This window comes from Kineococcus rugosus (assembly GCF_050871975.1).
Classification (GTDB): Bacteria; Actinomycetota; Actinomycetes; order Actinomycetales; family Kineococcaceae; genus Kineococcus.
The window spans coordinates 1-113,819 of sequence record NZ_JBJLSJ010000002.1 but is presented as its reverse complement, the minus strand read 5'-3'; the positions used below and the strand labels follow the sequence as shown (position 1 = coordinate 113,819).

Below are 113,819 nucleotides of genomic sequence, written 5' to 3'. Positions count from 1 at the left end.
CAGTGGGCCGCGCAGGCCTACCGCGGCGGCGCGTCCCTGGAGCAGTACTCCGGCTTCGTCTCGGTGCTGAAGAACGGCGCGAGCGACGACACCGCCACCGCCCTGGCCACCGCCAAGCGCATCGGCGACGGCCGCAGCAGCGCCGTGGAGGAGTACGAGGAGGCCCAGCGCGTCCAGGCCGACGCCACCACCCGCGCCGAGGCCGCCGCCGCCGAGGCCCGCAAGCAGGCCGACATCGCCACCGCCGCCAAGCAGCAGGCCGACGCCCTCGTCGCCGAGCAGCGCAGCCAGGTGGCGGCGCTCGCCGTCCTGCAGGCCGCGGCCTCCGGCACCGCCGCCTCCGACTCCGAGCGGGCCGCCACCCTGGCCGCCACCGTCGCCGCCAACCTCGCCGCGGCCCGCGCGCAGGCCCAGGCCGCCTCCGCGGCGGCCGTCAGCGGCGGTTTCGCCGCCGTGGGCGACTGCGACACCAGCATCAACCTGTCCGGTTTCGCCAACGGCCTCATCCCGCGCAACGCCTTGTGCCCGCTGGCCAGCTCCCCCAACCACGTCCTGCGCTCGGACGCCGCCAACGCCTTCACGGCCCTGAACGAGGCCTACGCCGCGCAGTTCGGGTCCAACATCTCCATCACCGACTCCTACCGGACCCTGGCCGAGCAGATCGACGTCAAGGCGCGCAAGCCCGGGCTGGCCGCCAAGCCCGGCACCAGCCGGCACGGCCTGGGCATCGCCGTCGACCTCGGCGGCGGCATCCAGAACGCCACCTCCGCCCAGCACCTGTGGATGGACCGCAACGCCGCCCTGTACGGCTGGATCAACCCCGCGTGGGCGCAGAACCGCAGCGGCCAGTTCGAACCGTGGCACTGGGAGTTCACCGGCTGATGGCCGCCCGCCCGCCGGCCCGGCGCCCGTTCACCGCCTGGGACGGGCCGATCGCCATGGCCCACCGCGGGTTCAGCGCCACCGAGGCCCTGCACGGCCTGGAGAACACGCTGCCGGCCTTCGCCGCGGCCGTGGACCTCGGGTACACCTACCTGGAGACCGACGTGCGGGCCACCGCCGACGGCCGGCTGCTCGCCTTCCACGACGAGCACCTCGACCGCGTCACCGACGGCCGGGGGCTGCTGGCCCAGCGGTCCTGGGAGGAGGTCCGCCGGCTGCGGCTGGCCGGGCGCGAACCCGTCCCCACCCTCGAGGACGTCCTGGGCTCCTTCCCGCGGGCCCGGTTCAACCTGGACGTCAAGACCGCCGCCGCCGTCGCCGGCCTGGAGGAGGTGCTGCGCCGCACCGCCGCCCACGACCGGGTCCTGGTCACCGCCTTCGGCGAGCGCCGCCGCCGCGCCGCGCTGGCCGCCGTGGGGGGGCGCGGGGCCGTCGGCGCCACCTCGGCCAGCTCCCCCGGCACCGCCCTGGCCCTGGCCGGGGCGGGGCTGCGGACCCCGCTGCTGACCCGCCTGGCCCTGCGCGACGTCGACGCCGTCCAGGTGCCCGTGCGGCGCGGCGCGGTCCCGGTCGTGACCGAGCGGTTCGTCGAGACCGTCCACCGGGCCGGGGCCCAGGTGCACGTGTGGACCGTCGACGACCCCGTGCAGATGGGCGCCCTGCTCGACCTGGGCGTCGACGGCCTCATCACCGACCGCGCCGACGTCCTCAAGGACGTCCTGCTGGCCCGGGGCCAGTGGACCGGGTGAACCCCGCCACCCGGCGGGCCCGCCGCTCCTGGTACGTCTACGACTGGGCCAACTCCGCGTTCGTCACCACGACCCAGACCGTGCTGCTGGCCCCGTACCTGACCGTCGTGGCCCGCCGCGCGGCCTGCCCGGGCCAGCCCGGGGAGTGCACCCGCGCCCTGTCGGTCCTGGGCCTGCCGGTGGCGCCCGGTTCCCTGGCGCTCTACACGATCACCGCGGCCACGCTGCTGTCGGCGCTGCTGCTGCCCTTCGTGGGGGCGCTGGCCGACCGCACCCGGCACCGGCACCGGCTGCTCGGGGCGTTCGCCTGGACCGGTGCCGCGGCCGCGACGGGCCTGGTCGCGCTGGGCGGGGACCGCTGGTGGCTGGGCGTGGCGCTCGCGCTGGTCGCCGTCGTCAGCCTCACCTGCTCCCTGGTGGTCAACGACGCGCTGCTGTGCGACGTGTCTGCCCCCGAGGAGCGGGACGCGGTGTCCTCGCGCGGCTGGGCCGCCGGGTACCTGGGCGGCTTCCTGCTGCTGGCGCTGAACCTGCTGCTGGTCTCCACCCCCGGCACCTTCGGCCTCGACGAGGAGTGGGCGGTGCGGCTGTCGCTGGCCTCGGCGGGGCTGTGGTGGGGGCTGTTCACGATCGTGCCCGTGGTGGGGTTGCGGTCCCTGCCGGCCCGCCCGCTCGCCGCGCCGGTGCCGGGTTCGGCCCGTCCCGCGGGGCCGCTGCGGCAGCTGGGCGCGACGCTGCGGGGGTTGCGCCACCACCCGCAGGTGCTGCGGTTCCTGCTGGCCTACCTGGTCTTCAACGACGGCATCCAGACCGTGATCGCCGCCTCCAGCGTCTACGGGCAGGAGGAGCTGGGCTTCACCTCCGCGCAGCTGCTGACGACCGTCCTGCTCGTGCAGGCCGTCGCCTTCGCCGGCGCCCTGGTCTTCGGGCGCCTGGCGGTCCGGTTCGGTGCCCAGCGCACGATCCTGGGCGGGCTGGTGCTGTGGATCCTCGTCGTGCTGGGGGCCTTCGCCGTCCCGCGGGGGGCGTTCGGGACGTGGCTGGCGCTGGCGGCGGTGATCGGGCTGGTGCTGGGCGGGACGCAGGCGCTGGCGCGGTCGCTGTTCAGCCGGCTGGTGCCGCGGGGGGCCGAGGCGGAGTACTTCAGCCTGTACCAGGCCGGGGAGCGGGGGACGAGCTGGCTGGGGACGCTGGCGTTCGGGCTCGTGGCGCAGCTGACGGGGTCGTACCGGCCCGCCCTGGTCGCGCTGCTCGCCTTCTTCGTCGTGGGGGCGGTGCTGCTGCGGCGGGTGGATGTCGCCGCCGGGGTTCAGCAGGCACAGCGAGGCACCGATCCAGTACGCTGAGTAATCAATCCATCTCGCTGCGCACACGACCTCCACACTCCGGTCGACAACGTCGTGGAACAGCGGGGGTCGTCACAGCGTTCAACCATCGAGTCCCTCCCACTCCCCCGGACCCCCGGTGGGACGCCCCGCGGGAGGGATCGTGGGGAGGTCACATGAGCGAGCGCAACCTACGAGGGTCCCGCCTCGGAGGCGCCAGCCTCGAGAGCGAGTCCGGTGTCGAGCCGGCCGAGCGCCAGCAGGTCACGTACCACTGCCCGAACGGTCACACCGTCACGGTTCCCATGTCGCTGGAGGCCGACGTGCCGCCGCTGTGGGAGTGCCGGTGCGGGGCCGAGGCGCTGCGGGCCGACACCGACGCCCCGGAGAAGAAGGCCGGGAAGCCGGCGCGAACGCACTGGGACATGCTCCTGGAGCGTCGCACCATCGCCGAGCTCGAGGTGCTGCTGGACGAGAGGCTCGAGCTGCTGCGCAGCCGCGAGCTGATCAAGCGCAGCGCCTGAGCAGCAGGTCCACCGGCACGACAGCACGGCGGCCGGCCCACCCACCCGGGTGGGCCGGCCGTCGTGCGTCCGGGCCGGGGAGGCCGGAGCACAGCCGGGCCGGGCCGGGCCGGGGTCAGCGGCCCAGCTCCCGGCGCTCGTCCACGACCTCGCCGTCGACCACGTCGTCCCCCTGCCCCACCACGTCACCGGCCACCACCGTCGGGACGCCGGCCCGGCGCACCGCCCGCTCGAAGCGCCGGCGCACCAGGCGGACGAACAGCGCGCGCACCAGCCGCCGGGTCGGGGGCAGGACGCACAGCAGGCCCAGCACGTCGCTGAGCAGCCCCGGCAGCACCAGCAGCACCCCGCCCAGCCCGGTGAGCACGGCGTCGCCGACGACCCCGGGCTCCTGCCCGGGCACCGGCTGCCCGAAGGGCACCGCCGCCGACTGCCGGAAGGCCCGCACCGCCCGGCGCCCGGCCCGGCGCAGCACCAGCGCCCCGCCGAAGGTCTCGGCCAGCAGCAGCACCAGCACCCAGCCGCCGCCCACGACGTGGGCGACCTGCACCAGCAGCCACACCTCCAGGACCACCAGCAGCAGCAGGGCCACCCCGATCCACGGAGCCCACCGGCGGGCCCTCACGCGGCCGGCCCCCCGCTCAGGGCCGGGTCCCCGGCCGGGCGCACCGGGGCCGACGACGGGCCGCGCGGCCCGCGCCGCACCCCGCGGCGGGCGCTGACCAGCAGCAGCAGCGCCAGCGCGCTCAGGACGACCTCCGGGGCCTGCCCGACCCGGGTCGCGACGGTCTGCGTCGTGCGCAGCGCCACGTCCCCGGTCAGGACGTCCTGGGTGAACAGCGTGGACTCCTGGTGGGCCGTGCCGTCGGGGTCGATGAGCGCGCTGACGCCCACGGTGGAGATCTGCACCACCGACCGGCCCGACTCCACCGCCCGCAGCCGCGACATCGCCAGCTGCTGCACGGCCTCGTCGGAGTACCCGAAGGTCGCGTTGTTGGTCTGCACGACGAGGAACTGCGCCCCGGCGCGCACCGAGTCGCGCACCGTGTCGTCGAAGGCGACCTCGAAGCAGATCACGTCCCCGACCCGGACGCCGTCCATCGACAGCAGCCCCACGTGGTCGCCGTGGACGAAGTCGCGGCGGACCAGGTCGACCTTGTCGGTGAAGACGCGGAAGAAGGAGCGGTACGGCATGTACTCGGCGAACGGCGCCGGCCGCTGCTTGACGTAGTGGCGCGCGTCGTCCTCGCGGGCGCCGGCGATGCCGTCCTGCGGGGTCACCACCAGGCCGGTGTTGGACACGAAGCGGCCCGGGCCGTCCAGGACCGCGCCGACCAGGACGGGGGCGTCGATCGCGCGGGCGGCCTGCTCGATGACGGCGCGGGCGTCGGCGTTCTGGTAGGGGTCGATGTCGCTGGAGTTCTCCGGCCACAGCACCAGGTCCGGCTGCCGGGCGGTGCCGGCGGCGACCTCGGCGGCCAGCCGCTCGGTCGCGCCGGCGTGGTTGTCCAGCACGGCGCGGCGCTCGGCGTTGAACTCCAGCCCCGCGGCGGGGGTGTTGCCCTGGACCGCGGCGACGTGGCGGGTGCCGTCCTCGGCCGCCGTGGGGCGCGGCACCAGGAGCCCGGAGCCGGTGACGGCCGCGGCGGCCACGAGCAGCACCGCGGCCGGGCGCAGCCGCGGGACCGCGCGGGCGGCGCCCACCGGGGCCGGCAGCCGCAGCAGGGCCAGGACGGCCGCGGCGGCCAGCGCCCCGGCCAGGGCCACCCCGAAGGTGACCGCCGGGGACCCGCCGAGGGCGGCCAGGCCCAGGGTGGGGGCGTCGGCCTGGGAGAAGGCGAGCCGGCCCCAGGGGAAGCCCTCGAAGGGCACCCGGGCGCGGGCGGCCTCCAGCGCCACCCACCCGGTCGCCACGGCCAGCGGGGCCAGCCGCCACCGGGCGCGCTGCAACCGCGGCAGGCAGGCCCCCAGGACGGCGTAGAAGAGGCTGCACACGACCGTCAGCGCGCTCCACGGCAGCAGGCCCACGAACGTCCCGCTCCAGGACAGGTGGGGGAACATGAACGCGAAGCCGAACCCGAACCCGGCCAGGGCGCCGGTGCGGGCGCGCACCCCGTGGGTGGCCACGGTCAGCAGCGCGACGGCGGCGATCGCGGTGGGCCACCAGCCGGCGGCCGAGACCGCCCCGGGGAAGGCGGCCCAGGCGGCCACCCCGCCCAGGACCGACAGCAGCAGGCTGACCGGCAGGGGCACGGGGGCGGGCTCGGCCGGGCGGGGACGCATCACGTGAGGGTAACCGCCGGGGAGCGCCCGACGGTTCCCGCGCGGGCCGGGCCGGGCCCCAGTCGAGTTCGCGTGCCCCTCGCGCCGTCGCGCACCCCGTCGGCCACGAGGTGCGTGCCGTTATCTAAGGGCACGCGAACCCGACCTCGTCCACTCCGACCGGGCGCACGAGCCGGGCGTCGTCGCAGGTGGCACGACTACACCGACGCTGGCGCGTCGTGCTCGGTCGGTCTTCCTCCTCGTGGACTGCGAACTCGAAGCTACTCAGCCGTTGACGACTGTCAACCGGCCGGTGACCTGCACGAACGTGCATCGCTGCTGGTCATGGGGCGGTCACGGTCGGTGATCCAGGGGTGGAGACCGGCGTGTCGCCCGGCGTGTCGTCCCCGGCGTGTCAGCCGGTCCACCCCGCCCCACGCACCCCCGCCGTCGCACCGGTCCCGCCGGGACCGCCCCCGGGCGCTCCGGCGCCTACAGGTCGTCGTGCACGACGACGCCGTCGACCACGGTCCGCCGGCACACCGGCTCCGGCGCCCCCGGGGACAGGTCCGGCAACCCCGGCGTGCCCGAGCGCGCGTCGGTGCTCCAGCCCGACAGCCGCCGGTCCGGGGCCTGCACCACGAGGTCCTGCACGTCCCACACGGCGTACGTGGCCGGTGCGCCCGGGCGCAGCACCCCCGGGTGGCCCTGCCCGGCGAGGCGGTGCCCGCCGCGGGTGTGCGCCAGGAACGCCGCCCGCACCGACACCGCCTGCTCCGGCCGCGCCGGGAACCCGGCCGCCCGCACCGCCGCCCACGGCGCGAACGGCGTCACCGGGGTGTCGGAGCCGAACGCCATCGGCACCCCGGCGGCCGCGAACGCCGCCAGCGGGTGCGTGCCGGCGCTGCGCTCCCCCAGCCGCTGCGCGTACACCCCGCCCGGACCGCCCCAGGTGGCCTCGAACGCCGGCTGCACGCTGACGGCCGTCCCGAACCGGGCGAACGCCTCCACCACCGCCGCGTCGGCCACCACCGCGTGCTCGACGCGGTGACCGGCCGAGGCCAGCGCCGGGACGCCGAGGTCGGCCGCGACCTCCCCCAGCGCCTGCACGACCACGTCCAGGGCGGCGTCGCCGATGGCGTGGAACGCGGCCTGCACCCCGGCCACCGTGCAGGCGTGCAGGTGGTCGCGCACCGCGGCCGCGTCCAGGTGCAGCGTCCCGCGCCGGCCCGGGGCGTCGGCGTAGTCGGCCCGCAGCGCCGCCGTGCGCGAGCCCAGCGCGCCGTCGACCGCGAGGTCACCGCCCAGCCCGGCCAGGACGGCCCCGCTGCCGTCCAGGACCTCCCGCGCCCGCTGCGGGGTGCGCACCGCCTCGGCCAGGTACCCCACGACGGTCGGCAGCGGCTCGGCGACCGCGAGCGCCTGCAGGGCCCGCAGGTCGTCCGGCGGGGCCAGCCAGCACCCGGACATCTCGTGCACCGTGCCGATGCCGACGGCGGCCGCGGCCCGCAGCGCCGCCCGGCGCGCCTCCTGCGCCGCCTGCGGGCTCAGCGCGGCCCACCGGGCGTCCAGGGCCGCGTGGAAGGCGGCGCCGCGCACCCAGCCGTCCTCGTCCCACCCCTCCAGCTCCCGCAGCCGCGCGGCCTGCGCCAGCGCCGAGCTCACCAGCGCGCTGTGGCCGTCGACGCGCGAGAGGACCACCGGCGCCCCGCCCGCGGCGCGGTCCAGCTCCGCCCGCGTCGGCACGGCGCTCCCGGCGGCCCAGGTCGACTCGTCCCACCCGAACCCGGCCAGCAGCTGCCCGGGCACCGCCCGCGCCGCGACCGCCGCCAGCAGCCCCTCGCGGCCGGCGACGTCCCGCGCGTCCAGGCCGGTGCGCCGCAGGCCCGTCTCGGTCAGGTGGGTGTGGGCGTCGACGAACGCCGGGGTGACGAGCCGGCCCTCCAGCTCGACGACCTCGTCGCCGTCGCGGGTCCAGGCCCCGGCCGCCTCCTGCGGCCCCACCCACGCCACCGTCGCGCCCTCGACGAGCATCGCGGTGGCGAACGGGTCGGCCGGTGAGTACACCGACCCGCCCCGGTACAGCCGGCGGACGGGGGCCCCTGACGCGAAACGGTCCACGCCGGGCAGCGTAGGAGCCGCCCCGCGTGGACCGTCCGTCAGGGCCGGTGCCCCGCTCCGCGCCCGAGTCCGGGCCCGGGTCGCGTGCCGGTCAGGCGCCGGCCGGGGCCGGGGTCGCCTCGCCGGTCTGCCCGGCCGTGCCGGGCATCTCGGTGACGGTCGCCGGGTCCGGCGCGGCCACGTCCACGTCGCTGCCCCAGTCGAAGAAGTCCATCTGGACGTTCATCGTGGAGCCCTCGGCGCTGATCGTCTGGGTCATGCGGACCGGGCGGTCCTCCTCGTCGACGTACAGCTCGAAGGGGATCGGCCCCAGCTTCGCCGCGGCTTCCTCGGCTTCGGGGGTCTGCTGCTCGGCCGGGAGCTGCTCGATCGCCTCGACCGGGTCGATGGTCCCGGCGTACCCCTTGGCCTGGACGCCGCGGACGTCCTGCGCGGGCAGCTCGCGCACGTCCTCGGCCACGCCCTGCAGCTGCTCGAGCTGCTTGGACGGGTCCATCGTGGTGGTGTCCAGCCCGGTGGCGCCCATGGCGTCCAGCGGCACCTGCACCCACTGGCCCTCGGCGGTCAGCGGCGCGCCGCTGAGGTACGCGACCTCGTCGACCAGGCGCATCGTGATCTTCGTGCCGCCGGCCTCGGCCGGCAGCGTCATCGTCATCTCGACCGCGCCGGAGGCGGAGTCGAAGGCCCCGTCGGCGCTGATCTGCCCCACGGCCGCGGCCTCACCGGTGCCGGTGGCGGTCAGCGAGAACTTCGCGCTGCCGGCGTCCCGGGAGTTCTGCGCCGACGCCTTGACGGCCTCGAAGGCCGTCAGCTGCGTCGCCGGCGAGGACGTGGCGACGTTCGCGGACGGGGCGGCGGTGTCGTCCCCGCCGCACGCGCTGAGGCCGAGGGCGAGGGTGAGGGCCCCGCCGGCCGCCAGCGCGCCGATCCGGCGGCGGCGCCGGGAAGTCGGCCGGGTCATCGTGGTCATGGGAATTCCCCCCTGGTCGGGCTGTGCGGTGGATGTGCATCCGGGAACTACCCTCACAGCATGCGCCGCGGGTCGCGATCGGGCGTCACCCGTCCGGACCCTTCACCCGATCCGTCCGGATGACCCCGGTACCTGCGAGGATCCCCCGCATGCCGTCCCCCGCCGGTCGCCTGATGCTGCTGGACTCCGCATCGCTGTACTTCCGCGCCTTCCACGGCGTCCCGGAGTCGGTCACGGCCCCCGACGGCACCCCCGTCAACGCCGTCCGCGGCTTCCTGGACTCCCTGGCCTTCCTCGTCACCACGCACCGGCCCACCCGGCTGGTGGCCTGCTGGGACGACGACTGGCGGCCCGCCTTCCGGGTGCGGGCGCTGCCGTCGTACAAGGCGCACCGGGTCGCTCCCGACGGCGGGGAGGACGCCCCGGCGGCGCTGGGCCCGCAGGTCGACGTCATCGTCGACGTCCTGGCCGCCCTCGGCCTGGCCCGCGTCGGCGCCCCCGGCTACGAGGCCGACGACGTGATGGCCACCCTGGCCGTGCGGGAGGCGAGCGCCGGGGGCGACCCGGTCGACGTCGTGACCGGGGACCGGGACCTGTTCCAGCTCGTCGACGACACCACCGGCGTCCGCGTCCTGTACTGCGGCAAGGGGGTGCGCAAGGCCGAGGCCGTCACCGGGGACTGGCTGCGCGCCCGGTACGCCGTGGCCGGCGGCCCGGCGTACGCCGACATGGCCGTCCTGCGCGGGGACCCCTCCGACGGGCTGCCCGGCGTGGCCGGCATCGGGGAGAAGACCGCCGCGGCCCTCGTCACCCGCCACGGCGACCTGGCCGGGCTGCTGGCCGCGGCGGACGACCCCGCCGCGGACCTGCCGGCCGGGCAGCGCCGCAAGCTGCTGGAGGCGCGCGACTACCTCGCCGCCGCCCCCGTGGTCGTCCAGACCGTGCGGGACGTGCCGCTGCCGCCGGTCGCCGACGCGCTGCCCACCGCCCCGGCCGACGCCGACCGCCTCGGGGAGCTGGTCCACCGGTGGGGGCTGGGGTCCAGCGTCGAGCGGGTCCTCACGGCCCTGGCGCAGTCCCGCGGGGCGTGAGGACGCCCCTCACCCCTCGGTGAGGGAGGTGTGCGCCACGACGCCGCGGCGGATGGCCTCCACGGCCTCCCGCGCGGCCCGGCGGACGCCGGGGTCGGTGGAGGCCGAGGCGATCTGGTCGAGCAGGTCGACCAGCTGCTTGCAGCGGCGGACGAAGTCCCCCGCGGCCAGGTCGGCCTCGCGCAGCACCTCGTCGAGCCGGTGCCCACCGGCCCACCGGTGCACCGCCCAGGCCAGGCCCGGGTCCGGTTCCCGGGTCATCGGGACCTTGTGGTGGTCCTCCCGGTCGGTCAGGTCGCTCCACAGCCGGTGGGTCGCGGCGATCGCGGCCTCGGTGCGGCGCGGGACGCGGTCGGGGCGCCCGCCCTCGTCGCGGCGGGACTCGTGGACCAGCGTGGAGACCGCCGCGGCCAGGTCCGCGGCCGGCAGCCCGTCCCACGCCCCGTGCCGCAGGCACTGCGCCACCAGCAGGTCGGTCTCGGCGTTGATGCGCCGCAACGTGCGCCCGGCGTCGGTGACGGCCTGGCCGTCGGGGGTCAGGTACCCCAGCTCGGCCAGCAGGTCGCAGACGCGGTCGAAGGTGCGGGCGATGGTGCCGGTGCGGCCCTCGATCTTGCGCTGCAGGCCCTGGGTGTCGCGGCGCAGCTTCTCCTCGCGCACCGCCCAGCGGGCGTGCTCCTCGCGCTCGGCGCACCCGTGGCAGGGGTGGGCGCGCAGCTGCTCGCGCAGCCGCGCGAGCTGCGCGTCCTCGTCCGCGCCGTTGGAGGCCCGCCGCCGGAACGGCACCTCACCGCCGCCGACCTCGGCGAGGGCGTTGCGCAGCGAGGAGGCCAGGTCCCGGCGCTCCTGGGGGGAGCGCCAGTTGAACGTCTTCGGCACCCGCACCCGGGCCAGGGCCTCGACCGGTCCGCTGAAGTCGTCCGCGTCGACGGTCCGGACCTGCCGGTCCTGCGACAGGATCCGCGGCGACGGGCCGGCGAACCCCTTGCCGGGGACCAGGTCCAGCACCACCCCGAAGGTGGCGCGACGCCCCCCGGGCAGCCGCACCACGTCCCCGCGCGACAGGCCCTCGACGGTGCGGCGCGCCTCGGCGCGCCGGGTCGCGGCCCCGGCCCGGGACAGCTCCCGCTCGCGGTCGGTGATGGCCTGGCGCAGCGCGAAGTACTCCCGGAAGTCCCCCAGGTGGCACGACATCGCGTCGGCGTACCCGCCCAGGGCGTCGGTCTGCTTCTTGATCTGCTGGGCCTGCCCCACCACGGCCCGGTCGGCCTGGAACTGCGCGAACGACGTCTCCAGGATGTCCCGGGCGCGGTCGCGCCCGACCTGCTCGACGAGGTTGACGGCCATGTTGTACGTGGGCCGGAAGCTGGAGCGCAGCGGCCAGGTGCGCCGCGAGGCGAGCCCGGCGACGGCCTCGGGGTCGGTCGTGCCCGACCACAGCACCACCGCGTGGCCCTCGACGTCGATGCCGCGCCGGCCCGCGCGCCCGGTCAGCTGGGTGTACTCCCCCGGCGTGACGTCGACGTGGGTCTGCCCGTTCCACTTCACCAGCCGCTCCAGCACCACCGAGCGGGCCGGCATGTTCACGCCCAGCGCCAGCGTCTCGGTCGCGAACACCGCCTTGACCAGCCCGCGGGCGAACAGGTGCTCCACGGTCTCCTTGAACACCGGCAGCATCCCGGCGTGGTGGGCGGCCAGGCCGCGCTCCAGGCCCTCCAGCCAGCTCCAGTACCCCAGGACCGCGAGGTCGGAGCTGGGGATTTCCGCGCACCGCTCCTCGGCGACGGCGCGGATCTCCTTGCCCTCCTCCGGGGAGGTCAGCCGCAGCCCCCACGCCACGCACTGCTCGACGGCCGCGTCGCAGCCGGCGCGGGAGAAGATGAACGTGATCGCCGGCAGCAGCCCCGCCTGGTCGAGGGTGTCGAGGATCTGCGCGCGCGAGGCCGGTCGCGGCGCCCCCTGCGGGCGCCCGCCGCGCTGCGCGGGCCGATCCTGCCCGCGCCGGCGCCCCCGCCCGGCCCCGGCGAGCCGGTCGGTGCGGATCTGCTGGCGCGACATGGCCACGAGCTCGGGGTTGACGATGGCGCCGGGCACCAGGGAGCCCTCGTCCCCCTCCAGGGGGTCGCCGTCGGGGTCGGTGAACAGGTCGTACAGCCGCGTCCCCACGGCCAGGTGCTGCCACAGCGGGACCGGCCGGTGCTCGGAGACGACGACCTCGGTGTCGCCGCGGACGGTGTCCAGCCACGCGCCGAACTCCTCGGCGTTGCTGACCGTCGCCGACAGCGACACCACCAGCACGTCGGAGGGCAGGTGGATGATCACCTCCTCCCACACCGCCCCGCGGGAACGGTCGGCCAGGTAGTGCACCTCGTCCATCACGACGTACCCCAGGCCGTCCAGCAGCGGCGACCCCGCGTACAGCATGTTGCGCAGCACCTCGGTCGTCATGACCACGACCGGCGCCTCGCCGTTGACCGAGTTGTCCCCCGTCAGCAGCCCGACCGCGCCGGGCCCGTGCCGCTCGACGAGCTCGGCGTACTTCTGGTTCGACAGCGCCTTGATGGGCGTGGTGTAGAACGCCTTGCGGCGCGTCGTCAGGGCCAGGTGCGCGGCGAACTCCCCCACGACGGTCTTGCCCGCGCCGGTGGGGGCGGCGACGAGGACGCCACGGCCCGCTTCCAGGGCCTGGCACGCCTGCAGCTGGAATCCGTCGAGCTCGAAGCCGAGCGTGCTCGCGAACTGCGCGAGCTCGGTGCGCGACTCCTCGGTCCGGCGGCGCGCTGCCGCGTAGCGTTCCGCGGGGCTTGCCATGGGGTGACAGTACGTCAGCGGGACCCGCGGCGCGGTCCGGGGCCCACCCGGGCCCGCCGGGAGCCGGTGGTGGCGGCCCGGGGACCGGGGCCCGGCGCCGCGTCAGGTCAGCACGCGCAGCGCCCCCGGGACGACCTCGCAGGTCACCGGCAGGTCCCCCAGCGGCTCGCCGTCGGCGTGCGGGCGGGGGCGGGGGCCGTCCCCGACGTGGGTCAGGGTGACCGACCGCGCGCGGTGGACGTGCACGGCGGGCACGTCCAGGTGCCGTCCGCGGCGGACCGTCGGCAGCAGCGTCAGCGCCCGCAGCGGGGGCAGGGCGTCGACGACGACGACGTCGAGCCGGCCGTCGGCGGGGTCGGCCTGCGGGGCCATGAGCATCCCCCCGCCGTAGCAGCGGGTGTTGGCGACCGCGACGAGCAGGCAGTCCCGCTCGAAGCTCTCGCGCCGGTCGCCGAGGTCGAGGTCGACGCGCACGCCGACCCCGCGCACGACGGCCAGCTCCCGCAGCGCGGCGAGGGTGTAGCGGGCCGGGCCGTGCGGCCACCGCCAGGAGTTGGCGCGCTCGTTGACGAGGGCGTCGACCCCGGAGGCGAGGATGCTGGCGTACCAGCCGGTGCCGGCGGCGTGGGTGACGCGCACAGCGTCGACGTCGCGGTACCGGCCCGCGTGCAGGGCCCGGGCCACGGACTCGGCCGCGCCCACCGGGTCGCCCAGCGGCAGGTCCAGCCCGCGGGCGATGTCGTTGCCCGTCCCGGCCGGGACGATGCCCAGGGCGGTGCCGGTGCCGGCGACGGCCTCCACCCCGGCGTGGACGATGCCGTCGCCGCCGACGACGACGAGGGCCTGGAACTGGCCGGCGCGCTCGCGGGCGTCCCGGGCGACGGCGGCCGGGTCGGGACCGGACAGGTCGGTGACCTCGTGCCCCAGGGACCGCAGGGTCTGCAGGACGCGGGTGCCCGCGGCGCGGCCGTCCCCGCGACCCGCCGTCGGGTTCACGAGGAGGCCGACCCGCCCCCGGTGGCTCACCGGGTCAGATGGTGCTGGCTTCGTCGTCGGACAGCTGCGCGTAATCCGGCTCGTCCGACTTCCGCGCGCGGCGCTTGTCGTTGATCAGCGCGATGACGGTGGCGGCGAAGAAGAGGAACAGCAGCGGGGCCACCAGCATGAACATCGTCGTGATGTCCGTGGTGGGGGTGGCGATGGCGGCGAACAGGAAGCTGATGAAGACGCTGAGGCGCCACTGCTTCAGCACCGCCTTGCCGCTGACGACGCCGGCCAGGTTCAGGGCCACGATGACGACCGGCACCAGGAAGCCCAGACCGAAGGCGAGGATGATCTGCATGCAGAACTGGATGTAGACGCTCGCCGAGATGACGTTCGAGGCGTCGGCCGGGGTGAAGTCGATGAGGAACCGCACCGCGTTCGGCAGCACCAGGTACGCCATGAACGCCCCGACGAAGAACAGCGGGACCGCCGCGGAGATGAACCCGACCGCGTACCCGCGCTCCTTCTTGGTCAGGCCCGGGGTGATGAACCGCCAGAACTGCCACAGCCAGAACGGGCTGGAGACGATCACCCCGATCCACAGCGCGCCCTTGACCGCGAAGTCGAAGGCCGAGCCGACCTCGCCGAAGTTGATGCTGACCACCATGTCGCGGCGGGCGGCTTCTTCGAGGATGGGCGACTGCAGCAGGCCGAACACGCCCCCGCGGAACGCGGGGACCTTCCAGTAGGAGTCGGTCCAGCCCTGCCAGAGGAACCAGCCGGCCAGCGACCCGAGCAGCACGAACACCGCCGCCCGGAAGACGCGCGTCTTCAGCTCCTTGAGGTGCTCCAGGAGCGGCATGCGCCCCTCGGGGTCACGGGGCGCACGTCGACGGACGGTGGTCACGGCCATGATCGCTCGATGATGTCAGAGGTCGCGCGGGTCAGGAAGCGCGGGACTGGTGCTCGGCGTTCTTGCGCTCGGCGTCCTCGGCGGCCAGCTTCGCCTCCAGCGCGGACGGCTCGGAGTCCACGACCGGGGAGGTGGTCGGCGCGGCCGCCGGCTTGGTGTCCTTGCCGTCGTTCTTCATCTCCTTCACCTCGGACTTGAAGATGCGCATCGAGCGCCCGAGGCCCCGCGCCGCGTCGGGCAGCCGCTTGCTGCCGAACAGGGCGATCACGAGCACGATCAGGATGATCAGCACCCAGGGGTTGTCGAAGAGGTTGCGAAGCATGGGTCCTCCAGTGTTGGACGTAGCGCGGCCATCGTACGTCTCCGACGCCCGCCTGTGGGACAAGCATGCGGGTCGAGTCGTCGTGATCGTGGCCGATCACCGTCCACCGGGCGGATCCTGGGCGAACTCCCAGGAAGCACGAGAGCCGCCGGCGGACGCGTGCGCGTCCGCCGAGCGGCTCCCCGAGAGGTGGGTGCGGTGCGCCTCAGCGCACGGTGCGCAGGCCGCGGGCGGCCAGCGAGGCGAGGTCGTCGCAGGAGTCGAGCACGAGGGCGAAGTCCAGGACGTCGTCCCAGGCGATGGTGGAGCCGCTGTGGACCTCCATGGCCTCGGCCGGGATCGTCCAGCGCTCGACGGCGACGCCGCCGGAGACCAGCAGGGCGACGACGTCCTCACCGGCGGGCTTGCGGACCTCGTCCTTGCACTTGGGGCAGCCGAACGCGTAGAAGGAGCGCTCCTTGGCCGAGCACACCACGAGGCGGACCTGCTTGGGGGTGAGCTCGACGTCGCCGCAGCAGGGGCAGGAAGCCTTGATGGTGGTCATGTCGTGCACCTCTCGTCGTGGTGTGTCCGTCTTGCGGCGGCGATCCCGCCGCCCGACAACCACTGCTTCGGCACGGACCGGCGATCCCTTGAACCCTCTTCCCGGGCCGACCTTGACACACCGCGCGCGGCTGTGCGTGACGTTCGCCCGACCCGGTGACACCGGCCCGGTCCGCGCCCGCGACCGGCCCGGTCAGGCGTAGCGTCCCAGCGCGGCCAGCGCCGCCTCGCGCACCTGCACGGCCAGCTCCGGCGGGTCCACCACCCGCGCCCCCGCCCCCAGCCGCAGCAGCAGCCGGCGCACCCAGTGCGTGTCCGCCGTCCGCAGCCGCACCCGCAGCGAGGCCTCCTCCCAGGCGTCCTCGGGGGCGTCCTGCACCGACTCCACCGGGTAGTAGTCCACGACCCACGCCGCCTGCGGCGCCAGGTCGATCGTCACCACCAGGTCGTCCGGGCTGGGCCGGAACAGGTCCGCGGCCACGTCCCGCGACCGCGCCCACGACGGCGGCGTCCCGTCCACGTCCAGCACCTGCGCGCTCTCGATCCGGTCGACCCGGAACAGCCGCACCCCCTCGGCGCGGTGGCACCACGCCTCCAGGTACCAGCGGCCCTCCACGTTGACCAGCCGCATCGGGTCCACGTCGCGCTCGGTGCGCTCGTCCCGGCTGGGCACCAGGTAGCTCAGGTGCAGCCGCCGGTGCGTGCGCAGCGCCTCCCGCGCGGTCTCCAGCACCACCGCGCTGGAGGAGTCGCTCACGTCCACCGCGACCGCGTCCGCGGCTCCGCCGGCCTCCCCCGTGGCCTCCGACAGCTTCGCCATCGCGCCCTCCAGCGCCTGGCGGTCGTGCAGGCCCGGCACCTCCGCGAGCGTGCGCAGCCCCACCAGCAGCGCCACCGCCTCGTCGACCGCCAGCCGCGAGGGCCGCGCGATCGGGTCCGCGTTCGACAGGTACACGTGCCCGGACTCCCAGCGGGCGTCGATGAGGTCGTCAGGCAGGTGCCCCGGCGTGCCGCACACGAACAGCAGCTCCAGGTCGGCCACCAGCTCGTCCTCGGTGATGCCGAAGTGCTCGGCGGCCTCCGGCACCGGGATGCCCTGGTGCCGCAGCAGGTACGGCACCATCGCCAGCAGGCGCGAGAGCCGCTCGGTCGAGGCCGTGCTCACGCCCCCACCCCCGCCGCGCCCCGCAACCGGCGCAGGACCGCCTCGCGCAGGTCCTCCGGCTCCAGGACCACCACGTCGGCCCCGAACGCGGCCAGCTCGTCGGCGCTGGACTCCACGTCGCTGACGTCGACCTCCACCACGTCCTCCCCCGGCCCCGCCGCGCCCTCCTCGACGCTGCGGGCCCGGCGCCGCACCGCCAGCCCCGCCCCCGACCGCACCAGCAGCCGCGCCCGGCGGGTCTGGACCGCCCCCACCGTGCCCGCCACGACCTCGCGCGGGTCGATCCCCTCGGGGACCTCGTACGAGCCCGCCCGGCCGATCCGCCGCACCGCCGAGGCCACCCGCGACAACCGGAACACCCGCGAGGCCCCCCGGTCGCGGTCGTGCCCCACCAGGTACCAGCGCCCGTGCCAGGACACGATCGCCCACGGCTCCACGTGCCGCTCCGCCGGCTCGCCGCCGGCCCGCCGGTACGTGAACCGCACCGGCGTGCGGTCCCGCGTCGCGGCGTACAGCGGCTCGAAGGCCGGCTCGGCCGTCCGCACCCGCGGCTCGACCCCCACCAGGGAGCTCTCGTCCGGCTCCACGCCCAGGCTGCGCAGCTTCACCAGCGCCCGCGTGGCCGGACCGGCCAGGCTCGCCTGCTGCCACACCCGGCTGGCCAGCGACAGGACCGCCAGCTCCCCCGGCGTGAAGCGGATCTCCGGCAGCGCGTACGCCTCCCGGTCGATCCGGTACCCCGCCTCGTCCTCGAACAGCGGGTCCTCCCCGCCGGTCTCCAGCGGCACGCCGAGCTCGCGCAGGTCCTCCTTGTCCCGCTCGAACATCCGCTCGAAGGCCACGGTGGTGGCGCAGTCGGCGTACTGGGGCACCGCCGCCCGGATCTGCTCCTTGGTCAGCCACCGCCGCGTCGCCGCCAGCGCGATGACGAGGTTCAGCAGCCGCTCGGTCCGGCGGGCGCCGCGCGCAGCGGCGGCGGCACCACCGGGCACACCGGCGGGGACAGCGGGCGTGGTCGTCATGGTGTGCTGGACGCTACCGGAATCGCGCGCCACCGCAGCCTGCGTACGCTCGCAGCGTGACGATCACGTGGCGTTCGGCAACGGTGAACCGGCTCGGGGCCACCTGGGCCGGATCGGTCGAGCTGTACGCCACCCTCACCCACGGCCCCGAGACCGGCACCGAGGTCAAGGCCCTGGCCCACCCCGACCTCGTCGGGACCCCCGTCCCCGGCGACCGCGTCCTGCTCAACGTCTCCGCCCTGGCCCGCGGCCTGGGCACCGGCGGCTACGCCCTCGTCGTGGCCCTGCCCGACCGCCTCCCCGACGACCCGCCCCCCGCCCCCGGCCACCTCGTCAAGGCCCGCTACACCCCCCTGCAGACCATGGTCCTGGGCGCCGACGACCAGGAGTCCGACCACCACGACCTGCTCGCCGACGCCGACGACCTGCACGGCACCCCCGTCGTCGTCGCCGACCTGCACTCGGCGCTGCCCGCCGTCCTGGCCGGCGTGCGCGCCGACCGCCCCGACGCCCGCGTCGCGTACGTCATGACCGACGGCGGCGCCCTGCCCGCCGCGTTCTCCCGCGCCGTCGCCGGGCTGCGCGAGGCCGGCTGGCTGCACACCTGCATCACCACCGGCCAGGCCTTCGGCGGCGACCTGGAGACCGCCACCGTCCACACCGGCCTGCTCACCGCCGTCCTCGTCGCCCGCGCCGACGTCGTGGTCGTGGCCCAGGGGCCGGGCAACCTCGGCACCGGCTCGCGCTGGGGCTTCTCCGGCGTCGCGGCCGGGGAGGCCCTCAACGCCGCCGCCGTCCTGGGCGGGCGTCCCGTCGCCGCCCTGCGCGTCTCCGAGGCCGATGCCCGCCCCCGCCACCGCGGCGTCTCGCACCACACCCTCACCGCCGTCGGGCGCGTCGCCCTGGCCCCCGCCGACGTCCCCGTGCCCACCACGCCCGGCGCCTTCTACGACGACGTCCGCGCCCGGGCGCGGGACCTGTGCGGGCGCCACCGCTACGTCGAGGTCGACGACGGCGGTCTGGACGCGGCGCTCGCGGGCAGCCCGGTGCGGCTGTCCACGATGGGCCGCGGCCTGGACGCCGACCGCGCCAGCTTCCTGGTGGCCGCCGCCGCGGGCCGGCACGCCGCCGCGCTGCTGGCCTGACCCGCCCGACGGCCCGGGAACGCCGGATCCCCGCGGCCGGGGACCAGGGGTCCTCGGCCGCGGGGATCACGGGGAGACCTCGGGGTCTCGGTGGTCTCGGGGGGGGTGGAGTCAGCTCACTTCACGTCGACGAGGTCGACGACGAAGATCAGGGTCTCGCCGCCCTTGATGGCGCCACCGGCGCCGCGGTCGCCGTACCCCAGGTGCGGGGGGATGACGAGCTTGCGCCGGCCGCCGACCTTCATGCCCAGCAGGCCCTGGTCCCAGCCCTGGATGACCATGCCGGCGCCCACGGGGAAGTCCAGCGGGGTGCCGCGGTTCCAGGAGGCGTCGAACTCCTCACCGGTGCTGAACGCGACACCGACGTAGTGGGCGCTGACGGTCTTGCCGGCGGTCGCCTCCGCGCCGTCGCCGACGATCTCGTCGACGATCACCAGCTCGGTGGGCGGTTCGCCCTCGGGGAAGTCGATCTCGGGCTTGGTGCGTTCACTCATGGCCGCGAGCCTAGCCCCCGGCCGCTCAGTACCCGTCGAGGATGTCGACGACGAACACCAGGGCCCCGGCGGGCTGGCTGCCGTCGGTCTGCTCCCCGTACGCCTTGGCGGCGGGGATGACCAGCAGGACCCGGCTGCCGACGGTCTGGCCGATCAGGCCCTCGTCCCAGCCGGCGATCAGCCCACCGACGCCGATCTGGGTCTCGAACGGCTGCGCCGTCCAGGACGACTGGAAGACCTTCCCGTCGGCCAGGGTCGCCCCGACGTACTGCATCTTCACGTTCATGCCCGGCGTCAGCGCCGGCCCGGCGCCCTTGATGAGCGGCTGCACGACGGTGTCGGCCGGCGGGGCCGGGTTGGAGACGGTGAAGCCGGTGGGCACGCCCTGGTCGTCGTAGGTGACGACGGGCAGGTCCGCCGGCGGCGTCACGGCCTCGCCCTCGGCCTTCGTGGGGACGACCTTCACGACGTCGGCGACCACGACCACGGTGGTGGTGGCGTCCACGCCCTCCTTGTCGAAGTTCGCGATCGCCTCCCCGAACCCGTCGTCGGGGGCGATGGCGATGACGAGGCGGTCCCCGACGTGGGCGCCCACGAAGCCCCGGGCCAGGCCCATCGTGATGTTCGCCAGCTCGAAGCGGGCCGCGGTGGCGCCGTAGTTGCTGTCCAGCTCCTCGCCGGTGGACCCGGCGTACAGCGTGTACGCGAAGGCGATGTCGTCCCCGGCGGTGATCTCGGGCCCGGTGCCGGCGGCCACGACCTTGCGGGACGTCTCGGTGACCGCCAGCGGCGGCGTGAACGTCACGGTCGGCTTCACCGCCGGGTCGACCGGGCCGGTGACCTCCACGGCCAGCTGCTCGTCGGTCACCGCCGGGGTGATGGTGTTCGCCGACTCCGACGCGGCGGCCGTGGGGTCCACCGCCGGGGTGTCGGCCTCGGAGGCGCACGCGCCCAGCAGCAACGACACCGCCAGGGCGGCGGACGCGGACAGGACTGCGGTACGGCGGCGCACGGAGGTCCTCACTCATCGGTCGGGGCGAACTGCACCACCCTAACCGCGGACCCCGTGCGCCCGCCGACCATCCCTCACATGCTGTCGATGAGCCGTTCCACCCTGTCGTCGACGGCCTTGAACGGGTCCTTGCACAGGACCGTCCGCTGCGCCTGGTCGTTCAGCTTCAGGTGCACCCAGTCGACGGTGAAGTCGCGGCGCTTCTCCTGCGCGGCGCGCACGAAGTCGCCCCGCAGCTTGGCCCGCGTCGTCTGCGGCGGCACGCTCAGCGCCTCGAAGACCTCGATGTCGGAGCAGACCCGCTCGGCCATGCCCCGCTCGGCGAGCAGGTAGTGCAGCCCCCGCCGCCGGTGGATGTCGTGGTAGGCCAGGTCCAGGCGGGCGATGCGCGCCGACGTCAGCGGCAGGTCGTGCTTGGCCATGTACCGGTCCAGCAGCTTCTTCTTGATGACCCAGTCGACCTCGCGGTCCACCAGGGAGAAGTCCTGCGTCTCCACCGCCCGCAGGGCCCGCTCCCACAGGTCCAGCACCCGCTTGATCGTGGGGGTCTGCAGCCCGCGGTGCTCCACGAACTCCTTCGCCTTCTCCAGGTACTCGCCCTGGATCTCCAGCGCGCTGGCCTCCCGGCCGTTGGCCAGGCGCACCGGCTTGCGGCCGGTGAGGTCGTGGGAGATCTCCCGGATCGCCCGGATCGGGTTCTCCATCGTCATCTCGCGCAGGACCACGCCCTCCTCGACCATCCGCAGGACGAGGTCGGTGGCGCCCAGCTTCAGCATCGTCGTGGTCTCGGACATGTTCGAGTCGCCCACGATGACGTGCAGGCGCCGGTACCGCTCGGCGTCGGCGTGCGGCTCGTCGCGGGTGTTGATGATGGGCCGGCTGCGGGTCGTCGCGCTGGAGACGCCCTCCCAGATGTGGTCGGCGCGCTGGGACAGCGAGTACACCGCCCCCCGGGGGGTCTGCACGACCTTGCCCGCCCCCACGATGAGCTGGCGGGAGACCAGGAAGGGGATGAGGACGTCGGACAGCCGCCCGAACTCCCCGTGCCGGGACACCAGGTAGTTCTCGTGGCAGCCGTAGGAGTTGCCCGCCGAGTCGGTGTTGTTCTTGAACAGGAACACCTCCCCGGCGATGCCCTCGTCCTCCAGCCGGCGCTCGGCGTCGACCAGCAGCCCCTCGAGGGTGCGTTCACCGGCGCGGTCGTGCACGACGAGCTGGCGCACGTCGTCGCACTCGGGCGAGGCGTACTCGGGGTGCGAGCCCACGTCCAGGTACAGACGGGCCCCGTTCTTGAGGAACACGTTGCTCGAACGGCCCCACGACACGACCTTGCGGAACAAGTACCGGGCCACCTCGTCCGGGGACAGCTTGCGCTGTCCCTCGAAGGCGCAGGTGACGCCGAACTCGGTTTCCAGCCCGAAGATCCGGCGATCCATTTCTCCACCTTAGGCACTCGGGCGCCCTGCGGCGCTGTGGAACGCGGTGGGTCACTCCCCCGCGGTGACCTCCCGGGGAGCGGGGCCGGTGAGCAGCCCCGACAGCGTCGGGCCGGTCAGGCGGCGGAACGTGCGCCGGTCGCGGGTGCGGTCCAGGACGGCGACCTCGAGGTGGTCGGCGGCGATGGGCCGCGGCCCGGACCCGGCGGCCTCGGCGGCGGCGTCGGAGCCCAGGGCCTCCACGGCCAGCGTCAGCGCGTCGGCCAGGGACAGCCCGGCGTGCCAGCGCTCGGCGAGCCTGGCCCCGATCTGCTCGGCCGAGCCGCCCATCGCGACGAACCCGTGCTCGTCGGCGACGGACCCGTCGTAGGTGAGGCGGTAGATCTGGTCGGTCTCGGGGGTGCGCCCCACCTCGGCGACGACGATCTCCACCTCGTACGGCTTGGACTCGGTGGTGAAGATGGCCCCCAGGGTCTGGGCGTAGGCGTTGGCCAGGCCGCGGGCGGTGACGTCGGACCGGTCGTAGGAGTAGCCGCGCACGTCGGCGTACCGGACCCCGGCCACGCGCAGGTTCTCGAACTCGTTGTACTTGCCGACGGCGGCGAAGGCGACGCGGTCGTAGATCTCGGAGATCTTGTGCAGCGCCCGGGAGGCGTTCTCGGAGGCGAAGACGATCCCGTCGGCGAAGGCCACGACGACGACGGCGCGGCCGCGGGCGATGCCCTTGCGCGCGTAGTCGGCCTTGTCCTTCATCAACTGCTCGGGCGACACGTAGAACGGCACGCTCACGGCTCAGGCCTCCTGACCGGTGATGCCGGGGTTGCCCCCGGGGTTGCCCCGCCGGCCGGCCACGACGGCCTCCACGACGGGTTCGAGCTCGGCGTCGGGGACCTGGCGGAACCCGGCGGCGGTGACGACGCCCACGACGGGCCAGATCTTGCGCAGCAGGTCCGGCCCCCCGGTCGCGGAGTCGTCGTCGGCGGCGTCCCACAGCGCCTCGATCGCGACGCGGACGGTCCCGGCCTCGTCCATGCCGGGCCGGTACAGCTTCTTCAGCGCGCCGCGGGCGAAGATCGAGCCGGACCCCACGGTGTGGTGGTCCCGCTCCTCCGAGCGGCCGCCGGTGACGTCGTAGCCGACGATGCGGCCGCGGCCGGCGTCGAGGTCGTACCCGGCGAACAGCGGCACGACGGCCAGGCCCTGCATGGCCAGGCCCAGGTTGCCGCGGATCATGGTGGAGAGGCGGTTCGCCTTGCCCTCGAAGGACATCAGCGTCCCCTCGAGCTTCTCGAAGTGCTCCAGCTCCACCTGGAACAGGCGGATCATCTCCACGGCGAGCCCGGCGACGCCGGCGATCCCGGCGCAGGAGTGCTCGTCGGTCTGGAAGACCTTCTTGATGTCGCGCTGGGCGATCATCGGCCCGGCGGTGGCGCGGCGGTCACCGGCCATGACGACGCCGTCGGCGAACACCAGCGCCACGATCGTCGTGGCGTGCGGCGCCTCCCCGTTCCCGGGGCCCCCGGCGGGCACCGCCCCCGAGGCCGGCACCGACCGCGCCGCGGGCAGCAGGTCGGGTGAGTACTCGCGCACGAAGTCGGTGAAGGACGAGGAACCGGGCCGCAGGAAGGCGGCCGGCAACCGTCCCGACTGATCGCTGGTGTGGTTCACCCCAGCGACCCTACCCGCCGGTCCGGGCCCGCGCCGGGACCGGACCGGCGGCGCCGCGGGGCGCCCGCGGCGGGGCTACTGGCCGCCCTTCTGGACGAAGCCGCGGACGAACTCCTCGGAGTTGGACTCCAGGACCTCGTCGATCTCGTCGAGCAGGGCGTCGACGTCGGCGTCGGACTCGTTGGCCTTCGCCTGCGCGGGGACGGCCGGGGACTCCTCGACCTCGTCCTCGCGGCGGCTCGGGCGCTGCTGCTCCTGTCCAGGCATGGCTGGCTCCCCCTGACGTCTCGCGCACCGGACCACGCGGGCCCGCTTCCGGGACGACACTAACCCCGCACACCCCGCCCCCGCCGGGTGTGCGGCGCACCTCACCCGCCCGCCCGCCGCCGGCCCGCGCGGGGGCGGTCAGCCGGTGAGGGCCGCGACGAGGTCCTCGGCCGTCGCGCAGCGGTCCAGCAGCGCCCCCACGTGCTCCTTCGTGCCGCGCAGCGGCTCCAGCGTCGGCACCCGCTGCAGCGCGCCGCGCCCGGCGACGTCGAAGATCACCGAGTCCCAGCTGGCGGCCGCGACCCGCGAGCCGTACCGGGCCAGGCACTCGCCCCGGAAGTAGGCGCGGGTGTCGGTCGGGGGGTGCTCCACGGCGTGCCGGACCTCGGCGTCGGTCAGCAGCCGCTCCACCTGCCCGCGCTCGGCGAGCTTGAGGTACAGGCCCTTCTCGGGCCGCACGTCCGACCACTGCAGGTCCACCGCCTGCAGGCGGGCGTGGTCCCAGGCCAGGCCGTCGCGGGAGCGGTACCCCTCCAGCAGCCGCAGCTTGGCGACCCAGTCGACCTCCCGGGCGGCGGAGAACACGTCGGTCTCCAGCTTCGTCAGGACCTGCTCCCAGCGGGTCAGGACCTCGGCGGTGTCGGCGTCGACGTCGGCGCCGAAGCGGTCGGCGACGAACGCGCGGGCCGCCTCCAGGTACGCCCACTGCACCTGCACCGCCGTCAGCCGGCGCCCGTCGCGCAGCCGGACCAGCTGGCGCAGCCCCGGGTCGTGCGACACCTCGTGCAGGGCCCGCACCGGCTCGGCCATCAGCAGGTCCCCCGCGGGGCTGCCCGGCAGGTACCCCGCCTCCAGCATCGACAGGACCAGGCTGGTGGTGCCGACCTTCAGCAGCGTCGCGACCTCGCACATCGTGGCGTCGCCCACGATGACGTGCAGCCGGCGGTACTTCTCGACCGTCGCGTGCGGCTCGTCGCGGGTGTTGATGATGGGCCGCTTCATCGTCGTCTCCAGCCCCACCTCCACCTCGAAGAAGTCGGCGCGCTGGCTGACCTGGAAGCCGGCCCGCCGCGAGTCCTGCCCCAGCCCGACGCGCCCGGCGCCGGTGAACACCTGGCGGGACACGAAGAAGGGGGTGAGGTGGCGCACCACGTCGCCGAAGGGCGTGGCCCGGTCCATCAGGTAGTTCTCGTGGGTGCCGTACGAGGCGCCCTTGCCGTCGGTGTTGTTCTTGTAGATCGTCACCGGCGCCAGCCCCGGGGAGGCCGCGACCCGGCGCAGCGACTCCAGCAGGATCAGCTCCCCGGCCCGGTCCCAGCGCACCGCGTCGCGCGGGGTCAGCACCTCCGGGGAGGAGTACTCCGGGTGGGCGTGGTCGACGTAGAAGCGGGCCCCGTTGGTGAGGATGACGTTGGCCATCGTGGGGTCCTCGGTCTCGGCGCTCACCACGTCCGAGGCGTTCGGCGCCGCCCGCCGCGACCGCGCCGCGGTGCCGCCCGCCGACCGGCCCGGCTCGTCGGTCAGCTGCGAGGGGTGCGCCGCGGCCCGCTCCACCTCGAAGCCGCGCGCGTCGCGCAGCGGCGCCTCGTCCTCGTAGTCCCACCGCGGCCGCGAGCCGGTGGCCGCCGAGGCGTACGCGTTGACGACCTGGGCCGACAGCAGCATCGGGTTCGCGCCCGGGTCCCCCGGCACCGAGATGCCGTACTCGGTCTCGATCCCGACGACTCTGCGCACGCTCACGCCTCGACCCTAGATGACCTCACTCGCTGCGCAGCGCGACGACCGGGTCCAGCCGCCCGGCCCGCCGGGCCGGGAACACCCCGAAGAAGATGCCCACCGCGGCCGACACCACGAACGCCACCACCGGGCTCCACCACTCGATCGCGGCCGGCAGCGGCGAGAGCCGGTCCACCGCCACCGACCCCGCGACCCCGATCGCGATCCCGAGGACGCCCCCCACGCTGGTGAGCAGCACCGCCTCGACGAGGAACTGCACCAGCACGTCCCGCTGCCGGGCCCCCAGCGCCTTGCGCAGCCCGATCTCCCGGGTCCGCTCCCGCACCGAGACCAGCATGATGTTGGAGACCCCCACCCCGCCGACGACCAGCGAGATCCCGGCGATCGCGGCCAGCACCGCCGTCAGCAGCCCCAGGATCTGCCCCACCACCCCCAGGATCTGCGTCTGCGTCACCGCCGAGAACGTCTGGTCGGGGTACTGCGCCTTCATCGCCCGCCACAACCGCTCCGACAGCTCCTCGACCGACGACGCCGACGGCGCCTTCACCGCGAACGCGTCGACCCGGTCGATGGAGAACAACCGCTGCGCCGTCGTGATCGGCACGTGGATCTCGTTGTCCTGCGAGACCCCGAAGCTCTCGCCCTGCTCGGCCAGCACCCCGATGACGTCGAAGCGCGTCCCGGCGATCGTGACCTGGCGCCCCACCGGGTCGGTGCCCGGGAACAGCACCCGCGCCGTGGCCGACCCCAGCACCGCCACCCGGCGGCGGGCGTCGACGTCGACGGAGGTGAAGTACTGCCCCTGCGCCACCGGCCGGGTCAGCACCCGCGGCAGGTTCTGGTCCGCGCCCTGCACGGTCGTGAACTGCTCCCGCGTCCCGGCCCGCACCTCCGCCCCGGTGCCGATGCGCGCCGTCACCGCGCGCGGGTCACCCACCACGTCGGCCAGGACGTCGCCGTCGTCGAGCTGCATCGTGGACCTCGCCGGGCCGCTGCCGCCGAGGTTGTTCGTGTCGAACTGCCCCGGCACCACCAGGATGAGGTTCGACCCCAGCCCCTCGACCTGCTGCTCGATCTGCTGGCGCGCGCCGGACCCGATCGAGACGACCACGATGACCGCCGCGATCCCGATGATGATGCCCAGCATCGTCAGCAGGCTGCGCAACCGGTTGCCGCGCAACGCGTCGAGCGCGACGCGGAACGCCTCCCAGCCCTTCACGGCGCCACCGCCGTGTCCTGCTCCACGAGCCCGTCGCGGACCCGCACCTGCCGGCGGGCGCGCCCGGCGACCTCGTCGTCGTGGGTGACCAGCACCACCGCCACCCCCCGCGCGGAGTTCAGCTCCTCCAGGATGCGCATGACCTCCGCGCCGTTGCGCGAGTCCAGGTTCCCCGTCGGCTCGTCGGCCAGCAGGATCCGTGGTCGCCCCACCAGGGCCCGCGCGATCGCCACCCGCTGCTGCTCGCCGCCGGACATCTGCGTCGGCCGGTGCGTCAGCCGGTGCCCCAGGTTCACCGCCCGCAGCGCCTCGGCCGCCAGCTCCCGGCGCTCACCGGCCTTCACCCCCCGGTACAGCAGCGGCAGCGCCACGTTCTCCACCGCGCTCGAGCGCGGCAGCAGCTGGAAGGCCTGGAAGACGAACCCGATCTCGCGGTTGCGCAGGTCCGCCAGCTCGGCGTCCGACAGCTCCGCCACGTCCCGGCCCCCCACCCGCAGGACCCCCGACGTCGGGCGGTCCAGGCACCCCAGCAGGTGCATGAGGGTCGACTTGCCCGAACCGCTCGGGCCCACGATCGCGGCGTACTCCCCCTCGGTGACCGTGAAGCTGACCCCCCGCAGGGCGTCGACCGTCGTGTCCCCGAACGAGTACGACCGCCGCACGTCCACCGCCTCGATCGCCGCGGGCGCACCCGGGCCCGGCACCGACCCCTCGGCCGCGTGCGCAGTGCGCGACGTCACGAGACCTGCTGCCCCTGCGACACGTCGGCCGCGCCCTCGACGACGATCCGCTCGCCACCGCTCAGCCCGGCCGTGACCTCCACGTCCGCGTCCCCGCGCACCCCCACCGTCACGTCCTGCCGCTGGGCCTGGCCCGAGCGCACCACCCACACCGAGTCCGAGTCCGCCGACCCGTTCGCCGAGCCGGCCCGCACGATCGCCGACGCCGGCACCTCCACCACGCCCGTCACGCTGCGCACCACCAGCGACACCGTCGCGCTCATGCCCGGCAGCGGCGTCACCGCGGCCTGCCCGTCCGGGCCGGTCCCGCCGTCGTAGCTCAACCGCACCGTGTACGTGACCGCCCCACCGGTGCCCGACTTCGCCGTCGGGTCCACGCTGGTGACCGTCCCCCGGTACCGCGCCCCCTCGACCGCGTCGACCGCCACGTCCGCCACCACGCCCGGCTGCACGAGCAGCACGTCCGTCTCGTCCACGTCCGCGCTCAGCGTCAGCGTCGAGGCGTCGATCACGGAGACCAGCGTCGCGCCCTGCGCGACCGCCGCGCCCTGCGCCAGCACCGGCGCCCCCGCGGCCCCGGAGTCGCCCGCCCCGGCCGCCTGCGGCAGCGAGACGCCGCTGCCGGCCAGCAGCTGCTCGGCGCCCGCCGGCAGCCCCGACCCCCCGCCGCCGCCGCTGGACCCCAGGGACACCCGTCCGGAGATGGGTGCCACCACCGTCAGGGCGTCCACCGTCGCCCGCGCCGCCGCCACCGCCGCCCGGGTCTGCACCCGCTGCGCCGCGCCCAGCGACTCCACCGCCGCGTCCAGGTTCCCCAGGCCCGAGTTCACCTGGTCCACCAGCGCCTGCGTCTGCGAGGCCAGCAACTGGTACTGCGTGCGCGAGGACTGCACCGCCGCCAGCGCCGCGGCCCTCGCCGCCGGGTCCGCGATCGCCTGGGCCTGGGTCTCGGCCTCGGCGAACCGCGCCTGGGCGTCCCGCTCGGCCCGGCGCTGCTGCGCCGCCACCTGCGAGGACGAGCGCGCCGAGGACGAGCCCGTCCCCGACCGGGCCGCCTCCGCGTCCGCCGCCTCGGCCTGCTCCAGCGCCTGCACCGCCTGGGGGGACTCGATCGTCATCAGCACCTGGCCGGCCTGCACCTCCTGGCCGTCCACGACCGCCAGCGTCGCGACCGTGCCGGTGGCCGGGGCCTTGAGCACCGCCGAGTTCCGCGGCTGCACCTGCCCGGCCGCGTCCACCACCTGCCGCACGTCCCCGCGCCCGACCGTCCCCAGCCCGATCCGGGCCTCGTCCTCGTCCCCGCCGCAGCCCGCCAGCACCAGGGCCCCCGCCACCCCGGCGGCGGCGCACACCAGCCGCAACGGTCGGGACGGGGGACCGGGGACGCTCAGCAGGGCGGGCACCCGGTCACCCTAGGGCCTGCCCCCGACGCGCGGATCCTCCCCAGGGCGGGCCCGCGCACCCCGCTCCTCCCCCTCACGTCGCACCCGTCACAGCGCACCTACCCTCTCCGGGGTGAGCGAGACCAGCCCCCGGACCGGCTCCGAAGCCGTCGCCCTGTACGACCCCGCCGACCCCGCCGGCCGCGTCACCGGCACCGCCCCCCGCGACCGCGTCCGCGCGCTCAACCTCCCCCACGCCGCCACCGGCGTCCTCCTGCGCGACGCGCACGGCCGCGTCCACGTCCACCGCCGCACCACCACCAAGGACCTCAACCCCGGCGCCCACGACTGCCTCGCCGGTGGCGTCGTCGCCGCCGGGGAGGACCCCCTGGCCGCCGCCCACCGCGAGCTGCGCGAGGAGCTCGGGGTCGACGCCGACCTGACCCCCGTCCTGGTGCGGTGGTACCGCGACGACACCACCCACTTCCTCGCCCACGTCTACGAGGCCCGCTGGGACGGCACCCCCCTGACCCTGCAGCCCAGCGAGGTCGCCGCCGGCTGGTGGGAGGACCCCGCGACCCTGCGCGCCCGGCTCGCCGACCCCACCTGGCCCTTCGTCCCCGACACCCGCGCACTGCTGGCCCACTGGGCCGAATGGTGGAAGGATCCGGCCCGCTCGTGATCGCGCCGTGACCCGCCACGGGTCCGACCACCCGGGAGACCCGTGACCAGCAGCACGCCCAGTCCCCGCCTGCCCTGGGTCGACACCGCCCGCGGTGCGGCCATCGTCCTGGTCATCACCCACCACGCCGTGCTGTTCACCACTGCCGAGGGGCTCGGCCACCCCGCCTGGACCGCCGCCAACGAGACCCTCCGCCTGCTGCGGATGCCCCTGTTCTTCTTCCTCTCCGGCCTCCTCGCCGTCCGCGCCGTCCACCGGCCCTGGCCCGACCTGCTGCGCCGGCGCACCACCAACGACCTGTGGGTCTACCTCCTGTGGGCCAGCGCCGCCTTCGCCGCCTTCACCCTCCTGCCCTACGCCCGCGACGACGTGCCGCCCGGCCCCCGCGGCTGGCTCGACCAGACCCTCCTGCTGCCCGACAACGGCGCCTGGTACCTGCTCGCCCTCGCCCTCTACCTCCCGCTGGGCCGCCTCACCCGGGCCGTCCCCACCGCCGTCCTGCTGCCCGCCGCCGCCGCCCTGGCCGCCGCCCTCGGCCCCGGCCAGCTCGTCCGGTACAGCTTCGTGTGGAGCGACCTGCTCACCCTCTTCGTCTTCTTCGCCGCCGGCCTGCGCCTGCACGGCCCCGCCCTGCGCGTGGCCACCCGCGTCCCCGGCCCCCTGGCCGTCACCGCCCTGGCCGCCGCCACCGGGCTCCTGGCCCTGGCCACCACCGCCCTGGGCCTGACGCAGGTCCCCGGCGTCCGCCTCCTCGTCGGTGCCGCCGCCGTCCTCGCCGGCTGCGCCGTCGCCGTCCGCCTCGCCCCCACCCGCGCCGGCCGCGCCCTGGCGCACGTCGGGCGGCGCACCCTGCCCGTCTACGTCACCCACGAGATCGTCCTGGGCCTGCTCGTCCTGCCCCTGGCCCCCGCCGCCGGCACCGCCGCGGGTGGCCCGCTGTCCCTGCTCGCCCCCGCCCTGCTGGTCGCCGCGGCGCTCGCGGTGTGCCTGCCGCTGCGCGGGCCGCTGGCCCGGGTGCCGTGGCTGCTGCACGCACCGTGGGCCGCACCCCGCCAGCGCGAGGTGCGGCCCACGGTGGGGGTCGCGACCGTCCCGGGGGCCCGACGGGCCCCGGACCGGGTGCGGGGGGCCTAGAGGTACTGACCGGTGTTGGCGACCGTGTCGATCGACCGGCCCGCCTCGGTGCCCTTCTTGCCCTGCATCAGCGTGCGGATGAACACGATCCGCTCGCCCTTCTTGCCCGAGATCCGTGCCCAGTCGTCCGGGTTCGTGGTGTTGGGCAGGTCCTCGTTCTCCTTGAACTCGTCCACGCACGCGCTCATGAGGTGGTCGACCCGCAGACCCCGCTGCTGGGAGGTCAGCAGGTCCTTGATGGCCATCTTCTTCGCCCGGTCCACGATGTTCTGGATCATCGCCCCGGAGTTGAAGTCCTTGTAGTACAGGACCTCCTTGTCCCCGCCGGCGTAGGTGACCTCCAGGAACTCGTTCTCCGGGGTCTCGGTGTACATCCGCTCCACCGTGGCCTGGATCATCGCGTCGACCGTCGTCCGCGCGTTGCCGCCGTTGACGGCCAGGTCGTCGGCGTGCAGCGGCAGGTCCGGCGTCAGGTACTTGCTGAAGATCTGCCCGGCGCTCTCGGCGTCCGGCCGCTCGATCTTGATCTTCACGTCCAGCCGGCCCGGGCGCAGGATCGCCGGGTCGATCATGTCCTCGCGGTTCGACGCCCCGATGACGATGACGTTCTCCAGCCGCTCCACGCCGTCCAGCTCGGACAGCAGCTGCGGGACGATCGTGGTCTCCACGTCCGAGGACACCCCCGACCCGCGGGTGCGGAACAGCGACTCCATCTCGTCGAAGAACACCACGACGGGCGTGCCGCCGCTGGCCTTCTCCCGGGCCCGGGCGAAGATCAGCCGGATGTGCCGCTCGGTCTCCCCGACGTACTTGTTCAGCAGCTCGGGGCCCTTGATGTTCAGGAAGTAGCTCTTGGCCTGCGTCTCGCCGCGCAGCTGGGCGGCCTTCTTGGCCAGCGAGTTCGCCACCGCCTTGGCGATGAGCGTCTTGCCGCACCCGGGGGGGCCGTACAGCAGGATCCCCTTCGGCGGGCGCAGCCCGTGCTCGCGGAACAGGTCGGCGTGCAGGAACGGCAGCTCCACCGCGTCCCGGATCGCCTCGATCTGCGGCCCCAGACCCCCGATGTCCTCGTAGTCGATGTCCGGCACCTCCTCCAGCACCAGCTCCTCGACCTCCGCCTTGGGGATCCGCTCGAAGGCGAAGCCCGACCGCGTGTCGATCGTCAGGGAGTCCCCCACGCGCAGCGGCCCGTCCATCAGCGGGCCCGCCAGGCGCACGACGCGCTCCTCGTCGGCCCGCGCCAGCACCAGGGCCCGCCCGTCGGGCAGGACCTCCTTCACCGACGCCAGCTCACCGGTGCGCTCGTAGTCGAACGCGGCGACCACGTTCATGGCCTCGTTGACCATCAGGTCCTGCCCCGGGCGCAGGGCCGTCAGGTCCACGGCGGGGCTGACGGCCACGCGCATGCGCCGCCCGGCCGAGACGATGTCGGCCGTCCCCTCGTCGTCGCCGACCTGGAGGAAGGTGGCGAACTGGGCGGGGGGCTGCCCCAGCCGGTCCACCTCCGCCTTCAGGGCGACGATCTGGTCACGGGCCTCGCGCAGGGTGCTGGCCAGCCGGTCGTTCTGGGCGCTGACCTGGGCGAGTCGGGTGCGGGCCGCCCCGAGCTGTTCCTCGAGGGCGGTGAGGTGGCGGGGATCCCGCTCACCACCACCGCCGAAGCGGCGTGTGGGCTCCGTCATGGCGCATCTCCCGTCTGGGTGGTGCACTCGACACTAACCCGAGGCACGGGGATCGCGAGGCGGTTCCGTGTCGGCGCGCCGCCACGCCCACCCGCGCCCGCCCGTGCCCGCCCGCGCCCACCCGCCCCGGCTCAGGCGCCCCGCTTGATGCGGTACATGTCCCGGTCGGCGTGGCGCACCAGCTCCGCGAACGTCGCCCCGTGCGCGGGCTGCACCCCCACCCCGACGCTGGCGCCCACCGAGCCGACGCCCGCGCTCAGCGGGACCGGCGCGATGACCGCGTCGGCGAGCGCCCGCGCCACCCGCGCCGCGTCCCGCTGCGCCGACGCCGGGTCCAGCCCGGTCAGGGCCACCACGAACTCGTCCCCGCCGAGGCGGGCCACCAGGTCGCTCTCGCGCACCGACCGGCGCAGCCGCTGCGCGACCACGCCCAGCAGCTCGTCCCCGGCCGCGTGACCGAACCGGTCGTTGACCGCCTTGAACCCGTCGAGGTCGCAGAACAGCAGCGCCACCGCCTCGCCGGTCTCCCGGGCCCGCAGCAGCTCAGCCTCCACGAACCGCTCCACGCCGCGCCGGTTGGCCAGGCCCGTCAGGGCGTCGGTGTGCGCGAGCTCCTCGATCCGGTGCAGGTAGCTGCGCGAGCGCGCCCGCTCCCGCTCGGCCTCCTGCTGGGCGCGCACCCGGTCGGTCACGTCGTGCTGGACGCCGACGTACTGCACCAGCCGGCCCGTCTCGTCGAACACCGGGGCCAGGTGGATCTCGTTCCACCACGGCACCCGCCGCGGGCCGCGGTGGTTGACCAGCACCCCGCGCCACTCCCGGCCCGCCGCGATCGCCGACCGGATCTCGTTGACCACCGCCGGGTCGGTGTCCGGGCCCTGCAGCAACCGGCAGTTGCGGCCCAGCACCTCGGACGCGCTGCGCCCCGACAGGCGCTCGAACGCCGCGTTGACGTACACCAGCGGGGCGTCCGGGCGCGTCATGTCCGCGATCGCCACCCCGCTGGTCGTGGCCGCGAGCGCCCGCGGCAGCAACCGGTGCAGGTCCAGGTCCGCGCCCGGGCCCGCACCGCGGCGCACCACCGCCCCCGGCGCCGGTCCCGAGGACGCCACCGCGGCGGCCGCGGCCACCGGCGCCGCCTCCCGCGGCGCCACCCGCGGCGCCACCCGCGACAGCAGCGAGTGCATCGCCGCCACGACCACGTCCCGGTCGTACGTCAGGGCGTACTCGAACTCCCGCTCCCGGTCCGGGCCCTCGTCACCGAGGTCGCGGGCCAGCAGCGCCGCCGCGAAGTGCGGCGACAGCACCACCACGTCCCACTCCCCGCGCACCGGGTCCCCCGCGGCCAGCGTGGCCCCGCGCACCCCCGGCAGCGGCGACTCCGGCAGCCCCTCGCCCACCGCCGCGACGAACCCCACGCCGTCGGCCAGGTCGCGGTAGCGCGACCGGGTCGCGGGCGTGAAGTGCCGCGCCTCCTGGAACGTCGAGGCGACCACGCACGTGTCGCCCAGGCGCCGCGCCTCCCGCTCCAGCTGCTTGCTGACCTCGATGAGCAGCGGCTTGGCCGAGCGCCGCAGCACCGTCCCCGGCGGCAGCGCCGCGAACGGCGAGGTCAGCCCGTGGTCCACGACCGGGGCCGCGGCGGCCAGCACCAGCTCGCCGGTCACCGCCGCCGGCGGCGGCGGCGCCGCCGGCCGGCCGAAGAACCAGCCCTGCCCCAGCTGCGCGCCCAGCGCCCGCGCCGTGCGCAGGTGGCCCTCGTCCTCGATGCCCTCGGCCAGCACCACCGCGCCCGAGCTCTGCGCGTACGCGTTCACCGCGTTCATGATCTGGGCCACCGCCGCGCCGGGGCGCCCCTGCACCAGCCGCAGGTCCAGCTTCACCACGTCCGGCCGCAGCAGCGGCATGAACGCCAGCGACATGGCGTCGGCGCCCACGTCGTCCAACGCGACGCCCCAGCCGATCTCCCGGATCCGCGCCACCGTCCGCAGCAGCTCCGCCGGCCGCGCCGCCAGGGCCCGCTCGGTGATCTCCACGACCACCCGCAGGCCTCCCGGCGCGCCCTCGGCCAGGGCCAGCAGCCGGCTCAGCGGCGCCGAGTCCAGCACCTCCGGCTCCACGTTGACGAACAGCGTCAGCGGGGCCACCACCGCGTGCTCCACGGCACCGGCGAACGCCGCCGCCCGGCACGCCTGGTCCAGCTCCGCCAGGCAGCCCGCCGCGCGCGCCGCCGCGAACAGGTCGTCGGGGCGGTGCAGCGGACCCTGCGGGCCGCGCACCAGCGCCTCGTAGGCCACCACCGCGCCCGAGTCCAGGTCCACGATGGGCTGGAACACGCTGCGGAGCCCGCCGTCGAGCAGCACCTGCTCGATCCCGGTCCGCTCGATCCCCACCGCAGCACTCGTCACCGTCACCACCGGTTCCTCGGCACGCAGCACCCCCACGTCCAGCCCCGTCACCCGTCCGGCCCAGCCGCCACCCCGCCCCCCGGCCGGTCCCGGCATCGGCGACACTGACCCCACCACGCCGACCCCCACGGGAGGACCCCAGTGAGCGCCACCCCCCCGGCCACCTCCCGCACCGTCGCGGACCTGGCCGCCCGCTCCGCCGAGCTCGACGCGGCCGACCCCCTCGCCGCGCACCGCGGGGAGTTCCTGCTCGAGGCCGCCCCCGGCGTCAGCGCCTACCTGGACGGCAACTCCCTGGGCCGGCCGCTGAAGGCCACCCCCGAGGCCGTGCAGCGGTTCGTGGAGCAGGAGTGGGGCGGGCGCCTCATCCAGGGCTGGACCGAGGACGGGCAGGTCGGGGCCGGCGGCTGGATGGACTGGCCCACCGACCTCGGCGACCTGCTGGGCCGCGTCGCCCTCGGCGCCGCCGGCGGGCAGACCGTGGTCGCCGACTCCACCACCGTCCTGTTCTACAAGCTCGTCCGCGCCGCCCTGGCCGCCCGCGTCGAGGGCCGCGACGAGATCGTCGCCGACACCGACAACTTCCCCACCGACCGCTTCGTCCTCGAGGGCGTCGCCGCCGAGACCGGCACCCGCATCCGCTGGATCGAGACCGACCCCGCCGCCGGGATCGACGCCGAGCAGGTCCGCGCCGCCGTCGGGCCCCGCACCGCGCTGGCCACCTTCAGCCACGTCGCCTACCGCTCCGGGCACCTGGCCGACGCCGCCGCGATCACCGCCGCCGTCCACGACGCCGGTGCCCTGGTCCTGTGGGACCTGTCCCACTCGGTCGGGTCCGTCCCCCTCGCCCTGGACGAGTGGGGCGTGGACCTGGCGGTGGGGTGCACGTACAAGTACCTCAACGGCGGTCCCGGCGCCCCCGCCTTCGCCTACCTCGCCCACCGCCACCAGGGCCGTCACGGCGGGGCGCTGCGCCAGCCGGTGCAGGGCTGGATGGGTCACGCCGACCCGTTCGCCATGGGCCGCGGCTACCAGCCCGACCCCGGGGTCCGGCAGCTGATCTCCGGCACCCCGCCCATCGTCTCGATGGTCCCGGTGCGCGTCGGGCTCGAGCAGCTCCGGCGCGCCGGCATCGACGCCGTCCGGCGCAAGTCCGTCCTGCTCACCGGTCACGCCCTGGAACTGGCCGACGCGCTGCTCGTCCCCCACGGCGTGCAGGTCGCCACCCCCCGCGAGGCCGCCGCGCGCGGTGGGCACCTGACCCTGCGCGAGGGCACCAGCGGGCTGGACGCCCGCCGGGCGACCGCGGCGCTGTGGCAGCGGGGCGTCGTCCCCGACTTCCGCGCCCCCGACGGCATCCGGCTGGGCCTGGCCCCGCTGTCCACCAGCTTCACCGAGGTCCTGACCGGGGTCCTCGCCCTGCAGCGGGTCGTGGAGGAGGCCCGATGAGCCCGGCCGCGGACCCCACCGGCGCCAACACCCGCGAGGTCGAGTCCGGCGTCGTCACCGACTTCACCCGCGAGATGTCCTACGGCACCTACCTGCACCTGGACCAGGTCCTGACCGCCCAGCACCCGCTCAGCGTCCCCGAGCACCACGACGAGATGCTGTTCATCATCCAGCACCAGACCTCCGAGCTGTGGCTCAAGCTCGTCCTGCACGAACTGCGCTCGGCGGTCACCGCCATCGCCGCCGACGACCTCAAGACCGCCCTGAAGAACATCGCCCGCGTCAAGCACGTCCAGCGCACCCTCACCGAGCAGTGGTCGGTGCTGGCCACCCTCACCCCCACCGAGTACGCCCAGTTCCGCGGCTTCCTGGCCAACTCCTCCGGCTTCCAGTCCCACCAGTACCGCGCCGTGGAGTTCGTCCTGGGCAACAAGAACGCGAAGATGCTGGACGTCTTCGCCCACGACGCCCCCCGCCACGCCGAACTGGCCGAGCTGCTGCAGGCCCCCAGCCTCTACGACCAGTTCCTGCGCTTCCTGGCCCGCCGCGGCCACGCCGTCCCCGCCGAGGTCCTCGAGCGCGACGTCACGAAGGCCCACGTCCACACCCCCGCCCTGGTGCCCGTCCTGACCCGCATCTACGAGAACGCGAACGAGTTCTGGACCGAGTACGAGGCCTGCGAGGAGCTCGTCGACCTCGAGGACAACTTCCAGCTCTGGCGGTTCCGGCACCTGAAGACCGTCGAGCGCACCATCGGCTTCAAGCGCGGCACCGGCGGCTCCACCGGCGTCGACTTCCTCGCCCGCGCCCTGGACCTCACCTTCTTCCCCGAGCTGTACGCCGTCCGCACGGAGATCGGCGCGTGAACCTGCTGGCCCTGGCCGCCCCCGGCGTCCTGACCGGCTCCCGCACCGCGCGCGACACCTTCGCGGCCGCCCTGGCCGCCCACCGCGTCCCCGGCCGCCTCGTCCTGACCACCTCCCACGAGCACCTGCGCGCCGAGGCGACCGCCGCCGACGGCGAGTTCCTGCTCGTCACCGGCGACGACACCCCCGTCGACGACCTCCTCGCCGGCATCGAGGCCACCGTCGTGCGCGTCGACCTCGACGCCCGCGACGTCGACCGCTCCACCCGCGTCCGCCGCCACGTGCGCTGGCGCGGCACCGCCGGCCTGCGCTTCGCCGTCGACGACTGGGTCCACGAGCGCACCGCCCCCGCCCGCCGCGTCCCCTACGGCCCGCACCCCGACCAGTACGCCCACCTGCGCACCCCCGACCCCGCCGACCACGGCCCCGGCCCGTTCCCCGTCGCCGTCCTCGTCCACGGCGGCTACTGGCGCTCGCGGTGGGAGAACGACCTCATGCACGCCGTCGCCGCCGACCTCACCGCGCGCGGGTTCGCGACCTGGAACCTGGAGTACCGCCGCCCCGACCTGCACGGCTGGGACGCCACCACCGCCGACGTCGACGCCGGGTTCGGTGTCCTGCACTCGGCCCCGGCCCCGCTGGACCTGACCCGCGTCGTCACCCTGGGGCACTCCGCCGGCGGGCAGCTGGTCACCCGGCTGGCCGCCGACCGCGCCTCCAGCGAGCTGCGCCCGGCGCTGACCGTCTCCCTCGCCGGCTGCCTGGACCTGCACAGCATCCACGCGCGCGGCCTGTCCGAGCACGCCGTCGCCGCCGCCCTGGGCGGCCCGCCCCAGCTGATCCCGGAGGTGTACGCCGCCGCGTCGCCGATGTCGCGGCTGCCCGTGGGGCTGCCGCTGGCCGTGGTCTGCTGCCGCGGCGACGACCCCGACCTGCTCGACGCCTCCCGCCGCTTCGCCGACGCGGCCGCCGCCGCCGGCGACGACGTGCGCGTCGTGGAGGACGACGGCGACCACTTCTCCGTCATCGACCCGGCCGCGCCGGTGTGGGCCCGCGTCGTGGACCTGCTCGACCGCGTGCGCGCGGCCCCGCCCGCGGACCCGCTGGTGGACGTGCAGCCCTGACCGGCTGCCCCTACCCTCGTCCCCGGCAGCACCAGCACGCTCGGGTCGAGGTCGGGGGAGAACGGTCGATGTCGTGGGTCTCGCGGCTCGACGGGTTCCAGCGGCGGCACCCCGTCGTCAGCTACCCGCTCGCGGTCGTCTACAAGTTCTTCGAGGACCAGGGCGCCTACCTCGCCGCGATCGTCACCTACTACGGCCTGCTGAGCATCGTCCCGCTGCTCCTGCTGCTGTCCACGATCCTGGGGTACGTCCTGGCCGGCAACCCCGGCGCGCAGGACGCGATCGTGAACTCCGCGGTCGGCACCATCCCGGTGATCGGCACCGAGATCGGCGACCCCGGACGGCTCGGCGGCGGCGGGGCGGGCCTGGCGATCGGTCTCGCCGGCGCGCTCTACGGCGGCCTCGGCGTCGGCCTGGCCCTGCAGAACGCCGCGAACATCGCCTGGGGCATCCCCCGCAACGAGCGCCCCAACCCGTTCAAGTCCCGCCTGCGCAGCCTGCTGCTCATGGTGACCGCCGGGCTGTTCGTGGTGGGCACCACGGTCCTGAACATCGTCCTGAGCGACGTCATCAGCGGTGGCGGCCGGCTGCTGTCGTGGGCCAGCACCGTCGGGTACACCGTCCTGGCCGGGGTCGGGTTCACCATGGCGTTCTGGCTGGCCGTCGCGCACCGCCCCCCGCTGCGCACCATCCTGCCCGGCGCGCTGACGATGGCCGTCCTGTGGCAGCTGCTGCAGCACTTCGGCGGCAACCTGGTCGGTCTGGTCAGCGAGCGGACCAGCGTCTCCAACCAGGTCTTCACCGCGGTCCTGGGCCTCATCGCCTTCCTGTTCGTCACCTCCTGCTGCGTGGTGCTGTGCCTGGAGGCCGACGTCGTCCGCAGCCGCCGGCTCTACCCGCGCGCCCTGCTGACACCCTTCACCGACGCCGTGGAACTCACCGAGGGCGACGAGCGCGCCTACACCCGCATCGCGCAGGCCCAGCGGCACAAGGGGTTCGAGCGCGTCCACGTCGAGTTCGACGACTCACCCCTGGAAGCCCGCCGTGCGGCCGAGGCGGGTGGCGAGGAACGAGCAGACCGTGATCTGGAGCGGGTGGTAGAGGATGACCGGTAGCGCCACCAGCCCCACCGCGTGCGGGTCGAACAGCACCGTCGCCATCGGCAGGCCCGTCGCCAGCGACTTGTTGGACCCGCAGAACAGCGTCGTCACCCGGGCCGGGCGCCCGGCCCCCCACCACGTCGGCACCCACCACGTCAGGGCCAGCACGGTCGCCAGGAGCACCGCGGCGCACCCCAGCACCACCGCGACCTCCCCGGCGCCCACCTCCTGCCACACCCCCTGCCGGACACCGCGGCTGAACGCGGCGTAGACCACCGCCACGATCACCGCGCGGTCCAGCAGCGTCAGCGGACGCCGGTGCGCCCGCACCCAGCCGCCCACCCACCGGCCCACCAGCAGACCCAGCAGGAACGGCACCAGCAGCTGCACCACGATGCGGCCCACCGCCCCGGCGTCGGGCCCGGCCCCGGCCGCGCCGAGCACCGCCGCCGCCAGCAGCGGCGTCAGCGCGATCCCGGCCAGGTTCGACACCGTCGCGCTGACCACCGCCCCCGGCACGTCCCCGTGGGCCACCGCCGTGAACACCACGCACGACTGCACCGTCGAGGGCAGCACCGCCAGGAACAGCAGCCCCGTCACCAGGCCGTCGTCGAGCAGACCCCCCGCGAGCGCGGCCACCAGCAGGCCCAGCGCCGGGAACAGCAGGAACGTCGTGGCCGCGACCGACCCCTGCAACCGCCAGTCCCGCAGCCCCGCGACCGCCTCGGCCGGCGCCATCCGCGCCCCGTAGACGAAGAACAGCCCCCCGACCCCGACCGTCGTGCCCCACGAGAGCCCCGTCGCGGCCGCGCCCCCGGCCGGCAGCACCGCCGCCACCGCGACCGCCAGCAGGATCGCCACGACGAACGGCTCCACGCGGCGCAGGACGGGGACCCGGGACCAGCGCAGCACGGCCGCGACCCTACTGGGGCGGTGCTGGCACAGTGACCGCCATGGCCCCGCCCGCTCCCCTCCTCGACGTCCCGCACCTCCAGCGCGAGCTCGCCGGGGACCGGCCCCCCGTCGTGCTCGACGTCCGCTGGAGCCTGGGCGGGCCCGACGGCGCCGCCGAGCACGCCCGCGGGCACCTGCCCGGCGCCGTGTTCGTCGACCTCGACACCCAGCTGTCCCGGCCCCGCCGCCCCGGCGAGGGCCGCCACCCGCTGCCCGACCCCGCGGCCCTGCAGGAGGTCCTGCGCGCCGCCGGGGTGCACCGGGGCACCCCCGTCGTCGTCCACGACGCCGCGACCTCCACCAGCGCCGCGCGCGCCTGGTGGGTCCTGCGCTGGGCCGGGCTGGTCGACGTGCGCGTCCTCGACGGCGGCCTGGCCGCCTGGACCGCCCACGGCGGGCCGCTGACCACCGACGTCCCCCGGCCGGCCCCCGGCGACGTCGTCGTCCGCCCCGGCGCCCTGCCCGTCCTGGACGCCGCCGCCCTGCCCGCCCTGGCCCGCACCGGCGTGCTCCTGGACGCCCGCGCCCCCGAGCGGTACTCCGGCCGGTCCGAGCCCGTCGACCCGGTCGCCGGCCACGTCCCCGGCGCCCGCAACCTCCCCACGACCGGGCACGTCACCGCGGCCGGCACGTTCGCCGCGCCGGCCGAGCTGCGGGCGCGGTTCGCCGCCGCCGGGGTGGGCCCGGGCGTCGAGGTCGGCGTCTACTGCGGCAGCGGGGTCACCGCCGCGCACACGCTGCTGGCCCTGGAGGTCGCCGGGCTGTCCGGGACGCTGTACCCCGGCTCGTGGTCGGAGTGGGTCACCGACCCCACCCGGCCGGTCGCCACCGGCCCCGGCCCGGACGGCGACCCCGCGGTGTGAGAACGATCCCGGACACGCCCCCGGGGACCCTCCCGCCGGTCCCGGGGCGCCGTGTAGCGTCGAGATCGTGGTCGACGCTGACAGCACCCGGACAACCGGCACCCAGAAGACGAAGATCATCCACGTCGGGCTCGGCGGGTGGGGAGGGGACTGGGAACGCAACGCCATCCCCCCCGTCACCGAGGTCGAGCGGGTCGCCGTCGTGGACGCCCACGAGCCGACCCTGCGCAAGGCCCAGGCCGCCCTCGGCCTGCCCGACGAGCTGTGCTTCACCTCCCTGACCGAGGCCGCCGCCGCCGTCCCCGCCGACGGCGTCGTCGTCACCGCCCCCATGGACTTCCACGTGCCCGTCGCGCTCGAAGCCCTCGACGCCGGCCTGCACGTCCTCGTGGAGAAGCCCTTCGCCGGGACCGTCGCCGAGGCCCGCACCGCCGTCGAGCGCGCCGAGGAGCTCGGCCTCGTCCTGCAGGTCAGCCAGAACTACCGGTTCTACCCCGGCGCGCAGAAGGCCCGGCAGCTCATCGCCGACGGCGCCGTCGGCGACCTGTCGGTCGTCCACGTCGACTTCCGCCGCTGGGACCACGACGAACCCGCCGACGGCGGCTACCGGCACTACCAGTTCCCGCACCCGCTCATCTACGACATGGCCATCCACCACTTCGACCTGCTGCGCATGACCACCGGCCGCGAAGCCGTCAGCGTCTACGCCAAGGTCACCGACCCGCCGTGGAGCCGCTACACCGAGGAGGCCTCCGCCGTCCTCGTCATCGAGCTCGAGGGCGGCCTGGTCGCCAGCTACCGCGGCAGCTGGGTCTCCCGCGCCCCCCAGACCCACTGGGACGGGGAGTGGACCTTCGAGGGCGCCGACGGCTACCTCACCCTCACCGGCCGCGGGAACGGCGGCCCCGCCGACGACGAGGTCCGCCTCGGCCTGGGCGGCGCGCCCGCCGAACCGGTCGAGCTGACCACCCCGGACCTGTGGGGCCGCTCGGCCGGGCTGCGCCAGTTCGCCCGCGCGATCCGCGGCGGCCCCGCCCCCGACGTCACCGGCCGCTCCAACCTCGGCAGCGTCGCCCTCATGGAAGCCGCCGCGACGTCCGCCGCCTCGGGCCGCGTCGAACCCGTCGAACGGATCGGAGGGACCACCGCGTGACCCGCGTCCTGGTGTGGAACGAAGGCGTCCACGAGGCCAACAACCACCCCGCGAACATCGGCGAGTACTACCCCGACGGCATGCACGGCGCCATCGCCGCCGGCCTGCGCCGCCTGCTGCCCGACGCGCAGGTGTCCACCGCGACCCTCGCCGACCCCGAGCACGGCCTGAGCGCCGACGTCCTCGACCGCACCGACGTCCTGCTCTGGTGGGGCCACGCCGCCCACGAGCAGGTCGACGACGCCGTCGTGGACCGCGTGGAGCAGCACGTCCTGGCCGGCATGGGCCTGCTCGTCCTGCACTCGGGGCACTTCTCGAAGATCTTCCGCCGGCTCCTGGGCACCACCTGCTCCCTGGCCTGGCGCAACGAGGGCGAGCAGGAACTCGTGTGGACCGTCAAACCGTCCCACCCCATCGCCCAGGGGATCCCGCACCCCCTGGTCATCCCCCGCCAGGAGATGTACGGGGAGCTGTTCGACATCCCCGACCCCGACGACCTGGTCTTCATCAGCTCCTTCGCCGGCGGCGAGGTGTTCCGCTCCGGCGTCACCTTCACCCGAGGCCGGGGACGGATCTTCTACTTCTCCCCCGGCGACCAGGAGTACCCCGTCTACCAGCAGGCCGAGATCCAGCAGGTCCTGGCCAACGGCGTCCGCTGGGCCGACCCCGGCCCCACCGCCCGCGCCGTCCCCGACGTCACCAACCCGCCCCGCCAGTGGCTCCTGTGAGGTGAACCCCGGCGGGGCGGGCGGCGGTCAGTCGTCCGACCCCGCCGAGGCCTGCGCCCCCCGCGCCGCCTCCCGCGCGGCCCGGCGGACCTTGCGGTCCGAGATCGGCCGGTCGCCGTACTCGGTGCCCTCCACGACCTCCACCGGCTCCGCGCCGTCCACCGGGTACGCCCCCGGCGCCGGGCGGCGCTTGCGCAGCGGCGGGGTGAACCCGTCCGCCAGCCGCCGCGAGGTGATGAGGAACCCCGTGTGCCCGATCATCCGGTGCTGCGGACGCACCGCCAGACCCTCCAGGTGCCAGCCGCGCACCATCGACTCCCACGCCTCCGGCTCGGTCCACCGCCCCGAGTCCCGCATCGCCTCGGCCACTCGCGACAGCTGCGTCGCCGTCGCCACGTAGCAGATCAGCACCCCGCCGGGGGCCAGGTGGTCGGCCACCGCGTCCAGGCACTCCCACGGCGCCAGCATGTCCAGCACCGCCCGGTCGGCCAGCACGCCCGTCGTCGGCAGCGTCTCCACCAGGTCGCCCACCCGCACCGTCCACGCCGGGTGCGGCCCGCCGAAGAACGTCTCGACGTTCCCGCGGGCCACGTCGGCGAAGTCCTGGCGCCGCTCGAAGGAGTGCAGCTGCCCCTGGTCGCCCACGGCACGCAGCAGCGACATCGACAGCGCCCCGGACCCCACGCCGGCCTCGATGACCGTGGCCCCGGGGAACACGTCGGCCATCTGCACGATCTGCCCGGCGTCCTTGGGGTACACCACCGCCGCGCCGCGCGGCATCGACAGCACGAAGTCCGTCAGCAGCGGCCGCATCACCAGGTACTCGATCATCGCGGTGTTGACGATGGTCGTGCCGTCGGGACGGCCGATGAGCTCGTCGTGCAGGAACTTGCCGCGGTGGGTGTGGAACTCCGCGCCCGCGGTGAGGGTGATCGTGTGCATCCGGCCCCGCGGGTCGGTCAGCTGCACCCGCTCACCCTCGCGCAGCGGGCCCCGGCGCGTGGTCGCACCCGTCGGCGGGCGCAGCTGCGCCGGGTCGGCCGCCGCGTCGGCGGTCGGCTCGTCGGTCGGGTCGACGGTCGCCGGGTGGGCAGGGTCGATCACGGAGGGTCCTCTTCCAGTCGTCCGGGGAACGGTCAGCGTCAGCGGGCCGTCACGGCGGCGATCACGTCGCCGGTGTGCAGCAGCCCGCGCACACGACCAGCAGTGTCCACCACGACGTGCTCGCCCGGACGCACCTGCACCGCCTCCAGCAGCGCCTCACCCGTCAGGTCCTCCGGCAGCCAGGACCGCGGCGGCAGCGCCCGCGCCGTCGCCCCCGCCCCCAGCGACGTCCGCCGCTCCACCGGGACCTGCCGCAGCGCCGCCGTGTCGACCACCGCCACCGGCACCCCGTCGTCGGTCACCAGCACGACCTCCAGGTCCCGCGCCGACCCCTGCGTCGCCCCCGCGTCGATCGCCGCCCGCGCCGACCGGACGACCTCCTCCACGGTCGCGCGCGCGTTCACCCCGATCGCCGGCCGCCGCAGCGCCCGCGCCGACAGCGCCGGCACCCGCCGCTGCACCGCCGCGAACCGCAACGCCTCCGAGGCCCCCTGCCACAGCAGCGCCCCGACCAGCGCCGCCCACACCACGTCCGTCAGCGAGGACCCCCAGCCCAGCAGCCGCGGCACCAGCAGCCCGCCCACGAACACCAGGACGGCCAGCACCCGCCCCACCCAGCCGGCGACCAGCGTCCCGGCCGCCCGGTCCCCGCGCACCTTCCAGACGACCGCCTCCAGCGCGTGACCACCGTCCAGCGGCAGCCCCGGCAGCAGGTTGAACACCGCCAGCAGCGCGTTCGACAGCATCAGCGCGCCCAGCAGCAGCCCCACGACGCCGCCGCCGCCGGGCCGGTCGGCGACGCCCTCCCGCGCCCACCAGGCGAGCGCCGCGATGACGCCGTTGACCACCGGGCCGACCACGGCGATCAGCAGGCTGCCGCCCGGCGTCGTCCGCCCCTCGTGCGAGGTGAACCCGCCCCACACGTTCAGCACGATCCCGGTGACCCGCTGCCCGGTCGCCCGGGCCGCGACCGCGTGCGCGACCTCGTGCAGCAGCACCGACACCAGCAGCAGCACCGCGTACCCGAAGGCCACCAGGTACGAGGAGGGCCCGGGCACCCTCAGCTGCACCACCGGGGCGAAGATCCACACGATCAGCGCCGCGAACAGGAACCACGACGGCGCCAGCACCAGCGGCACCCCGAAGGGGCGCCCCAGCGAGATCCCGCCCCTCACGACACCACGCCGACGGACCCGCGGGCGACCGGACGGACGAGCGGGGGCACGAGCGGGGGGGCGAGGGAGCGGACGACGGGGGGGACGACCACGAACATCCACCGATCCTAGGTCGCCGCACCCGCCGCTCCGACCCGGGGCGGTCGCGCTGCGCGCCGTACGATGAGCCGGTGACCGACGGTGCGCCACGGGCCGAGGCACCCCCGCCCCCCACCCGCCGGACGCTGTCCCCGTCCCGCGCCGCCGACTTCATGCAGTGCCCGCTGCTGTACCGCTACCGCACCATCGACCGGCTCCCCGAGGCCCCCAGCCCCGCCGCCGTGCGCGGCACCCTCGTCCACGCCGTCCTCGAGCACCTGTTCGACCTGCCCGCCGACCAGCGCACCCTCGACCGCGCCTGCGCCATGGTCGAGCCCCAGTGGGCCGCGCTGCGCGACCGCGAACCCGCCGTCCGCGCCCTGTTCCCCGAGCCCACCGGCGACGTCACCGGCGACGTCACCGGCGACGCGCCCGGCGACGCGGCCGACCGGGCGCTCGCCACCTGGCTGGGCAGCGCCCGCACCCTGCTGCGCACCTTCTTCGCCCTCGAGGACCCCACCCGCCTCGAACCGGCCGCGCGCGAGATGCCCCTCGAGCACGACCTCACCGACGACCTGCGCCTGCGCGGCATCGTCGACCGCCTCGACCTCACCGCCACCGGGGCCATGCGCGTCGTCGACTACAAGACCGGCCGCGCGCCCTCGCCGGCCTCCGAGGCCAAGGCCCTGTTCCAGATGCGCTTCTACGCGCTCCTGCTGTGGCGCACCCGCGGCCAGGTCCCCCGGCTGCTGCAGCTCGTCTACCTCGGTTCGGGCGACATCCTGCGCCACGCCCCCGACGAGGACGACCTCCTCGCCACCGAGCGCAAGATCCGCGCCCTGGCCGACGCCATCGAGCGCAACCGCCGCACCGGCGACTGGCGCCCCCGCCCCGGCCGCGGCTGCACCTGGTGCAGCCACCAGGCCCTGTGCCCCGCCTACGGCGGCACCCCGCCACCGCTGCCCACCGCGCCAGCCGCGCCGACCGCGCCGCCGGGGGCCTGACTCACCCCGCGGCGACCTCGTCCACCACCGCGCCCGCGGCGATCCTGCCCAGCACCGCCGGGTCCACCCGCGCCAGCGACGCCACCCGGCTGCGCCCCGGCGCCGCCGGGATCGGCACCATGTGCGGGCACGCCAGCACCCGCGCCCCCGCCGCCTCCCCCGAGGCCACCCCCGTCGGGGAGTCCTCGATCACCACGCAGTCGCCCGGCGACACCCCCAGCAGCCGCGCCGCCAGCAGGTACGGGTCCGGGGCCGGCTTGCCCCGCTCCACCTCGTCGCCCGCCACCACCACCGCGAACGCCCCCGGCACCATCGCCGCGACCGCGTCCGCCAGGCTGCGGTACGACATCGTCACCAGCGCGCACGGCACGCCCGCCGCCCCCAGCGCCCGCAGCAGCTCCAGCGCCCCCGGGCGCCACACCACGGCCGCACCGACCTGCGCCACGACCGCCGCGACCAGCTCGGCCACCACCGCGTCCGGGTCCAGCCGCACCCCCACCGACCGCTCCACGTGCGCCGCCAGCACCCGCCCCGACTCCGGCAGCGCGCTGCCCACCAGCGCCAGGGCCTGCTCGTGCGACCACGACGCCCCGTACCGGCCCACCAGCGCCGTCTCCGCCGCGATCCAGTGCGGCTCGGTGTCCACCAACGTCCCGTCCATGTCCCACAGCACCGCTGCGGGGAGCTGGACGGGGGCCTCACGGGGTGCTTCGGAGAGAGTCATCAGCCCCGGAGTCTAGGGTTGGGGGGTGCCCGAGCAGCCCGCCGACCCCACACCGGACGACACCGCCCTGCGCCACCCCGTCGTCATCGCGGCCTTCGAGGGCTGGAACGACGCCGGGGAGTCCGCCAGCCAGGCCGTCGCCCACCTGCACCAGGTCTGGAACGCCACCGACCTCACCGAGTTCGACCCCGAGCTCTACCACGACTTCCAGGTCAACCGGCCCACCGTCCACTTCGACGAGGACGGCCGCCGCCGGCTCACCTGGCCCACCACCCGCATCTCCACCGCCCACCTGCCCGGCGGCCCCCGCGACGTCATCCTGGTGCGCGGCATCGAGCCCTCCATGCGCTGGCGCACCTACGCCCAGGAGGTCGTCGACGTCGCCACCAGCCACGGCGCCTCCCTGGTCCTCACCCTCGGCGCCCTCCTCGCCGACGTCCCCCACACCCGCCCCCTGCCCGTCACCTCCAGCAGCGAGGACCCCGACCTCGTCGAGAAGCTCGACATCGAGCCCTCCCGCTACGAGGGCCCCACCGGCATCGTCGGCGTCGTCCAGGACGCCGTCACCGCCGCCGGCATCCCCTCGGTCTCCCTGTGGGCCGCCATCCCGCACTACGTCGGCCAGCCCCCCTCCCCCAAGGGCACCCTCGCCCTCCTGCGCCGCATCGAGGAGCTCCTCGACCTCTCCATCCCCCTCGCCGACCTGCCCGAGGACGCCCGCGCCTGGGAGCGCGGCGTCGACGAGCTCGCCGAGGAGGACACCGAGATCGCCGAGTACGTCCAGCAGCTGGAGGAGGCCAAGGACACCGCCGAGCTGCCCGAAGCCTCCGGCGAGGCCATCGCCCGCGAGTTCGAGCGCTACCTGCGCCGCCGCGACGACCCGCCCCGCCGGGGCTGACCCCGGCCCCCCGAACAGGGCCGGGAGGGGGACGCGGAGTGAGCGCAACGGGTGACCCCGTCCGCCGAACGACCACTCCGCGTCACCACCCCCGCGACGATGGGCGACCACGGTGCGACCGGCGCACCGCAGCAGGGAGGTCACCCGTGAACCCGATCGAGGCCGTCACCTCGGTGCTCCGCGACTACGCCACCTTCCGCGGCCGCGCCCGCCGCGCCGAGTACTGGTGGTGGACCCTGGCCCGGCTCGTCCTCACCGTCCTGGCCTGCGTCCTCGTCCTCCTCGTGGACGCCACCGGCGTCGACCTCCTGTCCACCGCCCTCGGCGTGACCCTGGTCGTCGGCTACCTCGGCCTCCTCCTGCCCTCCCTCGCCGTCACCGTCCGCCGCCTCCACGACACGGGCCGCTCCGGGTGGTGGTACCTCATCGCCTTCGTCCCCCTCGGCGGCCTCGTCCTGCTCGGCTTCGAGTGCACCGAGTCGACCCCCGGCCCCAACCGGTTCGGCCCCAACCCCAAGGGCGTCCACGAGCACGCCGACCCGTACCAGCAGTACGCCGGCCACCGCTGACCCGACCCCGGCGGTGACCGCGAGGACCCCCACCTCCACCCACCACCGGGAAGATCACGCCATAGTGGACCCGAGCCCGGACCGACCGGGCCGCACGAGGGGAGGCGCCGTGCCCTGGCGACTGGAATCACCCCGCGTCCTCGTCGTCGACCTCGACGGGTCCAAGGGCAGCGCCGTCCGCGCCCAGACCGGCTCGATGGTCGCCTACGAAGGGGACGTGCAGTTCAAGAACGCCGGCACCGGCGGCGGGGGCGGCCTGCGCGCCGCCCTCAAGCAGCGCGTCACCGGCGAGTCCCTGTCCCTCATGGAGGTCACCGGCCGCGGCACCGTCCACCTCGCCGTCGACGCCGGGTACGTCCTGCTGCTCGACCTCGCCGGCGACACCCTCAAGGCCGAGTCCGAGAGCCTGCTGTGCCTCGACGCCGGCCTGAGGAACGACGTCGCCTTCACCGGCCTCCAGGGCGCCTCCAGCGGGCAGGGCCTGTTCACCACCACCGTCACCGGCCACGGCCAGGTCGCGCTGATCTCCCTGGGCGGCCCGCCCATCGCCCTGAGCGTCACCCCCCGGACCCCCCTCGTGGTCGACCCCGACGCCTACATCGGCGCCGTCGGGCAGCTCAGCCAGTCGTTCGTCACCGACGTCTCCTGGCGCAACCTCGTCGGCGAGAGCTCCGGGGAGGCCTTCTCCCTGCGCTTCGAGGGTCACGGCACCGTGTACATCCAGCCCGAGGAGCGGTGATGGGCTTCACCAAGGTCACCTCCAAGGTCGTCCTCGCCGAGGTCCGCCCCGGCGCCGAGGTGCTCGCCCGCCGCGGCGCCATGCTCGCCACCACCGGCCGCATCGCCTTCTCCCCCGTCTCCGGCGGACCCGGCGGCGGCGCCTACGGCGGCGGCATCGCCTCGGCGCTCGCGCGCGGCCTGCAGGGCGAGGCGGTGCCGCTGATGGTCGCCGAGGGCCAGGGCACCGTGCACTACGGCTTCCGCGGCCACCACGTCACGATCGTCGACCTCGACGGCTCCCAGCCGATGTCCGTCGAGGCCGACCGGCTGCTCGCGCACGACGCCGCCATGTCCAGCTCCGTCGTCTTCCTCGGCCAGCAGGGCGGCCTGCGCGGCGCCGTCCGCGGCGCCGTCACCGGCCAGGGCCTGTTCACCACCCAGCTCTCCGGCCGCGGGTCGGTCGCCGTCCTGTCCCACGGAGGCACGTTCGCGCTGCGCGTCGGCGCCGGGCGGCAGGTCGTCGTCGACCCGCAGGCGTACGTCGCGCACGTGGGGAACCTGAGCCTCGACGTCGCGACCGCCCTGTCCTGGCGCGACGCCGTCGGACGCGGCTCCGGGGAGGGCGTGCAGCTCAAGGTGTCCGGCGAGGGCACCGTCTACGTCCAGGCGAGCGAGGAGAAGCTGTGACCGTCCGACCGCTGGACCCGCAGACCCTGCCGGACCACGACAACCTGCCCGACAACCCGTACGCCTACTGCGTCCGGCTCGACGGGCCGCTGTTCATGCAGACCGGCCGGATGATCGCCTACTACCCCCTCGGGGGCGGCACCATCCGGTTCGAGCCCCTCACGGCGACGTCGATGACCGCGATGGTCGCCGCCACGTTCTCCTCCCCGCTGTACAGCCGCGACTGGGTCGTCGCCAACGGCCAGGGCCACGTCATCCTCGGCGACCGCGGGTACGACATCAACTCCTACGACCTCGAAGACGGGAACCTCACCGTCCGGGCCGCGAACCTGCTCGCCTTCGACGCCGGGCTGGAGCTCAAGGAGTCCATCATCCCGGGGTTCCTCACCCTGCTCGGGACGGGCAAGTTCCTCGCCAGCTCCTCCGGGCCGGTCATCTTCGTCGAGCCCCCCGTCCGCGTCGACCCCGAGGCGCTCGTCGGGTGGGCCGACTGCCCGGCCCCCTCCCAGCACTTCGACGCCGGCTGGATGGGGCACTTCCTCGGTGCCGCCCGCGGCGCCCTGCTCGGCACCCGCTCCGGGGAGGAACGCCAGTACGACTTCACCGGCGCCGGGACCGTCCTGCTCCAGAGCTCCGAGCGGGTGCTCGAGGACCCGCACGTCGTCCGCCGGCTCGAGGGCGAGGTCCAGCAGCTCGGGCCGCACCAGCTGCAGCACCTGGCCGGTGTCATCCAGAGCCAGCTCCAGCAGCACCAGCAGTAGCGGCCGCGAGGGGCGCCGGGCGGGGGGACCCGCCCGGCGGCCCCCTCAGCCCAGCTCCACCCCGAGCAGCGCCGCCACGACGTCGCGCACCAGCCCCGGCGCCGTCGCGTCGTCCCCGGACCCGGTGCCCGCCGCGGCCACCCACGCGTCGACCGCGGCGACCGCCCCGGGCGCGTCGAGGTCGTCGGCCAGCCGTGCCCGGACGGCCGCCAGCACCGGCTCGGCCGCCGGCCCCGCCGGCCGCGACACCGCCGCCGTCCACGCCGCGTACCGGTCGCGGGCCGCGGCCAGGACCTCGTCCGTCCACTCCCACTCGCTGCGCCAGTGGTGCGCAACGATCGCCAGCCGGACCGCGCCCGGCTCGACCCCGGCGGCCAGCAGCTTCGAGACGAGCACCAGGTTGCCCTTGGACTTGCTCATCTTCTCGCCGTCGAAGGCGACCATCCCCGAGTGCGCGTACGCCCGCGCGAACGGCCGCTGCCCCGGGCGCATCAGGTGCGCGTGCGCCGCGCCCATCTCGTGGTGCGGGAACACCAGGTCCGACCCGCCGGCCTGGACGTCGATCGGCATCCCCAGGTGCTCCAGCGCGATCGCCGAGCACTCCACGTGCCAGCCGGGACGGCCACGACCCAGCTCACCGGCCTCCCAGGCCGGTTCCCCGGGGCGCTCCACCCGCCACAGCAACGGGTCCAGCGGGTCCCGCTTGCCCGGGCGCTGCGGGTCGCCACCGCGCTCGGCGGACAGCTCCAGCATCGTCGGCCGGTCGCAACCCGACACCGACCCGAAGGCCGGGTCCGCCGCGACGGGGAAGTACACGTCGCCGTCGGGGCCGCCGTCGACGCCCGGGACCCGGTAGGCCGCACCGGCGGCGAGCAGCTCGCGCACCGCACCGGCGACGAGGTCGACCGCCTCCACGACCCCGAGGTACTCCTGCGGCGGGATCACGGACAGCGCCGCCATGTCCCCGCGGAACAGCTCGATCTGCGACTCGGCCAGGTCCCGCCAGTCCACGCCGGTCGCCGTGGCGCGCTCCAGCAGCGGGTCGTCGACGTCGGTGACGTTCTGCACGTACCGGACGTCCAGGCCGGCGTCGCGCCACGCCCGGCCCAGCAGGTCGAAGGAGACGTAGGTGTTCGCGTGCCCCAGGTGCGTCGCGTCGTACGGCGTGATGCCGCACACGTACAGCGTCGCCGTCCCCTCCGTCGGGCCGACGGGGACCAGCCCCCCGGTCGCGGTGTCGTGCAGGTGCACGCGGGGACCCCGGCCGGGCAGGGTCGGGACGGCGGGAACGGGCCAGGAACGCACGAGCCCGAACCTACCTGGCCGCGGGAACGGCCCGGACACCGGTCAGAAGGGCGGCCACGGGATCGTCCGGTGCCCCCGCGGGCGCGGCAGGCGGTCCACCGACAGCAGCCGCTCGACGCGCTCCAGCGTCGCCACGACCTCCTCCACGCTCAGCAGGTCGCCCAGCAGCTCCCCCAGCCGGCCCCCCAGGTCGGCCGCCAGCGCGCCCAGCACCTCCCGCTCGTCGGGCCGCAGCGGCGACCCGCCGAAACCCCACAGCACCGTCCGCAGCTTCGGCTCCTCGTGGAAGGTCAGCCCGTGGTCGACGCCGTGCACCGCCCCCGACCACCCGGGCAGGACGTGCCCGCCCTTGCGGTCGGCGTTGTTCAGCACCACGTCCAGCACCGCCACCCGCCGCAACCGCGGGTCGTCGGCGTGGACCAGCGCCACCGGGCGGCCCGCGCCGTCCTCGGCCTCCAGCACCGTCAGCCAGCCGGGCTCCACGCGCCGCAGCGGCACGATGTCGACCAGTCCCGCCCCCGGCGCCGGCAGGACGACCTCGTCCGCGTCGGCCGGGTCCGCCCCGTCCTGCTGCAGCCACAGCTGCACCGACCCCGGCCCCAGCGGGCCGTCGCGCAGCACCGTCGGCGGCACCACGTGCCAGCCCGTGGCCGCCGACACCGCGTACGCGGCGACCTCCCGGCGGGCCAGCGTCTCGTCCGGGAAGTCCCACAGCGGGCGTTCGCCCGAGACGGGCTTGTACACGCACGCCAGCTCACCCTCGCCGGTCGTCACCGTCGCGTAGAGCGTCGCGTTCGAGGCGTCCGCCAGCCGGCCGAGGATCCGCAGCTCCCCCGTCGCCAGGCGCACCAGCGCCTCCTGCTCCCCGACGCCGGCGAACGTCCCGTTCAGCGCCGGTACCCGTTCGCCCGGGGGCAGACGTGCCCGGCGGGGTCCAGCGGCCCGGCGCAGAACGGGCACGGGGGCCGGCCCGCCGCGACGAGGGCCAGCGCCCGCGCCGCGAACGCCCGCGCCGCCGTGCCGTCCAGCGACACCCGCAGCACGTTCCGGTCGCCCCCGAGGCCGGTCAGCTCGGGGTCCAGCTCCGCCTCCAGCTCGGCGTCGGCGTCGGCGTCGGTCACCTCGAAGCACTCGATGACGACGACCTGGCGCTCGGAGTCCCACGCCAGGCTCATCGTGCCGACGCGGAACTCCTCCTCGATGGGGACGTCGAGGGGTGCGGTGTCCTCGCTGCCGGCGGCCACCACGGCCGGGACGGGCGCCGAGCCGCCCGAGCGGCGGACGATCTCGTCGAGGAGCTCGCCGACCCGCTCGCCCAGCGCGGAGACCTGCGTCTTCTCCAGGGCCACCGACGTCAGCCGCCCGGCCCCGCGGGCCTGCAGGAAGAACGTCCGCTGCCCGGGTTCGCCGACGGTGCCCGCCACGAAGCGTTCCGGCGGGTCGTACTCGTAGACCGGCATGGCCCCGACCCTACGCCGCGCCGGTGCTGCCGCCGACGACCGCGTCGCTGCTCGCGGCCGCACGCCGCGACCTGCGCTTCTTCGGCTGCGGCGCGAACCCGGCCAGGTCGCCGCCGGAGTCGTTCACGCGCAGCACGAAGGGCCGCAGCGGGGTGTAGCGGACGACCGAGACCGAGCAGGGGTCGGCGGAGATGCGCTGGAACAGGTCCAGGTGCATCCCCAGGGCGTCGGCCAGCACGGCCTTGATCACGTCCCCGTGCGTCACCGCCACCCACACCGCGTCGTCACCGTGCTCGGCCTGGACGCGCGCGTCGTGCTCGCGCACCGCCTCGACCGCGCGGTGCTGCACGGTCGCCAGCGACTCCCCCTCCGGCCCGGGGAACACCACCGCCGACGGGTGCGCCTGGACCGTGCGCCACAGCGGCTCCTTGGCGAGGTCCTTCAGCGCGCGGCCCGTCCAGTCGCCGTACCGGCACTCCCCGAGGCGCTCGTCGGTGCGCAGCGGCGGCCGCGGACCCGTCGGACCGTCCACCGCGCACAGCGCCTGCGCCGTCTCCTGGCAGCGCTCCAGCGGCGAGACGACGACGTCGGCCACGGGGACCGGCGCCAGCCGCCGGGCCAGCGCCTCGGCCTGCGCCCGGCCGGTGTCGTCGAGGTGCACCCCCGGGGTCCAGCCGGCGAGGACGGCGGCGGTGTTGGCCGTGCTGCGGCCGTGGCGGACGAGCAGGAGCGTGGGCACGGCTCCACCCTAGGGGCGGTTCCGGTCCACGGTCCGGCGGCTGACGACAGGACGGCTCGTCGGCATTGACTCCGGTAACTGAATTTCCCTTGCTATTGTGGGGCGCGGCGGCACGGGGCAGCATGGCGTTCGTGATCAACGCGGTGGTGGCCCAGTGATCGTCGACGTCGCGACCTACCGCGACGGCTCGCGCCGGGACGTCCCCGACCTCGCCGAGGCGCTGCGCCGCTGCGGCGAGCCCACCCTCGACCCCTCCTCCGCGCCGGAGTTCCTCTGGCTCGAGCTGGAGGACCCCACCGCCGAGGAGTTCACCGACGTCGCGCGGGCGCTCGGGCTGCACCGCCTCGCCGTCGAGGACGCCGTCACCGGCCACCAGCGGCCCAAGATCGAGACCTACGGGCACACCGTCTTCGTCGTCCTGAAGGTGCTGGAGTACTTCGACGACACCTCCCGCGTGGAGACCGGCGAGCTGATGGCCTTCGTCGGCGACCGGTTCGTCGTCACGGTGCGCCGCGGGGAGGCCGGCGCGCTGGCCGGGGTCCGGCGGGCCGTCGAGGCCGACCCGCGCCGCCTGGAGCGGGGACCGCGCGGGGTGCTGCACGCCGTGATGGAGCACGTCGTCGCCGGGTACACCGCCATCGACGCCGAGCTCGAGCAGGACGTCGAGGAGATGGAGGAGCAGGTCTTCTCCCCCAGCCGCAGCTCCGACGCCGAGCGCATCTACTCCCTCAAGCGCGAGGTGCTGGAGGTGCGGCGCGGCGCCTTCCCGCTGGTGGCCCCCCTGACCCGCCTCGTCGACGCTGACGGCACCGAGCCGGTGCACCCCCTGGACGACCAGGCCCGGTTCGTCCTGCGCGACGTCCTCGACAACCTCGTCCGCACCGTCGAGCACGTCGAGAGCTACGACCGGCTGCTCACCGACATCCTCAACGCCCACCTCGCGCAGGTCTCGGTGCGGCAGAACGACGACGCGCGCAAGATCTCGGCGTGGGCGGCCATCGCGGCCGTCCCCACGCTCGTCGCGGGGGTCTACGGCATGAACTTCGAGCACATGCCCGAGCTGTCCTGGCGGTTCGGGTACCCGCTGTGCCTGCTGCTGATGGCCGGGATCTGCCTGGGCCTGCACCGGCAGTTCAAGCGGTCGGGCTGGCTGTGAGCCCGACCGCCGCGCCCCTCAGCCGAACGACGCCTCGTTGAACGGGGCGAGGACCCCCGCGAGCACCAGGCCGTACACGACGGCGGCCAGCACGATCCGGTAGACGACGAACACGGTGTAGCTGTGGGTCGTGATGAACCGCATGAGCCAGGCGATGACGGCGTACCCCACGGCGAACGCCACGACGGTCGCCACCGCGGTCGGGCCCCAGGCGATCGCCGCGCCGCTGCTGACCTCGTCGTAGAGCTGGTAGAAGCCGGACAGGACGACCGCGGGGATCGCCAGCAGGAAGGAGTACCGCGCCGCGGCCTCCCGGGTGTAGCCCAGCAGCAGACCCATCGTGATGGTGCCGCCCGAGCGGGACACCCCGGGGATCAGGGCCAGGGCCTGCGCGCACCCGAACAGCACGCCGTGCTTCCAGGTCAGCTGGTCCAGCGTGCGCTCCTTGCGGCCGAAGCGGTCGGCCGCCCCCAGGATCAGCGCGAACACCCACAGCGAGGTGGCGATGACGACGAAGCCCCGCAGGGTCGTCTCGATGGAGTCCTTGAACAGCAGGCCCAGCAGGCCGATCGGGATCGTCCCGAGGATGACCAGCCAGCCCATCCGCGCGTCCGGGTCGTCGCGCGGGACGGCCCCGGTCAGGGACCGGGCCCAGCGGCCGACGATGCGGGCGATGTCCTTGCGGAAGTACAGGACGACCGCGGCCTCGGTGCCGAGCTGGCAGATCGCGGTGAACGCGGCGCCGGGGTCCTGGGCCCCGATGAGGGTGCCCACGATCGCGAGGTGACCGCTGGAGGAGATGGGCAGGAACTCCGTCAGGCCCTGCACCAGACCGAGGAACGCGCCCTCGAGGACACCCATGCTCACGCCGGGGCACCCCCGTCCGACGGGCAGGGGGAAGCATCGGGGAGAGCTCGGGTCAGCACGTGCCGCACGTTAGCGGGTGCCGGGCCGCGCCCGGCCCGCCCGCGCGCGGCCTCACCCCCGGTCCACCGAACCCTCACACGCGGGGTCCGGCGGGCGGTTCAGAGCCGGGTGGCGGCGTCCGGCCCGGTCGCCCCGCCCTGACCGGTGTCGTCGTCCTCGTCGTCGTCCTCGTCGAGGTCGTCCTCGTCCTCGTCGTCCTCGTCGTCCTCGTCGTCGTCCTCGCGCTCGTCCTCGACGTCGTCGTAGAGGACGAACGGGGTGACCTCGTCGTAGGCGTCGTAGATCGCCTCCTCGTAGGCCTCGAAGGCGTCGGCGACGCGCTGGTAGGCGTCGGCCACCGCCGGGTCGGTCTCACCCCGACGGTTGGCGGCAGCGGCGAGGTGGTCCTCCAGCGCGGCCACGAGTCGGGCCAGGGCTGCGCGCGGGTCCGGGTTCATGGTCCGACCGTACCGAAGATCGCCCCGAGCACCCCACCGGGTTCGCCGGTCCCCCGCCACCACCGGGCCGTACCCGTGCCGGGAGGCGGGACCGGGTGCATCATGGGGGCGATGGCTGCGCACACGAACAGGGTGACCGGTGGTCCCGTGGGCCCGGGCACGTCCGACGAGTACGAGTACCGCGTCCTGACGCTGTCGCGGGAGACCTCGCGCTCCCAGGCCCGTCAGCTGCTCACCGAGCACGCCGAGTACGGCCGGTGGGAGCTGGCGCGGGTGCGCCTGTACATGGGGGGCAGCCGCAAGGTGTGGTTGCGGCGGAAGATCATCCGGGTCGCACGCACCGCCTGAGCGGCCTACGGTCGCAGGTCGTGGACATCTTCCGGACCAAGAGCGTCGAGGACGCGATCGCGACCACCGACGAACCGGGGCACCGGCTGCGCAAGACGCTCGGGGCCTGGGACCTGACGGTCTTCGGCGTCGGCGTCATCATCGGCACGGGCATCTTCGTCCTGACCGGTGAGGCGGCCGGGACCCGCGCCGGGCCGGGGGTCGCGATCTCCTTCGTCGTCTCCGGCGTCGTGTGCGCCCTCGCGGCGCTGTGCTACGCCGAGTTCGCCTCCACCGTGCCGGTCGCGGGGTCGGCGTACACGTTCTCCTACGCCAGCCTCGGCGAGGTCGTCGCCTGGATCATCGGCTGGGACCTCATCCTGGAGCTCGCGCTGGGCGCCTCGACGGTCGCGGTGGGCTGGTCCAGCTACGCCGCGGACCTGCTGGGGTCGACGCTGGGCCTGGAGGTGCCGGCCTGGCTGTACTCCGCCTCCCCCTCCCCGACGCAGCCGAACCTCATCGCGGCGGCGGTCATCCTGGTCCTGACGGCCGTGCTGTGCGTGGGCACGAAGACCTCGGCCCGGTTCAACACCGTCGTCGTGGCGGTCAAGCTCCTGGTCGTCGGGATCGTCATCGTCGCCGGGCTGTTCTTCGTGAAGGCCGCCAACTGGTCGCCGTTCGTGCCGCCCACCGGGTCGCCGAGCGCGTCGAGCACCCCGGCCGACCCCGCGCTGTGGCAGGACCTGGGGGTGCCGTTCGGGACGTTCGGGGTCGGCGGGGTGCTCACCGCCGCCGCGCTGGTGTTCTTCGCCTTCATCGGCTTCGACATCGTCGCCACCGCCGCGGAGGAGACGAAGAACCCGCAGCGCGACGTGCCCCGCGGCATCTTCGGGTCCCTGGCGATCTGCACGCTGCTGTACGTGGCGGTGTCCCTGGTGGTGACGGGGATGGTGCGCTACGACGAGATCTCGGTGGAGGCGCCGCTGGCGAACGCCTTCCGGTCGGTGGGGGCGGACCTGGTGGCCACGCTCATCAGCGTGGGCACGGTCGCCGGGCTGCTGACGGTCATGATGATCCTGATGCTGGGGCAGAACCGGGTCCTGTTCGCGATGGCCCGGGACCGGCTGGTGCCGGCGTGGTTCTCGAAGGTCGACGACCGCACGGGGGTCCCGGTCCGGATCACGGCGGTCACCGGGGTCGTCGTCGCGGTGGTCGCGGCCGTCACGCCCATCTCCGACCTGGCCGAGATGGTGAACATCGGGACGCTGTTCGCGTTCGTGCTGGTCTCGGTGGGGGTCGTGGTGCTGCGCCGGACCCGCCCGGACCTGCCGCGGGCGTTCCGCATGCCGTGGGTGCCGGTGCTGCCGGTCGTCTCGGCGGTGGCGTCGTTCGTCCTCATGGGGTTCCTGCCGGCCCAGAGCTGGGTGCGGCTGGGGATCTGGATGGCGCTGGGGCTGCTGGTCTACCTGGCCTACGGCTACCGGCACTCCCGCCTGGCGCGCCGCGCGGGCTGACCGCTCCCCCGCCGCGGGACGGGAATGGATCGCGGTGCTGTACGCTTCAAGCAAGTACATGCAAACGCATGGACTTTGCGAGGAGGACGTCATGCAGTTCGGGATCTTCACCGTCGGCGACGTGACGACCGACCCCACCACGGGCCGGACGCCGACCGAGGGCGAGCGGATCAAGGCGATGATGACCATCGCCGAGCACGCCGAGCAGGTCGGGCTCGACGTCTTCGCCACCGGTGAGCACCACAACCGGCCCTTCGTGCCCAGCTCGCCCACGACGATGCTCGGCTACCTCGCCGGCCGCACCAGCAAGCTGGTCCTGTCCACGTCGACGACGCTCATCACCACGAACGACCCGGTGAAGATCGCCGAGGACTTCGCGATGCTCCAGCACCTGTCCGACGGCCGCGCCGACCTCATGCTGGGCCGCGGGAACACCGCCCCGGTGTACCCCTGGTTCGGCCAGGACATCTCCAAGAGCGTCGAGCTGACCATCGAGAACTACTCCCTGCTGCGGCGCCTGTGGGACGAGGACGTCGTCGACTGGGAGGGCGAGTTCCGGGCCCCGCTGAAGGGCTTCACCTCCACCCCCCGCCCGCTCGACGGGGTGGCCCCCTTCGTGTGGCACGGCTCGATCCGCACCCCGCAGGTCGCCGAGATCGCCGCCTACTTCGGGGACGGCTACTTCGCGAACAACATCTTCTGGCCCAAGGAGCACTACATCCGGCTCATCGAGCTGTACCGGCAGCGGTACGCCCACTATGGGCACGGCACGCCCGAGCAGGCCATCGTCGGGCTCGGCGGGCAGGTGTTCATGCGGAAGAACTCCCAGGACGCGGTGAAGGAGTTCCGCCCCTACTTCGACAACGCCCCCGTCTACGGGCACGGGCCGTCGCTGGAGGAGTTCACCCGCCAGACCCCGCTGACCGTGGGCTCGCCCGAGCAGGTGATCGAGAAGACGCTCACGTTCCAGGAGTTCTTCGGCGACTACCAGCGGCAGATGTTCCTCATGGACCACGCCGGGCTGCCGCTGAAGACGGTCCTGGAGCAGCTCGACCTGCTCGGTGAGCACGTCGTGCCGGTGCTGCGCCGGGAGTTCGAGTCGCGCCGGGCGGCCGGGGTGCCCAGCGACCCGCCCTCGCACACCTCCCGGGTGGCGGCGCGGCTCGCCGCGCAGGACGCCCTTGTCTGAGGGGCGCACCCGCGCGGCGGTGGACGCCTGGGAGTCGGTGTTCCGGCTCCAGGCGACCCTGCTGCGCCGGTTCGCGGCGCAGGACGTCTGGGGCGGGCTGAGCGTGCGCGAGTACGACGTGCTCTACACGCTCGCCCGCTCCGGCGGCCGGTGCCGCCTGGGCGGCCTCAGCGGGGAGGTCTACCTGCCGCAGCCCTCGCTGAGCCGGCTCGTCGACCGGCTCGCCGCGCGCGGGCTGCTGACCCGCGAGGCCGACCCCCGCGACGGCCGCGGCGTCGTCGTCGTGCTGACCGCCGAGGGCGCCGCGCTGCAGCGGGAGGTCGGCGGCCGGCACGCCGCGGGCATCGCGCAGGAGTTCGCCGGACTCTCGGCCGACGAGCTCGCCGAGCTCACCCGGCTGTGCCGGGCCGTGCTCGGCGGGTGACTCACCCCAGGGCCCGGACCACCTGGTCGTCCGGGGGGTTCGCGAACTGCTCGACCGGGACGAGCCCGCCGGCGATCGCCTCGACGGGGACGTGGGAGCGGACCTGGTGGGAGGCGGTCCCCGGCGGGGCACGGTGCGCGGCGGGGGGTGGTGCGACGAACTGCGACGCTCGGCGGCTGCCGCGCGGACGGTGCGCCCCCGGGTCACCGTCGGTCGAGCAGCCGACGCCGTTCCCGGTGCCGCTCACCGGGAGGACCCGGCCGGGTTCTCGGCCCGCCGCCGGCGCAGGTGCCCGCGCCGCGAGGTCGTCAGCGGATGAGGTCCCCGGCGGTCGCGTCGTCCTCGCCGGTGCCGTGGCGGTGCAGGTCGGCGTACCGGCCGCCGAGGGCGAGCAGTTCGCGGTGGGTGCCCCGCTCGACGATCCGCCCGGCCTCGAGGACGAGGATCTGGTCGGCGCTGCGGACGGTGGACAGCCGGTGGGCGATGACGATCGCGGTGCGGCCCGCGAGCGCCTCGTCGAGGGCGGCCTGGACGGCGGCCTCGGAGGCGTTGTCGAGGTGGGCGGTGGCCTCGTCGAGGACGACGACGCGGGGGTGGGCGAGCAGGAGCCGGGCGATGGTGAGGCGCTGGCGCTCCCCGCCGGAGAAGCGGTAGCCGCGTTCGCCGACGACGGTGTCGAGGCCGTCGGGCAGGGCGGCGACGAGGTCGGTGAGGCGGGCGCGGCGCAGGGCGTCGTGCAGGTCGTCGTCGGTGGCGTCGGGGCGGGCGATGCGCAGGTTGGAGCGCAGGGACTCGTGGAAGAGGTGGCCGTCCTGGGTGACGACGCCGACGGTGCGGCGCAGGGACTCGGCGGTGAGGTCGCGCACGTCGTGGCCGCCGACGCGGACGGTGCCGGTGTCGACGTCGTAGAGGCGGGCGAGGAGCTGGGCGAGGGTGGACTTGCCGGCGCCGGAGGAGCCGACGATGGCGACGACCTGGCCGGGTTCGACGCGGAAGGTGACGTCGTGGACGACGGGGACGCCACCGCGGGCGTCGAGGGTGGCGACGTCCTCGAGGGAGGCGAGGGAGACGTCGGTGGCGGCGGGGTAGGCGAAGCCGACGTGGTCGAACTCGACGCCGGCGGGTCCGTCGGGCAGGGCGTGGGCGTCGGGGCGTTCGCGCACGAGGGGGACGAGGTCGAGGACCTCGAAGACGCGGTCGAAGCTGACGAGGGCGCTGGTGACGTCGGCGCGGGCGCTGGCCAGGGCGGTCAGGGGTGCGTAGAGGCGGGTCAGCAGGAGGGCGAGGGTGACGATGCTGCCGGCGTCGAGGGTCCCGGCGAGGGCGGCGAGGCCGCCGACGCCGTAGACGAGCGCGAGGGCGAGGGCGGAGACGAGCGTCAGGGCGGTGACGAACACGGCGCGGCGCACGGCGGTGGTGACGCCGATGTCGCGGACGGCGCGGGCGGCGGCGGCGAAGGCGCGGGACTCCTCCTCGGGGCGGCCGAAGAGCTTGACGAGGGTGGCGCCGGGGGCGGAGAAGCGCTCGGTGGTCTGGTTGATCATCGTGGCGTTGAGGTGGGCGGCGCGGCGGGCGAGCAGGGCCAGGCTGCGGCCGAAGCGCCGGGCGGGCACCAGGAAGACCGGCAGCAGGACGAGGGCCAGGGCGGTGATGCGCCAGGAGATGCCGATCATGACGGCGGCGGTGAGGGCGACGGCGACGACGTTGCTGACGATGCCGGAGAGGGTGTCGCTGAAGGCGCGCTGGGCGCCGAGGACGTCGTTGTTGAGGCGGCTGACGAGGGCGCCGGTGCGGGTGCGGGTGAAGAAGGCGACGGGCATCCGCTGGACGTGGTCGAAGACGCGGGTGCGCAGGTCGAGGATGAGGTCCTCCCCGAGGGTGGCCGACCACCAGCGGACGAGGAGGCCGAGGCCGGCTTCGGCGAGGGCGACGGCGGCGATGAGCAGGGCGAGGGTGACGACGAGGTCGCGGTCGCCGGTGGTGACGGCGTCGACGGCGCGGCCGGCCAGGACGGGGGTGGCGACGGCGAGGACGGCCAGGACGGTGCTGCCGAGGACGAAGAGGCCGAGCAGGCGGCGCCGTTCGCGGGCCATGGCCAGGACGCGGCGGGGGGTGCCGGGGCGGAAGGGCGCGGCGTCGGGGGCGGACACGGCCTTCCAGAGGGCGGAGTGGGCGACGTTCTCCATGCTCATGGCGTTGACCTCATGGGGTGACGCTAGGTGCTGCAGCGCGCTGGAGGTCGAGGGGGCGGGGCGTCGCGGCGCCGAGCCGCGGTGCGGGGTGGGGACACTGGGGCGGTGATCTCGTGGTGGCGGCGGGCCGGGGTGCGGGTGCGGTCGACGGTGGCGGCGACGGCGCTGATGGGGGTGCTGCTGCTGGCCGGGTCGGGTCTGGGTCTGGTGCTGCTGCGGTCGGCGCTGCTGGCGGTGGACGCGGAGAGCGGCGGGGTGCAGGCGCGGCTGGTGCGGCTGTCGGTGACGGCGGAGGCGCTGGGGGGCCGGCCGGACGCGGCGTTGCGGGCGGCGGTGGGCGCCGACGCGGACCGGGGGTCGCACGTGCAGGTGCTGGCGCAGGACGGGTCGGTGGTGGTGGCGAGCGCGGCGCTGGCGGGCCGGGGGGCGCTGACGTCGTTGCGGCCGGCGACCTCGGAGCTGGTGCGGGAGACGGTGGACCTGCCGCAGCTGGGGCGGCCCGGGCCGTGGGTGGTGTCGGTGGCGGGGGCGTCGGTGGAGGGCCGGCGGTTCTGGGTGGTGGCGGCGGAGTCGACGGCGGACGCGCAGCGGGTGCTGGGGGTGGCGGCGGCGGCGCTGGGGGTGGGGTCGGCGGTGGTGGTGGCGTCGGTGGCGCTGCTGACGTGGACGTTCGTGGGGCGGTCGTTGCGGCCGGTGGAGGCGATCCGGTCGACGGTGCAGGGGATCTCCTCGCGCGGTCTGGACGGGCGGGTGCCGGTGCCGGCCGGTGAGGACGAGGTGGCGCGGCTGGCGGTGACGATGAACGGGATGCTGGCGCGGCTGGAGGCGGCGCAGCGGGCGCAGCGGCGGTTCGTGGCCGACGCCAGCCACGAGCTGCGCTCGCCGGTGGCGACGTTGTCGGCGGCGGCGCAGGTGTGGTCGCGGGCGGGGGGCGTGGACCGGGGGTTCACGGAGCTGGTGGGGTCCGAGAGCGCGCGGCTGGAGGCGCTGGTGGGTGACCTGCTGCTGCTGGCGCGGGCCGACGAGGGGCGGCTGGCGGCCGGTCCGGTGGGCGAGGTGGACCTCGACGAGGTGGTGGAGGTCGAGGCGGCGCGGGTGCGGGCGGTGTCGGGGTTGCCGGTGGCGGTCTCGACGGTGCCGGTGCGGGTGCTGGGGGACGCGGCGGCGCTGGCGCGGGTGGTGCGGAACCTGGTGGACAACGCGGTGCGGCACGCGGGGTCGGCGGTGGAGCTGGCCGTGGGCCCGGAGGTGGTGGACGGGGCGTCGTGGGCGGTGGTGACGGTGGCCGACGACGGCGCGGGGATCCCGGTGGCCGACCGGGAGCGGGTGCTGGGGCGGTTCGTCCGGCTCGACGACAGCCGGCAGCGGGGTGCGGGCGGCCCGGGCGGCCCGGGCGGCACGGGGCTGGGGCTGGCGATCGTGGCGGAGGTGGTGGCCGCGCACGCGGGGCGGGTGGTGGTCGGCGAGCGCGCGGGCGGGGGCGCGTCGGTGCGGGTGCTGCTGCCGGTGGGGCCGGCGGAAGGACCGGCGGCGGGGCCGGGTCAGCCGCCGTCGGCGGCGAGCCGGTAGCCGGCGCCGCGGACGGTCTGCAGGGCGTTGCGGCCGTACGGGATGTCGATCTTCCTGCGCAGGTAGCGGATGTAGACCTCCACGACGTTGGGGTCGGTGACGACGGTGGTGTCCCAGACGGCGTCGAGGAGGTCCTGCTTGGACAGGACGTCGTCGCGGTGGCGCAGGAGGTGCTCGAGGAGGGCGAACTCGCGGGTGGTGAGGGTGATCTCGACGTCGCCGCGGTGCACGCGGCGGGTGCCGGGGTCGAGGGTGAGGTCGCCGGCGGTGAGGACGACGGGGCGTTCGGGGGCGCCGCGGCGGTGCAGGGCGCGCAGGCGGGCGAGCAGGACGGGGAAGGAGAAGGGCTTGGTGAGGTAGTCGTCGGCGCCGAGGTCGAAGGCGTCGACCTGGTCGTACTCGCCGTCCTTGGCGGTGAGGACGAGGACGGGGGTCCAGACGCCGGCGGCGCGCAGGTCGCGGCAGACCTCGTAGCCGTTGCGGCCCGGGAGCATGAGGTCGAGGACGAGGACGTCGTAGGCGCCGGTGAGGGCGCGCTGGTAGCCGGTGCGGCCGTCGTGGGCGACGTCGACGGTGGCGCCCTCGGCTTCGAGGCCGCGGCGGATCGTGTCGGCGAGGAGGGTCTCGTCGTCGACGAGGAGGAGCTTCACGGGTCCTGGTCCTGGGGTCCGGGTGCGGTGGTCAGGTGAGCCCGGCGTCGCGGGCCAGCAGGGCGGCCTGGACGCGGGAGGTGAGGGCGAGCTTGGTCAGGAGCCGGGAGACGTGGGTCTTGGCGGTCAGGGGTGAGATGCGCAGGTGGGCGGCGAGGTCGGCGTTGGACTGGCCGCGGCCCAGGCAGCGCAGGACGTCGAGCTCGCGGTCGGTGAGGGTGGACAGGTCCGCGGCGGGCCGGGGCCGGGGGGCGGCGCTGTAGGCGTCGAGGAGGGTGCGGGTGACCTCGGGGGCCAGGACGCCCTCGCCGGCGGCGACGCGCCGGACGGCGTCGGTGAGGGTGGGGCCGTCGGCGGTCTTGAGCAGGAAGCCGGCGGCGCCGGCGCGCAGGGCGGCCAGGACGAGGTCGTCGAGGTCGAAGGTCGTCAGGACGAGCACGTCGGCGAGGTGGTCGCGGACGATGTCGCCGGTGGCGGTGACGCCGTCGGTGCCGGGCATGCGCAGGTCCATGACGACGACGTCGGGGCGCAGCGCGCGGGTCAGGGCCACGGCGGCGGCGCCGTCGGCGGCCTCGCCGACGACGTCGAGGTCGGGTTCGGCGGTGAGGATCATCCGCAGCCCGGTGCGGACGGCGGTGTGGTCGTCGGCGAGCAGGACGCGGACGCTCACGTCGGGACCACCGGGACCGCCGGGACGGGGCGGGCCGGGACGGGCGGCGCGGTGGGCGGGGGCAGCACGACCTCGACGCGCCAGCGGTCGTGGTGGGCGGCGGCGGTCGCGGTGCCGTGCAGGGCCTGGACGCGTTCGCGGATCCCCCGCAGGCCGTGGCCGGCGCGCCCGGCGGCGGTGCCGGGGCGCAGCGGGGAGTCCACGCGCAGGTGCACGGCCCCGTCGCGGCGGGTGAGGTGGACGTCCACCGGGCCGGGCGCGGCGTGCTTGCGGGCGTTGGTGAGGGCCTCGGTCAGGACCCGGTGCAGCGTCTGGGCGGTCAGCGGGGGCAGGTCCGGCGGGGCGTCCAGGTCGGCGCGCACGTCCAGGCCGGCGCCGCGGGCGAGGTCGACGGCGGCGGCGAGCGCGGCGGGCAGGTCGTCGGTGCCGGGGGTGGTGGCGACCTCCTCGGCCGCGGCGGGGTCGGCGCGCACGAGGTCGATCATGACGCGCATCTGGTGCAGGGACTCGACGCTGGCGGCGCGGATGCCGGTCAGGACGGTGGTGTCGGTGCCGGTGCGCCGGGCGACGGCCAGGGCGGCCTCGGACTGCAGGGCGATGCCGGACAGGTGCCCGGCGACGACGTCGTGCAGGTCGCGGGCCATGGCGGCGCGCTCGTCGCGGCGGGCGCGGTCGGCGGCCAGGCGGGCCAGGTCGGCGCTGCGCCGGACGTCGCGGGCCCAGAGCAGGGGGATGCCGAGGACGGAGGCGAGGGTGAGGGTCAGGCCGAGGGCGTCGCGGGGGTCGTGGGCCAGGGCGAGCGTCCCGGCGGCCAGGACGGCGACGACGGCGCCGACGCCCAGGGCGGTGCGGCGGGCGGGGGTGGTGAGGGTGTGGGCGTGGTACAGGGCGTTGGTGAGGGCGACGGTGGTGACCAGGGGCAGGCCGGTGCCGGGGGGCAGCAGCGCGTCGGCGGCGAAGGCGGCGGCGGCGACGGCGGCGCTGGTCAGGGGCAGGCGGGTGACGCTGAGCTGGGTGGCGGCGGCCACCGCCAGCGGCAGCAGGTGCCAGGCGGTGCCGCCGGGGGCGCCGGCCCACCACAGGCCGGTGCCCCCGGCGGCGAGGCCGGCGGCCAGCAGCGTCGGGTGTCGCACTCCCCCATCGGACCACAGGTGCCGGTGGGGGGTCGTCCTCCGGACGGTGGGTGCGACGGTCGGCGGCGCGGGGTCGGCGCGGGGTCAGCGACGGGCGCCGGTCCCGGTCCCGGCGCCGGTCAGGTCGACGCGGGAGGTGGTGCGCTGGTGGCGGACGCCGACGGCGACGACGACGGCGGTCAGGACCAGGGACAGGGTCAGCTCGACCCGCTGCCCGGGCAGGATCACCATGAGGGCCAGGACGACGACGATGAACGCGAGCGCGGCGTAGGTCAGCCACGGGAACAGCCACATGCGCACGGCGGGGCGCTCACCCTCGGCGTCCAGGCGGCGGCGCATCCGCAGCTGGCTGAGGGCGATGATCGCGTAGACGACCAGGGCGAGGGCGCCGCTGGTGGCCAGGAGCATCCCGAAGATGCGGTCGGGCAGCAGGTAGTTGCCGACGACGGCGAGGAACCCGACGGCGGTGGAGGCCAGGATCGCCGGGTACGGCACGCCGCGGCCGGAGACGTGGGACAGCCAGCGGGGCCCGTCGCCACGGCGGGAGAGGGAGAACACCATGCGCGAGGCGGTGTAGAGGGCGGAGTTCAGGCAGCTGGCGACGGCGGTGAGGATGACGATGTCCATGATCGTGGCGGCGCCGGGGATGCCGATGGCCTGCAGCGTCGTCTGGAACGAGCCGACCTCGTCCAGTTCCGGGGAGTTCCACGGCACGAGCGCGACGACGACGAAGATCGACAGCAGGTAGAACACCGCGATGCGGCCGATGACGGAGTTCACCGCGCGCCGCACGCCCTTCTGGGGGTCCGGCGACTCGGCGGCGGCGATGGTGACGATCTCGGTGCCCATGAAGCTGAACATCGTGAGCAGCATCGCGGCCAGGACGGCGCTGAAACCGTTGGGCAGGAACCCGCCGTCGAGGCGCAGACCGGGGGTGCCGGAGACGTCGGAACCGGGCAGGACGCCGGTGATGGCCAGGACGCCGACGACGATGAACCCGACGATGGCGACGACCTTGATGCCGGCGAACCAGAACTCGAACTCGCCGTAGTTGCCGACGCTGGCGAGGTTGGTGGCGGTGAGCAGGAGGGTGACGGCCAGGGCCCAGACCCACTGGGGGGCACCGAGCCAGGAGCTGAGGATGTCGGCGGCGGCGGTGGCCTCGACGGGGATGACCAGGACCCAGAACCACCAGTAGAGCCAGCCGACGCTGAACCCGGCCCAGCGGCCCAGGGCGCGGTCGGCGTAGGTGGAGAAGGAGCCGGTGTCGGGCTGGGCGGTGGCCATCTCCCCGAGCATCCGCATGACCAGGACGACCAGGGTGCCGGCGAGGGCGTAGGACAGCAGGACGCCGGGCCCGGCCTCGGCGATGGCGTTCTTGGAGCCGACGAACAGGCCGGCGCCGATGACCCCGGCGATGGAGATCATGGTGATGTGGCGGGGTTTGAGCCCGGTGCCCAGCCCGGCACCGGGTCCGTGACCGGCTCCGGTGGCGGTCCCGGCGGCGCTGCCGGTGGGGTGGTTCGCGGGTCCGTGCTCCTGCACGATGCCTCCTCGCGTCGTGTCGAGCGGTCCGGGATCGGCTCCGGACGGGTGCTCGGGAGTGGTGGGTCTGCCCGGGGCCGGGGGTCGCCCGTCCCGCGGGTGCCGGCACGCGGGTGCTGTCGGCGGCGACCGAGGGTAGCGTCACGGCCCGTGACCCCGCGAACCGTGGCGACCGTGCGTCGTGTCGACCGTGCCGAGATGCTGGCTTTCGTCCGTCCCCGCCACCACGTGGTGCTGACGACGTTCCGGGCCGACGGGCGGCCGCAGTCGTCGCCGGTGACGGCCGGGGTGGACGAGCAGGGCCGGCTGGTGGTCTCGACGTACCCGGACCGGGCGAAGGCGGTGAACGCGCGGCGCGACCGGCGGGGTTCGGCGGTGGTCCTGTCGGACGACTTCGGCGACGCGTGGGTGCAGCTCGACGGCGAGCTGGAGGTCCTGGACGGGGAGGAGGCCGTGGAGCCGCTGGTGGAGTACTTCCGCTGCATCGCCGGGGAGCACCCGGACTGGGCGGAGTACCGGCAGGCGATGCGGGACCAGGGCAAGTCGCTGCTGCGGATGACGATCACCGGGTGGGGCCCGGTGGCCACCGGCGGGTTCCCGCCGCGCCTGGCCGGCTGAGACCACCGGCCGGGCGCCGGGGGCGTCAGCGGTCGTGCAGGTTGGCCTCGACGGCCTGCACGAGGCCGGCGTCGACCTCGACGTGGTGGTCGGCGCGGGCGTGCTCGGCGACCTGGGCGAGGATCTCGGCGCGGTCGGCGCCGGTGAACTCGCGGGTGCAGCCGGGGACGACGTCGCCGCAGCGGAAGGCCTTCACGCGCCCCTCCTCCAGAGGGTCCGGGGCCGGGGTCCGGCCGGGTGGGCGACCGGTGCGGTCGAATGAGCAGGTGCGTGGGCGGGTGCGGCCGGGACGTGCGCCGAGGTCGCGGCCAGGTCCAGGACGAGGTCCTCGAAGCCGACGACGCCCACGTAGCGGCCCGTGCCGTCGGTGCACACCAGCGGGTCGAAGCGGACGGCGCCGCCGCGGGCCACGGCGCGGGCGGCGACCTCGGCCACGGGCGTCTCGGGGGCCAGGGTCGTCTCGACCGGCTCGACGCGCGGCCCGTCCCCGGGGCGGTGCGGGGGCAGGACGATGACGCGGGGCACGTCCTCGGCGTCGACGACGACCACGGGAGCCGGTTCCTCGCTGACCGCGCGCACGGCGCCGGCGACGTCGCGGGCGGTCTTGGTGCGCCGGGCCAGGCGCCCGGCGTGGCGGGGGTGGGGACCGGCGGCGGGGACCGGGGCGCGGGAGGCGTCCAGCAGGTGGCGGGCCGGTGCGGTCAGCGGGTCGAAGTCGTCGCCGGGGCGGGCCAGCAGGAACCCCTGGACCAGGGGGACGCCCATGCCGCGCAGGACGTCGAGCTCGTCGACGGTCTCGACGCCCTCGGCGATGATCCAGGCGTCCAGGCGGCCGGCGCACTCGCCGAGGAACTGCACCAGGGACCGCTTGACGAGGTCGTGGTGCAGGTCGCGGACCAGCTGCAGGTCGATCTTGAGGATGTCCGGGCGCACCACGGCCATCCGCAGCAGGCCCGAGTGGCCGGTGCCGACGTCGTCGAGGGCGACGAGGGCGCCGCGGGCGCGCAGCCGGGTCAGGGGGCCGATGAGGTCGCGGGGGTCGCAGTCGGCGTGCTCGGTCAGCTCCAGGACGACGCCGGTGAGGTCGTGGGCCAGCAGGGCGGCCATGACCCGGTCGTCGGACAGGGAGGTAGGGCTGGCGTTGACGGTCAGGAACGTGCCGGGCGGCAGGTGCGGCAGCCGGGCCAACGCGCAGGTCAGGACGACGAGATCGAGGTCGGCGTCGCGGCCCAGGGCGCGGGCGGCGCGGAACCACTCCTCGGTGGGGACGGCGGAGGGGAAGCGGGACAGGACCTCGTAGCCGGCGACGCGGCCGGCGGCGACGTCGACGACGGGGTGCAGGACCAGGCGCAGCAGGGCCGGGTCGGCGCAGACGGCGTCCAGCCGGCGGTGCCACCGGCCCCGGTGCGTCACCTCACCCACGGCGTTCCACCCCACCCACTGCCTGTCCCCGGTAAAAGGTCACTCCCCGTGGCAACTACCCACCACACCGTGAACGAATCGCTCCCGTGGTGAGAGTGTGCAGATCCGTCGACGTGCCGGGGAGCATATCGGGGTAATCGCATGGTCACCGCCTGCAAGCGGGTGGGAACTCAAGATCGGTTCCGGCGACGTCGATCCCCTGCGGGTGACCCCGCGCGCACCCCACCCCGCCCCCGCCACCGGCCGGCTGGGCCGCGCGCTCGGCCCGGCCCTGCTGCTCACCCTGGCCCCGCTGGTCACCGCGACGCTGCTGGCCGCGCCCGCGAGCGCCGACCCGGCGACCCCGGCGGCGGGGACCGGGCCGCGCACCGCGGCCCAGGCGCGCTCGGAGGCGGCGACCGCGGCGGAGTCGGTGCGGGCGGCGGTGGAGCAGGTCGAGGCGGCCCGGCGGGAGCTGGAACGGTCCGAGGCGGCGGTGGGCACCGCGGTCGGCGCGAGCGTGCAGGCGCAGGTCGAGGCGGACCGGGCGGGCTCGGCGGCGCAGCGCTCGCAGGCGCTGGCCACCCGGCGGGTCCGGTCGATGTACATGGACGCCGGGACCGACGGGGCCCGGCGGGGGCTGGCGCTGCTGTCCTCGGCGGTGGCCGGGGGCGACCCGGCGCTGACGGCGCGGGTGTTCTCGGCGGTGCGCCGGACCGACCGGGTGCGGGTGCGCTCGGAGCAGGACGCCGCGCGGGAGAGCCGGGAGCGCTCGGAGCGGGCGGACGCCGGCGCCGCGCAGGCGGTGGCGGCGGTGCGGGACGTCGCGGCCCGGGTGGAGCGCGCGCAGCGGGCCCTGGGGACGGCGCGCGAGCAGGTCGCGGCGCTGGAGGGCGAGGCGGCGCGGCTGCAGGCCGCGCAGGACGCGGCCGCGGCGGCGCGGGCGGCGGCCCTGGCCCGGGAGCTGGCCGCGGCGCAGGAGCAGGCGGCGGCGGTCAGCGCGTCGGTGGCCGGGCGGGCCGCGGGCGTGCACGCCCGGGCGGTCCCGGCGGACTACGCGGACCTGTACGTGCGGGCGGCGGCGACGTGCGCGGGGATGCGCCCGGCGCTGCTGGCGGCGGTGGGGCAGGTGGAGAGCGGGCACGGGGTGAACACCGGGCCGAGCTCGGCCGGGGCGGTGGGACCGATGCAGTTCATGCCCGCGACGTTCGCCGCCTACGGGGTGGACGGCGGCGGGGACGGGGCGGTCTCGGCGCAGGACCCGGCCGACGCGGTGTTCAGCGCAGCGAAGTACCTGTGCGCCAACGGGGCCGGCGCCGGCCGGGACGCGGAGGCGCGCGCGGTGTTCCGCTACAACCACGCCGACTGGTACGTCGCGATGGTGCAGCGGGTGGCCGACGAGCTGGACGGGCAGGGGTTCGGGGGCTGACCGCTCCCCGCTCCCCCGCCGGCCCCCGCCGGCCCCCGCCGGCCCCCGCCGTCAGGTCTCGTCGAGCTGCAGGACGGTCAGGCCGCCGGTGGTCTGGACCTGCACGCTGGCGATCTGGTCGCGGGTCCAGGAGGTGGCGCCGGTCAGCTGGGCGTCCTTGCCGGGCACGGCCGTCCAGGTGCCGATCTGCTCGTGGGCGCCGGTGCGGTCGGTGACGACGAGGGCGTAGCGGTAGGCCTGCTCGGTCCGGGCGTGGGCGTAGGCGCACACCAGGTCGACCTTCGTGCCCCAGCCGACCTCGGTGAGGGCGACGGTGGCGGTGATGGGGGTGTCGACCACCGGGTCCATCGGCTGCGGCTGCCCACCGTCCCCGGGCGCGGCCGAGGTCGTGCCGGGGGTGGGCGCGGGGGCCGGTGCGGCTGTGGGGGCGGGGGCCCGGCCGGCGTCCAGGCCGCCGGTGGCGACGGCGGCCACCAGCGCGGCGGCGGCGACCAGCCCCCCGGCCAGGACGGCGCGGCGGGTGGTGCGGCGGCGGCGGACCGCGCGCAGCAGCCCGGGCAGGACGGTCTGCGGGACGCCGGTGCCCTCGCGCAGGGCGGCGGCGGGGTCGTCCTCGGTGAGGGTGGCGACGACCTGCGGCGGGGTGCGCGAGAGCAGGCCGGGCAGGCCGGCGAGCTGCTCGACGCCGCGGCGGCAGTCCGGGCAGGTCCGCAGGTGGTCCTCGAACTCGCTGCGCTCGGCCGGCGACAGCGCACCCAGGACGTAGGGCCCGGCGCTGGTCGCGAAGCGGTCCGCGGGGTCGGGTCCGAGCGGGGTCGTGGACGGTCCGGTCATCAGCGGCTCACCCCCATCTCCTGCAGGGCCAGTCTGAGGTTCATCAGGGCGTAGTGGGTGCGGGACTTCACGGTGCCCTCCGGGACGCCGAGCAGGCGGGCGGCCTCGGCGACCGAGCGGCCGGCGAAGTAGCAGTGGGCCAGGACGGCGCGGTGCTCGGGGGAGAGCCGGGTCAGGGCCTGGGCCACCACCCACTGCTGCAGGACCTGCTCGGACTCGTCGACGACGGCGCGCTCGGGGACGTCGGCGTGCACGCTCTCGCGGCGGTTGCGGGCCGAGCGCCAGTCGTCGATGACCAGGCGGCGGGCGACGGTGAACAGCCACGCGCGGGTCGAGCCGCGGGCGGGGTCGAGGGCCTCGGGGTGGCGCCAGGCGCGCAGCAGGGTCTCCTGCACGACGTCCTGGGCGCTGACGCGGTCGCCGGTGAGGGAGACGACGTAGGCCCACAGCGCACCGGCGTGCTCGTCGTGCAGGGCGCGCACGAGGTCCTCGTCGGCGTCGGTCATGTCGTGGTCCTCGTCCCGCTCGTGCTGCTGGTGGTGGGGCGTGCGCGAGCACCTCCCGAGCACACCACGAGGCAGGGGGCGCGCTGGTTCGGTCGTGCGGCACGATCGCCCGGGTGAGCGTCCCGATCAGCCAGGTGCCCGCCGGGCCGGTGCCCGTCCCGCCCTCGCTGCGGCCGGTGCTGGCCCGCTGGGGCGGGCCGGGCGCGGACCTCCCGGCGCTGCCGGCGGTGTGGGTCAACGCCGTGGGCGGGACCACGTTCGCGCTGCGCGGACCGGCCGGGGCGGTGTTCTGCAAGTGGGCCCCGGCGGGGACGGCGCTGGACCTGGCCGCCGAGGCGCGGCGGTCGCGGTGGGCCGCGGCGTGGCTGCCGGTGCCGCGGGTGCTGGCGACCGGCGCGGACGAGCACGGGTCGTGGCTGGTCTCGCGGGCCCTGCCCGGGCGCAGCGCCGTCGACCCGCGCTGGCTCGCCCGCCCGCAGGTGGCGGTGCCGTCGCTGGGGCGGGCCCTGCGGCGCTGGCACGACGCGCTGCCGGTGCGCGAGTGCCCCTTCGACTGGTCGGTGCCGCACCGGCTGGCCCGGGCGGTCGGCGACGCGAGCGCGCTGCGGACGCCGCCGCCGGTGGACCGGCTGGTGGTGTGCCACGGCGACGCCTGCTCGCCGAACACGCTGCTGGGCGAGGACGGGGCGGCCACCGGCTGGGTGGACCTGTCCGCCCTGGGGGTCGGCGACCGGTGGGCGGACCTGGCGGTGGCGACGGTGAGCCTGGACTGGAACTACGGGCCGGGCTGGCAGCCGGTGTTCCTGGACGCCTACGGCGTCGCCGCGGACCCGGTGCGCACCGCCTACTACCGCGCGTTGTGGGACGTGGGCCCGTGAGGGCGGCCCGCGCACCCGGGCGGGGCCGGGCAGGTGCCGGGGCGGGACCGGGCACGGGCTACCGTCGCAGGGTGCGCAGCGAGCTGTCCCGCTTCCTGGAGGGCCTGTCCTGGCCCCGGCCCCAGCCGGTGGAGCCGGCGGCGGTGCTCGACCCCGAGACCGCCCCGTCCGACCCCGTCGTCCTGTTCGAGCAGTGGTTGCGGGCCGCGGTCGCGGCCGGGGTGCCGGCCGCGCACGTGATGACGCTGGCCACCGTCGACGTCGCCGGCCGCCCCGACGCGCGCGTCACCGTCTTGGAGGACGTCGACGACCACGCCTTCTGGCTCTCGGCCAGCGAGACCAGCCCCAAGGGCAAGCAGCTGGGGCGGGTGCCGGTGGCGGCGCTGGTGTTCCACTGGCCGCAGCTGGGGCGGCAGGTGCGGGTGCGCGGCACCGTGCGGGCCGCCGACGAGGCCCGCACGGCGGCGGCGTTCGCGCGGTTGTCGCTCAGCGCCCGCGCCGAGGCGCTGGTGGACCGGCAGAGCCGGCCCCTGCACGACGAGGCGTGGCTGTCGGACGCGCTGGGCGACCCCGCCGACCTGGTGCACCTGGAGGAACCGGGCGCGGTCTCGGCACCGACGTGGCGGCTGTGGGGCGTGGACGCGGGCCGGATGGAGTTCTTCCAGGCCGGGCCCGGCGACCCCGACGGGACCGGCGACGAGGACCACCACCTGCGGTTGCGGTACTCGCGCGCCGACGACGGCTGGGAGACGGTGCTGCTGCGCCCCTGACGCCCTCCGGCGGCCGGGCCGGCCGGGCCCGGGCGTCCCCGGGCGCGGTCTCAGACGGCCCGGGCGGCGAAGCGGCCCTGGTCGGCGCTGACCTCCAGGCGCAGCCCGAACGTCTCCGACAGCGCCGCCGACGTCAGGGTCTGCTCGACCGGCCCCGCGGCCACGACCCGGCCGCCGCGCAGCAGCAGGGCGTGGGTGGTGCCGACCGGGATCTCCTCGACGTGGTGGGTCACCATCACCGGCGTCGGGGCGGCGGGGTCGGCCGCGAGCGCCGTGAGCCGACGCAGCAGGTCCTCGCGGCCGCCGAGGTCGAGACCGCCGGCGGGTTCGTCCAGCAGCAGCAGCTCGGGGTCGGTCATGAGGGCGCGGGCGATCTGGGTGCGCTTGCGCTCGCCGTCGGACAGGGTCGCGAAGGCGCGCCCGGCGAGGTGGGCGACGCCCAGCAGGGCCAGCAGGTCCTCGGCCCGGGACTCGTCGTCGGGGTCGTACTCCTCGCGCCAGCGGCCGGTGACGCCGTAGGCGGCGGTGACGACGACGTCGCGGACCTTCTCCTGGCCCGGCACCGAGGCGCTCAGCGCGGTGCTGGCCAGTCCGATGCGGGGGCGCAGCTCGAAGACGTCGACCCGGCCGAGGGTCTCGCCCAGGACGCTGACGCGCCCGGAGGTGGGGAACAGGCGGGCGGCGGCCACGGACAGCAGGGTGGACTTGCCGGCGCCGTTGGGGCCCAGGACGACCCAGCGCTCACCGTCCTCGACGGCCAGGTCGACCGCGTCGAGCAGGACGCTGGTGCCGCGCCGGACCGTCACCGCGGACAGGTCCAGCACCGAGGCGGGTTCCCGGTCCACGACGTCGCTCGTGACGTCGCGCATGGTGTCGCTCATGGTCGCGACCCTAACGAGTCGTATCCTCGCGCCTGTGCTGGACCTGCCCCGCTCCGCGCGGTTGGCCGCCTGGGGAACGGGTGTGCTGACCGGTCGCGTGCCCGTCGCCGGGGCCGTCGCGGCCGTCGTGCGTGACGACGAGCCGCACGGCGTGCGGTGGGAGGACGACGCCGGGGCCGGGCCGGGCGCCGGGACCGGGGACCTCGCGGGGCTGCTGGGGGCGCTGGCCGGGTCCGCCGCCGGTGCCGGTGCCGGTGGGGGCTTGGACCGGCTGCTGCTGGTGCTGCCGGTGCCCGGGGACCCGCGCGGGCTGCCGGGGCCGGCGGCGGTGAACGTGGCCGCGCTGGAGGCCGGGGAGTGCGTCCTGCTCGAACCGGCCGCCGGGCCGGGCGGGGAGCCGGGCGGGGGGCGGCGGTGGGCGCTGGTGCCGCAGGTCACCGAGTTCGGGTCGGTGTGGGAGCCGGGGGCCCTCGTGCGCTGGGACGTGCACGCGGCCGCGCCGCGGCGGGTCCCGGAGTCCTCCGGCGTCGCCGAGTCCGAGCAGGAGCTGCGGGTGGCGCTGGCCACCGCGACGCGGGCGCTGTCGACGCTGGACGTGGCGCGCTGGCGGGAGGAGGCCGCCGACCGGATCGCCGCGGTCCGCGACGGCGGACTGGTCCGCGACGCGCTCCCGCCGGGGTTCGCGCCCCGCGCGCTGCGGGTGGCGCAGACCGCGGCGCGGGTGCTGGCCATCGTGGACCTGGCCACCGAGGACGACGGGGCCGCGATCACCAGCCTGGAGGCGACGTCGCGGGCGGCGGCGCTGCGGGAGGTGGGGGCCGTGGCGCGCCGGGCGCTGGTCGCGGCCGTCAACGCCCCCGCCGAGGACGCCGCCGGGCGGGTGTGAGCGGCGGGTCCCTCAGCGCCCGGCGGGGCCGGGGGCCGGGAGCTGGGCCAGGGCGCGGTTCTCGGCCGGCAGCCGGAAGCCCAGCAGCAGCACCGCGTTCAGGACGGTGAACCCCAGCGCCGTCCACCAGCACGAGGCGACCAGCGGCAGGGCGAAGCCCTCCACGACGACCGCGACGTAGTTGGGGTGCTTGAACCACCGGTACGGGCCGCGGGCGACCAGCTCCAGGCCCGGCACGACGATCACCCGGGTGTTCCAGCGCGGCCCGAGGGTGGTGATGCACCACCACCGCAGCGCCTGGGAGGCCAGGACGAGCGCCAGCATCGGCCACCCCAGGGCGGGGACGAAGGTGCGCCCGGCGGCGAACCACTCCACCAGCACCGCCACGAGCAGGCCGGTGTGCAGCGCCACCATGGGGGGGAAGTGGCCGCGGCCGCTCTCGCGGCCACCGCGGGCGAAGGACCAGCGGGCGTTGCGGGTGGACACCACCAGCTCGGCGACCCGCTCGAGGCCGGTGGCCGCGACGAGGGCGACGACGAGGGCGCTCACACCCGCTCCAGCAGCACGGTCTGGGTGCTGACGCCGGGCCCGACGCCCAGGACCACGGCCCGCTGCCCGGGGTCGGCGGCGGTGCGGGCCAGGACGTGCAGCGCCGCGGAGCTGGACAGGTTCCCGCACTCGCGCAGCACCTCCCGGGAGACGTCCAGGGCGCCGGCCGGCAGGTCGGCGGCGGCGGCCACGGCGTCCAGGACCTTCGGGCCGCCGGGGTGCACGACCCACCGGTCCACCCCGCGGCCGCCCCCTCCCCCGTCGTCCCCGTCGTCCCCGTCGTCCCGGTGCCGGCCGAGGAAGGCGCGCAGGTCGTGGCCGACGTGCCGGGCCAGGACCTGCGGCAGCTGCGCCGACAGCACGATCCGCAGGCCGGAGGACCCGACCCGCCAGCCGAGGGCGTCGGCGGAGTCCGGCAGCACGCGGGAGGTGTGGTCCAGCACCCGCCAGCCCGGGCCGGGGTGGTCGCCGCCGGTGACGACCACGGCGGTGGCGCCGTCGCCGAACAGGCCGCTGGCCACGACGTTGGCCACCGACCGGTCACCGGCCTGCAGGGTCAGCGAGCACAGCTCGACGCTGACCAGCAGCCCCACCGACCCGGGGCGGCCGGCGCAGAACCGCTCCAGCAGCGCCAGGCCGCTCGCACCGGCGACGCAGCCCAGCCCGAACCCGGGCCAGCGCAGCACGTCCGGCCGCAGCCCGACGCGGTCGGGCAGCAGCGCGTCCACCGACGGCGCCCCCACCCCGGTGACGGTCGTGAACAGCAGCACGTCGACGTCGTGCGGTTCCAGCCCGGCCGTGGCCAGGGCCCCCTTGACGGCCCGCTCGGCCAGGTCCAGGGCCAGGTCGGCGAACAGGGCGTTGGTGGTGTCGAAGGCCCCGGGGCCGGTGACGAGGCCGGGGTAGGCCTCCAGCGGCAGCGCCAGGTGGCGGGTGCCGACGCCGGTGGCGGCGTGCAGGCGGTGCAGCAGGGCCCGGCCGGGGCCGGGGTCGGTCAGCAGCGGGGCCAGGACGTCGGCGATGTCGCCCTGGGCGTACCGGTGGGTCGGCAGGACCGGTTCGACCGCCACCACCGTCGCGGGGGGCGTGGTCGGCGGTGTCGGCGTGCTCACGCGGTGATGCTCGCACCCCCGGCCCGGACCGGCGCGGGCGGGCGCCGGCCGCCCGTGCGCGCGGGCGGCCGGACGCGCCCGGCTCACAGCACCGAGCGGTACACCTCCAGGGTCCGCGCGGCGATCGCGTCCCAGGAGAACCGCTCGACGGCGCGGGTGCGCCCGGCGGCACCGAAGGCGCGGGCCCGGTCGGGGTCGGCGACGGCCTCGGCGAGGGTGGCGGCGAGGTCGGCGACGAACCGGTCGGGGTCGACGGGGGCGCCGGTGCCGTCGGTGACCTGCTCGATGGGCACCAGCCAGCCGGTGACGCCGTCCTCGACGACCTCGGGGATGCCGCCGGTGGCGGTGCCGACGACGGCCGCGCCGCAGGCCATCGCCTCGAGGTTGACGATGCCGAGGGGCTCGTACACCGACGGGCACACGAACACGGTGGCCTGGGAGAGGTGCTCGAGCAGCTCGGCGCGCGACAGGTGCCGGTCCAGCCACACGACGCCCTCGCGGGTCGCCTGCAGGTCCGCGACGAGGCCGGCGACCTCGGCGGCGATCTCGGGGGTGTCCGGGGCACCGGCGCACAGGACGAGCTGGACCTCCGGCGGCAGCTGCGCGGCGGCGCGCAGCAGGTGCGGCAGCCCCTTCTGCCGGGTGATGCGCCCCACGAACACGACCGAGGGCCGGTCGGGGTCGACGCCGTTGGCGCGCACCAGGTCCCGGCCCTGCACGGGCGTCCACTCGGTGGCGTCGATGCCGTTGTGCACGACGTGGACGCGCTCGGGGTCCAGCCCCGGGTAGGAGCGCAGGATGTCCGCGCGCATCCCGGCGCTGACCGCGACGACGGCCGCGGCGGCCTCGAACGCGGTCCGCTCGGCCCAGGAGGAGACGCGGTAGCCGCCGCCGAGCTGCTCGGCCTTCCACGGCCGCAGCGGTTCGAGGCTGTGGGCGGTCACGACGTGCGGGACGCCGTGCAGCAGCGAGGCGAGGTGGCCGGCCATGTTCGCGTACCAGGTGTGGGAGTGCACCAGGTCCGCGCCGGCGGCGTCGGCGGCGATGGCCAGGTCGACCCCGAGGGTGCGCAGCGCGGCGTTGGCGCCGGCGAGCTCGCCGGGGTCGGGGTAGCCGGTGGCGCCCGATTCCTCGCGCGGGGCGCCGAAGGCGCGGACCTGCACCTGCGGGCCGCCGGGCAGGGCGCGCAGGGCGCGGACCAGTTCGGCGACGTGGACGCCGGCACCGCCGTAGATCTCCGGCGGGTACTCCTTGGTCAGCAGGTCGACACGCATCGAACTCCCCTTCCCGCAAGCTGATCGGCGAGTGTTCCACGCGCCTGATGGGCAACCCACCGTACTGGGGCCTAGTGTGCCCCTCGTGGCCACACCGAACGTCCTCGCGATCGTCCTCGCCGGTGGGGAGGGCAAACGGCTCATGCCACTCACCGCGGACCGGGCCAAACCGGCCGTGCCCTTCGGGGGGACGTACCGCCTCATCGACTTCGCCCTGTCGAACCTCGTCAACGCCGCGTACCGCAAGATCGTGGTCCTGACGCAGTACAAGTCGCACTCCCTGGACCGGCACCTCTCGCAGAACTGGCGGATGTCGAACCTGTTCGGCTCCTACATCGCCTCGGTCCCGGCGCAGCAGCGCGTGGGGCAGCGCTGGTACGCCGGGTCGGCCGACGCCATCTACCAGTCGCTGAACCTCATCAGCGACGAGCGGCCCGACATCGTCGTCGTGGTCGGCGCCGACCACGTGTACCGGATGGACTTCTCCCAGATGGTCGACGCGCACGTCGCGTCGGGGTCGCCGTGCACCGTCGCCGCGATCCGCCAGCCCATCTCGCTGGCCGACCAGTTCGGCGTCATCCAGACCGCCCCGGGCTCGCAGCGCATCGCGGAGTTCCTGGAGAAGCCGAAGGACCCCAAGGGCCTGGACGACTCCCCCCACGAGGTCCTGGCCTCGATGGGCAACTACGTGTTCGACGCCGACGCCCTCGTCGACGCCGTGACCCGCGACGCCGAGCGCGAGGACTCCAAACACGACATGGGCGGCGACATCGTGCCCAGCTTCGTCGAGCGCGGCCTGGCGTCGGTGTACGACTTCAAGGACAACGAGGTGCCCGGCGCCACCGACCGCGACCGCGCCTACTGGCGCGACGTGGGGACCCTGGACGCCTACTTCGAGGCCCAGATGGACCTCATCTCGGTGCTGCCGGTCTTCAACCTCTACAACTACGAGTGGCCCATCATCGCCGCCCAGGACTACTACCCGCCGGCGAAGTTCGTGCACGGCTGGCAGGGCACCTACGGGCACGCGGTGAACTCCATCGTCAGCCAGGGCACCGTCGTGTCCGGTGCGCTGGTGGAGAAGTCGATCGTCTCCCCCAACGTGCGGCTGGACTCCTGGGCGCACGTGTCGGAGTCGGTGCTCATGGACGGGGTGCAGGTCGGGCGGCACGCCGTCGTCCAGCGCGCCATCGTCGACAAGTTCGTCACCATCCCCGACGACGCCCGCATCGGGGTGGACGCCGAGGAGGACCGCGCCCGGGGTTTCCACGTGACCCCCTCGGGCATCACCGTCGTCGGGAAGGGACAGACCCTCTGATGAGCGAGCAGACCACCACCGCCCAGGACCGCCCGGTGCGGATCGGGGTGCAGCTGCAGCCCCAGCACGCCCCGTACCCCGCGATCCGCGCCGCCGCGGCCCGCGCGGAGGAGCTCGGCGCCGACATCGCCTTCAACTGGGACCACTTCTACCCGCTGTACGGCGACCCCGACGGCCTGCACTTCGAGTGCTGGACGATGCTCGCCGCCTGGGCCGAGGCCACCAGCCGCATCGAGATCGGCGCCCTGGTCTCCTGCAACTCCTACCGCAACCCCGAACTGCTGGCCGACATGGCCCGCACCGTGGACCACGTCTCGGCCCACGACACCGGCCGCGGCCGGCTGGTGCTGGGCATCGGGTCGGGCTGGTTCGAGAAGGACTACGACGAGTACGGCTACGAGTTCGGCACCGCCGGCGGCCGCCTCGACAAGCTGCGCGACGACCTGCCGCGCATCGAGTCCCGGCTCGCGAAGCTGAACCCGGCCCCGACCCGGGAGATCCCCGTCCTCATCGGCGGCGGCGGGGAGAAGAAGACGCTGCGCCTGGTCGCCAAGCACGCCGACATCTGGCACACGTTCGGCGACGTCGAGACGTTCACCCGCAAGTCCGCCGTCCTCGACGAGCGGTGCGCCGAGATCGGCCGCGACCCCGGCGAGATCGAGCGCTCGGTCGGCGTGGAGAGCGTCGAGGAGGCCCAGGCCCTCTTCGCCGCGGGGGCCCGGTTGTTCACGATCGGCGCCGGCGGCCCCGACTACGACCTGGGCCGCCTGGCCGACCTCATCGCCTGGCGGGACGCGACGAACGCCTGACCGGCCCCGCGACCACCCCCGGTAGGGTCGCGGGCGTGCCGAACCCCGCGACCGTGCTCGTGACCGTCACCGGACCCGACCGGCCGGGGGTGACGTCGGCGCTGTTCGCGGCGCTGGACGGGACCGGCGCGCACGTCCTGGACGTCGAGCAGGTCGTCGCCGGTGGCGTCCTGACGCTGTCGGTGCTGACGACGGCCGAGGACGCCGTCCGCGCCACCGTCGCCGGGCTGCGCCTGGAAGGTCTGCAGATCCGCTGCAGCGCACCGCAACCCCCGAGCGCCGACCGGCCCCGCCGGTTGCACGTGACGCTGCTGGGCGCCCCGCTGCTGCCGGCCGCGGTGGCCCGGGTGACGACCGTGCTGGCCGAGGCGGGCGCGAACGTGGACCGGATCCGGCGGATGTCGTCCGAACCGGTCACCAGCGTCGAGCTGGACGTCTCCACCCGCGGCAGCGCCCAGGACGTCCTGCACCTGCGCCGCACCCTGGCCACCGAGGCCGGCCGGCACGGCCTGGACGCGGCGGTCTCCCCCGCCGGGCTGGCCCGGATGGGCCGCCGGCTGGTCGTCATGGACGTCGACTCCACCCTGATCCAGCAGGAGGTCATCGAACTGCTGGCCGCCCACGCCGGCCGGGAGGCCGAGGTGGCCGCCGTCACCGAGCGCGCGATGCGCGGGGAGATCGACTTCGGCGCCTCGCTGCGCGAGCGCGTCGCCTGCCTGGAGGGGCTGGACGTCTCGGTCGTCGACGCCGTCCGCGAGGCCGTCGTGCTGACCCCCGGGGCGCGGACGCTGGTCCGCACCCTGCACCGGCTGGGTTTCACCCTGGCGCTGGTCTCGGGGGGTTTCCTGGAGGTCGTGGGGCCGCTGGCGGCCGAGCTGGGCATCGCGCACGTGCGGGCCAACCGGTTGCAGGTGGTCCACGGCCGGTTCACCGGCCGCGTCCTGGGCCCGGTGGTGGACCGCGCCGCGAAGGCGGTCGCGCTGCGCGAGTTCGCCGCCGCCGAGGGCCTGCCGCTGCACCGCACGGTCGCGATCGGCGACGGCGCCAACGACCTGGACATGATCGCCGCGGCCGGGCTGGGGATCGCGTTCAACGCCAAGCCCGTCGTGCGCGAGCAGGCCGACGCGGCGCTGAACGTGCCCTACCTCGACGCGGTGCTGCCGCTGCTGGGCATCACCCGCGAGGACGTCGAGGACGCCGACCTGGCCGACTCCGTCCTGGCCGACGGCCCCGCCGCGGGGTGAGCCCGCGCCGGGACCGGCCGGCCCGGGCCGTGCGCGGGTCTCAGCCGCGGTCGAGCGCCCACGTCGACAACCACGCCAGGGCGGCGATGAAGGCGATCATCAGCGCCCCGAGCAGGGCGAGCTTGCGCCCCCCGGACGGCGCCACTCAGTGCCCCATGCCCAGGCCGCCGTCGACGGGCAGCACCGCCCCGTTGACGTACCCGGCCCCGGCCAGGAACAGCGCGGCCTGCGCGATGTCGTCGACGTCGCCGAAGCGGCCGGCCGGGATGCGACCGCGGTAGTCGGCCTGGGTCGCCTCGGGCAGCTCCCGGGTCATGTCGGTGTCGATGAACCCCGGGGCGATGACGTTCGCGGTGATGCCCCGCCCGCCCAGCTCGCGGGCGATGGACCGGGCCAGCCCGATCATCCCCGACTTCGAGGCGGCGTAGTTGGTCTGCCCGGGCGAGCCGTACAGGCCCACGACCGAGGACATGAAGATGATGCGGCCGTGCTTGGCGCGCACCATGCCGCGCACCGCGCGGCGCGCCACCCGCCACGCCCCGGCGAGGTTGGCGTCCAGGACGGTGTCGAAGTCCTCGTCGCTCATCCGCATCAGCAGCTGGTCGCGGTTGGTGCCCGCGTTGGCCACCAGGACCTGCACCGCGCCCTGCTCGGCCTCGACGGCGGCGAACGCCGCGTCCAGCGACGCCGGGTCGGTCACGTCGGCCCGCACGCCGAACAGCCCGGCCGGCGCCTCCCCCGACCGGTGCGTCACGGCGACCCGGTCGCCGGCGGCCGCGAAGGCGCGGGCCACGGCCAGGCCGATGCCTCGGTTGCCGCCGGTCACCAGGACGCTGCGGGGCTCGGGCGTCGGGGTCGGGCTCTGGCTGGGGGTGTCGATCGTCACGAGGGCCGAAGCTAACGCATCGGGGGCGCCGGGCGACGTGCGGGCGTACCGTTGTTGAGTGCATGACCAGCGAACCCCGCAGCACGACGAGGGGGCCTACCGGATCACCGCGGCCCCCACCTCCCACACCGACGACCTCGGCGTGCGCTACCGCAAGTACGTGGTCTCCATGCTCGTCCGCACCGCCTGCTTCCTCTGCTTCGCCTTCATCGACCACTGGACGCGGTGGCTGTTCATCGCCGGGGCGGTGTTCCTGCCCTACGTGGCCGTCCTGCTCGCCAACGCCGGGCGGGAGTCGCGCTCGGCGGCCCCGGAGAGCTTCGACCTCACCCCGCCCGCCCAGCGGCCGCCGGCGCAGCTGCCGGCCCTGGAGGCGCGGATCACCTCGATCCACTCCCCCCGCGACGACGACTGACGGTCCGGGCCACCGCGGGGGCGGTCCCCGGACAGCCGCCGGACAGGTGCCGTTCACGGCTTGGTCAGCCGCGCCCGCGGTGCGAGACTGGCGGCGTGGAACCTCCCGAGGAACACCCGGGCACGTCCGCCGCCTCGCCGTCCCCGGCGGCCACCTCCCTGCACGAGCCCCCCTCCGACCTGGTGTGCAGCGCCCGCGGGTGCACCCACGAGGCCGACTTCGGGCTGCGGTGGAACAACCCCAGCCTGCACACCCCCGACCGCCGCAAGACGTGGCTGGCGTGCGCCGAGCACCGCGAGCACCTCTCCCAGTTCCTCGGTGCCCGGGGGTTCCTGCGCGAGGTCGTCGAGGTGGCACAGTTGCGCGCGTGAGCGCCCCGTGAGTGTCCTGCGGCTCCTGCGTGAACCCCGGTGGCTGCGGGGGCTGGCCGTGGCGGTGCTCGTCGCCCTGGTCTGCTGCGCCCTGGGGCGCTGGCAGTGGCTGCGCCGCGAGGACCGGCTGGCCGCGAACGCCCCCCTGGTCCAGAACTACGACGACCGCCCCGCCGAGGTGTCCACCGTCCTGCCCGCCGGGGCCGGGCTGGACCCGGACCGGGTGTGGACGCCCGTGCAGGTCAGCGGCCGCTACGCCCCCGAGGCGACGGTCCTGGTGCGCAACCGGCCGCTGGACGACCAGTTCGGCTACGAGGTGCTGGTCCCGCTCGTGCTGGACGACGGCACCGTCCTGGTCGTCGACCGGGGCTGGCTGCCCGGCGGGCAGGGCTCGGCCGAACGACCCGACACCGTCCCGGCCGTCCCCGACGGCGAGGTCACCGTGGTGGCCCGGCTGCGGTCCTGGGAGGCGGACAGGCGCGGGCAGGTCCCCGCGGGGCAGGTGACCTCGATCGCCCGCGACAGCGTCACCCGCGCCGTCTCCGGGGCCCTCCCCGCCGCGCGGGGCGCCGGGGACGGGCCGCCGACCGTCCTGGACGCCTACGCCGTGCTGGCCTCGGAGACCCCCGCTCCCGCGCTGGCCCCCGTCCGCCCGGCCCGGCCGGCCGTGGACGAGGGACCGCACCTGGCGTACACCGTGCAGTGGTTCGGGTTCGCGCTCACCGCGTTCGTCGTGTGGGTCGTCGCGGGCCGGCGCGAGCTGCAAGCCCGGCGCGAGGGGCAGTCGCCGGTCGCGCCGGCCGCCTCCCCCGGCGCCGTCGCGGGTGCCTCCGGCGCCGCCGCGGGTGGGCCGCCGCCCGAGGCCGCCGTCCCCGCCCCGGCGCCGCGCCCGGCCCGCCGGCGCCGGCGGGAGGGGGCCGACGAGGCGGCCGAGGACGCCGAGCTCGACGCGGGGGTCGATCCGGCGCGCCGGGGGTGAGTCACCCGTCGTTCGCCCGTCCGGGTGTACGCGATCATGCTGTGTGTCGCATCGGCCACTCTGCGCAACAATAGGCGCATGGACTTGGGCCTCACTGACCGCGTGTACGTCGTCTCGGGTGCATCGACCGGTCTGGGGCTCGCCTGCGCGAGGGTCCTCGCCGACGAGGGCGCCCTGCTCGTGCTGCACGCCGCCGACGAGGAGGAACTGGCCGCGGTGGCCCCCAGCATCGGCGACCCCTCCCGCCAGCTGCTGGTCCCCGGGGAGATCTCCGACCCCGGCACCGAGACGCGCCTGGTGGCCGCCGCCAACGCCCGCTTCGGCCGGCTGGACGGAGCGGTCATCTCCTGCGGCGCCCCGCCCACCTCCTCGGTCCTGGAGGCCGCCGACGGGGCCTGGCGCGAGGCGTTCGAGTCCAGCCTGCTCGGCCCGCTGCGGCTGGCCCGGTCCGTCGGCAAGGCCGCCACCGGCGAGGGCGCCTCGATGGTCCTGCTGCTGTCCAGCACCGTGCGCCGGCCCGTCATGGACGCGGGGGTGGCCAACGGCCTGCGCCCAGGGCTGGCCATGGCCGCCAAGGCCCTGGCCGACGAGCTCGGCCCGCGGGGGGTCCGCATCAACAACCTGCTCGCCGGGCACGTCGACTCCAGCTCGCCGCTGGAGTACGAGGACGGCGACGAGGTCGCCAGCGACCTGCTCGACACCATCCCGCTGCGGCGCGTCGGGCTGCCCGACGAGTTCGCCCGCGCCGCCGTGTTCCTGCTGTCCCCGGCCGCCAGCTACATCACCGGCGCCTCGCTCACCGTGGACGGTGGCACCGACCGGTCGCTGTGAGCGTGCGGGCCGCTGCGCCCGGCCGCCCCGGGAGCCGGGGCGAGGTCGCGCCGCGCGGACCGGGGGCCGCGGTGCCCCCGGTCCGCGCGCCGCTCAGGCCTGGCGGGCCTTGCCGCGCGTGGCGCCACCCCGACTGCGCAGCGTGACGTCGTTCTCGCTCAGGAGCCGGTGCACGAACCCGTAGGACCGCCCCGTCTCCTCGGCCAGCGCGCGGATGCTCTTGCCCTCCGCGTACCCCTTCGACAGCTCGTCGGCGAGCTGCTCGCGCTCCGTGCCGCTCAACCGGGTCCCCCGTTTGATCGTCTCGGTCACCCCGACCTCCTCCAGTGTCGTCGCGGACCTGAAACCCCCTCCATGGTCACCACGTCGGGCCGTCCTGGCCACTCGAACGCCGTCGCGCGCCCCCGGAACGGGTTCCGGGCCCCCGTACCGGCAGGAGCGGGTCCCGGGCGCGTGCGGGTCAGGCCAGCGAGACCAGCTCGGCGTAGGAGGCGTTCCACAGGTCCTCCACGCCGTCGGGCAGCAGCACGACGCGCTCGGGCCCCAGCGCCTCCACGGCGCCCTCGTCGTGCGTCACGAGCACGACGGCGCCCTCGTAGTGCTTCAGCGCGTCGAGGATCTCCGCCCGCGAGGCGGGGTCGAGGTTGTTCGTCGGCTCGTCCAGCAGCAGGACGTTGGCGCTGGAGACGACGAGGGTGGCCAGCGCCAGCCGCGTCTTCTCCCCGCCCGAGAGGACCCCGGCGGGCTTGTCGACGTCGTCGCCGGAGAACAGGAACGAGCCCAGCACCGTCCGCACCCGGGTGTCGTCCAGGTCCGGCGAGGCCGAGCGCATGTTCTCCAGGACCGTGCGGTCGTGGTCGAGGGTCTCGTGCTCCTGCGCGTAGTAGCCGATCTTCACCCCGTGGCCGCCGATGATCTCGCCGGTGTCGGGCTGCTCGACGCCGCCCAGCATCCGCAGCAGCGTCGTCTTCCCGGCGCCGTTGAGCCCGAGGATCACCACGCGGCTGCCGCGGTCGATGGCCAGGTCGACGGCGGTGAAGATCTCCAGGGAGCCGTAGGACTTGCTCAGCCCCGAGGCCATCAGCGGCGTCTTGCCGCACGGCGCCGGCTTGGGGAAGCGCAGCTTGGCGACCTTGTCCTGGACGCGGACGTCCTCCAGGTCCCCCAGCAGCTTCTCGGCCCGCTTGGCCATGTTCTGCGCCGCGACGGCCTTGGTCGCCTTCGCGCCCATCTTCGCGGCCTGCAGCAGCAGCGTCCCGGCCTTCTTCTCGGCGTTGGCGCGCTCGCGGACGCGGCGCTTCTCGTCGGTCTCGCGCTGCTTGAGGTAGTTCTTCCAGCCCACGTTGTACAGGTCGATCGTGGCGCGGTTGGCGTCGAGGTGGAAGACGCGGTTGACGACGACCTCGAGCAGCTCGACGTCGTGGCTGATGACGATGAGCCCGCCGGCGTAGTTCCTCAGGTGCTCGCGCAGCCAGGTGATCGAGTCGGCGTCGAGGTGGTTGGTCGGCTCGTCCAGCAGCAGGGTCTCGCTGTGCGAGAACAGGATCCGCGCCAGCTCGACGCGGCGGCGCTGCCCCCCGGAGAGGGTCTTCAGCTGCTGGTCCAGGATGCGGTCGGGCAGGTTGAGGTTGGCGCAGATGCGCGCGGCCTCGGACTCGGCCGTGTACCCGCCGAGCGCGACGAACCGCGCGTCGAGCTTGGTGTAGCGGTCCATCGCCTTGTCGCGGACGCGGGGGTCGTCGCTGGCCATGTCGACCTCGGCCCGGCGCAGCTTCGCGACGACGGCGTCCAGGCCGCGGGCGGCCAGGATGCGGTCGCGCGCCAGCATCTCGGGGTCCCCCGCGCGCGGGTCCTGCGGCAGGTAGCCGATCTCCCCCGAACGGGTCACCGTCCCGCCTGCCGGCTGCGCCTCCCCGGCCAGGACCTTCGTCAGCGTCGTCTTGCCGGCGCCGTTGCGCCCGACCAGACCGATCCGGTCGCCCGCGGCGACCCGGAAGTTGACCCCCTCCATCAGGAGTCGGGCTCCTGCGCGCAGTTCGATGTCGGTGGCGACGATCACGGGAGGGCAGCTCTCACTTCACGAACGGGACGGGTGGGGTCCCAGTCTACGGGCGGACGGCAGCAGGCCCCCCGGGACGACGTCCCGGGGGGCCTGCGCAGGGCCTGGTCGGCCGGGGTCGCGTCAGACGTTGAAGCCGAGCGCGCGCAGCTGCTCGCGCCCGTCGTCGGTGATCTTCTCCGGGCCCCACGGCGGCATCCACACCCAGTTGATGCGGTGGTCGGCCACCACGTCGGTCAGGGCCTGGGCGGTCTGGTCCTCGATGACGTCGGTCAGCGGGCAGGCCGCGCTGGTCAGCGTCATGTCGATCGTCGCGACGTTGTCGTCGGAGACGGTCAGGCCGTAGATCAGCCCGAGGTCGACGACGTTGATCCCCAGCTCGGGGTCCACGACGTCCTTGAGCGCCTCCTCGACGTCGGCCAGCGCCGCCGGGGTCGGACCGCTCGCTGCGGTGGTCTCGCTCACGGTGTGTCCTCCACTGGGGGTCGGGGTCTCAGGCGGGGGTGAGGAACCGGTCGTAGCCGGACTCCTCGAGCGCGTCGGCCAGCTCCGGGCCGCCCTGCTCGGCGACCTTGCCGCCCACGAACACGTGGACGAAGTCGGGCTTGATGTACCGCAGGATCCGCGTGTAGTGCGTGATGAGCAGGACACCGGGGTTGACCGAGGCCAGCGACCGGTTCACGCCCTCGGAGACGATCTTGAGGGCGTCGACGTCGAGGCCGGAGTCGGTCTCGTCGAGGATCGCGAACTTCGGCTTCAGGAGCTCCATCTGCAGGATCTCGTGCCGCTTCTTCTCCCCGCCGGAGAAGTGCTCGTTGACGTTGCGCTCGGAGAACGAGGAGTCCATCCGCAGGTCGTCCATCGCCTGCTTGACGTCCTTGACCCAGGTGCGCAGCTTGGGCGCCTCGCCGTCGATCGCGGTCTTGGCCGTGCGCAGGAAGTTCGAGACCGTGACGCCGGGGACCTCGACGGGGTACTGCATGGCCAGGAACATCCCGGCGCGGGCGCGCTCGTCGACGCTCATCTCCAGGACGTCCTCGCCGTCGAGGGTGACCGAGCCACCGGTAACGGTGTACTTGGGGTGCCCGGCGATGGAGTACGCCAGCGTCGACTTGCCCGAGCCGTTGGGGCCCATGACGGCGTGGACCTCACCGGAGTTGATGGTCAGGTCGACCCCGCGCAGGATCTCCTTCACCGACCCGTCCGCCTCGTCGACCGTCACGTGCAGGTCGCGGATCTCCAGGGTGGACATTCAGTTCTCCTCGGCAGGCTTGGTCACGTCGGCCAGTCGGGCCTCGATGGTGGTCATGAGTCGGGACGAGATCTCGTCGATCCCGATCTTCTCGACGATGCTGGCGAAGAACCCGCGCACGACCAGGCGGCGGGCCTCCTCGGCGCTGATGCCGCGCGACTGCAGGTAGAACAGCTGCTCGTCGTCGAAGCGGCCCGTGGCGCTGGCGTGCCCGGCGCCGACGATCTCGCCGGTCTCGATCTCCAGGTTCGGCACCGAGTCGGCGCGGGCGCCGTCGGTCAGGACCAGGTTGCGGTTCAGCTCGTACGTCTCGGTGCCCTCGGCGCTGGCGCGGATGAGCACGTCGCCGATCCACACCGCGTGCGCGGACTCGCCCTGCAGGGCGCCCTTGTACTCGACGTAGCTCTTGCAGCTGACGGCCGTGTGGTCGACGAACTGGCGGTGCTCGGAGTGCTGGCCGGCGCCGGCGAAGTACACGCCGAGCGCGGTCGCGTCGCCACCGGGGGCGGCGTAGGAGATGTTCGCCGAGACGCGCACCGCCTTGCCGCCGAGGGTGACGACGATGTGGCGCACGCGCGCGTCACGCCCCACCCGCACGTCCTGCTGCCCGACGTGCAGCGCGTCGGCGTCCCACTCCTGCAGGCTGACGACCGTCAGGTCGGAGCCGTCGCCGGCGCGGACCTCGACGTTGCCGCGGTGCGCACCACCCCCGAGGTGGGAGACGACGACGAGGGCCTTGGCGTGGTGGCCCGTCTCGACGACCAGGTGCCCGGAGGTGGTCGTCCCGGTCTCGCCCCGCACGGTCACCACGACGGGCTCGGTCAGCTCGGCCTCGGCCGGGACGCTGATCCGGTGCGCCACGTCGGTGCCAGCCCAGCCGGCCGCGGCGGCGCGGTCGCCGGGCACGAACGCGGTGCCCGCGCCGACCTCGGCCGGGGTGCCGCTGACGTGCTCGACGACGTCCGGCGCGCTGACCTCGACGGCGGCCGAGCGGGCCGGGCCGTCGGTGTCGAACAGCGGCGCGAGGTCGTGCAGCGGGGAGAACTTCCACTCCTCCTCCCGGCCGGTGGGGACCGGGAAGTCGGCGACGTCGAAGGACGTCGCCCGCGCGGCGCGAGAGGCGTCGGGCACGACGGGCCCGCCGTGCGTGTGCGCCCCGGAGGTGTCCGCGGTGCCGGTGCGGGTGCCCGGCGCGGAGGCGGTGGTCTCTTCGTTGACCAGGGTCATCAGCCGACGGCCCCTTCCATCTGCAGCTCGATCAGGCGGTTCAGTTCCAGCGCGTACTCCATGGGCAGCTCGCGGGCGACGGGCTCGATGAACCCGCGCACGATCATGGCCATGGCCTCGTCCTCGGCCATGCCGCGGCTCATGAGGTAGAAGAGCTGGTCGTCGGAGACCTTCGAGACCGTGGCCTCGTGCCCCATGACGACGTCGTCCTCGCGGATGTCGTTGTAGGGGTAGGTGTCCGACCGGGAGATGGTGTCGACCAGCAGGGCGTCGCAGCGCACCGTGGAGGCCGAGTGGTGGGCGCCCTCGAGGACCTGGATCAGGCCCCGGTAGGAGGTGCGGCCCCCGCCGCGGGCGATCGACTTGGACACGATCGAGCTCGCGGTGTGCGGGGCGGCGTGCACCATCTTGGCGCCGGCGTCCTGGTGCTGGCCCTCACCGGCCATGGCGATGGACAGCGTCTCGCCCTTGGCGTGCTCGCCCATGAGGTAGACGGCCGGGTACTTCATCGTGACCTTGGACCCGATGTTCCCGTCGATCCACTCCATGGTCGCGCCCTCGGCGGCCGTGGCGCGCTTGGTGACCAGGTTGTAGACGTTGTTCGACCAGTTCTGGATGGTCGTGTACCGCACGCGGGCGTTCTTCTTGACGACGATCTCCACGACCGCGGAGTGCAGCGAGTCGCTCTGGTAGATCGGCGCGGTGCAGCCCTCGACGTAGTGCACGTACGAGCCCTCGTCGGCGATGATCAGCGTCCGCTCGAACTGGCCCATGTTCTCGGTGTTGATCCGGAAGTAGGCCTGCAGCGGGATGTCGACGTGGACGCCCTTGGGGACGTAGATGAACGAGCCGCCGGACCACACCGCGGTGTTCAGCGAGGCGAACTTGTTGTCCCCGACCGGGATGACGGTGCCGAAGTACTCCTTGAAGAGCTCCTCGTGCTCGCGCAGCCCGGTGTCGGTGTCGACGAAGATGACGCCCTTCTCCTCCAGGTCCTCGCGGATCTGGTGGTAGACGACCTCGGACTCGTACTGGGCCGCGACGCCGGCGATGAGGCGCTGCTTCTCGGCCTCGGGGATGCCGAGCCGGTCGTAGGTGTTCTTGATGTCCTCGGGCAGCTCGTCCCAGCTGGTCGCCTGCTTCTCCGTGGACCGCACGAAGTACTTGATGTTGTCGAAGTCGATCCCCGACAGGTCCGAGCCCCAGTCCGGCATGGGCTTGCGGCCGAACAGGCGCAGGGCCTTCAGGCGCAGCGCGAGCATCCACTCGGGCTCGGACTTCTTCGCCGAGATGTCGCGCACGACGTCCTCGGACAGGCCGCGACGGGCCGACGAACCGGCGGTGTCGGAGTCCGCCCAGCCGTACTGGTACTTGCCGAGGCCCTCCAGTTCGGGCGGACCCGCGGTGGTGGCGTTCTCGGAGACGGTGTCGGTCACAGTCGTCGTCCTTCCGTGGCGTGCTGAGCGTGCTGACGGTCCTGCTGGTCTGACGGTGCGGGGGGCCGGGCCGGGGGCCTGACCTGTTCCAGGGGGACGAAGGTGGTGCAGACGTGGTCGCCGTGGGCGAGCGTCGCCAACCGTTGCACACGGGTCCCCAGGACGTTCTCGAAGGTCCGCCGCTCGGCCTCGCACAGCTGCGGGAACTCCTCGGCGACCTTCTGGACCGGGCAGTGCCCTTGGCACAACTGCAGACCCTCGGCCGGTGTTCCCTGCGCGACGGGCCGGGAGCTGGCCGAGAACCCCTGGTCGGCCAGGGCCTGCACGAGGGCCTCGACCCGTTCGGGCAGCGGCCCGGTGAGCCCGGGCAGGGACTCCTCCAGCGCGGCGAAACGCTGCCGGGCGAAGTCGGTGACGGCCTCGGGCCCCAGCGCCTGGGCCAGGTACCGCAGCGCCGTGAGCGCGAGCTCGTCGTAACCCGACGGCAGGTCGTCGTGACCGGCCGAGCCGATGACGTACTCCTTGGCCGGGCGGCCGCGGCCCCGGCGGGCGTCCGGGCGCGGGTCGCGCGCCTCGACGACGCCGTCGGCGACCATCGCGTCGAGGTGGCGGCGGACCGCCGGGCCGGTCAGCCCGAGCAGGTCGGCGATGCGGGCGGCGGTGACGGGCCCGAGCTCGGCGACGGTGGTGCGCACGCGGGTCCGCGTGCGCGCCTCGTCCGGGCTCACCCCCCGGGGCATCCCGGGAGGTAAGGACGTCCTCACCAATTCCACAACATCCATGTTACCTAATTGCCGGCGCAGATCCCAGCCGCCCCCGCGACCGGTCCGCCGCCTACTACCGTTCCTCGTAGACTCGCCCCCGTGGCGCTCGGCTCCCCCTCACCCGCGACGATGCTCGACGTGGACACCACCGCGGCGGTCGAGGTCGCCGGCCTGCGCAAGGCCTACCCCGGCGGTGCCCCCGTCCTGGACGGCCTGTCCTTCCGCGCCGCCCGCGGTCGCGTCACCGCCCTGCTCGGGCCCAACGGCGCCGGCAAGACCACCACCGTCGCCATCTGCGAGGGGCTGCGCCGCGCCGACTCCGGCACCGTCCGCGTGCTGGGGCTGGACCCCGTCGCCGACGCCGCCGCGCTGCGCCCGCGGGTCGGGGTGATGCTCCAGGACGGCGGGCTGCCCACCGGCGTGGGGGCGCTGGAGGCGCTGCGGCACATCGCCTCCCTGCACACCCACCCGCTCGACGTAGCCGCCCTCGCCCAGCGCCTGGGGCTCACCTCCTTCGCCCGCACCCGCGTCCGGCGCCTGTCCGGCGGCCAGCGGCAGCGGCTCGCCGTGGCCTGCGCCCTCGTCGGCCGGCCCGAGCTCGTCTTCCTCGACGAGCCCAGCGCCGGGCTCGACCCGCAGGCCCGGCTGGCCGTGTGGGACGTCGTGCGGCAGGCCCGTGCCGCCGGGGTCGCCGTCGTGCTCACCACCCACCTCATGGAGGAGGCCGAGCGGCTGGCCGACGAGGTCGTCGTCGTCGACCACGGCCGCGTCGTGGCCTGCGGCTCCCCCGAGGAGCTCACCCGCGGCCCGGCCTCGCTCAGCTTCCGCTCCCGCCCCGGCCTGCCCACCGCCGCCCTGGCCCGCGCGCTGCCCGTCGGCGCCGAGGTCAGCGAGGTCGAAGCCGGCCGCTACTGCGTCAGCGGGATCGAGGTCGACCCGCGGGTGGTGGCCACCGTGACGAACTGGTGCGCCTCGCACGACGTCCTCGCCGAGGGGGTCGGGCCGGTGCGCCGCACCCTGGAGGACGTCTTCCTCGACCTGACCGGGAGGACCCTGCGGTGAACCCCGCGACGAACCCCGCGACGGACCCCGCCGCCCCCGCGGACGGCGCCGCGCTGGACCTCACCCCCGCCGGCACCGCCGCCCCCTGGACCGCGCGGGTGCTGCGGCAGGCCGCCTTCGAGGCCAAGGTGGCCCTGCGCAACGGCGAGCAGCTGCTGCTGACCCTGGTGCTGCCCGCCCTCGTCCTCGTGGGCGTCACCCGCGTCGGCTCCCTCGACCTCGGCGCCGGGGACCGGCCCTCCCTCGCCCTGGGCGGGGTGCTGGCCCTGGCCGTGGTGTCCACCGCGTTCACCGGGCAGGCCATCGGGACCGGCTTCGACCGGCGCAACGGCGTCCTGCGGCTGCTCGCCACGTCCCCGCTGGGGCGTTCGGGGCTGCTGGCCGGCAAGGTCCTCGCCGTCGGCGGCCTCGTCGTCGTGCAGGTCCTGGTGCTGGCCGCGATCGCGCTGCCCCTGGGCTGGTCCCCCACCGCCGGCGCGCTCGCGGCCGTGCCCGCGCTGCTGCTCGGGATCGCCGCGTTCACCGCGCTCGGGCTGCTGCTGGCGGGCACCGTGCGCGCCGAAGGCACCCTGGCCGTGGCGAACTTCGTCTGGGTGCTCCTGCTGGCCGGCGGGGGCCTGGTGCTGCCGTCCCCGCTGGCGCCGGTGAGCGACCTGCTGCCCTCCGGGGCCCTGGGGACGGCCGTGCGCGAGGCCCTGGCCACCGGCACCGTGACAGCCGGCCCCCTGCTCGTCCTGGCCGCCTGGGCCGCGGCGTGCGCCCTGGCCTGCGCGCGCTGGTTCCGCTGGGAGTGAGCGCCCCGGTCGCCGGGCCGGCCGTCCCGGGCACCGGTGCGCGCCCGTCCGCACCGCCGCCCGGGCGCTGACCCGCCCCGCCCGCGACCGGCCGCTGCGGTGTTCGGCCGACGCCCCCGCCGCAGCGGTCGGCCGGTCCCGCGGGTGGTCCCGCCCCCCGCGACGGCAGTGGTCGCTCCCCCGCCCGGACCGGCCGCCCCAGCCGGCGGCGCCAGGGCGCCCGGACGCGACGGACCCCTCCCCGCGGTGGTGCGGAGAGGGGTCCGGGTCGTGCGGCGGGGGCCTCAGAAGGGCCAGGCGACCTTCGCGAACGGGTCGACGGCCACGGCGATCGACAGCAGCGTCAGGTAGGTGATCGAGCCGTGGAACACACCCATCGGCGAGATGCGCCGCAGCTGCTCCACCGTCCCGGCGTCCTGCCCGCCGGTCTCGCGCTCGAAGCGGCTCGCCCGCCGGTGCAGCCCGACCGTCTGCCCGAGGAACACCAGCCCGAGGACCAGCGCGGCGACGCCGTACACGACCCCGGCCCCGCCCAGCGGCACCAGCAGCAGCGAGCACAGGACCATCGCCACCGTGTAGGCGACGATCTGCCGCGAGACCGTGGTCGGCTTCGCGACGACCGGCAGCATCGGCACGCCCGCGTTCGCGTAGTCCTCGCGGTAGCGCACCGACAGCGGCCAGTAGTGCGGCGGGGTCCACAGGAAGATGACGCCGAACAGGACGAACGGGGCCCAGCTCAGCGAGCCCGTCACCGCCGTCCAGCCGATGAGCACCTGCATGCACCCGGCCACCCCGCCCCAGACGATGTTCTGGGAGGTGCGGCGCTTGAGCAGCAGCGTGTAGCCCACCACGTAGAGCACGATCGCGCCCAGCGCCAGGGCCGCCGACAGCACGTTGACGAAGGCCAGGAACAGCGCGGTGGAGGTGACCCCGAGCACCGCGGCGAACACGAGCGCCTGGTTCGGCGTCACCGCGCCCGTCACCAGCGGCCGGTTCGCCGTGCGCTTCATGAGCGCGTCGATGTCGCGGTCGAAGTAGCAGTTCAGGGTGTTGGCGCAGCCCGCGGCCAGCGCGCCCCCGACGAAGGTCGTCAGGATGAGCCAGCCCGAGGGCAGCCCGTCGGCCGCGAAGAGCATGACCGGGATCGTCGTGATGAGCAGCAGCTCGACGATGCGGGGCTTGGTGAGCGCGACGTAGGCGGCGGCCCGGGGGAAGCGGGGAGGGCGCCCGCTGCGGCGGCGGCCCAGCAAGCTGGTCCGGGAGTGCGCAGGGGCGTCGGGGAGACGCGGGTCGGCGACGGTCACAGTGTCCTCGGGGCGAGGCGGCAGCGGGCAGGTCAGAGCTTACGCCTCTGCTACGCAGTGTCGTATCCGGTGGTGCGCCGCGCGGCCCCCCGCGAGCCCCGGCGGGGCCCGCGCGGGCCCCTCCGGGACCGGGTCCGGCGGGCGCGCCACCCCTGCCCGGCTGCGGCCCGGCCCCCTGCGAGTAGGCTCACCTGTGGTGACGTGCCCCACACCGTCGGACCCGGCCCGCGGGCCGGACCACGGCGGGAGCCGCACCGCACACGAACGCCTCGGACGCCGGTCCACCACGCAGGGGCCCGGCGCGCGACGGAGACGAAGAGAGCGGACCACGGCCGGTCCCCCACCGCCATCCGGGCGTTGGTCGGTCAGCTGGTTCGCACGGGAGGAGACACGTGAGCCAGCCCCTCGAGTGGAGCGATCTCGACACGAAGACGGTGGACACCGTCCGCGTCCTGGCGATGGACGCCGTGCAGCGCGCCGGCAACGGGCACCCCGGTACCGCGATGAGCCTGGCACCGGTGGCGTACCTGTTGTTCCAGAAGATGCTGCGTCAGGACCCCTCCGACCCCGACTGGGTCGGCCGGGACCGCTTCGTGCTGTCCTGCGGGCACTCCAGCCTGACGCTCTACATCCAGCTCTACCTCGCCGGCTACGGCCTGGAGCTGGACGACCTCAAGGCGCTGCGCAAGTGGGGTTCGAAGACCCCCGGCCACCCCGAGCACGGCCACACCGCCGGTGTCGAGATGACGACCGGCCCGCTGGGCCAGGGCCTGTCCTCGGCCGTCGGGATGGCGATGGCCGCCCGGCGCGAGCGCGGCCTGTTCGACCCCGAGGCCGCCCCCGGCACCAGCCCGTTCGACCACCACATCTACGTGCTGGCCTCCGACGGCGACATCGAGGAGGGCGTGACCTCCGAGGCCTCGGCCATCGCCGGGGTGCAGGAGCTGGGCAACCTGGTCGTCATCTACGACCAGAACCACATCTCCATCGAGGACGACACCGCGATCGCCCTGGCCGAGGACACCGCCAAGCGGTACGAGGCCTACGGGTGGCACGTCCAGACCGTCGACTGGACCAACGGCGGCGAGGGCCCCTACACCGAGGACGTGCACGCCCTGCACGCCGCGATCGAGGCCGCGAAGGCCGAGACCGGCAAGCCGTCCTTCATCCAGCTGCGCACGATCATCGCCTACCCGGCGCCGAACCTGCAGAACACCGGCAAGTCGCACGGGTCCGCGCTCGGCGAGGCCGAGGTCAAGGCCACCAAGGAGGTCCTCGGGTTCGACCCCGAGAAGGACTTCGAGGTCTCCGACGAGGTCATCGCCTTCGCCCGCCAGGCCCGCGACCGCGGCAAGGCCGCCCACGAGGAGTGGCAGGCGCAGTTCGACGCGTGGCGCTCCGGCGCCGGTGAGCGCGCCGAGCTCTTCGACCGCGTCCGCACCCGGACCCTGCCCGCCGGTTGGGAGGACGCCCTGCCCGTGTTCGAGGCGGGCAAGTCCATCGCCTCGCGCAAGGCGTCCGGTGAGGTCCTCAACGCCCTGGCCTCCACGCTGCCGGAGCTGTGGGGCGGTTCGGCCGACCTGGCCGAGTCCAACCTCACCTCCATGAAGGGCGAGCCGTCCTTCCTGCCGCCCAGCCGCACCACCAAGACCTGGGACGGCAACCCCTACGGCCGCACCCTGCACTTCGGGATCCGCGAGCACGCCATGGGCTCGATCCTGAACGGGATCGCGCTGCACGGCGGGACCCGCCCCTACGGCGGCACGTTCCTCGTCTTCAGCGACTACATGCGCCCGGCCGTCCGGCTCGCGGCCATCATGAAGCTGCCGGTGACGTTCGTGTGGACGCACGACTCCATCGGCCTGGGCGAGGACGGCCCGACGCACCAGCCGATCGAGCACCTCGCCGCGCTGCGCGCCATCCCGGACCTGGACGTCGTCCGCCCCGGTGACGCCAACGAGACCGCGTGGGCCTGGCGCACGATCCTCGGCCACACCGACCGTCCCGCCGGGCTGGCCCTCTCGCGCCAGAACCTGCCGACGTTCGACCGGTCGCAGCCCGGCTGGGGCGACGCCTCGGGCGTCGCCAAGGGCGCGTACACGCTGGTGGAGAGCTCCAAGGCGACCCCCGACGTGATCCTCATCGGCACCGGTTCCGAGGTGCAGATCGCCGTGGCCGCGCGCGAGAAGCTCGAGGCCGAGGGCATCGCGACCCGCGTCGTGTCGATGCCGTGCCGCGAGTGGTTCTTCCAGCAGGACCAGGCCTACCGCGACACCGTCCTGCTGCCGCAGGTCAAGGCGCGCGTGTCCGTGGAGGCGGCGCTGTCCTTCGGCTGGGAGGGCATCGTCGGTGACGCCGGCCGCTCGATCTCCATCGAGCACTACGGCGCCTCGGCCGACTACCAGGACCTGTACCGCGAGTTCGGCCTGACCGACACCGCGGTCGTGACCGCCGCGAAGGAATCCCTCGCCGGTCTGCAGTGATCCGTGCCCGGGGAGCCCGCACCGGGCTCCCCGGGTCCGTGCGGGCGCCGTCCCGGCGCCCACCCCTCGTCGTGGACCCCTGGAACGGAGAAACCCCGTGAGCACCACCCGAAGCGGAAACCTGGAAGCCCTGCACCAGCACGGTGTGTCGGTGTGGCTGGACGACCTGTCGCGCGAGCTGACCGACGGCGGTGAGCTGCAGCGCCTCGTCGACCTCGGCGTCCTCGGCGTCACGTCCAACCCGACGATCTTCGCCACCGCCCTGTCCAAGGGCGACCGGTACACCGAGCAGGTCAAGGAGCTCGTCGCCGCCGGCGCCGACACCGAGAAGGCCGTCTTCGAGATCACCACCGAGGACGTGCGCCGCGCCGCCGACGTCCTCAAGCCGGTCTTCGACCGCACCGACGGCCTCGACGGCCGCGTCTCCCTCGAGGTCGACCCCCGTCTGGCCCGCGACACCGCTGCGACCGAGGAGTCGGCCCGGCAGCTGTGGCGGGCCGTCGGCAAGGAGAACCTCTACATCAAGATCCCCGCGACGGTCGAGGGCCTGACCGCGATCTCCACGGCCCTGTCCGAGGGCATCAGCGTCAACGTGACGCTGATCTTCTCCCTGGACCGCTACCGCGCCGTCATGCAGGCCTTCCTGACCGGCCTGGAGCAGGCCAAGGTCAACGGCCACGACCTCTCGAAGATCGAGTCGGTCGCCTCGTTCTTCGTCTCCCGCGTCGACTCCGAGATCGACAAGCGCCTCGACGAGGTCGGCACCGAGGAGGCGAAGGCGCTGCGCTCCAAGGCGGGCCTGGCCAACGCCCGGCTGGCCTACCAGGCCTACGAGGAGGTCTTCTCGACCCCGCGCTGGCAGGTGCTCAAGGAGGCCGGCGCCCGTCCGCAGCGCCCGCTGTGGGCCTCCACCGGCGTCAAGGACCCGAACCTGCCCGACACGCTGTACGTGACCGGCCTGGTCGCGCCGAACACCGTGAACACCATGCCGGGCAAGACCCTCGACGCCACCGTCGACCACGCCGAGGTGACCGGGGACACGATCCGCGGTTCCTACGGGGAGTCCCAGCAGGTGCTGGACGACCTGGAGCGCCTGGGGATCTCCTACACCGACGTCGTCGAGCTGCTCGAGACCGAGGGCCTGGACAAGTTCGAGAAGAGCTGGACCGAGCTGCTGCAGACCGTCACCGACGAGCTGGAGCGCGTGAAGACGCAGGCAGCCGCGCAGTGAGCCCCGCGCGGGTGTCGCCCGCAGAGAATCCGCTCCGCGATCCTCGGGACAAGCGGCTCCCGCGCATCGCCGGCCCCTGCGGCATGGTCATGTTCGGCGTCACCGGGGACCTGGCGCGCAAGAAGCTCATGCCCGCGATCTACGACCTGTCCAACCGGGGGCTGCTGCCGCCGGGGTTCGCCCTGACGGGCTTCGCCCGCCGCGACTGGGTCGACCAGGACTTCGGCAAGATCGTCTACGACTCGGTGCGCCAGCACGCCCGGACCCCTTTCCGGGAGTCGGTGTGGGCCCAGCTCGCCGAGGGGTTCCGCTTCGTGCCCGGCGAGTTCGACGACGACGAGGCGTTCGACCAGCTCGCCGCGACCGTCGCCGACCTCGACCGGGTGCGCGGCACCGGCGGGAACCACGCGTTCTACATGTCGATCCCGCCGCGCTTCTTCCCCGTCGTGGCCAAGCAGCTCGCCCGCAGCGGGCTGAGCGCCCAGCACGGGGACCAGTGGCGGCGGGTCGTCATCGAGAAGCCCTTCGGGCACGACCTGAAGTCGGCGCGCGAGCTGAACGCCGTCGTCGAGGACGTGTTCCCGCCGGACTCGGTGTTCCGCATCGACCACTACCTGGGCAAGGAGACGGTCCAGAACATCCTGGCGCTGCGTTTCGCCAACCAGATGTTCGAGCCGCTGTGGAACGCCAACCACGTCGACCACGTGCAGATCACCATGGCCGAGGACATCGGCATCGGCGGGCGCGCGGGGTACTACGACGGGATCGGCGCGGCGCGGGACGTCATCCAGAACCACCTGCTGCAGCTGCTGGCCCTGACGGCCATGGAGGAGCCGGTCTCCTTCGAGGCCGCGGACCTGCGGGCGGAGAAGGCGAAGGTCCTGTCCGCGGTGCGGCCGCTGAAGGACCTGGGCCGCTCCACCGCCCGCGGGCAGTACGCCTCCGGCTGGCAGGGCTCGGAGTTCGTCCGGGGCTACCTGGAGGAGGACGGGATCAACCCCGCCTCGACCACCGAGACGTACGCGGCGATCGAGCTGGAGATCGACACCCGCCGCTGGGCGGGCGTCCCCTTCTACCTGCGGGCCGGCAAGCGCCTGGGCCGGCGGGTCACCGAGATCGCGGTCGTCTTCAAGCGGGCCCCGCACCTGCCGTTCGAGCTGACCGCCACCGAGGAGCTGGGGCAGAACGCCCTGGTCATCCGGGTCCAGCCCGACGAGGGCATCACCATGCGGTTCGGCTCCAAGGTGCCGGGGACGGCGATGGAGGTGCGCGACGTGACGATGGACTTCGGGTACGGGCACGCCTTCACCGAGTCCAGCCCCGAGGCCTACGAGCGGCTCATCCTCGACGTCCTGCTCGGCGACCCGCCGCTGTTCCCCCGGCACGAGGAGGTCGAGCTGTCGTGGAAGATCCTCGACCCGATCACCTCGTACTGGGCCAAGAACGGCAAGCCCGAGCCCTACGCGTCCGGGACCTGGGGGCCGCCGTCGGCGGACGCCATGCTCGAACGCACCGGCCGGCAGTGGCGGCGACCGTGACCGCGGTCCTGGAGATCCCGGAGGTCTCGCGATGATCATCGATCTGCCCAGCACGTCGACGAGCGCCATCAACAAGGCGCTCGTGGACCTGCGCGACTCCGGCGGTGCCGTGGCCCTGGGCCGGGTCCTGACCCTGGTCGTCATCACCGACGACGCGCACGCCGAGAACGCCATCTCGGCGGCCAACGAGGCCAGCCGCGAGCACCCGTGCCGGGTGCTCGTGCTGGCGCGGGGCAACAAGCGCGGCGCGGCGCGCCTGGACGCGCAGATCCGCATCGGGGGTGACGCCGGCGCGAGCGAGGTCGTCGTCCTGCGCGCCTACGGCCCGCTCGTGGAGCACGGGGAGACGACCATCGTCTCGCTGCTGCTGCCCGACGCCCCGATCGTGGCCTACTGGCCCGGGGCGGCGCCGGACGACCTGCGCACCGACCCGGTCGGCCGCATCGCCCAGCGGCGCATCACCGACTCCGCCGAGGCGCGGGACCCCGCCAAGGCGCTGGAGGCCCGGCGCAGCACCTACCGCGCCGGGGACACCGACCTGGCGTGGACGCGGCTGACCAACTGGCGCGCGCTGCTGGCCGCGGCGCTGGACCAGCCGCCCTACGAGCCGGTCACCTCCATCACGGTGGCCGGGGCGCCGGACAGCCCGAGCACCGAGCTGCTCGCGGGGTGGCTGGCGGCCAAGCTCAAGGCGCCGGTCGTGCGGGCCCGCACCCGCAAGGGCGCCGGCGTGCAGAGCGTGCGGCTGGAGCGCAAGTCCGGTGCCGTCGAGCTCATCCGCCCCGACCAGAACGTCGCGACGCTGACCCAGCCGGGTCAGCCGGACCGCCGGTTGTCCCTGGCCCGGCGCCTGGTCAAGGACTGCCTGACCGAGGAGCTGCGCCGGCTGGACCCCGACGAGGTCTACGGCGAGGTTCTCGCCGACGGCCTGCCGCAGGTCCGCAAGAAGGTCATGTCGGTGCGTGACGCCGAGAACGCCGGGAAGCTGTCGGCGACCCGGACGGCCGCGGCCCGGCAGGCGGCGGCCGAGAAGGCCTCCGCGCGGGTGTCCGCGTCCATGAAGGGCGCACCCCCGGAGCCCGAGCGCGGCGACGGCACGGCGCCCTCGGCGGCGGAGACGACGACGGCGCCGACGCCCGCGAAGAAGGCGACGGCGAAGAAGGCGGCGGCGAAGCGGACGACCGCGAAGAAGGCCACCGGCACGGCGGCCCCGCGCCGCCGCACGCCCGCGAAGGGGGCCGGCGCGTGACGCGCGACAGCACGCTGGTCGTGCGTCACGGCTCCCCCGAGGTGCTGGCCGCGGCGACCGCGGGCCGGTTGCTCGCCGCGATCGCCGATGCCCAGGCGGCCCGCGGGGTGGCGCACGTGGCGCTGACGGGCGGGACGATCGGCGGCAAGACCCTCGCCGCCGTGGCGCACTCCCCCGCCCGCGACTCCGTGGACTGGAAGCGGGTCCACTTCTGGTGGTCCGACGAGCGGTTCTTGCCCACCGGTGACGCCGACCGCAACGCCACCCAGGCCCAGGACGCGCTGCTGGGCACTCTGGACCTGGACCCCCGGACGGTGCACTACCCGCCGGCCACCGACGGTCCCGACGGCGACGACCTCGACGCCGCCGCCGCCCGGTACGCCGCCGAGCTGCTGCAGTTCGGTGACGGGGCCGAGACGCCCGAGTTCGACGTGCTGCTGCTGGGCATGGGCCCGGACGGTCACGTCGCCTCGCTGTTCCCGCAGCACCCGGGCCTGGGCCGGGACGACTCCAGCGTCATCGGGGTCCGTGAGTCCCCCAAACCGCCGCCGCTGCGCGTGTCGTTCACGTTCGGGGCGATCGGCCGGGCCCGCGAGGTGTGGCTGGTCGCCTCCGGGGCCGAGAAGGCCGCGGCCGTGGCCCGCGGCGTCGCCGCCGGTGACGTCTCGCTGACCCCGGCCGCCGGCGTGTCCGGCACCGCGCGCACGCTGTGGCTCGTCGACGAGGCGGCCGCGGCGGAGCTGTAGACCGGCGAGCCGCCCCTCACCGGGCGGCGGACGTGCGAAGGCCCCCTGCGGTTGCACCGCAGGGGGCCTTCGCGCGTTCAGCGGGTCAGCGGATGAGCCCGCGCGCCCGCAGGGAGTCGAGCGCCTCGCTGAGGATCGCCTGGCCGTCGGCCTCGGAACGGCGTTCCTTCACGTAGGCCAGGTGCGTCTTGTAGGGCTCGTTCTTCGGCGGGGCCGGCGGGTTCGCCTTGTCGGTCCCGGCCGGGAACCCGCAGCGCGGGCAGTCCCAGGTCTCGGGCGGCTCGACGCCGGACTCCTCGGCGAAGCTGGGCTTGGTCTCGTGCCCGTTCGCGCACCAGTAGGAGATGCGGATGCGGGGCGCGGTGTCGCCGCGCTCCGCCTCGCCCATGGGGCCCGCGCCGACCCTGCTGCCCCGGATGGCGTTGCCACCTGCCACGTCGGTCGTCTCCTCAGAACTCGTTGGTGAAGCGCTCGACCAGGCCGAGCAGGACGACCGTCGCGAACCAGACGCAGCCGACCGTGATCGTGAAGCGGTTGAGGTTGCGTTCGGCCATGCTGGAGCCGGACAGGCTCGTCGTGACGCCGCCGCCGAACATGTCCGACAGCCCCCCGCCCTTGCCCTTGTGGAGCAGGATCAGCAGGGTCAGGAACAGGCTGGAGATCGCGAGGATCACCTGCAGCACGATGCGGAGGACGCTCACCCGGTCAGCTTAGGTCATCGACCGGGGTGCTCAGGCGGGGTGGTCCCGGAAACGCACGATCGCGGCGAAGTCCGCGGCGTCGGTGCTGGCCCCGCCGACGAGGGCGCCGTCCACGTCGGGCTGCTTCATGATCGCGGCGATGCTGGCGGGCTTGACGCTGCCGCCGTACAGCACCCGGGTCGCGTCGGCCGTCGCGCGGTCGAACTGCTCGGCCACGGCGGCGCGCACCGCGGCGCACACCTCCTGGGCGTCCTCGGGGGTTGCGACCTCACCGGTGCCGATGGCCCACACCGGCTCGTAGGCCAGCACCAGGCCCGCGACCTGCTCCTTGGCCAGGCCCGACAGCGCCTGGGAGACCTGACCGACGGTGAACTCGACGTGCTGGGCGGCCTTGCGCACGTCCAGCGGCTCCCCGACGCAGACGATCGGGACGAGCCCGGCCGCCAGCGCCTTCTTCGTCTTGGCGTTCACCAGCTCGTCGGTCTCGCCGTGGTGCTGACGGCGCTCGGAGTGGCCGACGGCCACGTAGGTGACGCCGAGCTTGGTCAGCTGCGCGGCGGAGACCTCACCGGTGTACGCGCCCGCGTCGTGCGCGGACACGTCCTGGGCCCCGAGCTTGATCGACAGCTTGTCGCCCTCGATGAGCGTCTGCACGGTGCGCAGGCTGGTGTGCGAGGGCAGCACGGCGACCTCGACGGCCGAGTAGTCGTGCTTGGCGTCGCGCAGGGTCCAGTCCAGCTTCTGCACCAGCAGGGTGCCCTGCTGGTGGTCCAGGACCATCTTCCAGTTCCCGGCGATCAGCGGGGTGCGGGTCATGCGTGGGGCTCCTTCTCGGTCGGGGTCTGGGTCGGGTCAGTCGAGGACGTCGAGGCCGGGCAGCTGCTTGCCCTCGAGGTACTCCAGGCTGGCCCCACCGCCGGTGGAGATGTGCCCGAACTGCGCGTCGGCGAAGCCGAGGGTGCGCACCGCGGCCGCGGAGTCGCCCCCGCCGACGACGCTGAACGCCCGGCCGTCGGCCAGGGCCTGCGCCACCGCCCGGGTGCCCTCCGCGTAGGGCTCCATCTCGAACACGCCCATCGGCCCGTTCCAGAACACCGTGCGGGCGTCGGCGAGCTGCGCGGCGAACGCCTGCGCGGAGGCCGGGCCGATGTCCAGGCCGATGCGGTCGGCGGGGATGGCGTCGGCGGGCACGACCTGCGGGTCGGCGTCGGCGGCGAACGCGGTGGCGGCCACGACGTCGGTGGGCAGCACGAGCTCCACGCCCTTGTCCCGGGCGGTCGCGACGTACCCGCGCACCCGGTCGAGCTGGTCGGCCTCCAGCAGGCTCTTGCCGACCTCGTGCCCGGTGGCCTTGAGGAAGGTGAACACCATGCCGCCGCCCACGAGGAGGCGGTCCCCCGCGGTCAGCAGCGAGCCGAGCAGGTTGTCGATGACGCCGAGCTTGTCGGAGACCTTCGACCCGCCCAGGACCACGGCGTACGGCCGCTCGGGGTCGCTGGTCAGGCGCTGCAGGACCTCCACCTCGGCGGCGACGAGCCCGCCGGCGGCGTGCGGGAGGCGGCGCGCGACGTCGAACACGCTGGCGTGCTTGCGGTGCACGGCCCCGAACCCGTCGGACACGAAGCCGTCGGCCAGGGCGGCGAGCTCGTCGGCGAACGCACCGCGCTCGCCGTCGTCCTTGCTCGTCTCGCCCGCCTCGAAGCGGATGTTCTCCAGCAGGAGCAGCTGGCCGTCCTCCAGCGCCGCGACGGCGGCCCGGGCGTCGGGGCCGACGGTGGCGGGGCTGAACCCGACGTGCACGCCCGGCAGCAGCTCGGACAGCCGCGCGTGGACGGGGGCCAGGGAGTACCTGGCCTCCGGGGCGCCCTTGGGGCGGCCCAGGTGGGCGGTGACGACGACGCGGGCGCCGGCGTCGAGCAGGCGCCGCAGCGTCGGCACGGAGGCGCGGATGCGGCCGTCGTCGGTGATGACCGGCGCGTCGCCGGAGTGGTCGAGCGGGACGTTCAGGTCGCTGCGGACGAGGACGCGCTTGCCGGCGAAACCGCCGAGCTGCACCTCGAGGTCGTCGATGGTCTTCACGGGCGTTCCCTTCTGCTGTCGGGTCCGCCCCGCCCGCGGGGCGCGGGTGGACGGACGACGGCCCGGGCGCCCCCGATGGGGAGCGCCCGGGCCGGATCTTGTCAGAGGCTCAGAGCGAGGAGCCGACGAGCGTGACGAGGTCCACGAGGCGGTTGGAGTAGCCCCACTCGTTGTCGTACCAGCCGACGACCTTGACCTGGTTGCCGATCGCCTTGGTCAGGCCCGAGTCGTAGATGCAGGAGGAGGGGTCGGTGACGATGTCGGAGGAGACCAGCGGCTCGTCCGAGAAGGTCAGGTAGCCCTTCAGCGGGCCGTCGGCGGCGGCCCGGTAGGCGGCGTTGATCTCGTCCACGGTCACCTCGCGGCCCAGGGTCACCGTGAGGTCGGTGGCCGAGCCGGTGGGGACGGGCACGCGCACGGCGTAGCCGTCGAGCTTGCCCTTCAGCTGCGGCAGGACCAGGCCGATGGCCTTGGCCGCCCCGGTGGAGGTCGGCACCATGTTCAGGGCCGCGGCGCGGGCGCGACGCAGGTCCTTGTGCGGGCCGTCCTGCAGGTTCTGGTCGGCGGTGTAGGCGTGGATCGTGGTCATCAGACCGCGCTCGATGCCGAAGGCGTCGTCCAGGACCTTGGCCAGCGGGGCCAGGCAGTTGGTCGTGCACGAGGCGTTGGAGATGATCGAGTGGTTCGCGGCGTCGTAGTCGCCGTCGTTGACGCCCATGACGACGGTCACGTCGTCGTTGGTCGCCGGTGCGGAGATGACGACCTTCTTGGCCCCGGCGTCGAGGTGGGCCTTGGCCTTCTGGCCGTCGGTGAAGAAGCCGGTGGACTCCACGACGACGTCGACGCCGAGGTCCCCCCAGCCCAGGTTGGCCGGGTCGCGGTCGGCGAGGACCTTGACCCTGCGGTCGCCGACGACGATCGCGTCACCCTCGACCCGCACGTCCTCGGCGAGCTTGCCGAGGACGGAGTCGTGCTTGAGCAGGTGCGCCAGAGCCTTCGCGTCGGTGAGGTCGTTGACCGCGACGACCTCGACGTCCGCGTTCTGCGCGAGGACCGCGCGGAAGAAGTTGCGGCCGATGCGGCCGAATCCGTTGATGCCGACCCGAGTGGTCATGCGCTCTCCATCCCTGACGCACCCGTCGACCGGGCGGGCCGGGTGCGTCTCGTGCGTCCGGTACGTGATCAGTACAGGTGCGGTTCCCCCCTGCCTCGGCAGGGACGTACCCGCCGCGGGCCCCGCGGCGTCGCTCCGACCCTATGGCCTGCGTCACGTCGACGCGGAATCGGGGTGCGCGCGCGGGCCGCGCGGCCTCAGGCGTCCAGCATGTCGGGGGTGAGCCCGGACTCGGTCCCGGGCAGCCCCAGCTCGATGGCCTTCTTGTCCGCCATCCCCAGCAACCGCCGGATGCGCCCGGCGATGGCGTCCTTCGTCATGGGCGGGTCGGCGAGCTGACCGAGCTCCTCGAGGCTGGCCTGCTTGTGCTCCAGCCGCAGCCGGCCCGCCTGCAGCAGGTGGTCGGGGATGTCGTCGCCCAGCAGCTCCAGGGCCCGTTCGACGCGGGCACCGGCCGCGACGGCGGCGCGGGCCGAGCGGCGCAGGTTCGCGTCGTCGAAGTTCGCGAGCCGGTTGGCGGTGGCGCGCACCTCGCGGCGCATGCGCCGCTCCTCCCAGGTCATCATCGCGTCGTGCGCCCCCAGCCGGGTCAGCAGCGCGCTGATGGCGTCGCCGTCGCGCAGCACCACCCGGTCCACCCCGCGCACCTCGCGGGCCTTGGCCGACAGGTCCAGGCGGCGGGCGGCGCCGACGAGCGCGAGCGCGGCCTCCGGCCCGGGGCAGGTCACCTCCAGGGCGGCCGAGCGACCCGGTTCGGTCAGGGAGCCGCGGGCCAGGAAGGCGCCGCGCCAGGCCGCCTCGGCGATCTGGGTGGAGCTGGAGACGATGTGCGAGGGCAGCCCGCGCACGGGGCGGCCGCGGCCGTCGAGCAGCCCGGTCTGGCGGGCCAGGGACTCCCCGTCGCGCGCGACCCGCAGGACGTAGCGGGTGGCGCGGCGCAGGCCGCCGGCCTGCACGACGAGCAGGTCGCTGGGGTGGCCGAAGACGTCGGCGATGTCGCGCCGCAGGCGCCGGGCGATGGACGCCGAGTCCAGCTCCGCCTCGATGACGATCCGCCCGGAGACGATGTGCAGCCCCCCGGCGAACCGGAGCATGACCGACACCTCGGCCTTGCGCGCCGCCGTCGTCGTCACCGGCAACCGGCTCAGTTCGTCCTTGACCGCCGCCGTCATCGCCATGACCGGTCCTCCCGCTGCACCGTCTCCACCTCTCGTACCCACTGCACGCCCACCGTCCCCCGCGACTCAGCCACCACCGGCGAACACGTCACGGTAGGCCGCGGCGAGCCGCAGCGCGTCGTGGCGGGGGGTGCCGTCGCCCACCGAGACGGTGCGCAGGACCAGGTGCGCGCCGAGGTCGCCGGCCACCCGGGTCAGCGCGTCCACGTCGCCCACGGCCACCGGGTCGGCCACGACGGCGTCGACCCGCAGGTCCGGGGCGTGGGCGGCCAGGACCTCCAGGTGCGCCTCGGCGCTGAACCCGTCGGTCTCGCCGGGCTGGACGGCGAGGTTGAGCGTGACGCAGGTGCGGGCGGTCGTGGTGGTCAGGGCCTTGCGCAGCCCGGGGACCATGAGGTGCGGCAGGACGCTGGTGAACCAGGAACCGGGCCCGAGGACGACCCAGTCGGCGCTCTCGACGGCCTCGACGACCTCGGGGCGCACGGGCGGGTCGGCCGGGACGAGGCGCACGGCGGCGACGCGGCCGGTGGTGGAGGCCACGGCGACCTGACCGCGGACGGGGGTGAGCTCGTCGGGGGCGCCGTCGGCGAGGCCGAGGACGTCGGCCTCGATGTCCAGCGGCACCGCGGCCATGGGCAGGACGCGCCCGCGGGCGCCGAGCAGGCGCCCGACCCAGTCGAGGCCGGCGACCTCGTCGCCCAGCAGTTCCCACAGGGTCGCGATGAGGAGGTTGCCGGTGGCGTGCTGGTGCAGGGACCCGCCGCTGGTGAAGCGGTGCTGCAGGACGTCGCGCCAGGTGCGGCCCCACTCGGAGTCGTCGCACAGGGCCGACAGGGCCATCCGCAGGTCCCCGGGGGGCAGGCCGCCGAGCTCGCGGCGCAGCCGGCCCGAGGAGCCGCCGTCGTCGGCGACGGTGACCACGGCGGTGAGGCGGTCGGTGAGGTGGCGCAGCGCCGACAGCGACGCCGACAGGCCGTGGCCGCCGCCGAGGGCGACGACGGCGGGGGCAGCGGAGGACCCCACGCCGTGCGGGGACCCGGCGGCGGGCGCGGGCAGCGGCCCGGTCCCCGGGACCGGACCCACGGTGGGGATCAGGCCGGTCGGGAAGCTGGTCGAGGAGGGGTGGGTGGACTCGGGCAGGGGGCTCACTCCCGACCCAGGTCGCGGTGCAGCACGCGGACGGGCACGCCGTCGCGGCGCAGCCGGGTGCCGAGCTCCTCGGCCATGGCGACCGAGCGGTGCTTGCCGCCGGTGCAGCCGATGGCGATCGTGGCGTAGCGCTTGTTCTCGCGGCGGTAGCCGTCGAAGACGGGGTGCAGCGCGGCCTCGTAGCCGTCCAGGAAGGGCCGGGCGCCCTCGGCGGCGAGGACGAAGTCGGACACGGGCCCGTCCTGGCCGGTCAGGGGGCGCAGCTCCGGCTCCCAGTGCGGGTTGGGGATGAAGCGGACGTCGGCGACGTGCTCGGCGTCGGCGGGGGTGCCGTACTTGAACCCGAAGCTCATGACGGTCACGCGCAGGTCCTCGGCGCGGTCGGCCTCGAACAGGGACGCCACCAGGGAGCCGAGCTGGTGGACGTTGAAGGAGCTGGAGTCGACGACGACGTCGGCGCGGGCGCGCAGCTCGCCGGTGAGGGCGCGCTCGCGGGCGATGCCGTCGACGATGCGGTCGTCGCCCTGCAGCGGGTGCGGGCGACGCACCCCCTCGAAGCGGCGGACGAGGACCTCGTCGGTGGCGTCGAGGAACAGCACCCGCGGGGACACGTGCCGGGTGTCGAGGACGGCGAGCGCCCCGGTGAGCTCGGCGAAGAAGCTGCGGCCGCGGACGTCGACGACGACGGCGAGGCGCGGGATGGCCTGGCCGGCGCGGGCGGCGAGCTCGGCGAGGGGTTCGAGCATCTGCGGGGGGAGGTTGTCCACGACGTACCAGCCGAGGTCCTCCAGGGCCTTGCCGGTGGTGGAGCGGCCGGCGCCGGACATCCCGGTGATGATCAGGAGCTCGGGGCGGCGCTGCCGGTCGGTGGCGGGACCGGTGGCGGGCCCTTCGCGGGGTTCCTCGCCGGCTGCCGTCTCGTGCACGGGCTCATCCTGTCATCCCGGGCGTGTCGTGCGCGACGAGGCCGGTACGCGTCGCGGTCGGGTGCTCACCTGCCGTGGCCGGCAGGGCCGGCGGGGTCAGTCGAGGACCTCCCCGGTGGCGGTGTTCACGGCGGGTTCGGGGGCGCGGCCGGCGAGGGTCTCGACGACGACGGCGGCGGTGCGCGGGCCCACGCCGGGGACGGCGGCGACCTCCTCGACGGTGGCGGCGCGCAGCTTCTTCACGGACCCGAAGTGGCGCAGCAGGGCGCTCTTGCGGGCCTGGCCGAGGCCGGGGACGCCGTCGAGGGCGGAGGTGGTCATCGCCTTGGACCGCTTGGCGCGGTGGTAGGTGATGGCGAAGCGGTGGGCCTCGTCGCGCACGCGCTGGAGCAGGAACAGGCCCTGGCTGGTGCGGGGCAGGACGACGGGGTGGGTCTCGCCGGGCAGCCACACCTCCTCCAGGCGCTTGGCCAGGCCGCACAGGGCGACGTCGACGACGCCGACGTCGGCCAGGGCGCGGGCGGCGGCCTCGACCTGGGGCTGGCCGCCGTCGACGACGACGAGGTTGGGCGCGTAGGCGAAGCGGCGGGGGCGGCCGGTGTCGGGGTCGATGCCGGCGGGGACCTCGCCGCCGACGGTCCCGGACGTCTCGACCTCGACCACGCCGCCGGAGGGGTCGACGGACTCGGTGATCCGGTCGTCCTCGCGCAGCCGCCGGAAGCGGCGGGTGAGGACCTCGCGCATGGCGCGGGTGTCGTCGAGGCCGCCCTCGTCGCCGCGCACGGCGAAGCGGCGGTAGTCGGACTTCTTGGGCAGGCCGTCCTCGAAGACGACCATGGAGGCCACGACGTTGGTCTCCTGGGTGTGGGAGACGTCGTAGCACTCGATGCGCAGCGGGGCCTCGTCGAGGCCGAGGGCCTCCTGCAGCTCGGTGAGGGCCAGGCTGCGGGTCGTGAGGTCGCCGCCGCGGCGGGTCTTGTGCAGGGCCAGCGCCTGGGTCGCGTTGCGGTGCACGGTCTCCAGCAGGGCGCGCTTGTCGCCGCGCTGGGGGACGCGCAGGTCGACGCGGGAGCCGCGCAGCTCCGACAGCCAGTCCTCGACGTCGCTCTCGACGGTGGCGGGCAGCTCGGGGACGAGCACCTCGCGGGGCACGCCCTCGCCGCTCTCGCCGCCGTAGACCTGCAGGAGGAGCTGCTCGACGAGCTCGGGGGTGCCGACGTCCTCGACCTTCTCGGAGATCCAGCCGCGCTGGCCGCGGACGCGGCCGCCGCGGACGTGGAAGACCTGGACGGCGGCCTCGAGCTCGTCGTCGGCGATGGCGAAGACGTCGGCGTCGGTGGCGTCGGGCAGGACGACGGCGGACTTCTCCAGGGCCTTGGTCAGGGCGCCGAGGTCGTCGCGCAGGCGGGCGGCGCGCTCGTAGTCCATCTCCGCGGCGGCGGCCCGCATCTGCTGCTCGGCGCGGCGGACGAAGCGGGCGGTGTTGCCGGCCATGAAGTCGCAGAAGTCCTGGGCCAGGGCCTTGTGGTCCTCCGGCGTGATCTTGCCGACGCAGGGGGCCGAGCACTTGTCGATGTAGCCCAGCAGGCAGGGCCGCCCGACCTGGCCGGCGCGCTTGTAGACCCCGGCCGAGCAGGTGCGGACGGGGAAGACGCGCAGCAGCAGGTCGACGGTCTCGCGGATGGCCCAGGCGTGGGTGTACGGGCCGAAGTAGCGGGTGCCCTTGCGCTTGGCGCCGCGCAGGACCTGCACGCGGGGGACCTGCTCGCCCATGGTGACGGCGAGGTACGGGTAGGACTTGTCGTCGCGGTACTTGACGTTGAAGCGCGGGTCGAACTCCTTGATCCAGGAGTACTCCAGCTGCAGGGCCTCGACCTCGGTGGCCACCACGGTCCACTCGACGCTGGCGGCGGTGGTGACCATGGCCATGGTCCGCGGGTGCAGGGCGGACAGGTCCTGGAAGTAGTTGGCCAGCCGCGCGCGCAGGCTCTTGGCCTTGCCGACGTAGATGACGCGGCCGGCGGGGTCGCGGAAGCGGTACACCCCGGGTTCGACGGGGATCTCCCCCGGCTTGGGGCGGTAGGTGGCGGGGTCGGGCACGGTACGAGGTTAGGTCGCGGGTCCGACAGCGGTCCGCCCCCACCCCCGGCGGCGACGGCGGGTCGCCGGTCGTGACGCTGCGCGACGAGACGGGGGAGTCGGGTGACGCCGGGTCCCCGATCGGGCCGACGCGGTGCCCGGGGGCGGGTGCACGGCCGCAGGCCGCACCTACCGTCCGTGCGTGCCCACCCCGTCCAGCGCCCTCTCCCCCGGTCCCGCCCTGCACGAGCCGCCGCAGGTGCTGCGGCGGCCGCTGGGCTTCCCCGTCGGACCGGGCGCGCCCGGTCCGGTCGCGGTCGTGGTCGGCGGCCGGGCGGAAGCGGTCAAGCTGGCCGAGGTGGTGCGCCGGCTCGGGGCGGCGGGACTGCTGGTGCACGTCGGCGGTCCGGGCGACGCGCTGCCCGCGGCGGTGCGCGAGCAGCTGGACCTCGCCCGCGGCGGCGGCACCGCGCTGGCCCTCGACCCCGGCGGAACCTCGCCCGGGCAGCGGCTGGGAGCGGCGGTGACCGCGCTGGACGAGGCGTTCACCCGGCACCGGCCCAGCGCCGTCGTCGTCCACGGCGGCACCCCGGCCGCGCTGGCCGGGGCGCTGGCCGCGCACGCGGTCGACGTGCCGGTCGTGCACGTGGAGGCGGGACTGCGCAGCTTCGACCGCGCGGTGCCCGACGAGCGCCACCGGGTGCTGATCGACCAGTTGGCCGAGCTGTGCTGCGCGCCGACCCCGCTGGCGGTGCGGAACCTGCGGGCCGAGGGCGTCGCGGACGAGCGGATCCTGCTGACCGGCGGCACCTCGGTGGAGTCGGTGCGCCACCTGCGCCTGCCCCCGGCGGCGCAGGCGGACGTGCTGGCCGGGCTGGGCCTCGCGCCGGGGTTCGTGCTGGTGACGCTGCACCGGCCCGAGAACGTCGACCGCCCCGCGGTGCTGCGGCAGGTCCTGACCGAGGTGGCCGCGGTCGCCGCCGCCGGCCCGCCGGTCGTGCTCGTGGCGCCCGCCCCGGACGTGCGGCGCTGGCGCGGTGACGGCCTGGGCGACCTGCTGGACCGCTGCACGGTGCTCGCGCCGCAGCCGCCGGCGCAGTTCCTGGCCCTCGTGGAGCAGGCGCGGCTGGTCGTGTCCGACTCCGGCGGCACCCAGGAGGAGGCCGCGGTCCTGGGCCGGCGCCTGGTCGTGCTGCGCCGCCGCACCGAGCGCCCCGAGCTGCTGGCGACGCCCGGCTCGCTGGTGCCCGCGGGCCTGCGGCTGGCGGCCGCGGTGCGCTCGGCGCTGGCGGAGGACCCCGTGGCCCCGGCAGCCGCGGCGCCGCCGTCGCCGTACGGCGACGGGTCGGCGAGCCGGGTGGTGGTGGAGTCCATCGTCAAGCTCGTCGCCCCGTCCTGAGGCGGACCGGTCGCGGGGGGGGGGGGGGGGGGGGGGGGGGGGGGGGGGGGGGGGGGGGGGGGGGGGGGGGGGGGGGGGGGGGGGGGGGGGGGGGGGGCGCGGGGGGGGGGGGGG

Annotated in this window: 111 protein-coding genes and 1 pseudogene (1 of these 112 running past the window's edge); 47 read left to right on the top strand and 65 right to left on the bottom strand. The window is 75.0% G+C overall.

The window, feature by feature from the left end:
* The 4 genes from ACRYM6_RS01580 to ACRYM6_RS01565 all read left to right on the top strand — a co-directional run.
* Positions 1–882 carry the 3' portion of a M15 family metallopeptidase gene (locus ACRYM6_RS01580; protein WP_432540644.1) on the top strand. It extends 459 nt beyond the left edge of the window, so only the last 882 of its 1,341 coding nucleotides appear in the window; its start codon lies beyond the left edge, outside the window; it ends in the stop codon at positions 880–882.
* On the top strand, positions 858–1,691 hold the full coding sequence (locus ACRYM6_RS01575) for a glycerophosphodiester phosphodiesterase family protein (protein WP_432540642.1): 834 nt from the start codon (positions 858–860) through the stop codon (positions 1,689–1,691). The genes ACRYM6_RS01580 and ACRYM6_RS01575 overlap by 25 nt, the downstream gene beginning before the upstream one ends.
* Positions 1,688–3,037: an MFS transporter gene (locus tag ACRYM6_RS01570; RefSeq protein WP_432540641.1), complete on the top strand. Its 1,350-nt coding sequence runs from the start codon at positions 1,688–1,690 to the stop codon at positions 3,035–3,037. Before ACRYM6_RS01575 ends, ACRYM6_RS01570 begins: the two co-directional genes overlap by 4 nt.
* 155 nt (positions 3,038–3,192) lie before the next feature.
* Entirely contained in the window at positions 3,193–3,540 is a 348-nt protein-coding gene (locus tag ACRYM6_RS01565) for an RNA polymerase-binding protein RbpA (RefSeq protein WP_432512471.1), read from the top strand.
* A 115-nt stretch (positions 3,541–3,655) separates the two neighbouring features.
* On the opposite strand, the gene ACRYM6_RS01560 is transcribed toward ACRYM6_RS01565, so the two are convergent.
* From ACRYM6_RS01560 to ACRYM6_RS01545, 4 genes are all read right to left on the bottom strand, one after another.
* Positions 3,656–4,132, bottom strand: coding sequence for an FxsA family protein (locus ACRYM6_RS01560; protein WP_432540640.1), 477 nt, complete (start codon positions 4,130–4,132; stop codon positions 3,656–3,658).
* 29 nt (positions 4,133–4,161) lie between these two features.
* Entirely contained in the window at positions 4,162–5,823 is a 1,662-nt protein-coding gene (gene lnt, locus ACRYM6_RS01555; RefSeq protein WP_432540638.1) for an apolipoprotein N-acyltransferase, read from the bottom strand.
* Positions 5,824–6,294: 471 nt separating this feature from the next.
* Complete coding sequence (locus tag ACRYM6_RS01550; protein ID WP_432540777.1) at positions 6,295–7,836, bottom strand: amidohydrolase; 1,542 nt, start codon at positions 7,834–7,836, stop codon at positions 6,295–6,297.
* Between the two features lie 178 nt (positions 7,837–8,014).
* Complete coding sequence (locus ACRYM6_RS01545; protein ID WP_432540637.1) at positions 8,015–8,893, bottom strand: LppX_LprAFG lipoprotein; 879 nt, start codon at positions 8,891–8,893, stop codon at positions 8,015–8,017.
* A gap of 149 nt (positions 8,894–9,042) precedes the next feature.
* On the opposite strand from ACRYM6_RS01545, the gene ACRYM6_RS01540 reads away from it, so the two are divergent.
* Complete coding sequence (locus tag ACRYM6_RS01540; RefSeq protein ID WP_432540636.1) at positions 9,043–9,984, top strand: 5'-3' exonuclease; 942 nt, start codon at positions 9,043–9,045, stop codon at positions 9,982–9,984.
* Between the two features lie 9 nt (positions 9,985–9,993).
* On the opposite strand, the gene ACRYM6_RS01535 is transcribed toward ACRYM6_RS01540, so the two are convergent.
* The 7 genes from ACRYM6_RS01535 to ACRYM6_RS01505 all read right to left on the bottom strand — a co-directional run bounded on the left by ACRYM6_RS01535 (position 9,994) and on the right by ACRYM6_RS01505 (position 17,744).
* The gene (locus tag ACRYM6_RS01535; protein WP_432540635.1) at positions 9,994–12,795 is read right to left on the bottom strand and encodes a DEAD/DEAH box helicase; all 2,802 of its coding nucleotides are present in this window, start codon (positions 12,793–12,795) and stop codon (positions 9,994–9,996) included.
* Between the two features lie 102 nt (positions 12,796–12,897).
* Positions 12,898–13,821 (bottom strand): diacylglycerol/lipid kinase family protein, encoded by a 924-nt coding sequence (locus ACRYM6_RS01530; protein ID WP_432540634.1) that lies wholly within the window; start codon positions 13,819–13,821, stop codon positions 12,898–12,900.
* Between the two features lie 4 nt (positions 13,822–13,825).
* Positions 13,826–14,641, bottom strand: a complete 816-nt coding sequence (gene tatC, locus ACRYM6_RS01525) for a twin-arginine translocase subunit TatC (RefSeq protein WP_432540633.1) — start codon at positions 14,639–14,641, stop codon at positions 13,826–13,828.
* Positions 14,642–14,723: 82 nt separating this feature from the next.
* Positions 14,724–15,014, bottom strand: coding sequence for a Sec-independent protein translocase subunit TatA (tatA, locus tag ACRYM6_RS01520; RefSeq protein ID WP_432540632.1), 291 nt, complete (start codon positions 15,012–15,014; stop codon positions 14,724–14,726).
* A 205-nt stretch (positions 15,015–15,219) separates the two neighbouring features.
* Positions 15,220–15,558, bottom strand: a complete 339-nt coding sequence (locus ACRYM6_RS01515; RefSeq protein WP_432512449.1) for a hypothetical protein — start codon at positions 15,556–15,558, stop codon at positions 15,220–15,222.
* 192 nt (positions 15,559–15,750) lie between these two features.
* Positions 15,751–16,722: a helix-turn-helix transcriptional regulator gene (locus tag ACRYM6_RS01510; RefSeq protein ID WP_432540631.1), complete on the bottom strand. Its 972-nt coding sequence runs from the start codon at positions 16,720–16,722 to the stop codon at positions 15,751–15,753.
* Positions 16,719–17,744: a helix-turn-helix transcriptional regulator gene (locus ACRYM6_RS01505; protein WP_432540630.1), complete on the bottom strand. Its 1,026-nt coding sequence runs from the start codon at positions 17,742–17,744 to the stop codon at positions 16,719–16,721. The genes ACRYM6_RS01510 and ACRYM6_RS01505 overlap by 4 nt, the downstream gene beginning before the upstream one ends.
* A 56-nt stretch (positions 17,745–17,800) precedes the next feature.
* On the opposite strand from ACRYM6_RS01505, the gene ACRYM6_RS01500 reads away from it, so the two are divergent.
* The gene (locus tag ACRYM6_RS01500; protein ID WP_432540629.1) at positions 17,801–18,889 is read left to right on the top strand and encodes a DUF3866 family protein; all 1,089 of its coding nucleotides are present in this window, start codon (positions 17,801–17,803) and stop codon (positions 18,887–18,889) included.
* Positions 18,890–19,005: 116 nt separating this feature from the next.
* On the opposite strand, the gene ACRYM6_RS01495 is transcribed toward ACRYM6_RS01500, so the two are convergent.
* From ACRYM6_RS01495 to ACRYM6_RS01450, 10 genes are all read right to left on the bottom strand, one after another.
* Entirely contained in the window at positions 19,006–19,383 is a 378-nt protein-coding gene (locus ACRYM6_RS01495) for an FKBP-type peptidyl-prolyl cis-trans isomerase (RefSeq protein WP_432540628.1), read from the bottom strand.
* Between the two features lie 25 nt (positions 19,384–19,408).
* Positions 19,409–20,395: an FKBP-type peptidyl-prolyl cis-trans isomerase gene (locus ACRYM6_RS01490; RefSeq protein WP_432540627.1), complete on the bottom strand. Its 987-nt coding sequence runs from the start codon at positions 20,393–20,395 to the stop codon at positions 19,409–19,411.
* Between the two features lie 74 nt (positions 20,396–20,469).
* The gene (pafA, locus tag ACRYM6_RS01485; RefSeq protein ID WP_432540626.1) at positions 20,470–21,831 is read right to left on the bottom strand and encodes a Pup--protein ligase; all 1,362 of its coding nucleotides are present in this window, start codon (positions 21,829–21,831) and stop codon (positions 20,470–20,472) included.
* Positions 21,832–21,882: 51 nt separating this feature from the next.
* The gene (gene prcA / locus ACRYM6_RS01480) at positions 21,883–22,620 is read right to left on the bottom strand and encodes a proteasome subunit alpha (protein ID WP_432540625.1); all 738 of its coding nucleotides are present in this window, start codon (positions 22,618–22,620) and stop codon (positions 21,883–21,885) included.
* A gap of 3 nt (positions 22,621–22,623) precedes the next feature.
* The gene (gene prcB, locus ACRYM6_RS01475) at positions 22,624–23,499 is read right to left on the bottom strand and encodes a proteasome subunit beta (RefSeq protein ID WP_432540624.1); all 876 of its coding nucleotides are present in this window, start codon (positions 23,497–23,499) and stop codon (positions 22,624–22,626) included.
* A gap of 75 nt (positions 23,500–23,574) precedes the next feature.
* Positions 23,575–23,766 (bottom strand): ubiquitin-like protein Pup, encoded by a 192-nt coding sequence (locus ACRYM6_RS01470; RefSeq protein WP_432540622.1) that lies wholly within the window; start codon positions 23,764–23,766, stop codon positions 23,575–23,577.
* A gap of 138 nt (positions 23,767–23,904) precedes the next feature.
* A complete protein-coding gene (gene dop, locus ACRYM6_RS01465; RefSeq protein WP_432540621.1) occupies positions 23,905–25,506 on the bottom strand; it encodes a depupylase/deamidase Dop in 1,602 nt (533 codons plus the stop codon).
* Positions 25,507–25,525: 19 nt separating this feature from the next.
* Complete coding sequence (locus tag ACRYM6_RS01460; protein WP_432540619.1) at positions 25,526–26,722, bottom strand: ABC transporter permease; 1,197 nt, start codon at positions 26,720–26,722, stop codon at positions 25,526–25,528.
* Positions 26,719–27,426 carry an ABC transporter ATP-binding protein gene (locus ACRYM6_RS01455; RefSeq protein WP_432540776.1) on the bottom strand — a complete coding sequence of 236 codons (708 nt, stop codon included), beginning with the start codon at positions 27,424–27,426 and terminating at the stop codon, positions 26,719–26,721. The genes ACRYM6_RS01460 and ACRYM6_RS01455 overlap by 4 nt, the downstream gene beginning before the upstream one ends.
* Before the next feature lie 32 nt (positions 27,427–27,458).
* Positions 27,459–28,865 carry an efflux RND transporter periplasmic adaptor subunit gene (locus ACRYM6_RS01450; RefSeq protein WP_432540618.1) on the bottom strand — a complete coding sequence of 469 codons (1,407 nt, stop codon included), beginning with the start codon at positions 28,863–28,865 and terminating at the stop codon, positions 27,459–27,461.
* 112 nt (positions 28,866–28,977) lie between these two features.
* Between ACRYM6_RS01450 and ACRYM6_RS01445 the strand changes: the two genes are divergently transcribed.
* On the top strand, positions 28,978–29,526 hold the full coding sequence (locus ACRYM6_RS01445) for an NUDIX domain-containing protein (RefSeq protein ID WP_432540617.1): 549 nt from the start codon (positions 28,978–28,980) through the stop codon (positions 29,524–29,526).
* 42 nt (positions 29,527–29,568) lie between these two features.
* Complete coding sequence (locus ACRYM6_RS01440) at positions 29,569–30,660, top strand: acyltransferase family protein (protein ID WP_432540616.1); 1,092 nt, start codon at positions 29,569–29,571, stop codon at positions 30,658–30,660.
* Here ACRYM6_RS01440 and arc read toward each other — a convergent pair.
* Both arc and ACRYM6_RS01430 read right to left on the bottom strand, forming a co-directional pair.
* Positions 30,657–32,297 (bottom strand): annotated as a pseudogene (arc, locus tag ACRYM6_RS01435) (proteasome ATPase); the annotation flags it as partial. The gene ACRYM6_RS01440 and the pseudogene arc sit on opposite strands and share 4 nt — an antisense overlap.
* Before the next feature lie 176 nt (positions 32,298–32,473).
* On the bottom strand, positions 32,474–34,780 hold the full coding sequence (locus tag ACRYM6_RS01430; protein WP_432540615.1) for a diguanylate cyclase domain-containing protein: 2,307 nt from the start codon (positions 34,778–34,780) through the stop codon (positions 32,474–32,476).
* 111 nt (positions 34,781–34,891) lie between these two features.
* On the opposite strand from ACRYM6_RS01430, the gene ACRYM6_RS01425 reads away from it, so the two are divergent.
* The 4 genes from ACRYM6_RS01425 (at position 34,892) to ACRYM6_RS01410 (ending at position 39,304) form a co-directional block, all read left to right on the top strand.
* Complete coding sequence (locus ACRYM6_RS01425; protein ID WP_432540614.1) at positions 34,892–36,199, top strand: kynureninase; 1,308 nt, start codon at positions 34,892–34,894, stop codon at positions 36,197–36,199.
* A complete protein-coding gene (kynA, locus tag ACRYM6_RS01420) occupies positions 36,196–37,065 on the top strand; it encodes a tryptophan 2,3-dioxygenase (protein WP_432540613.1) in 870 nt (289 codons plus the stop codon). The genes ACRYM6_RS01425 and kynA overlap by 4 nt, the downstream gene beginning before the upstream one ends.
* Positions 37,062–38,189: an alpha/beta hydrolase gene (locus ACRYM6_RS01415; protein WP_432540612.1), complete on the top strand. Its 1,128-nt coding sequence runs from the start codon at positions 37,062–37,064 to the stop codon at positions 38,187–38,189. Before kynA ends, ACRYM6_RS01415 begins: the two co-directional genes overlap by 4 nt.
* 68 nt (positions 38,190–38,257) lie before the next feature.
* Positions 38,258–39,304: a YihY/virulence factor BrkB family protein gene (locus ACRYM6_RS01410; RefSeq protein WP_432540611.1), complete on the top strand. Its 1,047-nt coding sequence runs from the start codon at positions 38,258–38,260 to the stop codon at positions 39,302–39,304.
* Here the strand turns inward: ACRYM6_RS01410 and ACRYM6_RS01405 are convergent.
* Positions 39,215–40,201: a bile acid:sodium symporter family protein gene (locus tag ACRYM6_RS01405; RefSeq protein ID WP_432540610.1), complete on the bottom strand. Its 987-nt coding sequence runs from the start codon at positions 40,199–40,201 to the stop codon at positions 39,215–39,217. The genes ACRYM6_RS01410 and ACRYM6_RS01405 overlap by 90 nt on opposite strands.
* Before the next feature lie 41 nt (positions 40,202–40,242).
* On the opposite strand from ACRYM6_RS01405, the gene ACRYM6_RS01400 reads away from it, so the two are divergent.
* The 3 genes from ACRYM6_RS01400 (at position 40,243) to ACRYM6_RS01390 (ending at position 42,987) form a co-directional block, all read left to right on the top strand.
* Positions 40,243–41,106 (top strand): sulfurtransferase, encoded by an 864-nt coding sequence (locus ACRYM6_RS01400; protein WP_432540609.1) that lies wholly within the window; start codon positions 40,243–40,245, stop codon positions 41,104–41,106.
* A 67-nt stretch (positions 41,107–41,173) separates the two neighbouring features.
* The gene (locus ACRYM6_RS01395) at positions 41,174–42,259 is read left to right on the top strand and encodes a Gfo/Idh/MocA family protein (protein ID WP_432540608.1); all 1,086 of its coding nucleotides are present in this window, start codon (positions 41,174–41,176) and stop codon (positions 42,257–42,259) included.
* Positions 42,256–42,987 (top strand): ThuA domain-containing protein, encoded by a 732-nt coding sequence (locus tag ACRYM6_RS01390; RefSeq protein ID WP_432540607.1) that lies wholly within the window; start codon positions 42,256–42,258, stop codon positions 42,985–42,987. The genes ACRYM6_RS01395 and ACRYM6_RS01390 overlap by 4 nt, the downstream gene beginning before the upstream one ends.
* A gap of 27 nt (positions 42,988–43,014) precedes the next feature.
* Here the strand turns inward: ACRYM6_RS01390 and ACRYM6_RS01385 are convergent, their stop codons facing one another.
* On the bottom strand, positions 43,015–44,091 hold the full coding sequence (locus ACRYM6_RS01385; protein WP_432540606.1) for a tRNA (adenine-N1)-methyltransferase: 1,077 nt from the start codon (positions 44,089–44,091) through the stop codon (positions 43,015–43,017).
* A gap of 38 nt (positions 44,092–44,129) precedes the next feature.
* A complete protein-coding gene (locus ACRYM6_RS01380) occupies positions 44,130–45,266 on the bottom strand; it encodes a M50 family metallopeptidase (RefSeq protein WP_432540605.1) in 1,137 nt (378 codons plus the stop codon).
* Positions 45,267–45,436: 170 nt separating this feature from the next.
* On the opposite strand from ACRYM6_RS01380, the gene ACRYM6_RS01375 reads away from it, so the two are divergent.
* Positions 45,437–46,348, top strand: coding sequence for a RecB family exonuclease (locus tag ACRYM6_RS01375; protein WP_432540604.1), 912 nt, complete (start codon positions 45,437–45,439; stop codon positions 46,346–46,348).
* Position 46,349: 1 nt separating this feature from the next.
* On the opposite strand, the gene ACRYM6_RS01370 is transcribed toward ACRYM6_RS01375, so the two are convergent.
* Complete coding sequence (locus tag ACRYM6_RS01370) at positions 46,350–47,072, bottom strand: HAD family hydrolase (protein ID WP_432540603.1); 723 nt, start codon at positions 47,070–47,072, stop codon at positions 46,350–46,352.
* Between the two features lie 25 nt (positions 47,073–47,097).
* Between ACRYM6_RS01370 and ACRYM6_RS01365 the strand changes: the two genes are divergently transcribed.
* From ACRYM6_RS01365 to ACRYM6_RS01345, 5 genes are all read left to right on the top strand, one after another.
* Positions 47,098–47,970, top strand: coding sequence for a PAC2 family protein (locus ACRYM6_RS01365; RefSeq protein WP_432540602.1), 873 nt, complete (start codon positions 47,098–47,100; stop codon positions 47,968–47,970).
* A 146-nt stretch (positions 47,971–48,116) separates the two neighbouring features.
* A complete protein-coding gene (locus tag ACRYM6_RS01360; protein ID WP_432540601.1) occupies positions 48,117–48,539 on the top strand; it encodes a DUF805 domain-containing protein in 423 nt (140 codons plus the stop codon).
* A gap of 109 nt (positions 48,540–48,648) precedes the next feature.
* Positions 48,649–49,278 carry an AIM24 family protein gene (locus tag ACRYM6_RS01355; protein ID WP_432540600.1) on the top strand — a complete coding sequence of 210 codons (630 nt, stop codon included), beginning with the start codon at positions 48,649–48,651 and terminating at the stop codon, positions 49,276–49,278.
* Positions 49,278–49,946 (top strand): AIM24 family protein, encoded by a 669-nt coding sequence (locus ACRYM6_RS01350; RefSeq protein WP_432540599.1) that lies wholly within the window; start codon positions 49,278–49,280, stop codon positions 49,944–49,946. The genes ACRYM6_RS01355 and ACRYM6_RS01350 overlap by 1 nt, the downstream gene beginning before the upstream one ends.
* Entirely contained in the window at positions 49,943–50,707 is a 765-nt protein-coding gene (locus ACRYM6_RS01345; RefSeq protein WP_432540598.1) for an AIM24 family protein, read from the top strand. Before ACRYM6_RS01350 ends, ACRYM6_RS01345 begins: the two co-directional genes overlap by 4 nt.
* A 45-nt stretch (positions 50,708–50,752) precedes the next feature.
* Here the strand turns inward: ACRYM6_RS01345 and mshC are convergent, their stop codons facing one another.
* The 4 genes from mshC to ACRYM6_RS01325 are packed head-to-tail and all read right to left on the bottom strand — an operon-like array spanning position 50,753 to position 54,211.
* Entirely contained in the window at positions 50,753–52,012 is a 1,260-nt protein-coding gene (gene mshC, locus ACRYM6_RS01340; RefSeq protein WP_432540596.1) for a cysteine--1-D-myo-inosityl 2-amino-2-deoxy-alpha-D-glucopyranoside ligase, read from the bottom strand.
* Positions 52,013–52,054: 42 nt separating this feature from the next.
* On the bottom strand, positions 52,055–52,861 hold the full coding sequence (locus tag ACRYM6_RS01335; protein ID WP_432540595.1) for an SCO1664 family protein: 807 nt from the start codon (positions 52,859–52,861) through the stop codon (positions 52,055–52,057).
* A 38-nt stretch (positions 52,862–52,899) separates the two neighbouring features.
* A complete protein-coding gene (locus ACRYM6_RS01330) occupies positions 52,900–53,472 on the bottom strand; it encodes a DUF3090 domain-containing protein (protein WP_432540594.1) in 573 nt (190 codons plus the stop codon).
* 10 nt (positions 53,473–53,482) lie between these two features.
* Positions 53,483–54,211 (bottom strand): histidine phosphatase family protein, encoded by a 729-nt coding sequence (locus tag ACRYM6_RS01325; RefSeq protein WP_432540592.1) that lies wholly within the window; start codon positions 54,209–54,211, stop codon positions 53,483–53,485.
* Positions 54,212–54,365: 154 nt separating this feature from the next.
* On the opposite strand from ACRYM6_RS01325, the gene ACRYM6_RS01320 reads away from it, so the two are divergent.
* Entirely contained in the window at positions 54,366–55,367 is a 1,002-nt protein-coding gene (locus ACRYM6_RS01320) for a magnesium and cobalt transport protein CorA (protein WP_432540591.1), read from the top strand.
* An 18-nt stretch (positions 55,368–55,385) separates the two neighbouring features.
* Here the strand turns inward: ACRYM6_RS01320 and ACRYM6_RS01315 are convergent, their stop codons facing one another.
* Positions 55,386–56,228, bottom strand: a complete 843-nt coding sequence (locus ACRYM6_RS01315; RefSeq protein ID WP_432540775.1) for an undecaprenyl-diphosphate phosphatase — start codon at positions 56,226–56,228, stop codon at positions 55,386–55,388.
* Between the two features lie 164 nt (positions 56,229–56,392).
* Positions 56,393–56,731 carry a primosomal protein gene (locus tag ACRYM6_RS01310; RefSeq protein WP_432540590.1) on the bottom strand — a complete coding sequence of 113 codons (339 nt, stop codon included), beginning with the start codon at positions 56,729–56,731 and terminating at the stop codon, positions 56,393–56,395.
* A gap of 111 nt (positions 56,732–56,842) precedes the next feature.
* Here ACRYM6_RS01310 and ACRYM6_RS01305 point away from each other — a divergent pair, with 111 nt between their 5' ends.
* From ACRYM6_RS01305 to ACRYM6_RS01290, 4 genes are all read left to right on the top strand, one after another.
* Entirely contained in the window at positions 56,843–57,079 is a 237-nt protein-coding gene (locus ACRYM6_RS01305; protein WP_432512386.1) for a DUF5703 family protein, read from the top strand.
* Between the two features lie 20 nt (positions 57,080–57,099).
* The gene (locus tag ACRYM6_RS01300) at positions 57,100–58,572 is read left to right on the top strand and encodes an amino acid permease (RefSeq protein ID WP_432540589.1); all 1,473 of its coding nucleotides are present in this window, start codon (positions 57,100–57,102) and stop codon (positions 58,570–58,572) included.
* 91 nt (positions 58,573–58,663) lie between these two features.
* Positions 58,664–59,761 carry an LLM class flavin-dependent oxidoreductase gene (locus tag ACRYM6_RS01295; protein WP_432540587.1) on the top strand — a complete coding sequence of 366 codons (1,098 nt, stop codon included), beginning with the start codon at positions 58,664–58,666 and terminating at the stop codon, positions 59,759–59,761.
* Complete coding sequence (locus ACRYM6_RS01290; RefSeq protein ID WP_432540585.1) at positions 59,754–60,185, top strand: MarR family winged helix-turn-helix transcriptional regulator; 432 nt, start codon at positions 59,754–59,756, stop codon at positions 60,183–60,185. The genes ACRYM6_RS01295 and ACRYM6_RS01290 overlap by 8 nt, the downstream gene beginning before the upstream one ends.
* A 1-nt stretch (position 60,186) precedes the next feature.
* On the opposite strand, the gene ACRYM6_RS01285 is transcribed toward ACRYM6_RS01290, so the two are convergent.
* Together ACRYM6_RS01285 and ACRYM6_RS01280 are read right to left on the bottom strand one after the other, a co-directional pair.
* Positions 60,187–60,432, bottom strand: a complete 246-nt coding sequence (locus tag ACRYM6_RS01285; protein WP_432540584.1) for a hypothetical protein — start codon at positions 60,430–60,432, stop codon at positions 60,187–60,189.
* Positions 60,433–60,493: 61 nt separating this feature from the next.
* Positions 60,494–62,377, bottom strand: coding sequence for an ABC transporter ATP-binding protein (locus ACRYM6_RS01280; protein ID WP_432540582.1), 1,884 nt, complete (start codon positions 62,375–62,377; stop codon positions 60,494–60,496).
* Positions 62,378–62,482: 105 nt separating this feature from the next.
* On the opposite strand from ACRYM6_RS01280, the gene ACRYM6_RS01275 reads away from it, so the two are divergent.
* On the top strand, positions 62,483–63,946 hold the full coding sequence (locus ACRYM6_RS01275) for a sensor histidine kinase (RefSeq protein ID WP_432540580.1): 1,464 nt from the start codon (positions 62,483–62,485) through the stop codon (positions 63,944–63,946).
* Here the strand turns inward: ACRYM6_RS01275 and ACRYM6_RS01270 are convergent.
* The 4 genes from ACRYM6_RS01270 to ACRYM6_RS01255 all read right to left on the bottom strand — a co-directional run bounded on the left by ACRYM6_RS01270 (position 63,919) and on the right by ACRYM6_RS01255 (position 67,860).
* Positions 63,919–64,596 carry a response regulator transcription factor gene (locus ACRYM6_RS01270; protein ID WP_432540578.1) on the bottom strand — a complete coding sequence of 226 codons (678 nt, stop codon included), beginning with the start codon at positions 64,594–64,596 and terminating at the stop codon, positions 63,919–63,921. The two genes, ACRYM6_RS01275 and ACRYM6_RS01270, sit on opposite strands and share 28 nt — an antisense overlap.
* Before the next feature lie 31 nt (positions 64,597–64,627).
* The gene (locus ACRYM6_RS01265) at positions 64,628–65,266 is read right to left on the bottom strand and encodes a response regulator (RefSeq protein WP_432540576.1); all 639 of its coding nucleotides are present in this window, start codon (positions 65,264–65,266) and stop codon (positions 64,628–64,630) included.
* Positions 65,263–66,399 (bottom strand): sensor histidine kinase, encoded by a 1,137-nt coding sequence (locus ACRYM6_RS01260; protein ID WP_432540574.1) that lies wholly within the window; start codon positions 66,397–66,399, stop codon positions 65,263–65,265. The genes ACRYM6_RS01265 and ACRYM6_RS01260 overlap by 4 nt, the downstream gene beginning before the upstream one ends.
* Positions 66,400–66,483: 84 nt before the next feature.
* Complete coding sequence (locus ACRYM6_RS01255) at positions 66,484–67,860, bottom strand: amino acid permease (RefSeq protein WP_432540773.1); 1,377 nt, start codon at positions 67,858–67,860, stop codon at positions 66,484–66,486.
* Positions 67,861–68,142: 282 nt separating this feature from the next.
* Here ACRYM6_RS01255 and ACRYM6_RS01250 point away from each other — a divergent pair, with 282 nt between their 5' ends.
* A complete protein-coding gene (locus tag ACRYM6_RS01250; protein ID WP_432540573.1) occupies positions 68,143–68,562 on the top strand; it encodes a PPOX class F420-dependent oxidoreductase in 420 nt (139 codons plus the stop codon).
* Positions 68,563–68,587: 25 nt separating this feature from the next.
* Here the strand turns inward: ACRYM6_RS01250 and ACRYM6_RS01245 are convergent, their stop codons facing one another.
* Together ACRYM6_RS01245 and ACRYM6_RS01240 are read right to left on the bottom strand one after the other, a co-directional pair.
* The gene (locus ACRYM6_RS01245; protein ID WP_432540571.1) at positions 68,588–68,758 is read right to left on the bottom strand and encodes a DUF1059 domain-containing protein; all 171 of its coding nucleotides are present in this window, start codon (positions 68,756–68,758) and stop codon (positions 68,588–68,590) included.
* Positions 68,755–69,984: an EAL domain-containing protein gene (locus tag ACRYM6_RS01240; protein ID WP_432540569.1), complete on the bottom strand. Its 1,230-nt coding sequence runs from the start codon at positions 69,982–69,984 to the stop codon at positions 68,755–68,757. Before ACRYM6_RS01240 ends, ACRYM6_RS01245 begins: the two co-directional genes overlap by 4 nt.
* Before the next feature lie 205 nt (positions 69,985–70,189).
* Between ACRYM6_RS01240 and ACRYM6_RS01235 the strand changes: the two genes are divergently transcribed.
* A complete protein-coding gene (locus ACRYM6_RS01235; RefSeq protein ID WP_432540567.1) occupies positions 70,190–71,392 on the top strand; it encodes a lytic transglycosylase domain-containing protein in 1,203 nt (400 codons plus the stop codon).
* A gap of 51 nt (positions 71,393–71,443) precedes the next feature.
* Here the strand turns inward: ACRYM6_RS01235 and ACRYM6_RS01230 are convergent, their stop codons facing one another.
* Together ACRYM6_RS01230 and ACRYM6_RS01225 are read right to left on the bottom strand one after the other, a co-directional pair.
* A complete protein-coding gene (locus ACRYM6_RS01230) occupies positions 71,444–72,226 on the bottom strand; it encodes an anti-sigma factor family protein (RefSeq protein WP_432540566.1) in 783 nt (260 codons plus the stop codon).
* On the bottom strand, positions 72,226–72,732 hold the full coding sequence (locus ACRYM6_RS01225) for a sigma-70 family RNA polymerase sigma factor (RefSeq protein WP_432512363.1): 507 nt from the start codon (positions 72,730–72,732) through the stop codon (positions 72,226–72,228). Before ACRYM6_RS01225 ends, ACRYM6_RS01230 begins: the two co-directional genes overlap by 1 nt.
* A gap of 113 nt (positions 72,733–72,845) precedes the next feature.
* Here ACRYM6_RS01225 and ACRYM6_RS01220 point away from each other — a divergent pair, with 113 nt between their 5' ends.
* Together ACRYM6_RS01220 and ACRYM6_RS01215 are read left to right on the top strand one after the other, a co-directional pair.
* On the top strand, positions 72,846–73,610 hold the full coding sequence (locus tag ACRYM6_RS01220) for a phosphotransferase (RefSeq protein ID WP_432540565.1): 765 nt from the start codon (positions 72,846–72,848) through the stop codon (positions 73,608–73,610).
* Between the two features lie 71 nt (positions 73,611–73,681).
* A complete protein-coding gene (locus ACRYM6_RS01215) occupies positions 73,682–74,380 on the top strand; it encodes a pyridoxine/pyridoxamine 5'-phosphate oxidase (protein ID WP_432540563.1) in 699 nt (232 codons plus the stop codon).
* Between the two features lie 50 nt (positions 74,381–74,430).
* Here ACRYM6_RS01215 and ACRYM6_RS01210 read toward each other — a convergent pair whose 3' ends face one another.
* Complete coding sequence (locus ACRYM6_RS01210) at positions 74,431–75,261, bottom strand: ABC transporter ATP-binding protein (RefSeq protein ID WP_432540562.1); 831 nt, start codon at positions 75,259–75,261, stop codon at positions 74,431–74,433.
* Between the two features lie 34 nt (positions 75,262–75,295).
* Here ACRYM6_RS01210 and ACRYM6_RS01205 point away from each other — a divergent pair, with 34 nt between their 5' ends.
* Positions 75,296–76,147 (top strand): hypothetical protein, encoded by an 852-nt coding sequence (locus tag ACRYM6_RS01205; protein ID WP_432540561.1) that lies wholly within the window; start codon positions 75,296–75,298, stop codon positions 76,145–76,147.
* A gap of 12 nt (positions 76,148–76,159) precedes the next feature.
* On the opposite strand, the gene ACRYM6_RS01200 is transcribed toward ACRYM6_RS01205, so the two are convergent.
* The 3 genes from ACRYM6_RS01200 to glgA all read right to left on the bottom strand — a co-directional run bounded on the left by ACRYM6_RS01200 (position 76,160) and on the right by glgA (position 79,082).
* Positions 76,160–76,696 (bottom strand): isoprenylcysteine carboxyl methyltransferase family protein, encoded by a 537-nt coding sequence (locus tag ACRYM6_RS01200; protein ID WP_432540560.1) that lies wholly within the window; start codon positions 76,694–76,696, stop codon positions 76,160–76,162.
* Positions 76,693–77,808, bottom strand: a complete 1,116-nt coding sequence (locus ACRYM6_RS01195) for a type III polyketide synthase (protein ID WP_432540558.1) — start codon at positions 77,806–77,808, stop codon at positions 76,693–76,695. The genes ACRYM6_RS01200 and ACRYM6_RS01195 overlap by 4 nt, the downstream gene beginning before the upstream one ends.
* Before the next feature lie 83 nt (positions 77,809–77,891).
* A complete protein-coding gene (glgA, locus tag ACRYM6_RS01190) occupies positions 77,892–79,082 on the bottom strand; it encodes a glycogen synthase (protein WP_432540557.1) in 1,191 nt (396 codons plus the stop codon).
* Between the two features lie 85 nt (positions 79,083–79,167).
* Between glgA and glgC the strand changes: the two genes are divergently transcribed.
* Genes glgC through serB form a run of 3 tightly spaced genes read left to right on the top strand, consistent with a single transcriptional unit; the run spans position 79,168 to position 82,453 of the window.
* On the top strand, positions 79,168–80,400 hold the full coding sequence (gene glgC / locus ACRYM6_RS01185) for a glucose-1-phosphate adenylyltransferase (RefSeq protein WP_432540556.1): 1,233 nt from the start codon (positions 79,168–79,170) through the stop codon (positions 80,398–80,400).
* Positions 80,400–81,209 carry an LLM class F420-dependent oxidoreductase gene (locus ACRYM6_RS01180; protein ID WP_432540555.1) on the top strand — a complete coding sequence of 270 codons (810 nt, stop codon included), beginning with the start codon at positions 80,400–80,402 and terminating at the stop codon, positions 81,207–81,209. The genes glgC and ACRYM6_RS01180 overlap by 1 nt, the downstream gene beginning before the upstream one ends.
* A gap of 35 nt (positions 81,210–81,244) precedes the next feature.
* The gene (serB, locus tag ACRYM6_RS01175) at positions 81,245–82,453 is read left to right on the top strand and encodes a phosphoserine phosphatase SerB (RefSeq protein WP_432540554.1); all 1,209 of its coding nucleotides are present in this window, start codon (positions 81,245–81,247) and stop codon (positions 82,451–82,453) included.
* A gap of 145 nt (positions 82,454–82,598) precedes the next feature.
* On the opposite strand, the gene fabG is transcribed toward serB, so the two are convergent.
* Positions 82,599–83,339 (bottom strand): 3-oxoacyl-ACP reductase FabG, encoded by a 741-nt coding sequence (gene fabG, locus ACRYM6_RS01170; protein WP_432540553.1) that lies wholly within the window; start codon positions 83,337–83,339, stop codon positions 82,599–82,601.
* Positions 83,340–83,397: 58 nt separating this feature from the next.
* On the opposite strand from fabG, the gene ACRYM6_RS01165 reads away from it, so the two are divergent.
* The 4 genes from ACRYM6_RS01165 to ACRYM6_RS01150 all read left to right on the top strand — a co-directional run bounded on the left by ACRYM6_RS01165 (position 83,398) and on the right by ACRYM6_RS01150 (position 85,935).
* Positions 83,398–83,754, top strand: a complete 357-nt coding sequence (locus ACRYM6_RS01165; RefSeq protein ID WP_432540552.1) for a DUF3099 domain-containing protein — start codon at positions 83,398–83,400, stop codon at positions 83,752–83,754.
* A 158-nt stretch (positions 83,755–83,912) separates the two neighbouring features.
* Complete coding sequence (locus tag ACRYM6_RS01160; RefSeq protein WP_432540771.1) at positions 83,913–84,125, top strand: hypothetical protein; 213 nt, start codon at positions 83,913–83,915, stop codon at positions 84,123–84,125.
* 7 nt (positions 84,126–84,132) lie between these two features.
* Positions 84,133–85,104, top strand: coding sequence for an SURF1 family cytochrome oxidase biogenesis protein (locus ACRYM6_RS01155; RefSeq protein WP_432540551.1), 972 nt, complete (start codon positions 84,133–84,135; stop codon positions 85,102–85,104).
* 78 nt (positions 85,105–85,182) lie between these two features.
* Complete coding sequence (locus tag ACRYM6_RS01150) at positions 85,183–85,935, top strand: SDR family oxidoreductase (protein ID WP_432540550.1); 753 nt, start codon at positions 85,183–85,185, stop codon at positions 85,933–85,935.
* 93 nt (positions 85,936–86,028) lie between these two features.
* On the opposite strand, the gene ACRYM6_RS01145 is transcribed toward ACRYM6_RS01150, so the two are convergent.
* The 7 genes from ACRYM6_RS01145 to ACRYM6_RS01115 all read right to left on the bottom strand — a co-directional run bounded on the left by ACRYM6_RS01145 (position 86,029) and on the right by ACRYM6_RS01115 (position 92,649).
* On the bottom strand, positions 86,029–86,247 hold the full coding sequence (locus ACRYM6_RS01145; RefSeq protein WP_432512341.1) for a helix-turn-helix domain-containing protein: 219 nt from the start codon (positions 86,245–86,247) through the stop codon (positions 86,029–86,031).
* Between the two features lie 148 nt (positions 86,248–86,395).
* Positions 86,396–87,994 (bottom strand): ABC-F family ATP-binding cassette domain-containing protein, encoded by a 1,599-nt coding sequence (locus ACRYM6_RS01140; protein ID WP_432540548.1) that lies wholly within the window; start codon positions 87,992–87,994, stop codon positions 86,396–86,398.
* A gap of 123 nt (positions 87,995–88,117) precedes the next feature.
* Positions 88,118–88,459, bottom strand: a complete 342-nt coding sequence (locus ACRYM6_RS01135; RefSeq protein ID WP_106206221.1) for a metal-sulfur cluster assembly factor — start codon at positions 88,457–88,459, stop codon at positions 88,118–88,120.
* 28 nt (positions 88,460–88,487) lie between these two features.
* Positions 88,488–89,246, bottom strand: coding sequence for a Fe-S cluster assembly ATPase SufC (gene sufC, locus ACRYM6_RS01130; RefSeq protein WP_432540546.1), 759 nt, complete (start codon positions 89,244–89,246; stop codon positions 88,488–88,490).
* The gene (sufD, locus tag ACRYM6_RS01125; protein WP_432540544.1) at positions 89,247–90,473 is read right to left on the bottom strand and encodes a Fe-S cluster assembly protein SufD; all 1,227 of its coding nucleotides are present in this window, start codon (positions 90,471–90,473) and stop codon (positions 89,247–89,249) included.
* Complete coding sequence (gene sufB / locus ACRYM6_RS01120; RefSeq protein ID WP_432540769.1) at positions 90,473–91,861, bottom strand: Fe-S cluster assembly protein SufB; 1,389 nt, start codon at positions 91,859–91,861, stop codon at positions 90,473–90,475. The genes sufD and sufB overlap by 1 nt, the downstream gene beginning before the upstream one ends.
* A 44-nt stretch (positions 91,862–91,905) precedes the next feature.
* Positions 91,906–92,649 (bottom strand): helix-turn-helix transcriptional regulator, encoded by a 744-nt coding sequence (locus tag ACRYM6_RS01115; RefSeq protein WP_432540542.1) that lies wholly within the window; start codon positions 92,647–92,649, stop codon positions 91,906–91,908.
* Positions 92,650–92,802: 153 nt separating this feature from the next.
* On the opposite strand from ACRYM6_RS01115, the gene ACRYM6_RS01110 reads away from it, so the two are divergent.
* Positions 92,803–93,735: an ABC transporter ATP-binding protein gene (locus ACRYM6_RS01110; RefSeq protein WP_432540768.1), complete on the top strand. Its 933-nt coding sequence runs from the start codon at positions 92,803–92,805 to the stop codon at positions 93,733–93,735.
* On the top strand, positions 93,732–94,529 hold the full coding sequence (locus ACRYM6_RS01105) for an ABC transporter permease (protein WP_432540541.1): 798 nt from the start codon (positions 93,732–93,734) through the stop codon (positions 94,527–94,529). Before ACRYM6_RS01110 ends, ACRYM6_RS01105 begins: the two co-directional genes overlap by 4 nt.
* A 284-nt stretch (positions 94,530–94,813) precedes the next feature.
* On the opposite strand, the gene ACRYM6_RS01100 is transcribed toward ACRYM6_RS01105, so the two are convergent.
* Positions 94,814–95,833: a heme o synthase gene (locus ACRYM6_RS01100; protein WP_432540540.1), complete on the bottom strand. Its 1,020-nt coding sequence runs from the start codon at positions 95,831–95,833 to the stop codon at positions 94,814–94,816.
* Between the two features lie 392 nt (positions 95,834–96,225).
* Between ACRYM6_RS01100 and tkt the strand changes: the two genes are divergently transcribed.
* From tkt to pgl, 5 genes are all read left to right on the top strand, one after another.
* Entirely contained in the window at positions 96,226–98,316 is a 2,091-nt protein-coding gene (gene tkt, locus ACRYM6_RS01095) for a transketolase (RefSeq protein WP_432540539.1), read from the top strand.
* A 97-nt stretch (positions 98,317–98,413) separates the two neighbouring features.
* The gene (gene tal / locus ACRYM6_RS01090; RefSeq protein ID WP_432540538.1) at positions 98,414–99,547 is read left to right on the top strand and encodes a transaldolase; all 1,134 of its coding nucleotides are present in this window, start codon (positions 98,414–98,416) and stop codon (positions 99,545–99,547) included.
* Positions 99,544–101,085: a glucose-6-phosphate dehydrogenase gene (zwf, locus tag ACRYM6_RS01085; protein WP_432540537.1), complete on the top strand. Its 1,542-nt coding sequence runs from the start codon at positions 99,544–99,546 to the stop codon at positions 101,083–101,085. Before tal ends, zwf begins: the two co-directional genes overlap by 4 nt.
* A gap of 31 nt (positions 101,086–101,116) precedes the next feature.
* Positions 101,117–102,334, top strand: coding sequence for a glucose-6-phosphate dehydrogenase assembly protein OpcA (gene opcA / locus ACRYM6_RS01080; RefSeq protein ID WP_432540536.1), 1,218 nt, complete (start codon positions 101,117–101,119; stop codon positions 102,332–102,334).
* Entirely contained in the window at positions 102,331–103,080 is a 750-nt protein-coding gene (pgl, locus tag ACRYM6_RS01075) for a 6-phosphogluconolactonase (protein ID WP_432540535.1), read from the top strand. The genes opcA and pgl overlap by 4 nt, the downstream gene beginning before the upstream one ends.
* An 85-nt stretch (positions 103,081–103,165) precedes the next feature.
* Here pgl and ACRYM6_RS01070 read toward each other — a convergent pair whose 3' ends face one another.
* The 9 genes from ACRYM6_RS01070 to uvrC form a co-directional block, all read right to left on the bottom strand.
* The gene (locus ACRYM6_RS01070; RefSeq protein WP_432512322.1) at positions 103,166–103,516 is read right to left on the bottom strand and encodes an RNA polymerase-binding protein RbpA; all 351 of its coding nucleotides are present in this window, start codon (positions 103,514–103,516) and stop codon (positions 103,166–103,168) included.
* A 13-nt stretch (positions 103,517–103,529) separates the two neighbouring features.
* Positions 103,530–103,781: a preprotein translocase subunit SecG gene (gene secG / locus ACRYM6_RS01065; protein WP_370719244.1), complete on the bottom strand. Its 252-nt coding sequence runs from the start codon at positions 103,779–103,781 to the stop codon at positions 103,530–103,532.
* A gap of 30 nt (positions 103,782–103,811) precedes the next feature.
* Positions 103,812–104,597: a triose-phosphate isomerase gene (gene tpiA / locus ACRYM6_RS01060; protein WP_432540534.1), complete on the bottom strand. Its 786-nt coding sequence runs from the start codon at positions 104,595–104,597 to the stop codon at positions 103,812–103,814.
* A 36-nt stretch (positions 104,598–104,633) separates the two neighbouring features.
* Positions 104,634–105,860 (bottom strand): phosphoglycerate kinase, encoded by a 1,227-nt coding sequence (locus ACRYM6_RS01055; protein ID WP_432540533.1) that lies wholly within the window; start codon positions 105,858–105,860, stop codon positions 104,634–104,636.
* Positions 105,861–105,969: 109 nt separating this feature from the next.
* Positions 105,970–106,974: a type I glyceraldehyde-3-phosphate dehydrogenase gene (gap, locus tag ACRYM6_RS01050; protein ID WP_432540532.1), complete on the bottom strand. Its 1,005-nt coding sequence runs from the start codon at positions 106,972–106,974 to the stop codon at positions 105,970–105,972.
* A 197-nt stretch (positions 106,975–107,171) separates the two neighbouring features.
* On the bottom strand, positions 107,172–108,152 hold the full coding sequence (whiA, locus tag ACRYM6_RS01045; protein ID WP_432512318.1) for a DNA-binding protein WhiA: 981 nt from the start codon (positions 108,150–108,152) through the stop codon (positions 107,172–107,174).
* Between the two features lie 66 nt (positions 108,153–108,218).
* Positions 108,219–109,175, bottom strand: coding sequence for a gluconeogenesis factor YvcK family protein (locus tag ACRYM6_RS01040; protein WP_432540767.1), 957 nt, complete (start codon positions 109,173–109,175; stop codon positions 108,219–108,221).
* A 122-nt stretch (positions 109,176–109,297) separates the two neighbouring features.
* Positions 109,298–110,128, bottom strand: a complete 831-nt coding sequence (gene rapZ / locus ACRYM6_RS01035) for an RNase adapter RapZ (protein WP_432540766.1) — start codon at positions 110,126–110,128, stop codon at positions 109,298–109,300.
* A 195-nt stretch (positions 110,129–110,323) separates the two neighbouring features.
* Positions 110,324–112,327 carry an excinuclease ABC subunit UvrC gene (gene uvrC / locus ACRYM6_RS01030; RefSeq protein ID WP_432540531.1) on the bottom strand — a complete coding sequence of 668 codons (2,004 nt, stop codon included), beginning with the start codon at positions 112,325–112,327 and terminating at the stop codon, positions 110,324–110,326.
* A 181-nt stretch (positions 112,328–112,508) separates the two neighbouring features.
* Between uvrC and ACRYM6_RS01025 the strand changes: the two genes are divergently transcribed.
* A complete protein-coding gene (locus ACRYM6_RS01025; RefSeq protein ID WP_432540529.1) occupies positions 112,509–113,705 on the top strand; it encodes a UDP-N-acetylglucosamine 2-epimerase in 1,197 nt (398 codons plus the stop codon).
* Positions 113,706–113,819: the final 114 nt, after the last annotated feature.

Bases quoted from the DNA above. Each gene is read 5' to 3' on its own strand.
- ACRYM6_RS01305 (WP_432512386.1), top strand. From the start codon at position 56,843: ATGGCTGCGCACACGAACAGGGTGACCGGTGGTCCCGTGGGCCCGGGC.
- ACRYM6_RS01565 (WP_432512471.1), top strand. From the start codon at position 3,193: ATGAGCGAGCGCAACCTACGAGGGTCCCGCCTCGGAGGCGCCAGCCTC.
- ACRYM6_RS01250 (WP_432540573.1), top strand. From the start codon at position 68,143: ATGCTGGCTTTCGTCCGTCCCCGCCACCACGTGGTGCTGACGACGTTC.
- glgA (WP_432540557.1), bottom strand. From the start codon at position 79,082: ATGCGTGTCGACCTGCTGACCAAGGAGTACCCGCCGGAGATCTACGGC.
- ACRYM6_RS01180 (WP_432540555.1), top strand. From the start codon at position 80,400: ATGAGCGAGCAGACCACCACCGCCCAGGACCGCCCGGTGCGGATCGGG.
- pafA (WP_432540626.1), bottom strand. From the start codon at position 21,831: ATGGATCGCCGGATCTTCGGGCTGGAAACCGAGTTCGGCGTCACCTGC.
- ACRYM6_RS01350 (WP_432540599.1), top strand. From the start codon at position 49,278: ATGGGCTTCACCAAGGTCACCTCCAAGGTCGTCCTCGCCGAGGTCCGC.
- ACRYM6_RS01110 (WP_432540768.1), top strand. From the start codon at position 92,803: ATGCTCGACGTGGACACCACCGCGGCGGTCGAGGTCGCCGGCCTGCGC.
- tatA (WP_432540632.1), bottom strand. From the start codon at position 15,014: ATGCTTCGCAACCTCTTCGACAACCCCTGGGTGCTGATCATCCTGATC.
- sufC (WP_432540546.1), bottom strand. From the start codon at position 89,246: ATGTCCACCCTGGAGATCCGCGACCTGCACGTGACGGTCGACGAGGCG.
- ACRYM6_RS01515 (WP_432512449.1), bottom strand. From the start codon at position 15,558: ATGACCACCATCAAGGCTTCCTGCCCCTGCTGCGGCGACGTCGAGCTC.
- ACRYM6_RS01545 (WP_432540637.1), bottom strand. From the start codon at position 8,893: ATGACCACGATGACCCGGCCGACTTCCCGGCGCCGCCGCCGGATCGGC.
- ACRYM6_RS01540 (WP_432540636.1), top strand. From the start codon at position 9,043: ATGCCGTCCCCCGCCGGTCGCCTGATGCTGCTGGACTCCGCATCGCTG.
- ACRYM6_RS01280 (WP_432540582.1), bottom strand. From the start codon at position 62,377: ATGAGCATGGAGAACGTCGCCCACTCCGCCCTCTGGAAGGCCGTGTCC.
- ACRYM6_RS01535 (WP_432540635.1), bottom strand. From the start codon at position 12,795: ATGGCAAGCCCCGCGGAACGCTACGCGGCAGCGCGCCGCCGGACCGAG.
- ACRYM6_RS01115 (WP_432540542.1), bottom strand. From the start codon at position 92,649: ATGCCCCGGGGGGTGAGCCCGGACGAGGCGCGCACGCGGACCCGCGTG.
- ACRYM6_RS01225 (WP_432512363.1), bottom strand. From the start codon at position 72,732: ATGACCGACGCCGACGAGGACCTCGTGCGCGCCCTGCACGACGAGCAC.
- ACRYM6_RS01310 (WP_432540590.1), bottom strand. From the start codon at position 56,731: ATGAACCCGGACCCGCGCGCAGCCCTGGCCCGACTCGTGGCCGCGCTG.
- rapZ (WP_432540766.1), bottom strand. From the start codon at position 110,128: ATGTCCGGCGCCGGCCGCTCCACCACCGGCAAGGCCCTGGAGGACCTC.
- lnt (WP_432540638.1), bottom strand. From the start codon at position 5,823: ATGCGTCCCCGCCCGGCCGAGCCCGCCCCCGTGCCCCTGCCGGTCAGC.
- ACRYM6_RS01230 (WP_432540566.1), bottom strand. From the start codon at position 72,226: ATGACCGGACCGTCCACGACCCCGCTCGGACCCGACCCCGCGGACCGC.
- ACRYM6_RS01370 (WP_432540603.1), bottom strand. From the start codon at position 47,072: ATGACTCTCTCCGAAGCACCCCGTGAGGCCCCCGTCCAGCTCCCCGCA.
- ACRYM6_RS01505 (WP_432540630.1), bottom strand. From the start codon at position 17,744: ATGACGACCACGCCCGCTGTCCCCGCCGGTGTGCCCGGTGGTGCCGCC.
- opcA (WP_432540536.1), top strand. From the start codon at position 101,117: ATGATCATCGATCTGCCCAGCACGTCGACGAGCGCCATCAACAAGGCG.
- ACRYM6_RS01315 (WP_432540775.1), bottom strand. From the start codon at position 56,228: ATGGGTGTCCTCGAGGGCGCGTTCCTCGGTCTGGTGCAGGGCCTGACG.
- ACRYM6_RS01410 (WP_432540611.1), top strand. From the start codon at position 38,258: ATGTCGTGGGTCTCGCGGCTCGACGGGTTCCAGCGGCGGCACCCCGTC.
- ACRYM6_RS01550 (WP_432540777.1), bottom strand. From the start codon at position 7,836: ATGCTCGTCGAGGGCGCGACGGTGGCGTGGGTGGGGCCGCAGGAGGCG.
- ACRYM6_RS01295 (WP_432540587.1), top strand. From the start codon at position 58,664: ATGCAGTTCGGGATCTTCACCGTCGGCGACGTGACGACCGACCCCACC.
- ACRYM6_RS01150 (WP_432540550.1), top strand. From the start codon at position 85,183: ATGGACTTGGGCCTCACTGACCGCGTGTACGTCGTCTCGGGTGCATCG.
- tatC (WP_432540633.1), bottom strand. From the start codon at position 14,641: ATGCCGCTCCTGGAGCACCTCAAGGAGCTGAAGACGCGCGTCTTCCGG.
- tpiA (WP_432540534.1), bottom strand. From the start codon at position 104,597: ATGACCCGCACCCCGCTGATCGCCGGGAACTGGAAGATGGTCCTGGAC.
- kynA (WP_432540613.1), top strand. From the start codon at position 36,196: ATGAGCCCGGCCGCGGACCCCACCGGCGCCAACACCCGCGAGGTCGAG.
- ACRYM6_RS01210 (WP_432540562.1), bottom strand. From the start codon at position 75,261: ATGAGCGACACCATGCGCGACGTCACGAGCGACGTCGTGGACCGGGAA.
- ACRYM6_RS01470 (WP_432540622.1), bottom strand. From the start codon at position 23,766: ATGCCTGGACAGGAGCAGCAGCGCCCGAGCCGCCGCGAGGACGAGGTC.
- gap (WP_432540532.1), bottom strand. From the start codon at position 106,974: ATGACCACTCGGGTCGGCATCAACGGATTCGGCCGCATCGGCCGCAAC.
- sufD (WP_432540544.1), bottom strand. From the start codon at position 90,473: ATGACCCTGGTCAACGAAGAGACCACCGCCTCCGCGCCGGGCACCCGC.
- whiA (WP_432512318.1), bottom strand. From the start codon at position 108,152: ATGGCGATGACGGCGGCGGTCAAGGACGAACTGAGCCGGTTGCCGGTG.
- ACRYM6_RS01495 (WP_432540628.1), bottom strand. From the start codon at position 19,383: ATGAGTGAACGCACCAAGCCCGAGATCGACTTCCCCGAGGGCGAACCG.
- ACRYM6_RS01400 (WP_432540609.1), top strand. From the start codon at position 40,243: ATGGCCCCGCCCGCTCCCCTCCTCGACGTCCCGCACCTCCAGCGCGAG.
- ACRYM6_RS01330 (WP_432540594.1), bottom strand. From the start codon at position 53,472: ATGCCGGTCTACGAGTACGACCCGCCGGAACGCTTCGTGGCGGGCACC.